The organism is Flectobacillus rivi (assembly GCF_030056655.1).
GTDB classification, from domain to species: domain Bacteria; phylum Bacteroidota; class Bacteroidia; order Cytophagales; family Spirosomataceae; genus Flectobacillus; species Flectobacillus rivi.
Genome location: NZ_JASHIE010000009.1, coordinates 1 through 115,343 on the forward strand (window position 1 = coordinate 1; position 115,343 = coordinate 115,343).

The 115,343-nt window shown below is 37.8% G+C and carries 82 protein-coding genes and 2 tRNA genes (1 of these 84 running past the window's edge); 35 read left to right on the top strand and 49 right to left on the bottom strand.

Features of this window, described 5'->3' with window-relative positions; genetic code table 11:
• The 5 genes from QM481_RS12925 to QM481_RS12945 form a co-directional block, all read right to left on the bottom strand.
• A partial coding sequence (locus tag QM481_RS12925) for a restriction endonuclease subunit S (protein WP_283382056.1) occupies positions 1–650 on the bottom strand: 650 nt, incomplete at its 3' end.
• A gap of 46 nt (positions 651–696) precedes the next feature.
• Positions 697–2,256 (bottom strand): type I restriction-modification system subunit M, encoded by a 1,560-nt coding sequence (locus QM481_RS12930; protein WP_283382057.1) that lies wholly within the window; start codon positions 2,254–2,256, stop codon positions 697–699.
• Positions 2,257–2,416: 160 nt separating this feature from the next.
• On the bottom strand, positions 2,417–4,342 hold the full coding sequence (locus QM481_RS12935) for an OmpA family protein (protein ID WP_283382058.1): 1,926 nt from the start codon (positions 4,340–4,342) through the stop codon (positions 2,417–2,419).
• Between the two features lie 78 nt (positions 4,343–4,420).
• Positions 4,421–5,050 carry a 7-carboxy-7-deazaguanine synthase QueE gene (locus QM481_RS12940; protein ID WP_283382059.1) on the bottom strand — a complete coding sequence of 210 codons (630 nt, stop codon included), beginning with the start codon at positions 5,048–5,050 and terminating at the stop codon, positions 4,421–4,423.
• A gap of 64 nt (positions 5,051–5,114) precedes the next feature.
• Positions 5,115–6,134 carry a glycosyltransferase family 2 protein gene (locus QM481_RS12945; RefSeq protein WP_283382060.1) on the bottom strand — a complete coding sequence of 340 codons (1,020 nt, stop codon included), beginning with the start codon at positions 6,132–6,134 and terminating at the stop codon, positions 5,115–5,117.
• Between the two features lie 683 nt (positions 6,135–6,817).
• Between QM481_RS12945 and QM481_RS12950 the strand changes: the two genes are divergently transcribed.
• The 3 genes from QM481_RS12950 to QM481_RS12960 all read left to right on the top strand — a co-directional run bounded on the left by QM481_RS12950 (position 6,818) and on the right by QM481_RS12960 (position 11,098).
• Positions 6,818–9,091 carry an NADP-dependent malic enzyme gene (locus QM481_RS12950; RefSeq protein ID WP_166550565.1) on the top strand — a complete coding sequence of 758 codons (2,274 nt, stop codon included), beginning with the start codon at positions 6,818–6,820 and terminating at the stop codon, positions 9,089–9,091.
• A 261-nt stretch (positions 9,092–9,352) separates the two neighbouring features.
• Positions 9,353–9,712 carry an Hpt domain-containing protein gene (locus tag QM481_RS12955; RefSeq protein ID WP_283382061.1) on the top strand — a complete coding sequence of 120 codons (360 nt, stop codon included), beginning with the start codon at positions 9,353–9,355 and terminating at the stop codon, positions 9,710–9,712.
• Positions 9,713–9,886: 174 nt separating this feature from the next.
• Positions 9,887–11,098 (top strand): glycosyltransferase family 2 protein, encoded by a 1,212-nt coding sequence (locus QM481_RS12960; protein ID WP_283382062.1) that lies wholly within the window; start codon positions 9,887–9,889, stop codon positions 11,096–11,098.
• 206 nt (positions 11,099–11,304) lie between these two features.
• On the opposite strand, the gene QM481_RS12965 is transcribed toward QM481_RS12960, so the two are convergent.
• From QM481_RS12965 to QM481_RS13015, 11 genes are all read right to left on the bottom strand, one after another.
• Positions 11,305–12,201, bottom strand: coding sequence for a glycosyltransferase family 8 protein (locus QM481_RS12965; RefSeq protein ID WP_283382063.1), 897 nt, complete (start codon positions 12,199–12,201; stop codon positions 11,305–11,307).
• A 107-nt stretch (positions 12,202–12,308) separates the two neighbouring features.
• A complete protein-coding gene (locus tag QM481_RS12970) occupies positions 12,309–13,472 on the bottom strand; it encodes a glycosyltransferase family 2 protein (protein ID WP_166553853.1) in 1,164 nt (387 codons plus the stop codon).
• Between the two features lie 62 nt (positions 13,473–13,534).
• Positions 13,535–14,428 (bottom strand): glycosyltransferase family 2 protein, encoded by an 894-nt coding sequence (locus tag QM481_RS12975; RefSeq protein WP_283382064.1) that lies wholly within the window; start codon positions 14,426–14,428, stop codon positions 13,535–13,537.
• A 59-nt stretch (positions 14,429–14,487) separates the two neighbouring features.
• On the bottom strand, positions 14,488–15,702 hold the full coding sequence (locus tag QM481_RS12980; RefSeq protein ID WP_283382065.1) for a glycosyltransferase: 1,215 nt from the start codon (positions 15,700–15,702) through the stop codon (positions 14,488–14,490).
• A 29-nt stretch (positions 15,703–15,731) separates the two neighbouring features.
• On the bottom strand, positions 15,732–18,362 hold the full coding sequence (locus QM481_RS12985) for a GumC family protein (protein WP_283382066.1): 2,631 nt from the start codon (positions 18,360–18,362) through the stop codon (positions 15,732–15,734).
• Positions 18,363–18,367: 5 nt separating this feature from the next.
• Positions 18,368–19,129 (bottom strand): TolC family protein, encoded by a 762-nt coding sequence (locus QM481_RS12990; protein ID WP_283373448.1) that lies wholly within the window; start codon positions 19,127–19,129, stop codon positions 18,368–18,370.
• A complete protein-coding gene (locus tag QM481_RS12995) occupies positions 19,122–20,300 on the bottom strand; it encodes a sugar transferase (protein ID WP_283382067.1) in 1,179 nt (392 codons plus the stop codon). The genes QM481_RS12990 and QM481_RS12995 overlap by 8 nt, the downstream gene beginning before the upstream one ends.
• Positions 20,301–20,368: 68 nt before the next feature.
• Positions 20,369–20,755 (bottom strand): response regulator transcription factor, encoded by a 387-nt coding sequence (locus QM481_RS13000; RefSeq protein ID WP_166553859.1) that lies wholly within the window; start codon positions 20,753–20,755, stop codon positions 20,369–20,371.
• Positions 20,724–22,160 carry an O-antigen ligase family protein gene (locus QM481_RS13005; protein WP_283382068.1) on the bottom strand — a complete coding sequence of 479 codons (1,437 nt, stop codon included), beginning with the start codon at positions 22,158–22,160 and terminating at the stop codon, positions 20,724–20,726. Before QM481_RS13005 ends, QM481_RS13000 begins: the two co-directional genes overlap by 32 nt.
• Complete coding sequence (locus tag QM481_RS13010; RefSeq protein WP_283382069.1) at positions 22,160–23,128, bottom strand: hypothetical protein; 969 nt, start codon at positions 23,126–23,128, stop codon at positions 22,160–22,162. Before QM481_RS13010 ends, QM481_RS13005 begins: the two co-directional genes overlap by 1 nt.
• 809 nt (positions 23,129–23,937) lie before the next feature.
• Entirely contained in the window at positions 23,938–25,221 is a 1,284-nt protein-coding gene (locus QM481_RS13015) for a cation:dicarboxylate symporter family transporter (RefSeq protein WP_283382070.1), read from the bottom strand.
• 487 nt (positions 25,222–25,708) lie between these two features.
• On the opposite strand from QM481_RS13015, the gene trxB reads away from it, so the two are divergent.
• The 4 genes from trxB to bshB1 all read left to right on the top strand — a co-directional run bounded on the left by trxB (position 25,709) and on the right by bshB1 (position 30,084).
• Positions 25,709–26,647: a thioredoxin-disulfide reductase gene (trxB, locus tag QM481_RS13020; RefSeq protein WP_283382071.1), complete on the top strand. Its 939-nt coding sequence runs from the start codon at positions 25,709–25,711 to the stop codon at positions 26,645–26,647.
• An 85-nt stretch (positions 26,648–26,732) separates the two neighbouring features.
• Positions 26,733–27,851 (top strand): peptidoglycan DD-metalloendopeptidase family protein, encoded by a 1,119-nt coding sequence (locus QM481_RS13025; protein WP_095161696.1) that lies wholly within the window; start codon positions 26,733–26,735, stop codon positions 27,849–27,851.
• 260 nt (positions 27,852–28,111) lie between these two features.
• On the top strand, positions 28,112–29,221 hold the full coding sequence (locus tag QM481_RS13030) for a peptidoglycan DD-metalloendopeptidase family protein (protein ID WP_283382072.1): 1,110 nt from the start codon (positions 28,112–28,114) through the stop codon (positions 29,219–29,221).
• A gap of 143 nt (positions 29,222–29,364) precedes the next feature.
• Entirely contained in the window at positions 29,365–30,084 is a 720-nt protein-coding gene (bshB1, locus tag QM481_RS13035; protein ID WP_283382073.1) for a bacillithiol biosynthesis deacetylase BshB1, read from the top strand.
• Between the two features lie 79 nt (positions 30,085–30,163).
• On the opposite strand, the gene fabV is transcribed toward bshB1, so the two are convergent.
• The 3 genes from fabV to pdxH all read right to left on the bottom strand — a co-directional run bounded on the left by fabV (position 30,164) and on the right by pdxH (position 33,432).
• The gene (fabV, locus tag QM481_RS13040) at positions 30,164–31,357 is read right to left on the bottom strand and encodes an enoyl-ACP reductase FabV (protein ID WP_283382074.1); all 1,194 of its coding nucleotides are present in this window, start codon (positions 31,355–31,357) and stop codon (positions 30,164–30,166) included.
• A gap of 209 nt (positions 31,358–31,566) precedes the next feature.
• Positions 31,567–32,421, bottom strand: coding sequence for a glycosyltransferase family 2 protein (locus QM481_RS13045; protein WP_283382075.1), 855 nt, complete (start codon positions 32,419–32,421; stop codon positions 31,567–31,569).
• Between the two features lie 363 nt (positions 32,422–32,784).
• A complete protein-coding gene (gene pdxH, locus QM481_RS13050) occupies positions 32,785–33,432 on the bottom strand; it encodes a pyridoxamine 5'-phosphate oxidase (RefSeq protein ID WP_283382076.1) in 648 nt (215 codons plus the stop codon).
• 423 nt (positions 33,433–33,855) lie between these two features.
• Here pdxH and QM481_RS13055 point away from each other — a divergent pair, with 423 nt between their 5' ends.
• The 4 genes from QM481_RS13055 to QM481_RS13070 all read left to right on the top strand — a co-directional run bounded on the left by QM481_RS13055 (position 33,856) and on the right by QM481_RS13070 (position 38,365).
• The gene (locus QM481_RS13055) at positions 33,856–34,128 is read left to right on the top strand and encodes a hypothetical protein (protein WP_283382077.1); all 273 of its coding nucleotides are present in this window, start codon (positions 33,856–33,858) and stop codon (positions 34,126–34,128) included.
• Positions 34,085–37,339: an amidohydrolase family protein gene (locus tag QM481_RS13060; protein WP_283382078.1), complete on the top strand. Its 3,255-nt coding sequence runs from the start codon at positions 34,085–34,087 to the stop codon at positions 37,337–37,339. The genes QM481_RS13055 and QM481_RS13060 overlap by 44 nt, the downstream gene beginning before the upstream one ends.
• A 139-nt stretch (positions 37,340–37,478) precedes the next feature.
• On the top strand, positions 37,479–37,994 hold the full coding sequence (locus QM481_RS13065; RefSeq protein ID WP_283382079.1) for a hypothetical protein: 516 nt from the start codon (positions 37,479–37,481) through the stop codon (positions 37,992–37,994).
• Positions 37,995–38,005: 11 nt separating this feature from the next.
• The gene (locus tag QM481_RS13070; RefSeq protein WP_283382080.1) at positions 38,006–38,365 is read left to right on the top strand and encodes a VOC family protein; all 360 of its coding nucleotides are present in this window, start codon (positions 38,006–38,008) and stop codon (positions 38,363–38,365) included.
• A gap of 144 nt (positions 38,366–38,509) precedes the next feature.
• On the opposite strand, the gene acs is transcribed toward QM481_RS13070, so the two are convergent.
• The 10 genes from acs to QM481_RS13120 form a co-directional block, all read right to left on the bottom strand.
• On the bottom strand, positions 38,510–40,405 hold the full coding sequence (gene acs / locus QM481_RS13075; protein ID WP_166551242.1) for an acetate--CoA ligase: 1,896 nt from the start codon (positions 40,403–40,405) through the stop codon (positions 38,510–38,512).
• A gap of 610 nt (positions 40,406–41,015) precedes the next feature.
• Positions 41,016–41,147, bottom strand: a complete 132-nt coding sequence (locus QM481_RS13080) for a hypothetical protein (RefSeq protein WP_255491972.1) — start codon at positions 41,145–41,147, stop codon at positions 41,016–41,018.
• Positions 41,148–41,168: 21 nt separating this feature from the next.
• Positions 41,169–43,079, bottom strand: coding sequence for a propionyl-CoA synthetase (locus QM481_RS13085; protein WP_283382081.1), 1,911 nt, complete (start codon positions 43,077–43,079; stop codon positions 41,169–41,171).
• 208 nt (positions 43,080–43,287) lie between these two features.
• Complete coding sequence (locus tag QM481_RS13090; protein ID WP_166551244.1) at positions 43,288–43,674, bottom strand: response regulator transcription factor; 387 nt, start codon at positions 43,672–43,674, stop codon at positions 43,288–43,290.
• A 148-nt stretch (positions 43,675–43,822) separates the two neighbouring features.
• Positions 43,823–46,531 carry a sensor histidine kinase gene (locus tag QM481_RS13095; protein WP_166551245.1) on the bottom strand — a complete coding sequence of 903 codons (2,709 nt, stop codon included), beginning with the start codon at positions 46,529–46,531 and terminating at the stop codon, positions 43,823–43,825.
• Between the two features lie 737 nt (positions 46,532–47,268).
• The gene (locus QM481_RS13100; RefSeq protein WP_166551247.1) at positions 47,269–47,496 is read right to left on the bottom strand and encodes a DUF6814 family protein; all 228 of its coding nucleotides are present in this window, start codon (positions 47,494–47,496) and stop codon (positions 47,269–47,271) included.
• 191 nt (positions 47,497–47,687) lie between these two features.
• A complete protein-coding gene (locus QM481_RS13105; RefSeq protein WP_283382082.1) occupies positions 47,688–49,250 on the bottom strand; it encodes an MFS transporter in 1,563 nt (520 codons plus the stop codon).
• A 120-nt stretch (positions 49,251–49,370) separates the two neighbouring features.
• Positions 49,371–50,846, bottom strand: a complete 1,476-nt coding sequence (locus QM481_RS13110; RefSeq protein ID WP_283382083.1) for a hypothetical protein — start codon at positions 50,844–50,846, stop codon at positions 49,371–49,373.
• 294 nt (positions 50,847–51,140) lie between these two features.
• A complete protein-coding gene (locus QM481_RS13115) occupies positions 51,141–51,560 on the bottom strand; it encodes an IS1/IS1595 family N-terminal zinc-binding domain-containing protein (RefSeq protein ID WP_166551250.1) in 420 nt (139 codons plus the stop codon).
• Between the two features lie 582 nt (positions 51,561–52,142).
• Positions 52,143–53,633 carry a helix-turn-helix domain-containing protein gene (locus tag QM481_RS13120; RefSeq protein WP_166551251.1) on the bottom strand — a complete coding sequence of 497 codons (1,491 nt, stop codon included), beginning with the start codon at positions 53,631–53,633 and terminating at the stop codon, positions 52,143–52,145.
• Between the two features lie 350 nt (positions 53,634–53,983).
• Between QM481_RS13120 and aceB the strand changes: the two genes are divergently transcribed.
• The 4 genes from aceB (at position 53,984) to fbp (ending at position 61,341) form a co-directional block, all read left to right on the top strand.
• A complete protein-coding gene (aceB, locus tag QM481_RS13125; RefSeq protein WP_283382084.1) occupies positions 53,984–55,609 on the top strand; it encodes a malate synthase A in 1,626 nt (541 codons plus the stop codon).
• Positions 55,610–56,020: 411 nt separating this feature from the next.
• Positions 56,021–57,310, top strand: a complete 1,290-nt coding sequence (aceA, locus tag QM481_RS13130; RefSeq protein WP_374760911.1) for an isocitrate lyase — start codon at positions 56,021–56,023, stop codon at positions 57,308–57,310.
• A 564-nt stretch (positions 57,311–57,874) separates the two neighbouring features.
• Positions 57,875–59,452 carry a phosphoenolpyruvate carboxykinase (ATP) gene (pckA, locus tag QM481_RS13135; protein ID WP_283382085.1) on the top strand — a complete coding sequence of 526 codons (1,578 nt, stop codon included), beginning with the start codon at positions 57,875–57,877 and terminating at the stop codon, positions 59,450–59,452.
• Between the two features lie 845 nt (positions 59,453–60,297).
• On the top strand, positions 60,298–61,341 hold the full coding sequence (gene fbp, locus QM481_RS13140) for a class 1 fructose-bisphosphatase (protein WP_166551254.1): 1,044 nt from the start codon (positions 60,298–60,300) through the stop codon (positions 61,339–61,341).
• 328 nt (positions 61,342–61,669) lie between these two features.
• Here fbp and QM481_RS13145 read toward each other — a convergent pair whose 3' ends face one another.
• From QM481_RS13145 to QM481_RS13155, 3 genes are all read right to left on the bottom strand, one after another.
• The gene (locus tag QM481_RS13145; protein ID WP_283382243.1) at positions 61,670–62,539 is read right to left on the bottom strand and encodes a carbon-nitrogen hydrolase; all 870 of its coding nucleotides are present in this window, start codon (positions 62,537–62,539) and stop codon (positions 61,670–61,672) included.
• A 2-nt stretch (positions 62,540–62,541) separates the two neighbouring features.
• A complete protein-coding gene (locus tag QM481_RS13150; protein ID WP_283382086.1) occupies positions 62,542–63,525 on the bottom strand; it encodes a glycosyltransferase family 9 protein in 984 nt (327 codons plus the stop codon).
• 352 nt (positions 63,526–63,877) lie between these two features.
• Positions 63,878–64,588, bottom strand: coding sequence for a hypothetical protein (locus QM481_RS13155; protein ID WP_283382087.1), 711 nt, complete (start codon positions 64,586–64,588; stop codon positions 63,878–63,880).
• A 154-nt stretch (positions 64,589–64,742) separates the two neighbouring features.
• Between QM481_RS13155 and QM481_RS13160 the strand changes: the two genes are divergently transcribed.
• The 9 genes from QM481_RS13160 to QM481_RS13200 all read left to right on the top strand — a co-directional run bounded on the left by QM481_RS13160 (position 64,743) and on the right by QM481_RS13200 (position 74,845).
• Positions 64,743–66,236: a glycine--tRNA ligase gene (locus tag QM481_RS13160; protein ID WP_095160904.1), complete on the top strand. Its 1,494-nt coding sequence runs from the start codon at positions 64,743–64,745 to the stop codon at positions 66,234–66,236.
• A 194-nt stretch (positions 66,237–66,430) separates the two neighbouring features.
• The gene (locus tag QM481_RS13165) at positions 66,431–66,601 is read left to right on the top strand and encodes a hypothetical protein (protein WP_166551236.1); all 171 of its coding nucleotides are present in this window, start codon (positions 66,431–66,433) and stop codon (positions 66,599–66,601) included.
• Positions 66,602–66,639: 38 nt separating this feature from the next.
• Positions 66,640–67,764 carry a DmpA family aminopeptidase gene (locus tag QM481_RS13170; protein ID WP_283382088.1) on the top strand — a complete coding sequence of 375 codons (1,125 nt, stop codon included), beginning with the start codon at positions 66,640–66,642 and terminating at the stop codon, positions 67,762–67,764.
• Positions 67,765–67,866: 102 nt separating this feature from the next.
• A complete protein-coding gene (locus QM481_RS13175; protein ID WP_283382089.1) occupies positions 67,867–68,478 on the top strand; it encodes a M949_RS01915 family surface polysaccharide biosynthesis protein in 612 nt (203 codons plus the stop codon).
• 250 nt (positions 68,479–68,728) lie between these two features.
• Positions 68,729–70,126, top strand: coding sequence for a glycoside hydrolase family 30 protein (locus tag QM481_RS13180; RefSeq protein WP_283382090.1), 1,398 nt, complete (start codon positions 68,729–68,731; stop codon positions 70,124–70,126).
• 205 nt (positions 70,127–70,331) lie between these two features.
• The gene (locus QM481_RS13185; protein WP_283382091.1) at positions 70,332–70,877 is read left to right on the top strand and encodes a C40 family peptidase; all 546 of its coding nucleotides are present in this window, start codon (positions 70,332–70,334) and stop codon (positions 70,875–70,877) included.
• Between the two features lie 387 nt (positions 70,878–71,264).
• The gene (locus QM481_RS13190; protein ID WP_166551261.1) at positions 71,265–71,567 is read left to right on the top strand and encodes a hypothetical protein; all 303 of its coding nucleotides are present in this window, start codon (positions 71,265–71,267) and stop codon (positions 71,565–71,567) included.
• Entirely contained in the window at positions 71,510–72,772 is a 1,263-nt protein-coding gene (kynU, locus tag QM481_RS13195; RefSeq protein ID WP_283382092.1) for a kynureninase, read from the top strand. Before QM481_RS13190 ends, kynU begins: the two co-directional genes overlap by 58 nt.
• 39 nt (positions 72,773–72,811) lie before the next feature.
• Positions 72,812–74,845, top strand: coding sequence for a kojibiose hydrolase (locus QM481_RS13200; protein WP_283382093.1), 2,034 nt, complete (start codon positions 72,812–72,814; stop codon positions 74,843–74,845).
• 229 nt (positions 74,846–75,074) lie between these two features.
• Here the strand turns inward: QM481_RS13200 and QM481_RS13205 are convergent, their stop codons facing one another.
• The 4 genes from QM481_RS13205 to QM481_RS13220 form a co-directional block, all read right to left on the bottom strand.
• Positions 75,075–76,079 carry an Rpn family recombination-promoting nuclease/putative transposase gene (locus QM481_RS13205; RefSeq protein ID WP_283382094.1) on the bottom strand — a complete coding sequence of 335 codons (1,005 nt, stop codon included), beginning with the start codon at positions 76,077–76,079 and terminating at the stop codon, positions 75,075–75,077.
• A gap of 190 nt (positions 76,080–76,269) precedes the next feature.
• The gene (locus QM481_RS13210; protein ID WP_283382095.1) at positions 76,270–78,417 is read right to left on the bottom strand and encodes a S9 family peptidase; all 2,148 of its coding nucleotides are present in this window, start codon (positions 78,415–78,417) and stop codon (positions 76,270–76,272) included.
• 126 nt (positions 78,418–78,543) lie between these two features.
• Positions 78,544–79,527 (bottom strand): septal ring lytic transglycosylase RlpA family protein, encoded by a 984-nt coding sequence (locus tag QM481_RS13215; RefSeq protein WP_283382096.1) that lies wholly within the window; start codon positions 79,525–79,527, stop codon positions 78,544–78,546.
• A gap of 640 nt (positions 79,528–80,167) precedes the next feature.
• Complete coding sequence (locus QM481_RS13220) at positions 80,168–81,439, bottom strand: citrate synthase (RefSeq protein WP_166551267.1); 1,272 nt, start codon at positions 81,437–81,439, stop codon at positions 80,168–80,170.
• A gap of 372 nt (positions 81,440–81,811) precedes the next feature.
• Between QM481_RS13220 and pepT the strand changes: the two genes are divergently transcribed.
• From pepT to QM481_RS13240, 4 genes are all read left to right on the top strand, one after another.
• Positions 81,812–83,059: a peptidase T gene (pepT, locus tag QM481_RS13225; protein WP_283382097.1), complete on the top strand. Its 1,248-nt coding sequence runs from the start codon at positions 81,812–81,814 to the stop codon at positions 83,057–83,059.
• 151 nt (positions 83,060–83,210) lie between these two features.
• Positions 83,211–86,036, top strand: coding sequence for a DNA polymerase I (gene polA / locus QM481_RS13230; RefSeq protein WP_283382098.1), 2,826 nt, complete (start codon positions 83,211–83,213; stop codon positions 86,034–86,036).
• A gap of 269 nt (positions 86,037–86,305) precedes the next feature.
• Positions 86,306–86,857 (top strand): REP-associated tyrosine transposase, encoded by a 552-nt coding sequence (locus QM481_RS13235; RefSeq protein WP_283325813.1) that lies wholly within the window; start codon positions 86,306–86,308, stop codon positions 86,855–86,857.
• A 315-nt stretch (positions 86,858–87,172) separates the two neighbouring features.
• Positions 87,173–87,793, top strand: a complete 621-nt coding sequence (locus tag QM481_RS13240; RefSeq protein ID WP_283382099.1) for a hypothetical protein — start codon at positions 87,173–87,175, stop codon at positions 87,791–87,793.
• Between the two features lie 223 nt (positions 87,794–88,016).
• On the opposite strand, the gene QM481_RS13245 is transcribed toward QM481_RS13240, so the two are convergent.
• Both QM481_RS13245 and QM481_RS13250 read right to left on the bottom strand, forming a co-directional pair.
• Positions 88,017–89,390, bottom strand: a complete 1,374-nt coding sequence (locus QM481_RS13245) for a M20/M25/M40 family metallo-hydrolase (protein WP_166551271.1) — start codon at positions 89,388–89,390, stop codon at positions 88,017–88,019.
• Positions 89,391–89,448: 58 nt separating this feature from the next.
• On the bottom strand, positions 89,449–90,276 hold the full coding sequence (locus QM481_RS13250) for a polysaccharide deacetylase family protein (protein ID WP_283382100.1): 828 nt from the start codon (positions 90,274–90,276) through the stop codon (positions 89,449–89,451).
• Positions 90,277–90,348: 72 nt separating this feature from the next.
• Between QM481_RS13250 and pgeF the strand changes: the two genes are divergently transcribed.
• Both pgeF and QM481_RS13260 read left to right on the top strand, forming a co-directional pair.
• Positions 90,349–91,092 (top strand): peptidoglycan editing factor PgeF, encoded by a 744-nt coding sequence (gene pgeF, locus QM481_RS13255; protein WP_166551273.1) that lies wholly within the window; start codon positions 90,349–90,351, stop codon positions 91,090–91,092.
• 422 nt (positions 91,093–91,514) lie between these two features.
• Positions 91,515–91,691, top strand: a complete 177-nt coding sequence (locus QM481_RS13260; RefSeq protein ID WP_166551274.1) for a hypothetical protein — start codon at positions 91,515–91,517, stop codon at positions 91,689–91,691.
• Positions 91,692–91,846: 155 nt separating this feature from the next.
• Here the strand turns inward: QM481_RS13260 and QM481_RS13265 are convergent, their stop codons facing one another.
• From QM481_RS13265 to QM481_RS13285, 5 genes are all read right to left on the bottom strand, one after another.
• On the bottom strand, positions 91,847–94,300 hold the full coding sequence (locus QM481_RS13265) for a TonB-dependent receptor (protein WP_283382101.1): 2,454 nt from the start codon (positions 94,298–94,300) through the stop codon (positions 91,847–91,849).
• 425 nt (positions 94,301–94,725) lie between these two features.
• Positions 94,726–95,484 (bottom strand): type III pantothenate kinase, encoded by a 759-nt coding sequence (locus tag QM481_RS13270; protein ID WP_166551276.1) that lies wholly within the window; start codon positions 95,482–95,484, stop codon positions 94,726–94,728.
• A gap of 165 nt (positions 95,485–95,649) precedes the next feature.
• A complete protein-coding gene (nadE, locus tag QM481_RS13275) occupies positions 95,650–97,665 on the bottom strand; it encodes an NAD(+) synthase (RefSeq protein WP_283382102.1) in 2,016 nt (671 codons plus the stop codon).
• A 151-nt stretch (positions 97,666–97,816) separates the two neighbouring features.
• Positions 97,817–98,119, bottom strand: a complete 303-nt coding sequence (locus tag QM481_RS13280) for a hypothetical protein (protein ID WP_166551278.1) — start codon at positions 98,117–98,119, stop codon at positions 97,817–97,819.
• A gap of 406 nt (positions 98,120–98,525) precedes the next feature.
• Complete coding sequence (locus tag QM481_RS13285) at positions 98,526–99,497, bottom strand: VOC family protein (RefSeq protein ID WP_283382103.1); 972 nt, start codon at positions 99,495–99,497, stop codon at positions 98,526–98,528.
• 984 nt (positions 99,498–100,481) lie between these two features.
• Between QM481_RS13285 and QM481_RS13290 the strand changes: the two genes are divergently transcribed.
• Complete coding sequence (locus QM481_RS13290) at positions 100,482–104,600, top strand: hybrid sensor histidine kinase/response regulator (protein WP_283382104.1); 4,119 nt, start codon at positions 100,482–100,484, stop codon at positions 104,598–104,600.
• Between the two features lie 48 nt (positions 104,601–104,648).
• On the opposite strand, the gene QM481_RS13295 is transcribed toward QM481_RS13290, so the two are convergent.
• Positions 104,649–104,721: transfer RNA gene (locus QM481_RS13295), tRNA-Thr, on the bottom strand.
• 159 nt (positions 104,722–104,880) lie between these two features.
• On the opposite strand from QM481_RS13295, the gene QM481_RS13300 reads away from it, so the two are divergent.
• Entirely contained in the window at positions 104,881–105,639 is a 759-nt protein-coding gene (locus tag QM481_RS13300; protein ID WP_283382105.1) for a helix-turn-helix domain-containing protein, read from the top strand.
• A 44-nt stretch (positions 105,640–105,683) separates the two neighbouring features.
• Here the strand turns inward: QM481_RS13300 and QM481_RS13305 are convergent.
• From QM481_RS13305 to QM481_RS13320, 4 genes are all read right to left on the bottom strand, one after another.
• Positions 105,684–105,756, bottom strand: a tRNA-Thr gene (locus tag QM481_RS13305).
• A 256-nt stretch (positions 105,757–106,012) separates the two neighbouring features.
• Positions 106,013–107,917: a DUF349 domain-containing protein gene (locus QM481_RS13310; protein ID WP_166551282.1), complete on the bottom strand. Its 1,905-nt coding sequence runs from the start codon at positions 107,915–107,917 to the stop codon at positions 106,013–106,015.
• Positions 107,918–108,237: 320 nt separating this feature from the next.
• Positions 108,238–109,629: a methyltransferase RsmF C-terminal domain-like protein gene (locus QM481_RS13315; RefSeq protein ID WP_283382106.1), complete on the bottom strand. Its 1,392-nt coding sequence runs from the start codon at positions 109,627–109,629 to the stop codon at positions 108,238–108,240.
• Between the two features lie 143 nt (positions 109,630–109,772).
• Positions 109,773–111,095 carry a vanadium-dependent haloperoxidase gene (locus QM481_RS13320; RefSeq protein ID WP_283382107.1) on the bottom strand — a complete coding sequence of 441 codons (1,323 nt, stop codon included), beginning with the start codon at positions 111,093–111,095 and terminating at the stop codon, positions 109,773–109,775.
• 301 nt (positions 111,096–111,396) lie between these two features.
• Here QM481_RS13320 and QM481_RS13325 point away from each other — a divergent pair, with 301 nt between their 5' ends.
• On the top strand, positions 111,397–112,326 hold the full coding sequence (locus tag QM481_RS13325; protein WP_283382108.1) for an NAD(P)/FAD-dependent oxidoreductase: 930 nt from the start codon (positions 111,397–111,399) through the stop codon (positions 112,324–112,326).
• Between the two features lie 275 nt (positions 112,327–112,601).
• Here the strand turns inward: QM481_RS13325 and QM481_RS13330 are convergent, their stop codons facing one another.
• Positions 112,602–113,822, bottom strand: coding sequence for an NAD(P)/FAD-dependent oxidoreductase (locus QM481_RS13330; RefSeq protein ID WP_283382109.1), 1,221 nt, complete (start codon positions 113,820–113,822; stop codon positions 112,602–112,604).
• A 609-nt stretch (positions 113,823–114,431) separates the two neighbouring features.
• Between QM481_RS13330 and QM481_RS13335 the strand changes: the two genes are divergently transcribed.
• Complete coding sequence (locus QM481_RS13335; protein WP_166551287.1) at positions 114,432–115,214, top strand: alpha/beta fold hydrolase; 783 nt, start codon at positions 114,432–114,434, stop codon at positions 115,212–115,214.
• Between the two features lie 125 nt (positions 115,215–115,339).
• On the top strand, positions 115,340–115,343 hold the beginning of the coding sequence (locus tag QM481_RS13340; RefSeq protein ID WP_166551288.1) for a CBS domain-containing protein. It continues 662 nt past the right edge of the window; only the first 4 of its 666 coding nucleotides appear in the window; its start codon is at positions 115,340–115,342; its stop codon lies beyond the right edge, outside the window.

The following is a 115,343-nucleotide window of genomic DNA, read 5'->3' on the forward strand; positions in this document are numbered from 1 at the left end:
AGTTGTTGTAAAAATATCTTTTTGGCAAGAGTAGTTTTTAGTACGTTCAGTTCTCCAATTATTTTGTTTTGGGTTGTTATCCTCTCATCAATTAATGATAGAAATGAGGCTATTTTTTGTTGTTCAGAAATCTCAGGGAAATATAAATTTATGGAACTGAGCGTCTCTTGACCAACATTAAATCTTGTACTACCTCCAGATTTTGAAGTTATGCTATCTCTTGCAGAGTTTGTTTTGAGTAGTTTATTAAAGAAAATAGGATTATAATTACCTATTTTCCGTCCTCTTATTACAAAACCTCCAAACGTGGCAGTATTTTCTTTATCAAGATAAACATTAGCCGTTCCAACTTCTTCTCTTGTTTCTGAGCTTCTTTGAAAAAGAATATCACCATATTGAACAGAAAATTTTTCGATTGTATGATTATCTACATCAACTTTCCCAACAATATTGTCGTATGTGATAAAATCATTGTTTAAAATATCTAAAACATTTATAAACTTAACTCCTTTCCCATACTGTTCCTTTGAAGCATTGATTCCATTTTTAAATTCTAGCAGACTTCCCAAGTTTTTCAACTCCCACTCGCCCTGAAACGCCTTAAATCTTAAATTAGGAACATTACCTATTTTTAATTTTTTATTTTCCATCTTGATAATTCAAATTTCGTTATTAAACACATTAAGGATATAAAAATTAAAAAATAAGTCCAAGTTCCTTGAAATAAACATCAATCTCTTTGTCCAACTCAGCTCTTTTGCTCTCCAAAGATTTTATTTCCTGCATGACAGCTTGAATGTCAATTTCATCCTGTTCCTCAAACGTATCTACATAACGAGGAATATTGAGATTATAATCATTTTCGGCTACTTCTTCAAGTGTTGCCAAATGGCTGTATTTTTCAATTACAGTTCGGTTTCGATAAGTTTCTACAATCTTATTGATATGTCCCTCTAGTAATACATTTTGATTTTTGACTTTTTCAAACTCCCTGCTGGCATCAATGAATAAAATATGGTCTGGGTCTTCCTTACATTTTTTGAATACTAGAATACATGTTGGAATGCTGGTTCCGTAAAAGATATTAGCAGGTAAACCAATCACAGCATCTAAATAATTTTTCTGTTCGATAAGATACTTGCGAATATGCAACTCTGCGGCTCCTCTAAACAAAACACCATGTGGTAACACTATTGCCATTGTGCCGTTCTCCGCCAAATGATAAATCATGTGTTGGACGAACGCAAAATCTGCTTTGCTTGCAGGAGCTAATTTACCATACTGACTAAAGCGGTCATCATTTAAGAATAAAGGATTGGCACTCCAATTGGCTGAGAATGGGGGATTGGCAACGATAGCTTCAAATGGCATATCGTCCAAATGTTGTGGGTGTTCCAGCGTATCCTCTTGCTTGATGTCAAATTTGAGATAGTGTACTCCGTGGAGTATCATGTTCATTCTAGCAAGGTTATAAGTCGTGCGGTTCATTTCTTGCCCATAGAAATTATTGACATCTTTTACTTCGCGAGCAACACGTAACAATAATGAACCTGAGCCACAAGTAGGGTCATATACCGATTTTAATCTATTTTTCCCTGTAGTAACAATTTTGGCTAAAATTTTAGAAACCTCTTGTGGGGTGTAAAACTCTCCTGCTTTTTTACCAGCACCACTGGCAAACTGACCGATTAAATATTCATAGGCATCTCCCAATACATCAAGTTCTGTTTGTTCTAACTTGAAGTCGATTTCATCAAGATGACCTAATACTTTTGCAATAATATCATTTCTAGCCTCAGCAGTTTTACCCAATTTTGTACTATTAAGATCCATGTCTTCAAATAGGTTGTCAAAGTCTTCCTCACTTTGCGTCCCCATGGTACTTAATTGAATATTGGTTAGTATTTTTTGTAAATCTTCCAGAATAAAAGCATTAGTATCACTACTCCCTCTTTTTGCTATCTCGCTAAATAATTCTGAAGGTTTTAAAAAATAGCCCAATGTTTCCAGAAGGTCTTCACGTACTGCCTCAATATACTCTTGACCTTCAGGAGTATCCTCTTGTATCTCTCTAAATTGAATATTGTCTTCCTTCAAAATGCAATTGGCTTCAATCTCCATTTTTTCAGACAAATATTTATAAAAAATGAATCCTAAGATATAATCTCGAAATTCATCTGCATTCATTTTCCCTCTTAGTGTATTAGCAATGTTCCAAAGTTGTTGCTCTAATATTTTCTTTTGCTGTTCAGACATTTGAAATAAGTGTTATTAAATTGAGGATTTTATATCCCTAAAAAATAACTAAGATAATTAACTTTTTACTTCTATGCGGTATCTAGCAACAAAATCATTGAGATTTGACGGAGTAAAATACTATTGTTGATACCAGATTCATCATTTTTCATTTATTGTTTTACAAAAACTTAACCTCAATTCTTCTATTAAGCTTTCTGTTTTCGTCTGATGTATTGGGTACAAATGGTTTGGTTTCGCCGTAGCCTTCTGCTTTAATTTTGTTGCTTGGAATACCTTTGTTGATCAAATAGTTCATCACTTCTTTAGCCCTTTTTTGTGATAAAATTAGATTGTCAGCATCTTTGCCTACATCATCGGTATGTCCTGATATTTCAACTGAAAGCATGGGATTACTTTTTAGGAGAACTACCAATTTGTCAAGCTCAGTGGCAGATTGGGGTTGTAAATCCCACTGATTCGTCGCAAAGAAGATATTATTCAAAATTTCTTTGGCATCTTTTTGAATAGGCTCAAGGCTGATATTTAATACTTTGTCTAACGCATGAGTTTGGCTAAAATCAAAATGAAGGCTTTTGAAAAAATACCCTTGTTTATTCACAAACAAGGCATATTCTCCCGAAGTATTTAATACTGAAATATATTGACCTGTTTGAGTATCTGAGATAAATTTACCCACTGTTTGAGAAGGGTTTAAGGCTACTAATTCTAACTCTGCGGAAAGCTTTTGCTGTGTTTTAGCATCAGTTACAATACCTTTTAGGTAGGTTGTAGCTTGGATTTTGGCTTGTAACGAGTTGGGCAATGTGATTTCTACGAGTTTAGATTTTTTATATCTCTCTCCTGTATCTTGTTCTAATGAATAATATCCTTTTTGTCCGTCGGCAGTAATAAACAGTGCAACTTGGTCGTCTTGGGTGTTGATAGGATATCCCAAATTTTGAGGTGCTGTCCAGCTAACACCTTGTTTTTGAGACATAAATAAATCTAAACCACCCATGCCTGCATGTCCTTCTGAGCTAAAGAAAAGCGTTTGTCCATTGGCATGAATAAAAGGCGATAAATCATCTTCAGAGGTGTTGATGGTATTACCTACATTTTGGGCCTTTTGCCATTGCCCTGTCGAATCTTGCTTACTCACCCAAATATCCCTTTTCCCGATACTTCCTCTTCTGTCTGATACAAAGTACAAAGTTCGTCCGTCTGCCGAAAGAGATGGTTGCGAGTCCCACTCACCAGAGTTGACTGCCTGTCCCATATTGGCGGGCTTTGTCCAGTCATTACCTTCTCTATAACTCACAAACAAATCACAACTTCCTAAGCTATTACGCCCTCCGCAGGCGGTAAACACCAAGGTTCGACCGTCGGCAGCGATACTGGCGGTTCCTTCATTTTGTGAGGTATTGATTAGTTCTGAAAGACTATGGGCTTGTTGCCACTGTTGATCTATCCATTTCGAAACGTATAAGTTTTCGTCTCGGTTGCTATAGTTTTGAGCTGTGAATATCAACGTTTCTCTGTCGGCAGTCAGTGTGGGGAAATACTGTGTATCGAAAGCATTTATGGTATTAGGCAAGGTAAGGGGTTTTATATCGAGCGGTTGCTCAAGGGCTTTTAAGGCAAATTCGGCATTGGCGATACTTCTTTTGATTCGTTGAATAGTCAGGTTATTAGCTGGAGGAATTTTGGGAAGTAGTAATTCGAGATAAGCTTTGGCTTTTTGATACTCACCCTTACGCATGTACAAATTGCCTAAAAACTGTAAAGCATTATTGGCAACACCAGCTTCGGGATTAGAATTATAGCTTTTTTCATAATTCAAAATAGCATTGCCAAACTGGCGATTTTGTTCGTACAAACGACCCAATTGATAATAGGCTTCGGCAAAAAGGTTGTCTCGCTCGATAGCCTCCTCAAACTGTTGAAAAGCCTCATCAATTTTTCTTTCTTGTAAAGCCTGAAGCCCATCTTGATAGGCATTGATGGCTTTTTTATTAGTTGTAGAAAGATTTTGCTGAGCAAATACTTCGCTCATTATGAAGCATAAAAAGCAACCTAAAAGTGTCCAAAATCTAAACGTATTCATAGTTATTATAAGTAATTAGACAAGGTTAAAAGCAAATGCCTGTTAGATGATTCATCCAACAGGCATTTGCTTTTAACCTTACGGAATGTTCATAAATTTATGAACTTGTAACGAAATTCTCCACTTTGGATTGTCTTTTATGTATTCAATAATCAGCGGAAGAATAGTTTCTGATTTACTCCATTCGGGTTGTAGATATAAAAGACATTCTGGAGCCATTTGTGCGGCATAACTTTCTGCCCATTCAAAATCACTTGGATGAAAAATAACCACTTTTAATTCATGGGCTTTTTCAAAAATAGCTGGATTGGGAGCTTTGAACTTTTTAGGTGAAAAGCAAATCCAATCCCAATAACCAGTCACCGCCTCGCACACACCTGATGTTTCGATATTGGTTTGAATACCTGCATTATGCAGTGCATTTGTTAGTTCATCCAGTTGGTGCATCAAAGGTTCACCACCTGTGATTACTGCCAATTTGCCTGGGTATTTGGCTGCTTCAGCCACAATTTCGTCAAGAGTTAATCTTGGATGTGCATTTACGTCCCAAGATTCCTTTACATCACACCAGTGGCAGCCGACATCACACCCGCCCAATCTAATAAAGTAGGCGGCCTTCCCTTGGTAATAACCCTCTCCTTGGAGCGTGTAAAACGCCTCCATAACTGGAAGGGTGGTTGCTTTTATCGTTTCTTCTATTGTTGTCATGTTTTATTATCTCAGTAGTTTATTCTTTAGTTTGTGTTATAGCCAAGACTTTAGCCTTGACCTGCTATTCTAAAATATCGCCAATCATTGCCTGCAATATCCCTAATTGACTTGAACCTACATGGCAATATTTGTGGTAATTGCCTTTAGTATAATTGACTATTGAAGGTAAAAATCGCTTAAATCTAGGTATAAACGGTAACTCTGCTCGCAAATTATAATGTTCGAAGGCTCTGGTCAAAGGTGTTAAATCTTCAATTTTATAAGAGGTATTCTCAAGAAGATAATCAATAATCTTTTTATAAAAGAGCGATTTAGCTAAGAATGGTTCAACTTTTACAGTTTTAGGACGTGTAAAACGATTTTTTAAAGTTACTTTTTCTGGAGATATAGCTTCTTCATTTTTTGCCCCAACTTGTTGTGCAGGATGTTGACGATACCAAATCAAATCTTCGTTAATAAAGTCGATAGAGTTGGTAATGGATGCATACATTGCTATCCATCCATCATGTATAAAGTCGCTATCAATCTGCGTAGGAAAAGGAATAATTTCAGAAACTATACTTTTACGGAAACACATGGTGCAACCAGTAACACGATTTCCTGCCATCAGAATCTCAGTGGAGTGACCATTTTTCCAATGCTGTAGTACTTTTTCATCTAAATTGACGGTGTCCCACATTTTTTTACCCAAACTGTTCAAATTTTCATCCACTAATAAAGCGTTCGAAAACAAAACATTTGTCTCAGGATGTTGCATCATGTATTTGCTCATTACCTCCAGTTTGGTAGGAACCCAAAAGTCGTCTTGGTCACAAAGCATAATCAAATCACTTGTACATAACGAAACTGCTCGCTCAAAGTTTTTGACTGTGCGCAAAGCTGGCTTATTTTCGTAAATAAGAATTGGAAAAGGAGCTTCTATCGAACGAATTATGTCAAGCGTATTATCCGACGAATTATCATCACAGATGACAATTTCACTAGGTTTTAGTGTTTGATTAATTAAGCTTTCTAATTGGGTTTTGATATACTTGCTACCATTATAAGTACAAAGTGCTATCGAAATGGTGGGTACGTTCATTTTAATAAAGTCTTTCTACTAAAATAATATTAGTGTCAGTTTGTTTACAGGTTATTAGTGGAAAAGAAATTTGATCTATCGCAATCAATTGTTTAGCAAGAATTATATAATTGAGAATAACGATTTATGCTCGTTAAATCAGAATCGCAAATTTACGGATAACTTCCGATTTTATCACTTGGATTTTGCAATTAGCCAAGCCGTTTACTAAAAGGATAGCACTGAAATAAAATACGTTGTTGCTCTAGCTTGTACTTCTAGTTTTGTACTCATTTGATAAATGTATATCAAATTGAAAGGTATTTTGGGTTAAAATCCTATAAGATTGCACTTTTTTCAAAAAAACTTTTCTCAAATCTTCGTGCGTCCTATTATCGTTTTTTGCTAAAGTTTAGTGATTTTCTTTTGTTTTAGCTTTTATCTAAATGTATTTATTCTGAAAAAAGTAAAAAATCTTCTAAAATATGTGCTTTTTGTGTCTCTTATGATTTGGTCACTTGATATATTTTTTATAGACTTTTCAAAATCTATACGCTAATTTCGCCACTCTTTTATTCATCTAAAACTAATAAACTGGCGTATAACGTAAGGATACCAAGCGTAATGCCTAACGTTCGATACTTCACAAGATCGAGCACTTTTTTAACTTAAGATTATCCTCACGGGATTGTCGCCCAATCAACATGAAACAAAAATCTATTCGCAAGCAAGATGCCTTGGATTATCACTCCAAAGGCAGGCCAGGAAAAATTGCAGTTGTTCCGACCAAAGAAACAGAAACACAGCGTGACCTTTCACTGGCCTATTCTCCAGGTGTTGCAGAACCCTGTATCGAAATTGCCAACAATGTAGAAAATGTTTACAAATACACTGCTAAAGGAAACTTAGTAGCGGTGATTTCGAATGGTACTGCTGTACTCGGACTTGGGAATATTGGCCCCGAAGCAAGTAAGCCTGTTATGGAAGGTAAAGGCTTATTGTTTAAAATCTTTGCTGATATTGACGTGTTCGATATTGAGCTAAATACTCAAGATCCAGAAGAGTTGATTCGTACAGTAAAAGTATTGGAACCAACATTTGGAGGGGTAAACTTGGAAGATATTAAATCTCCCGAGTGTTTTGAAATTGAAGAGAGACTCAGACAAGACCTCAAAATTCCTATTATGCACGACGACCAGCACGGAACAGCGATTATTTCGGGTGCTGCGCTCATCAATGCATTGGAATTGGTAAATAAGAAAATTGATGAATGTAGATTCGTAATTTCTGGAGCAGGTGCTGCGGCTTTGTCTTGTGCTAAATTGTACTTGTTATTAGGTGCAAAAATTGAGAATATTTTGATGTTTGATAAGGACGGTTTGGTGCATAAGCGCCGTACCGACCTCAATAAATATGTTGCGCCATTTGCTACCAACACCGAAGGTATCGAAACCTTAGCCGATGCGATGAAAGGTGCTGATGTATTCTTGGGCTTATCGGTGGGTAATATTGTATCGCAAGATATGATTCGCTCGATGGCAAATGATGCTATCGTATTTGCAATGGCCAATCCAACACCAGAGATTTCGTATGAAGACGCTGTAGCTGCTCGTCCAGATATTATTATGGCAACGGGACGTTCGGATTATCCTAACCAAGTAAACAATGTATTAGGATTTCCGTATATTTTCAGAGGAGCGCTTGATGTACGTGCTACAGGAATCGACGAAAATATGAAAATGGCAGCAGCAAAAGCACTTGCTGAACTAGCCAAAAAACCTGTGCCAGATATTGTAAACTTGGCATACAACGAAAAAAACCTGTCTTTTGGACGTAACTATATTATTCCAAAGCCTGTTGACCCTCGTTTGATTACAACGGTTTCTATTGCGGTTGCCAAAGCTGCTATGGAATCAGGAATCGCCCAAAATCCTATTACGAATTGGGAAGCTTATGAGCAGGAATTGGCAAAACGTTTGGGATTGGATAACCAGTTGATGCGCTATATCATCAATCGTGCTAAGAGAACGCCAAAACGTGTGGTTTTTGCTGATGCTGAAAATTTGAAGGTATTAAAAGCTGTCCAACAAGCTAAAGACGAAGGTATTTGTATTCCTATTTTGCTGGGTAATGTTCAAAAAATCCAACGTATCATAGAGGAGCATAACTTGGAGTTAGGTGATGTGAAAATTATTGATACTCGTGATGCTCAAAACGCAGATCAGTTAAAACGTTATGGCGATATTTTCTTCGAAAAGCGTAAACGCCGTGGTTACAATCAGTACGAAGCCCACAAACAAATGCAGGTACGTAACTACTTTGCCGCTATGATGGTGGAAACTGGCGATGCAGACTGTGTTATTTCTGGTTTGACTCGTAACTACCCTAATGCTATTCGTCCAGCGTTGCAAGTGATTGGTCGTGACGAAGGCGTGAAAAAAGTATCGGGTATGTATATCTTGTTGACGAAAAAAGGACCATTGTTCTTCTCTGATACGACGGTAAACTTCAACCCAAGTGTGGAAGAAATCGTGGAGATTACTGAGTTGACTGCCAAAGCTGTTGAGCAATTCAATATTCGTCCAAGAATCGCCATGTTGACGTATTCTAACTTTGGTACTGCCGATGGTGAAGATGCTGTTAAAATGCGTGAAGCTACGGCAATTTTACAAAGAAAGCATCCAGATATGATCGTAGAAGGGGAGATGCAGGCACACATGGCGTTTGATACTGACTTGGTTCGTGAGAATTATCCATTCTCGAAATTAGCAGAAGAAGGAGCAAACGTATTGATTTTCCCGAACCTTTCGGCAGCAAATATTTCTTACAACTTATTGAAAGAAACAGGAGATATTGAATACATCGGACCAATTTTGCTTGGTTTGCGTAAACCTGTACACGTATTGCAATTAGGTTCATCAGTTCGTGAAATTGTTAACATGGTAGCGATTGCCGTGGTAGAAGCACAATCAAAGTAGGTTTTTCTTTGGTGCAATTTGCTATTTTAAAAGGAAGTTTCGAAGTTTTTTCGAAGCTTCCTTTTTCTATTTACAGAAATACTGAAAAAGAAATAAGTGTGTTTAAATAGATTTTTCCTCACTTAACTGTACTAATTTTAATTATATCCTAGGATGTTTTTAAAACAAAAAGAAAATGAAAACTGATTTTTTAGTATCTTTGACAACACACTACCTTTACCCGTTCTAACAAAAAAGACCTAATCAGGACAATTTATAAAAATGTATCCATTCAGACGACATATAGACCATACATACTTGGATGAGGTGTATGGAGGCGAACGTGACATTATTACTATGATGATGGGAGTATTTCTGTCCGACTCGGTGCCCTCATGGCAAAGTGTAGGGCCTCTTTTGGCTAGTAATGATTTTGTTGCAGCAGGTCAGGTGGTACATCGTATCAAGCCTTCTTTTACAATGGTTGGTCTTCAAGATTTTCATGAGCCTGTTCAAGCTTTGGAACATGCTTTGAAACAAGGCGTAGCGCCATCTGTTATACTTGATTTACACAAATTGATTGACGAAGAGCTAGCACTCATTATACCACAAATAGAGGCTTATCTGTCAGAAGAATCATAAGGTATGACCTAAGTCCCCTTAATAATAGTTTGTTATTATGTATCGAAGTAAACTTGATGGTAATTAGAAGTATATTTTTCTGATTATTGATTAAGTGGAATGGTGTTTGTTGGGTTCGATACCAATAAAGCTTGCTAAATCCTCTCTACTAATTATATCAAATATTCTAAGGGTATGAAACAATTTATTGAGATTCTCCTCGTAATTGCGTTGTTTTTGGTTTTTTATACTTACGTTGGCTATGGAATTGTAGCTTGGATTTTAGTGAAAATTCGACGTTCCTTAGGAAAAACCTTTATCGCTGATTTTGACCCTGAATATCTTCCCGAAGTTACTCTCGTTGTACCTGCTTATAATGAAATGAGCTGTATCGAAAGTAAGCTTTTTAACTCCTTAAGTTTAGACTATCCCACCAAAAAGATTGAATTCTTGTTTGTAACTGAGGGCTCAACTGATGGCACAAGTGAGTATATCGAGTCGATATGCGCTCAATATCCAAATGTTCGGATGATTGGAGGAACGGCACGTCGTGGTAAAATTGAGGCTATGAATATGGCGGTGCCAACGATCAAATCTCCGATTGTGATATTTACAGACGCCAATACCACCTTGAACAATCAAGCAATCAAAGCGATTGTTCGTCATTTTAAGGATGAAAAAGTGGGTGCTGTAGCAGGAGAAAAGCGTATCCAAACCAACGACGCCGAAGCCGCCGCAGGGGCAGGAGAGGGGTTGTATTGGAAATATGAGTCATTCTTGAAAAAACTTGATACGCAGTTATATAGCGTAGTAGGGGCAGCAGGTGAGCTTTTTGCCGTAAGAACACCTTTATTTAATCCCGTAGAAAAAGATACTTTGCTCGACGATTTTGTGATTTCCCTTCGTATTGCTGCTGATGGATACCGTGTTATCTATGAACCTGAAGCTTATGCTATTGAGCGACCGTCGTTCTCTATCCAAGATGAAATGAAGCGTAAAATCCGCATTGCCGCAGGTGGTTTTCAAGCTATTGCTCGTTTAGGGTTTTTGTTGAATATTTTCAAATATGGCTTGTTATCTTTCCAGTATGTATCGCACCGTGCTATGCGCTGGGCGGTAGCACCATTTTGCTTACCAATTATTTACTTCCTCAATTTACTACTAGTTTTACAGGCAGAACAAGGATTTTTGCCTCAGTCTTTTTATCTACTTTTATTTCTTGCACAAACAGCATTTTATGGATTGGCTATTGTGGGATATACCTTAGAAAACAAACAAATTCGTATTAAACTACTGTTCGTGCCATTCTATTTTTCGTTTATGAACTGGTGTGCCATCAAAGGCTACGCTCGTTATCGCAATGGATTAACTTCAGGTATTTGGGAAAAAGTTAAAAGGGCGGAGTAGTTTTTTTGAGTGAACAGGGACAAAGGCATAAAGTGTGCTAGTGTTTTTAGGGTATAGGGGTGAGGGTATAGGGGTGAGTTTTTTTCGAAAAAAGTTGAAAACGTAGGTTAAATTGAGTAGATGGAGTGCAGTTTTTTTTTATTCTAACCCCTAACCCCTAACCCCTAACCCCTAACCCCTAACCCCTAACCCCTAACCCCTAACCCCTACTTTTTAAAAAAATCTGGAATTTTCTCAATAATATTCATAATCTTCTTCAAATAGCGTTTGGTCTCGCCAACGGGTTTGTAGCCTTTCCACGCAGTTTGATTAAGGTAAAAGTCAAAACGCTCTTTATATTTGGGCAAACTATCGTAGGTTTGATACATAGGTTTGCGACCAATAAAGTGAATCAAGTATGGTGGCTCAGGGTATTCGTCTGAGGCAAAGGCATTCCATAATGGACTTAATTCAAGCCAACGATTTGCCATCACGATATTGAGACCGTACTGATCGGGATAATTGGCATATTTTTCATTGTCTTTGATACATTGCACTACCTTTTCTGGACAATTTTCTTGTCTCCATTTCTCAATGTCGATTACCAAAATACCTGTGTTGAAATACTTCGTATCTGGTGAAAATCCTAATTCTTTATAATTGAGAATTCCTCCCCAAGAATTACTGAAGACCAATAGCCGAGGATCGATAACTGCCCCTAATAGATTGTCTCCTAAGTTGATATTCCAGAGTTCTGCTATATCTTTTTCTACAATCATATCTACATCGAGGTAGATAATTTTGTCGTATTTTTCTGGAATAAAATAAGGAATAAAAATTCGTGTATGGATATTCTTTGGATAAGAACTACGGTCAAAAGGAATATGTAAATTGTCAGGAATAGCATCATCAAGAGGAATCCAGTGTAGTAACATTTTACTGGCATCCAACGATTGTGTTAGTTTTTTACGACTAGCATTAGATACCTTATCTTCTACAATAAATACTTCAATCAAATCGGAACCTTTATGATTGACTTCGATAGATTTTAAAAGTGCTGCCAACAATACCAAATAATGGTCATCGCAGGCTACAATAATGGCTATATTGGTATTTTTTTCCATGGTTGGAGAATTAAATTCTTGCTGAGAAATAAAAGGGTGTACTCGAAAAAATGGTTGAAATATGGTGTTATTGGGAAATATTTCTCCAAAAGCCATTAATCAATACCCTATGAGTCATGTGGGGTATGAAGAAATTTTTTCTTGGCTTCACCCATTTTTAAAATCGCACGAATAAAACGGAAAAATAAAGAAGGCAACAACATGATTTCTTTCCATGTAATCAGGCGTTTGAGAAAGTCGGGCGTCGAAATATAGAAAGTAAATAATAGCGTGACTAGCTGTCCCCATGCCAATACTTTAAAGTTGAAATCTCCAGAAAAAATAGACACAAAGGCAAAAAACATAAGCATACCCAATAAGATAATTCGAGGAGGTAATAGCGCCTGAAACACTTTATTGGCATAGTCGATATTGCCTTTGAAAAGATGTACCACACCCGAAGCAAAATTCTGTTTTAAATATTTGAATTGTGCCGCAATCCAACGAGTACGTTGTTTTTCAAAAACCTCTGCATTTTGTACTTTTTCGTCATATACAAAAGCATCTTCGATATAGTCAAATACGATACCTCGCTTGAGCAAACGCATTTCGAGTTCTTTATCAAAACCTCCGATTGCATTGATTTCGGACATTACATCCACAAAAAGAGCATAATCAAAAGCCATTCCTGAGCCAATTAGTGCTGAGGATAGACCCAAAGCTCGATGTCCTTTGCGGAGAATATGATTATTGATTTCCTCACTAATGGCATCCAAAATAGCTGTTGGAGAGTTGGTGTTTTTAGCCGTACGATGCCCCTGCACAACCTGATAACCCAAGTCGAAAGTAGCATTGAGTTTGGTAATAAAATCAGTTGCCATGATATTGTCAGCATCCAAAATGAGTGCTATGTCGTATTGCTCCGTTAATTGTGCCATTGCATAATTCAAAGCTTTTGCTTTGGTCGAAGTCTCAAAAGTTACCTCATAAGTGGTAATGGGTAGTTCTCTTAATTGGGCAACTGTTTCTGGTTTGAGTGAATCAGCAATGACAATTACGTCAAAAAGTGCTTTGGGATAATCCTGAATCAAAGCCTTTTTGGCTGATTCCAAAATCACCTTATCTTCTTTGTACGAAGGTAAAAATACGGCAAATTTTCTCTGAGTTTTTGGCGTCCGTGTAGTTGTATTAGCGTTTGTTACTTTACCAGCAATAGCAAATACCAATAAATACAAGGTGAAAATTCCCAAAAGAATCAGAAAAAGAATAGCTAAATTCAGAATGATGCCCATCTGCTTATCGGTTTATAAGTTTGAAAATTTTATATCAAAATGATTAGGAAAATGTTGGATAGTTAGCTTTTGAAACTTTGCAAATAACCATTTAAGAATGGCTTGAAATATTCGAATTGTCGATTTTTTAAAAAGACTAATAAGTTTTTCGGGATTGATGCAAAGGTGAAAAAGCCTAAACCAATTAGCCACTGCCAAACCTTAAAGTTGCGTCTCATGAACCAAAGTCTGTTGCGAGTCAGATAAAACATTTTGAGTGGACTGTTACGTCCTGTCGAAACAGATTCTTTATGCAAGACCATTGATTCGGCGACATACCAAACCAAGAAACCATCGTTACGACAGCGTTTGCACCAATCCAATTCTTCATAATACAGAAAGTAGTCATCGTGCATGGAACCTGTTTTTTCCAAAACTTTTTTCGAGACAATGACTGCCGCCCCATGTATGTAGGAGGTTGGACCACTTTTGTCATATTGACCTTCGTCTTTTTGCTTTTTGCCGTAAGGTTCACCCCGCCCTGTAAGCACACTTATTTCGGGTGCACCAGCGTATTGAATCAGATTGTCTTCGTAAAAGTATTTGATTTTGGGGCTTGCCATGCCAATCTGTGGGTTACTTTGCATGACTTTTACCAAAGGCTCCAAAAAGCCCTTTGGCACTTCTGTATCGTTGTTGAGTAGCAGCAAAAAATCACCTTTGGCTTGATTGATTGCCAGGTTATTTCCTCCCGCAAACCCAAGATTTTCTTTGCTGTAAATAAACTTTACCCAAGGATAATCAGGCTCTAATGATTTTACGTCATGTTGCGGGCTACCATTATCCACTACAAAAACTTCGTAATTGGGATAGGTAATTTGATGAAAGGAATCCAAAAACTCGCGGGTGACCTGCGGTTGATTATAGTTCACCGTAATGACCGACACGAGAGGATATGTGGAAAAAGAACTATTCATAAATGGCGGTATTATGGTAGTATTGCGTTAACGTTAAATAGTTTTGGTAAGCTCGAAGCTTACGCTTGGTTAGTATATTTTTGGTAAAGTTGCTCGAGCAACTGATTCAGTTGCAAGCCGCGTTGATGCCACGAATTTTGTTTTGCCATTGCTACTCTCGCCAACTGGCTATCGTCTGAATCCTTTTCTAACAAATTTCTCACTGCTTCAATAAAATGATCTGTATTGGTTGCTACATGAATAGCCTCTCCAAATTCAGCTAATGGGGCAAAATCCGTTGCGACGACACCCAACCCTGCGGCAAGATATTCATTGATTTTCATGGGATAAATCGCTGCGGTTTGCTCATTTTTGATAAAAGGAATAATCCCAATATGAAATTCTTTGAGATATTCCATCAGAGCAGCTGGAGACTTAGCTCCTTCAAATCTAAAATTGGATATTGACCTGAGTGGGTCTGTTTGTTCTTTTACCTCCGACATATCATCGAGTACGCGTCCTACTATAATGATTTCAGTATCTGGAAATTCGAGAGCCAATCGTTTTAAAATATTGTAATCAATACGTTGATCTACAGTACCAATATATCCAATTTTTTTCTTAATACTTTTCTGAGAAAGAGGCACAAATGCTTTGTGAAAAAGCTCAAAATCAACCCCATTTTTAACGGTATCTATATGTTTGTTAAAAGGCTTTTTGGAGTTTTGCAATCCCTCCGAAGATACAATCACATGATCGACCATCTTCATATATTGCGCCTCTAATCGTGGTCCGTGATCTTTAGCCCAATAGCTTGCTCCAATTTCATCATAACAATAATAGGTCTGTATATGTGGTTTGAAACTATTATATAAACCTATTCCATAACTTGGATTAAAAGCATTGACTACCACGTAATTGCTGCTATTTAAATCCTTCAAGGCTTTTTGTATTGCTCGAGCTTGCCAAAAAGAATTGAAACGCAATAGCTTATCAAACAAGGGTACTTTTTTGATAAAATTAATAGGAATCACTGGTGGAGTCGACAGTACATAAATCGTTGCCCCATTTTCCAATGTGATATTTCTTAATCGTTTTTTAAACCCTAAAATCCTTGCAACAGGAATGTGAAAAGGATTTTTGAAAATAGCCTGAACAACATCCTTGACCGTGTATTGATAATCGACGTACAGCACCCTTCTGTGAGCAGCTAGTTCACTCATCAATTGAATGGTACTTTTGACGTAATCGCCCTCCCAAGAAGGAAAAGCTACGCAAACAACATCGAACTCCATGAACATTGAGTGGTTTTATAAATACTATTTTACGGTTGAATTTCTTTCTGACGAATAAGCGTTTTGACCGAGTCATGACGTACCGAATCTGGAATTGAGTCTAACTGTGAAGGGTCAATAATGACTGCATCCAAATTAGGAACCAATCTGTTACTTCGTACTTTTGCCAGTGAATCGGCTTGGTTGCCTACCACAAAATCGGTAAACTTTTCGTACTGTGATTCTGGAGTGGTTTTCCAGAATAGATACAAGGCACAAATCCCCACAAATCCCATGGTACCTAAACCAGCGGCGATTTTTATCCAACGATAACGGCGTTTTTGTAATACTCGATAATATCCTAAGCCTTTTCCTTTTTCGGCTTTGATGCGAGATTGTTTATTGGCTGCATCAGGAATTTCTACACGTGTTTCTACAAAATCAGACAGTCCATTTTCTGAAAACCATGCACTTTCTTCTTCCTTCTTGAGCATTTCGTACTTCAATTTGACATTCGTACGTTTGCTTTGATGGCGTTTGATGAGTAAATCTTTGAATTTTCTTCTAAACCATGAGCGTACTTTTGGAATTTCACCGATAATACCTTCCAAGAAATCATGTTTTACCTTATTGAGTAGTAAGCCAATCGGGTTTTGGGTATTTTCGGTATAGGTCTGAAAAACATATTGATCGGCACTATCCCACACTCGGGTAGAGTCGGCCAAAATCAAGGTAAAGGCCGCTTGTTTGACTAAACTTACAGGAATTGGATGACTGATAAGCGGTGGTAATTCGAAAAAGATATACTCGCAATCGTCAAATGTCTCAGTAATATCCACATCTTGTAAAGAGGTGGTACTCGCAAAATTGCCTCTAAGGGTATACGCATATGAAAAATCGCCATCAGCGTAATTATGCGGATTGAGCCAAACCGACTTGGCACCACTTTCATTCAGTTTTGAACATAGTTTACTGATAAAATAGCTTTTACCTTCGCCTTTTCGAGTACTACAAAGGAGCACAAGTTTGGGTATTTTAATGTTGTCGCCATTGAGCTTTTTTAATCTCGAAATACATTGATTAAGCGTATAAGTTTCAATGACGTTAAAAAGAATATTATGTTTTTGTGGATCAACCAATGGTAAAGCTCCTACAAATGGTACTCCAATTTCCTTTTCGGCCTTAACGGGATGTTTGAGGGAATTGTCCAAAAACTCACGACCTATAATTGAGGCAATCACAAAGATTAAACCTGCCATAAATGCCGCCACAATTAAGGTAGAACGTTTGGAAGGTTCTGCCTTGGTTGGGTAAATAGGAGGGTCTATCACTCTTAAGTTGATAGACATCATGAGATTTTGTTCTCTAATTTTACTAAGATTTAAGCTTCCTAAAATGCTCAGATACTCTTTTTCAATGACGCCAATTTCTCGTTCATAACGACTAACTGTTGAACCGAGTGGCGCAAAACGGTCATATTTTAAATCATATTCGTGTTTTATGTCTTTCAATATCAAGAGCCTAGCTTGGCTTTTGTCAATAGAAATTGAGGCATTAATCCATTCAGAAAAATACATTTTGGCAGGAATACCTGTTTTGGTATTGCTCAGCTCATAATACTCAATGACATTACTTTTAAACTTGTTTTCGAGCTGATTGATGCGTTCTCTTACTTGTGCAATTTCTTGCTCACGAGGCTTACTTTCAAATTCCATCAAGGTCAATCGTGTTGTATAAAAATTGATGGAATCTCGTAGCGCAGCAAACTTTTTGCTTTTTGCAACAAGGTCGTCCTTGAAGCCAATTTTGTTTTCTAAGTCTCTTAAAACAGCTCTATTAGATTCTATTTCAGAAATTAATGCCTGAATACGTTCCTCTAAATCGCCATCTTTTACGGTTACCATTTTGGTTTGTTCGTAGTAGTTGATGATGCGATTTTGGCTTGAAAAATTAGTAAGTTTGTCTTCGGAGTTTTTGAGTTTGGTACTTACGTTGCGAAGCTGTTCTTCAAAATAGGCGACTACATTGCCTGTTTCATGAATCTTGATTTGTTTGTATTTGTCAATGACTACATGAGTGATAAGCTCCAAGGTTTTTTTGACTACGGCAGGGTCGCTGGCTGAGTACGAAATTTGGACCATATCACTATTGTTTTGGCGATTGACGCTAAAACGTGATAAAATCCCTGGGCCAGAGTAAATACCCTTATCGGCGCTCATTAAAACTTTGGCTATTTTGCTTTGGGGTTTAATGATGTCATCGTAGACATTCTGTAAGGTTTTTTCGTAGGTAGAATCAGCGAGGGCACGAATTTCTTTTTCAGAAAGTACCTCTCTGAGTTTACCAAAAGTATATTTACTTGCCACTGCCGAGTCGGGCTTTGTGAGCATAATATGCTGTGCAAGTAGGCGCAATCCTACCTCTTCCATGGAGCTTTTAGACTTCATGGTATTGAATAGGTTATCGAAAGCGTTGCTTACAGTTACGTTGTCGATTTTGGTAGCACCACTAGACTCGATATTATAACCCGATGCCAAACCCGTGTACAAAAGAGAATTGGCTGTATATTCTCGTACTTCATTTTTCGTTAGTCGAAAAACTGTAGCCGCAAGCGTAACTGGTAGAAGAATTACCAACCACTTGAACTCAATTAACAACCGAACAAAGCGAATCAAACTCATAATTTTTAAAATAATCTTTTACCTATCAATACCTCTAATAGCCTCACATTCATGATAAAAGTTTGCTTGGCATTTTCATAACCCACAGCTGCACTCGATGTCGACTCAAGGATTTTTGCCATATCTGCCACGTTGATTTGACCTTCGGAAAATTCACGCTCTGCCATTTTTTTGTTGACTAAAGAAGATGTTTTCATCTCAATCGCAATTTTTAGCGCTTCATGAGCGCCAGCAACTGCGTAGTATTTGGCAATCACATCGTTTTTGATTTGGTCAATTGTTAGCTGTTTAGATTCTATGGCAATTTGTTTATCGGCTTTTGCAATTTTGGTAATATTTTTCTGAGTAATAATCGTATTAATCGAAAAGGCTGCCCCTAGAGACAAACGATAGCCATTGTTATAATTGGAAAAAGCTTCTAAATTTCCTGTGGCTTGCTGTACCAAAAGTGATTGATTTCCTGCAGAATAACTCGTTCCCAAACTAATACCACTTGTCCAAGATTTTTTCTGAACCATCAACTGCTGGTCGGCTTTGTGGATAATTTGTTCTTGTTGCTTTAGGGCAGGTGAATACTGAATAGCCAACTCTATTATTTCATCAAGTGGAGGCAATTGAAAATCTGTTTCAGGCGATTTAGGTGTTGAAGCTTGAGCAAATGTTTCCCTGTTGCTGAAAAATAGTAGACAGCACACACTCAGAGCAATTGACCAAGTTTTCAACAAAGTAAGTTTTACATTAATCATCATATATTCCAAATCAGACATTCTCAGATTGTAATAGTGCAGGGAAGGTCTTTAGGATAATCATCAAATCCATTTTGAAAGAAAAGTTTTTGGCGTATTCTATATCCAATTGAATCCTTTCTTCTTCGGTCATATCCGTTTTGCCTTTTCCTCTTTTGGTTACTTGCCAAAGCCCCGTCAAACCACCTGGGCCTGCAAAGCGATAAATATAGTCATCTGTTGTCAACTTTTCGGCTTCGTACAAGGGTAGAGGTCTATTGCCTACCAATGAAATATCGCCTGTAAAGATGTTGAACAACTGCGGTAATTCGTCGATGCTGGTATTTCTCAAAAACTTACCCAAGCGAGTAATGCGAGGGTCATTTTGGAATTTCATAAAAGCAACTTTACTATTTTTTTCTTGTAAATATTGCTTTTCGCAAATGCTTTTACCGTCCAAATACATCGATTGCTCACATTTGACGCCTTTGATACGGCAGGCTTCACACAAGCCATCGCTAGTATTTTCGGAAGGCTTTTCTTTTGAATACATATTCAAATCACCCATGTTTTTGATGAGTTGATCTGCATCAGTGCGCATGGTTCTGAACTTGTATAAATCAAAAATCTTATATCCAGCTCCTACACGTTTGGATTTGTAAACAATCGGACCTTTCGAATCAAGCTTTATTAAAATAGCTACAAGGATTAATAATGGCGAAAGCAACAAAATAGCAGTTCCTGTAGAAAGTATATCGAATGTACGCTTCCACCAAGGAATTTTTACGTCAAGCGCATTAGACTTGGTTTGTTGCATAGCCACATAGTGTCGTCGACGCACAAAATAGTCTAGACGTACCAAAAGATCACCTTTATCGAATTTACTTGTAAAAACATCATCTCCTTTTTTGGCCACAACCTCTTTGATAAGACCTTGATTTAGGTCGGTAGAGGTGATGATTACTGGCAATGTTTTAGTCCAAGCGTTGTCACGAATCTGCTCCAAAAATTTTAACCCTCCCAGATATTTGCTAATAATCACGGCATCTGGAGCATAACTAGTATTGAGCAACTCTAAGGCTTCGTCGGGAGACCCAAGTACTTGTACTTGAATGTCTTGTCCAAATTTTTTAAGGAAATTAACTACAACATTTGAATCATTTTCCACAAGGAATACTTTTTTTTGTGGAGGAGCATATTCATAATTTTCCATATCAAATATAAAGTCGGTGGGTTAGCTTAACGTGGTTTCAAGAAATATAATGCTGAAAGACTGTGTTTTTATAAAGGTTGCACACGTCGCATAATAGCTCTAATTTTGGCCTGTACTTCCATAGGATTGAAAGGTTTGAGCATAAAGTCATCTGCCCCAATGTTCAGACAATCAATGCGTTCCTTACTCTCGTCGGTACCCGAAAGAATAATGACAGGGATTTGCCCAAAAAGATTGCTTGCCCTTAGAATTTTCAAAAACTCTTTTCCACTTAGGTTGGGCATGTTTAAATCGGCAATGATAAAGTCCACATCAAACCCTCCCTCAAGTAAGGAAAGTGCCTCCATTCCGTCACCTTTTACCACTACATTGAAGTCTTTCTTAAGAAAATGCTCCAATACAATGCGTGTGCTTTGTTCATCATCAACGATTAGTAGTGTCAACTGCTTGCTCATAATATTCATCTTTAGTAAAAACGTACAAAAACGAGATACTCAAATATATTGCCACGTTGGTGGGTAGTTGTCCAAGGATTTGGTTGCCATAGCAGGCTACTAAAATACCGAACATTCCGCTGTACAGCGCCACCAATTTGTCTCGTAAAAGACAGGGGGGGATTTTCCAGAGCTTTAACCCAAAATAGATCATAAATGTGAGTAACATACCAACATGCACATAAAGCCCAACTACACCACATTCTGCCCAAATTTTGACATACCAACTATCTAGGGCGGTTACTGCTAAGAATGTGCCAGGAGAAAAACGTGTTCCCCAAAAACCTGCTGAGCCAATACCACCGCCAATGGGTCTGGATGCAAGATATCCTCTTAGTTTAGCCTGATTAATCAAGCGTAACTGTAATGAGGGGTCATTGGGGTCAAGTCCTGTGCGCATTCGGTTGATTTGGTAATTACTCTGCCCAATTTTGGTAAACTTGAGCATCCCAAAAAACATCACTGCTGCGATGCCACCAATCACCAACATTTTGTAGTTTCTGGACATTCCAAGGTAAGCCATAAATCCTCCCATAACTACAAATAGCGCTCCCCGTGTACCTGAAATAGACATTCCCCACAAACAAAAAAATCCTCCTATCAGGTAAAAAAGCTTAAAGTTGCGATTCCCAAAGGGAGAAAGACTTAATAAAATACAAATCAAACCTATATGCCCCATGGCTGCGCCATATTGCCCTGCATCAGAGTAAAAAGAAAAAACTCTTAGCTTTCCAAACAAGATATGGGTGGTGGCATTGCCAGAGTCCATCCAAGCTTGTTCAAAACGGTCTAGCCCTACAAAAAGCTGTCGAGCACCCCATAACGTAGCTATACAAGAAGCTATCATCCAGATTTTGAGGACTCTGTCTAAATGCTTTTCTGTACGCATAAGTACAATACCTAAAACTACTATTAGGATAAGGTACAAAATCACGGCACGCATCGCATAAAACCACGCTTCTTTACTTCTAGCTTCGGGGTTGAAAAATTCTAACATACAATACGCGCCCCAAACATAAATGGCAATCAGAATGGGGTTGCGCTTCATGTCAGGCCAAGGGTCATCCTCAAAGCCTTTAAAGAACTCAGCTAGTAATGCTATCACCAAAAATACGTCAATCGATAATCCTAATGGCCCTGCATTGGCGTATCGTCCGACACCATTTACAAAAAAAGAAAACACTAATACTGTATAAAGTCCTAATACTGGATTACGGAAAATCGCAATCAAATACCCAATCACAAATGGCAATGCAATGATAGTTGCAGCACCCATGATTTGCGTTTTGGCAACAAATACTCCAAGAATAATACCACTAAAGATTATTCCTGATAAATATAAAATTTGTTTGGTTGTAACTCCCATCAAAGCGTAATAATTGATACTTGGTTGCCATAGCTAGTTCCTTGAGAATTAATAGCGTAAGCCCGTACATAATAGGCTGTTTTTGAATTTAATCCCGACAATGCACTGCTAAATGCTCCAGCAGAGCCTTGTTTAAAGATTGTTCGCTGATTAGCAGTAGTAGGATTAGGAGTTGTACTCCAACAATGCCCATACTCAGTTACTTCCGAACAACCAATACTAGAAATCGTACCATTGGCAATCGCACTCTGTGCTGAAATATTATCAATATTGTTAGACACCACTGTTGGTGCTGATTTACAAGATGTTATATAAGTTAATTCATTTCCATAAGATACCCCTGTTGCATTTTTGGCGTAGGCACGGATGACATATTTAGTATTATTGTTCAAACCGCGAAGTTGACTAGTAAAATTTCCTTGAGATAGGGTAGATGTAAGAATGGTACGCTGATTATTGATAGTAGGTGTCGATATCCCCCAGCAATGTCCATATTCGGTAATAGCGGAGGCTCCTTGCGTATTGATAGTTCCTTGAATACTTAAAGTACCTATTGCTTCATCAGTGACATTGCCTGTAGATACACTAGGTAATTGAATAGGTAACGTTTTAAACGTTATTTGGTTTGAATAAGAAGTTTTCAGTCCAATTCTTGAAAAAGCACGTGCATAATAGGTAGTAGCAGGCGACAAATCACTTAGGCTACTCGAAAACACTTCTATGGGTGGCTGACCAGAATAACTTACCAACGAATCACGTGTGGTAGGATCACCAGTCTTATTCCAACAAATGCCATAAACATTAATAGAAGCATTACCCAAACTGACAAATTCGGATGTTATAGTGGCATCATAGTCCGTCACGACCCAATTTGGTCTTATCGTCAATTCAGGATAAACAAGTTGGTCTTCCAACTTACAAGCTCCCATGATAAAAATGAGGAGAATTAGCCATGAATATCTTAGCATCTTAAACAAAGTATAGTTCAATAGTTCATTAATTGACAAAAACCTTGCCAAGCCTCAATTACGTACAACACCGAAATTGTTTGAATATACAAAAAATTCAATATTCAGCACCAAAAAATAGAAAATACTTATTAGTTTAAGTATGATTTTATGATCATTTGAAATACTGAATTGCTAGTGAACAAAGGCAGAAATAGTGATAAAATCCGCAATCAGAACACTGCTAATACATACAAAATGGTAGTCGTATTTTTTTCTCGTGTTTAAGCCAAGCGTTGACAGTTTTGATGAAAACGTATTTAAGGATTTGTATTGATACTACTTGGGCGATTGGAATGTACTAAACTAAGAATAAATTCAATAGGAGTCCTTATTTGAACTCATAGATCAGAGGTAACATTAGTCATTTGTTTAATCTAAAATAATACATCCTAGTCTAATTTTAAATCTTTTCATTCAAAAACTAAAACTATAGCTACACAAATTGCCATGTTGTCGCAGTGGAGCAACGTTTTCTATTTTGAGGATGTCTAAAAGGGTATAGAATCACTGCAAACACACTTACCCATGGACCAATTGTTAATCATTATTCAGATTTGCTTATTGATTTTTTCAGTAATATTTGTGTTGAAATCTACACAAAATGCAGAAGAAAAACAGATGAGTTTAAAAGAGAGAAAGCCTGTTGTAGGCTTTAAAGCAAGACACTATTTGACGGTTATTAATAGAAGTCATAGAGAGTAAAAGACTTTCAGACAAAGGTTCATTACATAGCTGAAAATCTTTTACTATTCCGTAATAGTTTTCAGCTAGGACAATATACCTTCTTGGTCAAATGCCTTTCTCATTTTTTCGTGGTCAAATTCCTTTTCATTATTTGCCAAGAAAATAGTAGCAACGCCATTGCCAATAAAATTGGTAATAGCTCGTGCTTCTGACATAAATCTGTCGACACCTAGTAACAAGGCTAAACCTTCTACAGGGATAACGTGTACGGCTGTAAGGGTTGAAGCCAGTACAATAAAACCACTTCCTGTAACGCCTGCGGCACCTTTAGAGGTGACCATCAGAATTCCAATAATGGTAAAAATTTGCTCCAAGCTCAAATGTACATTGAATACCTGAGCAAGAAAGATAGTGGCCATCGAAAGGTAAATCGTAGTGCCGTCCAAGTTGAAAGAGTATCCAGCAGGCACTACCAGCCCAACTACCGATTTAGCGCAGCCCATTCTTTCCAGTTTTTCCATCAATGAAGGTAAGCCTGCTTCGGAAGAGGAGGTTCCTAATACGATAAGAAGCTCTTCTTTGATGTATTTTAAAAACCTCCAAAGATTTACTTTGTAATGGCGAAGAATAAAAAACAATACAACAAACACAAAAACGCCCATCGTGATATAAACTGTCACCATAAGCTTTGCTAAAGGAATCAGTGTTTTTAGTCCGTACTTCGCAATAGTAAATGCCATACCCCCAAAGGCACCCACAGGCGCTAATTTCATGACCCCATGCAGACCAGCAAAGATATATTTTGATATTTTCTGAAAAATTTCAATGATTTTATCCTTTCCGCTAACATAATTTAATACCGAGCCAAGAATGATGGCTAACAACAAAACCTGCAAAGTACTATTATCCCAAAAGAATTTCATCCAACTGAATTCAGAAGCACCTTTGGTATATTTGGAGATGTCTCCGCCTTTAATAGCGTCGGTCACTACACCGTCTCCGGGACGAATCACATTGGCCACAATAATTCCGACGAGCAAGGCGATGGTGGTTACTATTTCAAAGTATAAAAGTGCTTTTCCTCCTAATTTTCCTACTTTTTTAAGGTCACCCATACTGACGATGCCTAGGGTAATGGTCAAGAAAATGATAGGATTAATAAATTGCTTAACAATACTAATAAAGATACCGCTCAAAAATTCACTCAAAGTATTGCCAATACTGACTTCGTTGCCCAAAAGCTTGAATTTAATTGGGTTTTCAAAAAACTTATAAAGTGCAATTTCTGGTGCAAAATGCCCTAACAAAATACCTGCTGTAATGGCCGTAAGTACCCAGAATGTTAAATTGGTCAGTAGTTTTTTCATAAAATTGGATAGTGATGATATATCTCTTTAAAATAGTTAGTTGCTTACTTTTGTGCTATTTTCCGCTCTCTTCGTGCCCATTATTTACAAATTTGATTAATTTTTGCACTTTTTTTGCATAGAACACTACAGATATATAAAAAAACTAGTCTTTAGTTAATAAATGATTAGTTGTCAGGAGTTGGTTCTAAATATATTCGGTTGCCTAATTGATGAATTGGGCAATTTTTGAAAAACGGATACTATTTTTTCCTAATCTGATACAGACCTCTGAAACTCCAAAGTTATTCTCATGGCTTTGATTCAAAAGAATTTGGCGTTTTGGCATTAATCTGCAATTTTTGTATTCTCAAATGTGTTTATTCTGTAGACATATATTTGGGGGTAGGCCTTGCTGGATGCCATTTCCCTAATGTATAAGTCAAAATCTTCTGATTTTTAGAGGTTTCTAATAAAAATCAATCCAGTAAATATCTTAAATATTACAATGGCAGAACATATTAAATGCCTTATTATAGGCTCAGGGCCAGCAGGTTATACTGCGGCAATTTACGCATCACGCGCAGGTTTAGCACCAGTAATGTACCAAGGTAGTCAACCTGGCGGTCAGCTAACAATCACTAATGACGTTGAAAACTTCCCTGGCTATCCAGATGGTATCCAAGGCCCACAAATGATGCAAGATTTAGAAAATCAGGCTCGTCGTTTTGGAACTGATATTCGTTTTGGCATGGCTACTTCTGTAGATTTCTCAGTTTCTCCTAAAAAAGTAGTAATTGACGAAAGCATAGAACTTACTGCTGATGCGGTTATTATCGCAACAGGTGCTTCAGCAAAATGGCTTGGTTTAGAATCAGAAAAAAAATATAACGGTTTAGGAGTATCGGCTTGTGCAGTTTGTGATGGTTTCTTCTACCGTAACCAAGTAGTGGCTATTGTAGGTGGTGGTGATACAGCTGCTGAAGAGGCTACTTATTTAGCTAATATTTGTTCAAAAGTACACATGATTGTTCGTCGTGAAGAGCTACGCGCTTCTTTGATTATGCAAAAACGTGTATTGAACAATCCTAAAATTGAAGTTCACTGGAATTCAGAAACTGATGAGATTTTGGGTGATGCTTCAGGTGTAACAGGTGCTCGTTTGAAAAATGTGAAAACGGGAGAAACGGAAGAACTAACATTGACAGGTTTCTTTGTTGCCATCGGTCACAAACCAAATACAGATATCTTTAAAGACTATTTGAATTTAGACGAAGCAGGATATATCCAGACAATTAAGGGCTCTACAAACACTAATATCGAAGGCGTTTTTGCTTGTGGTGATGCACAAGACAACATTTACCGTCAGGCTGTAACAGCAGCGGGTACAGGTTGTATGGCTGCTTTGGATGCTGAACGTTGGTTGGCTGCAAATGAATTACACTAGTTATGAAATTTTGGGTAGTAAATGCGAATCAGTTCAATAATTACGTTTACTACTCAGATTCCTCGATAACTATAAATACAATACAATGAATATAAGAAGTAATTTTCTTACTGCATTTTTTGTATGTACAGCTATGGTGGCTTGGTCGCAAGAGAAGGGTAGTTTCAAAAATAACCCTAAAATTAAAATCAAGGACAATACTGGACTTTACAAGGAAAAAGAAAAAAAGCAGGACGATTTGCTTGACGAAATGCCCAAACTTCAATTCAGAAATGAATTTGAAGTAGTAGAAAAACAAGCTACAACAACGGCAGGTAGTCAAAAATTTGAACCTGTGAGAGAAGTTAACGCTACTGTAAGTGCTTTTGATACTACATCAATCGATGAAAGAGAGCCTTTAGTGATAGAGATAGAGGAGGAGATGAAACCTTCAGGAAGTGACGACTTTGTAACGGTTGCTTCTTATTTTTCTATTTGGGATACCAACACTATTGACCCTTATGGAATCGATGTCAAAGATTTTGATGATGTAGTTGACCTTGAACTCTTTAACAAAGAACAAGGTCGTTATTGGAGCGCCCCTACCAATGCCCCTAAATTGACTTCACAGTTTGGTCCACGTTGGGGTCGTTTGCACGCAGGTGTAGACGTAGACCTTGAAACTGGTGACCCTGTGTATTCAGCATTTGATGGTATTGTGAGGGTGTCTGGCTACGATGGTGGTGGTTACGGTAACTTCTTGGTAGTAAGACATTACAACGGTTTAGAAACACTCTATGGTCACCTTTCACGTAAAGGATATGAATCAGGAATGTTTGTAAAAGCTGGGGACGAAATTGGAAAAGGTGGTAATACAGGTCGTAGTACTGGTTCACACTTGCACTTCGAAACTCGTTACGAAGGTAATCCTTTCAACCCTACTTATGTGATGAACTTTGCAGGAGAAGGTACTCAGCCAGTATCTGACCACCTGTTGGTTTCGGCACGTGTATTTGATACTTATGGCTTGGCTTTGGGTAACGAATATGGCGATGCTGGTAACAAGGTTGTTACTCGCCGTACTGCATGGACTGTGGCACGTTCAGGCGATACGCTTTACTCTATTGCTAACCGTGCTGGAATTTCAGTAGAACGTTTAGCTAAAATGAATGGAATGAAGCTAAGCTCAAACTTGCGTGCAGGTCGCCGTTTGCGTATTCATTAGACAAAAGATATTATTGGTTTTAGTATAAAAGCGAGATTATCCATCGGGTGGTCTCGCTTTTTGTTTTTGAAGAATCTAGCATTTCTTTACTTTAACTACTCGACCTTTTTTATTAAGATTTCCTTAGACCAAATAATAAAACGCTTCTATTCTGGTTTTACTTGTATATCACTAATTGAAAACAAATGAATTGTTTATCAGAAAAAACTTACTGATTAGCAAACAGTTTATTGAAAATCAGACCCTAGAGTTAAAGTTTTATGAAAAAAGTATTTTTATTTTCTTTGAGTTTGCTGTGTATTTGTACTGTCGATTCGTTGGCACAAAATGAAAGTGGGAGATATAAAAAACAAACAAAAATCAATAAACAGACTGTAACTGCACCCGCTAAAACCACCAAACAAGAAGAGTTTCTCCCTCCTTTACAGCTCAAATCAGAATACGAGACTTCTGCTCAACAAAGTGTTACTGATGGTGGACGCAATCCGTACGAACCCATCCGTGCTATCAATTCAACTGTGAGTGCATTTGACACAACGTCGGTGGATGAAGGAGATATTCGTCCAGTCGAGGTGATTGAAACTGTTAAAATCAATGGCTCAGATGATGTAGCTATGGTGGCAACTTATTATTCGATTTGGTCTTCCAAAAATATTGATCCTTATGGAATTAATGTCAAAAACTTTGAAGGGGTAGTTGACATCGAATTGTATAATGATGCGATGGGATATCATTGGTCGTCTCCCTTGAACTCTGGTGATATTACCTCCAATTTTGGTCCAAGGTCACGACGTTTACACGCTGGTGTTGATTTGGATTTGACTACAGGAGACCCCGTATATTCTACCTTCGATGGCATTATAAGAGTATCAGGATATGATAGTAAAGGGTATGGTAAATATTTTGTCATAAGACATTATAATGGCATCGAAACAGTTTATGGTCACCTTTCTCAGAAAATACTAGAGTCAGGAACTTACGTCAAAGCTGGAGATATTATCGGAAAAGGGGGGAATACGGGAAGAAGTACTGGGTCGCATCTTCATTATGAAACTCGCTACGAGGGAAAAGCTTTTAACCCAACCTATGTATTTTCATTTACAGGAAAAAATACCAAGCCTGTTGATCAACATGTCATGATTTCGGCAAGGGTGTTTGATACTTATGGTGAGATTTTACCCAACGAGTTTAATGAAAATGTTGAAAATGAAGAAGAGTATCGTACTACTACTTGGGTAACGATTCGAGAAGGAGATACTTTGGCGTCAATTGCCAACTTTGCTAATATTTCAGTTCAACAGCTTACGAAGCTAAATGGGATGAGTTCGTCCACAAAATTGAAGATTGGGCGAAGATTGAGAATCAATTAGTGTGAAAAAATTTAGTGGCAAGTGGATAATGGTCGAATTTTTGATTTATTTTATTTGTTCAAAAGTAATTGAGCGTTAAGCTAACCAATGGCTCAATAAGATTTTTCAAGTAATTCAAAATTGTTAGATAGATACTCCATTAAATGAAATTAGATATTTTGGTGATGGCTGCGCATCCAGATGACGCAGAGTTGAGTTGTGCAGGAACAATTTGTTCTCATATTGCCCAAGGCAAAAAAGTGGGTATTGTTGATTTTACCCGTGGTGAATTAGGTACTCGCGGTACACCTGAAATACGCCAAGCTGAATCAGATGCAGCATCAGCGATTATGGGTATTCATGCACGTGAAAATTTAGGATTCAGAGATGGTTTTTTTGTCAATGACGAAGAACATTTGATGAAGTTAATCCGTGTAATACGTCGTTACAAGCCTGAAACAGTGTTAGCGAATGCTATTTTCGACCGTCACCCAGACCATATCAAAGGCGCTGAGTTAGCGGCAGATGCATGTTTTAAAGCAGGTTTGCGTATGATTGAAACCTTCGAAGACGATGGTACACCACAGATTGCTTGGCGTCCAAAAAATGTTTATCATTACATTCAAGATCGCTATATTCAACCAGACTTTGTGGTAGATATTACGGCTTATTGGGATAAAAAAGAAGCTTCAATTCGTGCATTCAGAAGTCAATTCTTTGACCCTAGTTCAAAAGAGCCAGAATCATATTTGTCTTCTCCAGAGTTTTTGAAATTTACAGAAGCACGTAATCGTGAGATGGGTCATGCCATTGGCGTTACCTTTGGCGAAGGCTTTACGAGTTACAAAAGAATAGGAGTAAAAGACCTTTCGGCATTGATTTAATTAGCTATTGAGTGATTTGTGATTGAGTGAATGAATAATAAATCACTCATTCACTCAATCATAATTCACTCAATATATTTTACGCTTGCAAGCCTGGGATTTCTACTACTTCATTGGTATCAGCAGTGTAGTCAACACCACCTACTTTGAAGCCAAATAAATTGTAGAAGTCATTGCTATATCCTTCCAAATCACCAATACTTGGTAAGTTTTCTGTAGTTGCCTCTTCCCAAAGTGCTGCCACTTTAGCTTGTACATCTGCACGCATTTCCCAATCGTCGATACGAATACGACCTTTTTCATCAACTGGCACATTGCCACCTGTGTAAAGACGCTCGCTATACAAACGTTGAATTTGCTCGATACAACCTTCATGAATACCTTCTGCTTTCATTACTTTGTACAATAACGAAATATACAAAGGAATAACAGGAATCGCCGAACTTGCTTGAGTTACCAAAGCTTTGTTTACAGAAACATAAGCATTACCGCCAATATCGCTCAATTTATCAGCAATAGTGAAAGCTGTAGCTTCTAAATGGTCTTTAGCACGACCGATAGTACCCTTACGATATACTGGTTCAGTCAATTCTGGTCCGATATATGAATAAGCGATTGTCAAAGCATTTGGCGCTAACAAATTAGCTGCTTTCAAGCCATCAATCCACATTTCCCAGTCTTCGCCACCCATTACTTTAATAGTATTTTGGATGTCTTCTTCAGTACAAGGGTCAATTGAGATTTCAGTTACTTTTCCAGAGTGGAAATCAACCGTTTTATTTTTGAAAGGGGCGCCAATCGGTTTCAATACCGAACGGTGAGTAATACCTGTAGTTGGGTCGGTACGAACTGGCGAAGCCAAGCTATATACAACTAAGTCGATTTGACCTAAATCTTCTTTGATAAGGGCAAGCGTTTTTTCTTTTACCTCGTTAGAAAAAGCATCGCCATTGATACTTTTTGCATACAAACCAGCTTCTTGTGCTTGTTTTTCAAATGCAGCAGTATTATACCAGCCTGGTGTAGCTAATTTGCCTGGTGATGATGGTTTTTCGAAGAAAATACCAATTGTTGACGCATCTGATCCAAAAGCACTGGTAATTCGTGATGCCAAACCAAAACCTGTCGAAGCTCCGATTACTAATACACGTTTAGGACCGTCGATTTTACCTTTTGATTTTACGTAATTGATTTGGTTAATTACATTTTGTTCACAACCTACTGGATGTGCTGTTAGGCAGATAAATCCGCGCATTCTTGGTTCGATAATCATTCCAAATATTGTTTTTGTGATTGATACAATGTTGTAATTACCTGACTTTGAAATTGAGTGTTTATAAAATAGTCAAGTACTTACCCTAAGTTTGTTTCTAATATTTTGTACAAAACCTTGAAGGGTTTTTATCCGATAAAAGTACAAAAGTTGTATCGAGCTGACAAATTTTAATCGATTTTCCGCCATTTATCAGCCTCACAAATTCATTAGGAGGTTTTGGTATCGTGTGGTTTGAGCGGACTCAAATAGGTGAATATCCTTTTTATTTCTTTCACTATTCTGCTACCAACCATATTAAAAAAGCTCCCGTCTTTGTCTAAAGTACGAGTACCCGTCCATACTCTTATTTTTGCACTTTTCACCTGTACAACTCTCCCAAACTGCATTAAATCAAAGGTTAATCGACCATCTTCGCCTCGTACATGACGCATGACATATCCTACCTTAAGTGCTTGAGCGGTTTTGTATCCCATCGTCATTCCTAAAGTATTGAGATAAGGGCGTTTCAACTGACGAATTTCAGCCATGACATCTTTCATCATTTCATAAATTGCGAGTTTCCAACGTGGCGTATGTTCATTAGCAATAAATGAGTAGCGACCGTACACTACCGCCACATCATCAGGACGAAGCGCACTGATCATTTGATCAATCCATTCAGGTTGGTACATACAGTCTGCATCGGCAGATAAGATATATTTCCCTCTGGCTTGCTCCAAACCCATTTGACGTGCAGGCCCACAACCTTGAATCGTTTGAGTACAACTACGAATATAGAGTTTATCCAATACCTCCTGAGTGCGATCAGTAGAGTTATTATTGACCACTAATATCTCGAAAGGAATCTTTGTAGTAGAGTCTGCCAATGAGCCTATGGTGGGTAGCATATTTACTTCTTCATTCCAAGCTGCAATGACAATGCTTACCTCTGGTTGTTCAAAATCAACAAGTTTGTGGAGTTTTTGATTGATCTTAGCATATACCTCTTCAGGAATATCATCTACGGTAGCGTAAGGATAGACGTATTTCGTAAGCCAAGCAGGATTTTTAAAAAAGCTCATGTCTCTAGTCGGTTGGTATGGTATAAGAGCAATTTAATGACTATTCAAGAGAAATACAAATACCTTGCCAAGGGGCTAGAGAAGAAAAAAAAGGATAAATAGAGGTTATTTAGTGAATGGGTGATTTAGGGGGTAATTCGTGTATATGAGTTAGGATTGTACGAAAGATGAGTTTTATAACTAAAATGAAATTGGTGTAGTGGCAACTGCAAGAGTTGCCACTACATCCCAAAATACCAATAAAGTAAGTTCTCTTTTGAGTAAAATAGAAAACTTCGTACACTAATATATGAGTGAGTAATGGAGTAAATTTTGATAAAATCACTCATTCACTCAACCACTCATTCACTAAATAATACAACTCTACGGAGAAAGTCTTTCGATTTTCCAGCTACCTGACTCTTCGAGCGTGTAAGCAATACGGTCGTGTAGACGAGAAGGGCGACCTTGCCAAAATTCGATATAATTTGGTACTAATCTATATCCACCCCAATGTGCTGGACGTGGTACCTCTTGTCCTTCAAACTGAGCGATAAAAGCTTTTTCTTTCTCAATCAATACCTCACGACTTTCCACCACTTGACTTTGGTTAGATACCCAAGCACCAATTTGACTACCTCTTGGGCGAACAGCAAAATAATCGTCAGAATCTTTAGCATCTACCTTTTCTATCGTTCCTTCAATACGCACCTGACGCTCTAATTCACCCCAGAAAAAGGTCAAACAAGCGTTAGGATTTGCATCCATTTCGTGTCCTTTGCGGCTTTGATAATTGGTATAAAAAGTAAAACCAGTGGCATCTAAGGTTTTTAGGAGTACAATTCTAGCGGATGGTTTGCCATCGGGCGAAACCGTACAAAGGTGCATGGCATTGGGTTCAAGAATTTGGCTATCAACGGCTTGATTAAACCATTTGTGAAACTCTTGAATAGGAGAGGGCAATACATCCGACACATCCAAACTCCCCTTGGTATAATTCTCTCGCAAGGCAGCAAGATCAACTTTGTTCATGATTTGTTGGGTTTACTGTTTTCGAAAAACATCAAGCTATTTAGTCAACCTAAAATAGTAGCTTGTTGTTTCATGAGCGCAATATTACGCCCTTCTCTTAATTTTAACAATGATAAAATACTGATTTTAATCGCCTTGTAGAATGATTGGAGTTTGGAATCACTTTGAAAGTTCTTGAACACCTTGTATTTTAGGCTTTTGGTTAGTAGTGTACAAAGGGTTATTACAATCACTCATTTCGGATATGGGATGCTGGATTTCGGAATTATAATCTACTTTATTGAACTCTATCTTGTTGAAAATAAAAGTATACTTCCCTATTTCCACAATCAGAAACCCCAAATCTGCAATTGATTTGAATTCCTAGGTACAGATAAATTAGTCTAAATCTCATCTCCATTCACTTTAACTTGTGATTTCATCATGAATCCTACCTTTATCAATCAAACTAAACTGAAAAACCTTGCCCTTGCTCTTGGATTGAGTGCCTTTGCGGCGGTCGGCATGACCGAAAGGCAACAGCATCTTTCTCTAACCAAGGATACGAGCGACAGCGTTAAAAAAGATACGACAAAGTATGTTCGTTATAAAGATTTACCGCTAAAAGCCTCTCGAAAATTCAAATACCAAACCGACGAAGGAACTAACTTGGATGTCATTGGATATAAGTCCAGATGGAAAAAGTCTGGTATTTGATCACATGGGTGACTTGTATTCGATTCCTGCCGCTGGTGGAAAAGCTCAGAATATTACCAAAGGCTTGGCTTTTGATACACATCCAAGATATAGTCCAGATGGAAAAAAGCTTTTGTTTATTTCCGATAGAAGTGGTTCGGACAATGTTTGGATGATTGATTTTGAGAAAAAAGATACTGTTCAAGTTACTAAAGACCGAGACCAAAACTACGAAGCAGCAGATTGGACTCCAGATGGAAATTATATTGTTTTTGCCAAAGGACGTATGAATGTCCAACTATGGATGGTTCATAAAGATGGAGGCGGCGGTGTGCAGTTGATTGACCAACCAGCCACATTAAAGACTATCGACCCAGCGGTAAGTCCTGATGGAAGATATATTTATTTCTCACAACGCAATGGTGCTTGGAATTACAATGCCATGTTTCCACAATACCAAATTGGTATGTATGACCGTGACAATGGCAAACGTACCACTATTACCTCTCGCTATGGTTCGGCATTTACCCCAACGATTTCGGGTGATGGCAAATGGTTAGTGTATGGTTCTCGTTTTGAAGATAAAACGGGTTTAGTACTTCGTAACCTCATTTCGGGTGATGAAAAATGGTTAGCGTATCCAGTACAACGCGATGACCAAGAGTCGATTGCAACGATGGGAGTTTTGCCTTCAATGACTTTTACGCTAGATAATCAAGCTGTAATTGCTTCTTTTGGTGGCAAAATCTACAAAATAGCCTTGAATGGTGGTAGTCCAACACCAATTCCATTTACAGTAGATATGGACATTGAAATGGGGCCGAGATTAGAGTTTAAATATCCTATTAGTGATACTACTCGTACTTTGGCCACTCAAATTAGAGATGTAGTAAGCTCGCCAGATGGTAAGAAAATTGCTTTTACGGTACTAAACAGACTGTACGTGGCCGATTATCCAAAAGGAACACCGAAGCGATTGACTAATTTGGAGTTTACTGAAGCTCAACCAACTTGGTCAAATGATGGAAGCCAACTCACTTTTGTGACATGGACAGCTCAAGGAGGAAGCCTCTACAAAGTTCAAGCAGATGGAAGTAATCTTCAAAAAATTACTTCTGTACCTGCCCTTTACAGCCAACCAGCATACGCTCCAAAGGATGATAAAATTGTTTTTATCCGTAGTAAAATGCGTGCCTACAAAGAGTCTGTAGGTCCAGTAGCAAATGGTTCGGAAGATGAATTATGTTGGATTGATACCAAAGGCGGTGATATTACCGTAATCGACCAAGCTAAAGGAAGAGAATATCCTCATTTTGTCAAAAAACAAACAGATAGAATATATCTCAGCGGAGGTGATGGAAGTGTAGTGTCTATCAAATGGGATGGTACAGACGAAAAAACTCACGCGAAAGTTTCGGGTATTACTACTTATGGAATGAGTATCGAAGGAGAGGATTTTGCGCATAACTGTATGCTTTCCGAGCGTACGGCTTCGGCAATGGAAGTAAACCGAGCATCCAATGCTTCTAAAGTTTTGATGTCCCCTGATGGAGAGAAAGCGTTGGCACAAATTAACAATGATATTTACTCAATGACGATTCCGCAAACGGGTAAAACGGTTTCTATTTCTGTAGCAGATGCTTCTTCAGCGCAATTTCCAGCCAAAAAGCTTACCGATTTAGGTGGTGAGTTTCCATCTTGGTCAAGTGATTCTAAGAAAATTCGTTGGGCATTAGGGCGTTTCCATTTTGAATATGATTTTGACAAATCTGTAGCTTTTGAGGATAGTGTAAAATCAGCGAAGAAAGCACAAGAAAAAGCCAAAGCTGATTCAATCAGTAAAGCAAAAACAGATACCGTAAAAATCAAGACTGACGCTAAACCGAAAGTGGCTAAAGCGGCTACTAAAAAGACGGACGATACTTACAAGCCTTTAGAAATAGAGATTAAGGTATATTACGAAAAAGATATTCCTCAATCTGCTATTTTGTTGAGAGGAGGTCGTATCATCACCATGAAAGGTGAGGAGGTAATTGCCAATGGAGATGTATTAATCGAGAATAACCGTATCAAAGCTGTAGGAAAAAGTGGGACGCTCAAGGCATCAGGTGCCAAGGTAGTAGATGTGAGTGGAAAAACAATTATCCCAGGTTTTGTAGATACTCACTCACACATGTGGCCACAATGGGGTATCCAAAAAAATCAGGTTTGGATTTATGCGGCTAACCTCGCTTACGGTGTAACCACAACTCGTGACCCACAAACTGCCACTACCGACGTATTGACTTATAGCGATATGGTAGAAGCTGGTAAAATGGTTGGTCCACGTGTGTACTCAACAGGTCCTGGGGTTGGTTTTTGGTCCTATAATATCAAAGACTCAACAGGTGCGAGCAATGCCCTCAAACAATACAGCAAGTATTTTAATACCAAATACATCAAAATGTATTTGACTGGTAACCGCCAGACTCGTCAGTGGATTATCAAAGCTGCGAAAGAACAGCAATTGATGCCAACAACGGAAGGTGGTTTGAATCTCAAATTGAACATTACAAATATGCTCGATGGATATCCTGGTCATGAACATACAATCCCTGTATACCCATTGTACAATGATTTGGTAAAATCTATTTCTTATTCAAAAATGGCAGTAACTCCCACTTTGTTAGTATCGTATGGTGGTCCATTTGCTGAAATTTATTACTTCGAAACAGAAGATCCTTATCATGACAAAAAGATGCAATATTTCATGCCGTATGAAGAATTAGCAGAGAAAACTAGACGTGTAAGTGGTTGGTTTTTACCAGAAGAACACGTTTTCCAAAAACATGCTAAGTCTATGAAATCAATGGTAGAAAGTGGTTCATTGGCAGGTATTGGTAGTCATGGAGAGTTCCAAGGTTTGGGTTATCATTGGGAACTGTGGTCGATGCAAAGTGGAGGAATGAAAACGCATGATGCCTTGAAAGTAGCGACAATTTTGGGTGCTACAGCCTTAGGTCTGGATAAAGATTTAGGCAGTATCGAAAAAGGAAAACTAGCCGATTTGTTGATTTTGGATAAAAATCCTTTAGAAAATATTCGCAATTCGAATAGCATTAAAATGGTTGTAAAGAATGGTCGTGTGTACGATGCCAATACTCTGAACGAGACTTATCCAAGCAATAACAAGCTTATTCGTAGCGAATGGGAATTTGAAAAACCAGCCAAGACAACGAATATTGACGAGTAAATTTTTTCAGTAGCAATGCAATGATTTGCGTATGTGCTGATAGAATCTAAAAATAGCTATCTGGAAATGATGTTCAGATAGCTATTTTATTTATTAGTAGTAAATTCAGAGTATCAAAAATTGAGATGTGGAGTTAACTATGAAAATATTAATGATATTGATAAATATTACTTTCTGTTTTTTGGGGAATGCTATACAGCCAACACCTCCGCAATGGACAATACAAGCTTTTCAAAACTATGGACTTGAAAAGCTCTACAAAATACAGCCCTATTTGAAGACAGCTTATATCGAAAGTGATTTTAACAATGATGGAAATCAAGATGTGGCTGTACTAGTTGTTGAAAAACGGACCGCTAAAAAAGGTATCATTATTTTTCATCAAAAGAAAAATGAGTACTTTGTTTTAGGAGCGGGAAAAGCTTTTGGAAATGGGGGTGACAATTTTGATTGGTTGAATATTTGGTATCTAATCAAGGAAAAATATGCCTTCGAGACAACTTTTAATGAGAGTGGCGATATGATTGGTTCAAAAAAAATCTTATTGAAAAACCCTTCATTAGTTATTGGAGCTATGGAAGATGGAGCCATGAATGCTGGAGGAATTGTGTATTGGACAGGTAAAAAATATCGATGGATTCATCAAGGTGAATAATCTGAAAGATTATGAAATACAAAAGCTTAAGACCTTTGATTCGAACACTTCAGTTGGAAGAAACGATTCAATTTTATACCCAAATCCTAGGGTTTGAATTAGAAGCAAAAAATGAAGAATGGGGTTGGGCTTCACTAATATCCGATGATATTGAGTTGATGATTGCACTTCCAAATGCACATGAGCCTTTTGAAAAACCTCATTTTACAGGAAGTTTTTATATCAATCTTGAAAATGTCGAAGAGCTCTGGTTACAGATAAAAGATCAAGTAAAGGTATGCTATGAATTAGAAGTGTTCGATTGGGGAATGAAAGAGTTTGCTATCTATGATAACAATGGATATTTACTACAGTTTGGCGAGGAGGTTTAATGTAGGTGTCACATCGAATTTAGGCTTATTGTTAATCTATCAAAAAAGCGGTCGAAAATAGTTTTCGACCGCTTTTTTGATATTTAACTTTTGAATGAGAATAATCACTCAATTACTCATTCGCTAAATCACTAAATGTTCTACCTACAACGCACCAGCTTTGATTTCATCTACTACCGATGGGTCAAGCAAGGTTGAAGTATCACCCAAGTTACCAGTATCACCTTCAGCTACTTTGCGAAGAATACGACGCATGATTTTGCCTGAACGTGTTTTTGGTAAGCCCGATACAAACTGGATTTTATCTGGTTTGGCAATTGGTCCGATAATACGTGTTACTGTTGCTAAAATGTCTTTGCGAGTTAAATCTGAATCTCCAACATGTTTTTCGCAGATAACATACGCATAAATACCCTGCCCTTTGATATCGTGAGGATAACCTACTACAGCAGATTCAACCACACCCAAGTGCATGTTGATGGCGTTTTCTACCTCAGCTGTACCAATACGGTGTCCAGATACGTTGATTACATCATCCACACGACCTGTAATACGATAGTAGCCATCTTCGTCTCTCATACAACCATCACCTGTGAAGTACAAGTTTTTGTAAGTTGAGAAATATGTTTGACGACAACGCTCATGGTCTCCGTAAGTAGTACGAACAATAGAAGGCCATGGGAACTTGATACATAAGTTACCCGAAACGCCATTTCCTTCAATTTCGTTACCACTTTCATCCACCAAAATAGGCTGAACTCCTGGTAACGGTAAAGTAGCGTAAGCAGGTTTGGTTTTAGTAACATTCGCGATTGGCGAAATCAAAATACCGCCTGTTTCGGTTTGCCACCAAGTATCTACGATTGGACAAAGACCTTTACCAATTTTTTCGTTATACCAATGCCAAGCTTCTTCGTTGATTGGCTCACCTACAGAACCCAATACTTTCAATGAACTTAGGTCTTTACCTTCCACAAACTGATCTCCAAATGACATCAATGAACGGATTGCTGTTGGTGCAGTATATAGAATGTTTACTTTATGTTTTTCAACAATATCCCAGAAACGACCAGCATCAGGATAGGTTGGCACACCTTCAAACATCAAGGTAGTTGCACCACAAGCCAAAGGTCCATATACGATATATGAGTGACCCGTAATCCAACCAATATCAGCTGTACAGAAGTGAGTTTGTCCCTCTTCATATTGGAAAACATTAGCAAATGTATAAGACGAAAATACCATATATCCGCCTACAGTGTGAACTACTCCCTTAGGCTTGCCCGTCGAACCCGAAGTATATAGGATAAACAACATATCTTCTGAGTCCATTTCTTCCGCAGGACAGTCAGCCGAAACCAATTTCACTTCGTCTTCCCACCAGCAGTCACGACCTTTGAGCATAGACACAGGCGTACGAGTACGAGTCGAAACAATTACGCGCTCAACACTTGGACATTGAATCAAGGCATCATCTACAGTAGCTTTCAAAGGAATCTCTTTGTTGCCACGGAAAGCTCCATCGGTTGTTACTACAATATTACACTGAGCGTCGTTGATACGGTCGGCGATAGATTGAGCAGAAAAACCACCAAATACTACCGAGTGAATTGCACCAATACGAGCACAAGCCAATACTGCAATCGCCAATTCTGGAATCATTGGCATATAAATACAGATACGGTCGCCTTTTTTAGCACCGTTTCTTTTCAATACATTCGCAAAGCGACAAACTTGCTCATGCAATACTTTATAGGTAATTACTTGAGAAGGCTCGTCTGGGCTATTAGATTCCCAAATAATAGCAGGTTGATTACCTCTTGTTGCCAAATGACGGTCAAGACAGTTTTCAGTAATATTCAACTTTCCTCCCTTAAACCAATTCACCTTTGGTTCGGTAAAATTCCATTCTAAGGTCTTTTTCCAAGGTTTTCTCCAATAGAAGTTCTGAGCAATTTCTCCCCAAAAACTTTCTGGGTCTTCAACACTATACTGATACTTTTCTTGATAGTCTTCGAATGATTTTATTCTTAAGTCCATTGTGTGATTATGTTTTTTGGCCTGCTCGTGTCTTCTTTAGAAAAGTAAATTTCTGAAAACTACTTTTTTCATAGTCAAATCGACAGGTCAGAATAGAAGGTACGAATTGTTAAATTTTATACTGTAAAAATACAAGATGTTTTTTTCTTTATACTAACTCTTGAAAATGTTTTATGCTAATTTAATATATATTTTATTGCTAAAATACTATATGCTTGTAATATAATACAAGTTGAAAAGTGTATGTTGTATTTTTCAAAGAGTTTTTAAATAAAATTGTACTTTTTATTGAAGTATAAAAATAAAAAATAACCTATAAGAAGAGAGGACTAAGTGTTTGGTAAGAAAAATTGATATAGAAAATATTGCCGATTTCTCTTGAACTAGATTATAGTTAAAATACTATTTGTTTGTGTTTTTAAAACAGGTAAATGCCTTAAAACAAGAATGGCAAAGCCACTTGTGCTTTGCCATTCTTGAAATGATAAGAAATATGATTTGATGAAAGCGTTTTAAGAAAAGTTTTGTAGATATATCGGCTTCGACGATACTTTTGGTAAATCCTCCGAAATAAAATTTTCAAAACTCCTCACTCAAAACTCAACACTTCCTAGTGTCCTCCACCAATTTCGATTTCGCTAGTCGACATTACATTTACTAACCAAATAGCGGCGCCAATGATAGCTGCTGCGATAATGATTCTCAAAATCCAGTTCGGTTTTTTTTCAGTTTCTGTGCTCATGTTACAATGGGTTTAAGTGTTTTATACTTGTTTTTCTGTATATGCTACGCCAATACAACGTTCTTGCAAACGTTGGGCGATTTCATTCAAGATAGCTGGGTCATCGATTGTTGATGGAATACCAAATTTTTCACCATCGGCCATTTGACGAATAATTTTGCGGAGGATTTTTCCTGAACGAGTTTTGGGTAAGCGTTTTACCAAAATAGTATTTCTGTAAAAAGCCACAGCGCCTATTTGCTCACGAATCAAAGCGATACTTTGTTGCTCAAGCGTATTTTCATCTATGTTCTGCCCATCTTTTAAAACGGCAAATCCCACAGGACGCTGTCCACGAAGCTCGTCGGCAATACCTACTACAGCACATTCTGCTACTGCTGGATGTGAGGCAATGATTTCTTCCATTGCGCCAGTAGAAAGTCGGTGACCTGCCACATTAATGACATCGTCGATGCGACCCATGATGAATACATAGCCATCTTGGTCGATAAAACCGCCATCGCCTGTGAGGTAATAGCCTTCAAAAGTATTCAAGTAAGATGTTCTGAAGCGGTCGTCGTCATTCCAAAGCGTTGGCAAACAGCCTGGAGGCATTGGGAGTTTGATACAAACATAGCCATCCTGATTAGGGCCGAGTTCTTCACCTGCTTCGTTTAAGATTTTTAATTCAAAACCGCAAACTGGCTTGGTTGCCGAACCTGCTTTTACGGGAAAAGCTTCGATACCGACCATGTTACCCACAATTCCCCAACCCGTTTCGGTTTGCCACCAGTGGTCGAGAATAGGCAATTGGGTAATCTGTTGTAGCCACTCAAGGGTAGGAGGGTCGCAACGTTCGCCCGCCAAGTAAATAGCCTTGAGCGAACTAATATCATATTTTGCCTTTAATTCGGCGTGAGGGTCTTCTTTTTTGATAGCTCGGAAGGCAGTAGGCGCTGTAAAGAAACATTTTACTTTATGCTCTTCAATAACGCGCCAGAACGTTCCAGCATCAGGAGTTTTGATAGGCTTCCCTTCAAACATAATAGTGGTACAGCCATAGATTAAAGGGGCATATACAATATATGAGTGTCCAACAACCCAGCCTACATCTGAAGCAGCCCAATACACATCGCCTGGTTGGACGTCGTAAATGGCACGCATCGAAAAATTCATGGCGACGGCATGACCACCATTATCACGGACAATACCTTTGGGTTTGCCCGTAGTACCAGAAGTGTACAAGATATATAAAGGATCGGTTGCGTCGACTATTTCGCAAGGAGCTTCATCTGACTGAGCTACTAATTGAGCATAATCCACATCGCGTATGTCAACCATGCTAGCTTGAGCCTGTGGACGCTGAAGAATTACACAATGAGCAGGTTTATGCTCAGAAGCTTGGATCGCTTCGTCGAGAAGAGGTTTGTAGGGAATTACTTTTTCGAACTCAATACCACAAGAAGCCGAAATCATGACCTTTGGTTTGGCATCGTCGATGCGCACGGCTAGCTCATGAGGTGCAAAACCACCAAATACTACTGAGTGGACAGCGCCTAAGCGAGCACAAGCGAGCATAGCAATGGCTGCTTCAGGAACCATCGGCATATAAATCACGACAGTGTCACCTTTTTGAACGCCTAGACTTTTGAGTCCGCCTGCTAGTTTGGCTACCTCTTTGGTAAGTTCACTATAGCTATACTTTTTTATACTTTTGGTAGCTGGAGAGTCGTAAATGAGGGCAGTTTGGTCGCCTCTACCATTTTCGACATGGTAATCGAGCGCCAAATAGGCAGTATTCATCTTGCCACCTTTAAACCAGCGATAGAAACCTTTCTCGTCGATAGACAAGGTTTGCTTGGGAGCTTCAAACCACGAGATTTGCTGAGCCTCTTCGGCCCAAAAAGCCTCACGATTATCAATGCTGAATTGGTATTTTTCTGCGTAAGACATTGGTTTATAAGCTTATATGTTTGTTTTGTTATAACTTTAAAAAGAGCAGTCAAGTTGGTGATTTTGCTTAAAAATACCCTAGTTATTCATCGTAATCGTTGGTTTATGAATAGCTATCAGTTTGACTGATTCCATGAGAAAACATGAATATTTTCACAATACTAAATTAAGCGTTTACACGGAATTTCAGTGAAAAACTCCGCTAAACTTAGCTAGTTGCGATACCAAGGGCTAAAGCGTTTACTTTTGAGACCAAAGTACGGGTAGAAAAAGGTTTGGGCACATATAGGTCTGCTCCAATAGCATAGCCCTTTTCCATATCTGATTCTTTATTTTTAGCACTCAAAAACACAATTTTGATATGACTTAGCTTGAGGGTACTTTTTACAAAACGGCATACTTCATAGCCATCCACATTGGGCATCATAATGTCCAATAAAATAATGGATGGAATCTCACGTTCGATGATGTCAAGTGCTTCCTCTCCATCACGAGCAATAAATACCTGATAACCCTCTTTTTTCATCAGGAATTCAAGCGACATCAAAATGCCAGGCTCGTCGTCAACTACTAATACTTTTAATTGCTGTTTCATCTTTAATGAGTTAGTTTTATTAATAGGCACAAAGGCATACAGTGGCAAAGCGTATTTAGATTGATAAATAATTGATAAACAGATAATTGCTTTTCTTATTCTCCAATACTTTATTCCACTTTGTCACTTTGTGCCTGTTCACTTTATCCTATACCACAGGAAGCATAAAGGTAAATTTGGAGCCATGTCCTACTTCGCTTTCTACCCAGATTTGACCTTGGTGTAGTTCAACGATTTTCTTGGAGATAGCCAGTCCCAATCCGCTTCCTTTGGGTTTTTTGATAGTTTGATCTTCTGCTTGGAAAAATTTGTCAAAAATTAGTCGCTGAAACTCTTTGGCAATCCCTACGCCATTGTCTTGAATACTAGTATAAATCGCTCCTTCGACATAATGTGTTGCTATTTGGATTTCGCCTTTGTCAGCCTCACAATATTTGATGGCATTGGATATAAGATTTACCACCACTTGTACCAACTTATCTCTATCTGCTTCAAATTTTGGCGCAAAACGATCTGGTAAGAATACTACCTTAATACCTTTTTCTTTAGCTGGCTGGTATAAAGCATCTATACTATCTTTAACAATTTCCTGTATATCTACATTTTCTTTAATCAATTTCTGGCGACCAGATTCATATTTTTCTAAATCTAATACTTGGTTAATTAACCGACTCAAACGGTCAGATTCTTTTACTACAGTACCTAAAAAATGCTCACGTTCTTCCTGATCCATGTCAGGATTATCGTACACAATTTCAGATAATGCCCTAATAGAAGTCAGCGGAGTACGTATTTCGTGTGCTACTGTCGATAAGAAGTCATCTTTGAGTTTATCGGTTCTTTTCAAAATCTCATTGGCTTCCTTAAGTTCAGAAGTAGCTTTTTCTAACTCGATGGATTTCCTTCTCAACTCCTTATTGTTTACCATCAGTTCTTGAGAGGCTCTTAAAATATTGATAACCTCATCCATCGAAATATGTTCTTCTTTCGAAATTGAAGCTACCATGATACGAGCGGAGGCGGCGCCTACAACACCCGCCAAAAGCTTTTCGGAATAAGTAACTAACTTTGGGTCAGCCTTTTTGTTTTCTAAATTTAAACTATGCTTTTGTGCAAAAAGCCTCAGTACCCTGTCGGTTCGGCGTTCTCCAAAAAAGTTGTTTAGTAAAGTACGGATATCATTCAAATAGGCGGTTCCACGCCAGATAGTAGTGTTGTCAGTAAACTTGGAGTGGCTAAACACATCGACGAAAGTTACAGCCTGATTGAGTTCAATAGAAGTAGCTTTGGTTATGAGTGAAAAGGTGACATAGCTACCTATATTGAAAAACATACTCCAAAACATCCCATGCGAAATATCGTCCATGCCTTCTAAGCCAAATAGGGCAGAAGGACGTAGGGCTTTGATACCCCAAAGACCCTCTTCCAAAATGGAATGAGGAAATAACCCTGCGCCAATTAAGGAAGGAAGTACGAGGGTATAAAACCAAATAAATGTTCCTGACAATAACCCAATGATTGCCCCTTTTCGATTACCCTCTTTCCAATAAATACCTCCAATAATGGCAGGTGCAAATTGGGCAACAGCGGCAAAAGAAACCATACCGATAGATACCAGCGAGAAATAGCGTGCAATCGCTTTGGCATAAATATAAGCTAACAGTAGGATGATAAATATACTGACTCTTCGGATGTTGTTGACTAAGCCACTTAGGTTGTTTTCATATTTGCCGATGACCTTGGGATATGCCAATAAAATCGGCATGACTAAGCTATTAGAAACCATGATACTGAGGGCAATAGTTTCGACAATAACCATACTCGTTGCAGCCGAAAATCCTCCGATATAGGTTAATAGTGCCAAAAATTTTGCATCGTATTTTAACGGAATTGCTAATAGATAATTGTCTGGATTGACATCATGATTGGGAAAAAGCAATTCTCCTCCAAACGCAATAGGCAACACAAAAATGTTGATAATCAACAAGTACAGTGGAAACAACCACATGGCTTTGTTGAGGTGTTTTTCGTTGACATTTTCGACTACCGCCACCTGAAATTGTCTAGGTAAAAACAAGATGGCACTCATTGATAATGCCGTATGCCAAAACCACGAGGAATATTCACCTTTGTTGCCATCCATCAAAAACTGAGATTTTAATTGCGGATGTAAAGCTGCTTTGTTGAAAATATCGCCAAAACCATTAAAAATGCCGTAGGTTACAAAGATACCCACTATGATAAAAGCCAATGCTTTGATGATTGATTCGGCAGCGATGGCTGCCACCATTCCTTCATGGCGCTCGGTAGAGTCGATTTTTCTGGTACCAAAAATAATGGTAAAAAGACCCAAACCCATTGATATATAGAAGGTAAGGTCGTCTAGGAAAATGTGGCTATTAGAAGGTGAATCGGTGCGTGTTAGGATTCTAAAACTACTAGAGATCGCCTTGAGCTGAATAGCAATATAGGGTAATACTCCCACCAAAGATACAAGCGTGACGATAATACCAAGCGTTACGTTTTTGCCATATCTGGAAGAAATAAAATCTGCAATAGAAGTGATGCGATATACTTTGGAGATACGAATGATTTTGCGAATCACCAACCACCAAAGAGGCATCATGAGGGTTGGACCAATATATACTGACAAATATTCGATGCCATAGCTTACAGCTCGTCCAACAGAGCCATAGAAAGTCCATGCCGTACAGTAAATAGCCAAAGAAAGCGCATATATGTACGGGTTTGTTACAAGGCTTTTGCCTTTTTCGGAACGTTTTTCGGCCCAATATGCTACACCAAATAAGAATGCCAGATATAGCAGGGAAGCCAAAACTAAGATTAAGCTATTCATCGTGATTTGAATGGTCTTGGTTTTTGTTTAGCTCTCTGACATTTAAGTAAATAACGATAATCAAAATCAGCCAAAGCACAAAAACATATAGAAATAGGCTTGGAATGCCTGCTATTTGGGTATCCAGATTGAAGATTGATATAATCGGAAAATTATATAGCAGCAAAAACAAGCAACTTATGATAAAAAGTCTTTGCTCTTTTAGTGATTCTTTCATGTTTTTAGGAATACGGTCGAATTGCTACAGCATTGTCACCAGGCTCATATTGATGATATTTTACCGATGACCAAAGGCTTTATTCTGAATTTGTCTATTTTATCTATTTGTATCATTACCAATTTACCAGAAATATACTTTCTCTTGATTTTAGACGATTCAAATTGCCCCAAATTTTTGATTTATTGAGGAAAACTGACTTGTCAAGTGCCTTCGAGGAGGCTATATCTAGTATATATACATAATTACTGACTGTGTCAAGCAAAATAATAACAAATAAGACTTATTCAATAAAAAATAGACAATTACTTAGCTAAGTTGGTAGAGTTTTTGGAAAGAGGTATTCCCATAAACTAAGAATGTATGCCAAGAGCCAAAAATGACTTCATTGACATACATTACTCAACTCATCTATCCCTAAAAACTATTTTATGTTTTGGTTTTTGGTGTAAAGTATTCAGTGACTAAATGACTTTACACCATCAACAATTTTCAAAAGGTCAAAAGCCATCAGACCTGATTATGCATTTTCTTCGCTAAACTCTCCTTGAAGAGCGTATTTTCCGAAAATTAGTAAACCACCTGTAATGATTGGCGTTAAGATAAACATGATGATAATACCAAATACCAAGTCATCTTGTTTTCCAGAACTCAATTTAGGAAGCCCTAATACTGTGATGCCAAACCAAGCGGCGGCGATACCGAGGAGGATCCAAACGATACCTAAGATTTTTTTAATTCCGTCCATTTTGTATAAAAATTTAGAATGTATTCAATAGAAGTTATTCGTTAAGTATGAGTGCTGAATTGTGAGTGGTGAATTGTGAATGTAAATTTTTAATTATCAGAATTATATATTCAAAACTCACTATTCGCAATTCAGCATTAATACCAAAGAGTCATTTTTGCCTAAAGCCGAGAGCTGATGGCCTACAGCTGTTACTCTACTCCTCCTTTTTTCTCTTTGATATAAAGCAAGCCGATGACAAAACAGATACCTGCAATCAACATTGGGTATTTCAAACCCTCTAAGTATGGTTGTGAGTTAACAACTGCCTGACCAGCTTTTTCGGCTGCTTCGTTGGCATCTTTTGCTTTAGAAACTAAGTAAGTAGCAATCGCTGGCATCAAACCTCCGAATACACCGTTACCAATGTGGTATGGCAAAGACATAGACGTGTAGCGGATTTTTACTGGGAACATTTCTACCAAGAATGCAGCAATTGGTCCATAAGCCATTGTTACAAATAACAACTGAACAAATACCATCCAAATCATAGTCCATTTGTCGCCTTCGTTCAATTTAACAGTTTTAACAACATCTGGTTTTGGCGCTTCTTTTGACGCATCTGCCAATACTGTTACTTTTTTCACTTCTTTGTATTTTGTACCGTCTGTGTATTCTTTTGTCACAGTTGTTGTAATCAAAGAATCTGCTGTACCTTCTACCAAAGCACGTTTAACTTCTTCTGTAGTTTTAGCCGTAATTTCTTCTTTGTTCTTAGTGTTGGCAGTCTGGTAAATTTTCTCATAAATAGGACGGTAGCAAAGTACGCCTAACAACATACCAGTCAACATGATACCTTTACGACCAATTTTGTCTGATAACCATCCAAAGAATACGAAGAACGGAGTACCCATCATTAAGGCAATAATCAAAAGGGTGTTGGCTTGTTGGAAATCAATATTACAAATTTTCAACAAGAAGGTCTGCGCGTAGAACTGACCCGTGTACCAAATCACCCCTTGACCCATCGTAGCACCAAACAATGCAAGCAAAACGTATTTGAAATTGTACTTGTTACCAAACGACTCTTTCAATGGATTAGCTGATGTCTTTCCTTCTGCTTTAGCTTTAGCAAACAAAGGCGACTCATGCATATTTTTACGAATTAAAACAGATACATATACCATAATGATAGATACCCAAAACGGAACTCTCCATCCCCATTCTTCAAATTTTTCTTTACCCATAGACGATTGTGTAATCAAAATCACAGCCAATGAGATAAACAAACCTGCCGTAGCTGTAATTTGAATCCAAGACGTCCAAAAACCTTTTTCGTTGGCAGGAGCGTGTTCTGCAACATACGTGGCAGCACCACCGTATTCGCCACCTAATGCCAAACCTTGCAACAAACGAAGTACTAATACCAATAGTGGCGCAAAGAAACCGATTGTTTCATAACCAGGCACACAACCGATAGCGAAAGTAGCACCACCCATCAATACGAGTGTTACCATGAAAGTGTATTTACGACCAATCAAGTCACCAAGACGACCGAAGAAAAGTGCACCAAAAGGACGAACTACAAAACCCGCTGCAAAAGTGGCAAGTGTTGACAAAAATGCCGCTGTAGGGTTGTCTTTTGGAAAAAACTGTGTTGAGATAATAGTGGCTAAGCTTCCGAAGATATAAAAGTCATACCATTCGATGAGGGTTCCAACCGATGAAGCTCCAATGATGGATGCTAGTCCTGCGGTAGATTTCTTTTCTGACATAGTTGCTAATGGTTAAACGGGGTTAATACTTTGATTTAGGGTAAAGTGGAAGTTCGAGGGGCTTAGTTCTACGCGCTCAGCCCCTCTGGCCTTGCTTTACAATTTTTTGTAAAAGTGATTTTAGAAATTATATACTACTACTGCTTGTAAACGATGGTTTGTGGCTGTAAATGCACGAGCTAAATCACCGCTTGCAGGCTTGAATGAGATGGTACTTGGTAATGTTCCTGAAGCATCTGGCACAGTGCCGTCTACATCTGCCCAGTTCATTGATGAGATTTCGTATTCAAGAGCAAACTTCATTTTACCTGAATAAAAATCAACTCTTGGCGCTAATCTGAACATGCTATCAAAAGTTCTTGTGGTACTGATGCCTCTTCCTAAGAATGCCAAGCTTCCGCTTTGAATATCAGATTTGTTAATAGCATCTGACAAACCTAGATTTTTCATATATCCCACAAATACAGCAGGTTGTACTTTCTTAGATTTAGTTGAAATCAATTCACCCCAAAGGTTCCATTGATTTTGCGCTGCGTATTTCCACTCACCAGTGGTGGCATTACGATATTCAGCCAAACCACCTAAACCAACATACTGAGTATAGCTTTGACCATACGTTGTATGAAACTTGGCGGTCAAATTGTTGGAGGTATATTTGGCATAAGCCAACAAATTGAGGGTAAATAGGTTAGTCGAAATATTCTTAGAAACATTCGGAGCGCCTGTTCCTCCCCAAGCTCCTGTACTAGGGTTTTGTGTATCGGTAATTCTTGGGCGGATTGTATTGCCTTCTAAACCAATGCTTGCCAAAAACTTCTTGTTTTCTACACCTAGTTGTGCTGCAAATGATGGCGTAGTGGCAAATTTGTAAGCGTCAACACCAGTTCCCGAACCAAATGTACCTGCTGGGCTAAATCCTTGTAAATCATACCCAAACAACATTCCCGTAAAAGATACAAGGCTCGAAAGTTTGTGTGTCAAGCGAACTTGTGGTATAAACGAGAATGGGTTGAAAGGAATCCCCGTGTTAAAGTTGGCTGTCCCTGGAAAGCACTTTGGTATAAAGTTTGGATTCCAGTATTGTCCTACCAATAATTGTGTTTTGTTCCAATCCAAGGCTACATAAGCATGGCGTAAACGTAGTAGGTTTTCTGTTCCGCCTCCCGATGTTCCTGCGGTTCCGTTGGTGATACCAAAAAAGTCGGTTTCCAATACTCCACTTGCTTTGGCACCAAAAGCGCTAATGCCACCGAATTTTACTCCTAATCTTGTAACAATAGCCGAATAACCAAGTTGTGGAATGGCATTTCCGTCGTCGCTACCGTTGGGTGTTAGTGTTGTTCCTGAACGAGTTGGGAGGTTGGTGGCATCTGAAGGATATACATCTAATACCCCATCTCTCAAATCTAAATTTCTTCTTGTATTATAGTAAATATCATTTCTCACAAACCCGTACACCGTCACTTTTTGCTCAGCAGGTGCCTCTGTTTTAGCTGGCGTTGACGCAGTTGTTGAACTAGAGGATGTGCTACTTTGAGCGACAATGTTAGACGTGCAAATAGCCGTGCCTAACACCGACAATAAAAATCTTTTCATAATCGAAGAATGGTTTTTGTGGTCTTGTTTTGTTATAAAATTGCCTTATGAGGGTATTTTCAAAAAGAACTAAAAACAGCTCTATGGTTTTGTTTTGTTGTAATATTCTGTGCTTTTTTTGCACTGGTTTATGATACAAACCTCATAAAAAAAACTATACCAGCAATAGCAGTGGTATAGTTTTGCAATTTTTGTATAGTTTTAAGACTATTTTATTCTTCGAAAAATGATGAAATTAGTAGTTAGGTAGTGTTTTCGGTAATAAATCTACATTGAAAAACCTATCGTTTTTACTTAATGCTTCAGTCTTTCCCATTTGATGAGCATGAATTTGTCGCCTAACTCAGTTACAATCATTCCTGCTCCTTTAAGATTTTCTCTATTAGCATAAAATTCAGCTAATTCTTTGTGGTTCAGTATTTTATATGTCGGGTGATATTCGTTGCCCTTCGGTACTTTAATCTGATATTTCTTTACCCAGTTCATCACAGATACGTGTGAAACACCCAATAATCGCTCTATTTCGCGGTAAGTAACTCCTTCAATGTATAGCTGAAGCGCCTTAATTACATAGTATTGAGAAATACCTTTACCAAGCTTCTCTACGGTGAAGTTATAATTACAAGATTTACACTTGAAGCGCTGCTTATCCTTGATAACTCCGCTTTTGGTGACTAGAGAAGAGTCACATTTTGGGCAATTTGGGTTTTTCATAGATTTTTTTGTGATATATTACGGTTAGCAAATATATATCATTTGAGCAACAATATAAAAGTTTTTAGATACTTATTTTTTCTACTGAAATAATCCGAATTAGAGGTTTTATTCAAAATATTATTCTAAAAATGGATAATTATCGAAATATTATTTGTTTTGTCCAAAGTCAAGTATAAAACGTTGTACAAAACGAAGAATAATTGGACTTAATTTTTTTTTCAGTAAAAATGAAATTTTTGTCATTTTACGATAGGTCGAAATCATAAATTTCGAATAATTGCTCAAATCTTCTCTCAAAATTCTCATAGTCTGCGACTTGTTGAATCTGTAAGTTGTACAAGACAAAGACAAAAGTGCCTAGGATTTCATGCTTTTTGACAAAGTATTTTCGTTTAAGATAACTTTATATACCAATTACTCAGCTATTTCATAGTTAGGTAATAATCCTCCCAAAGATGACATTATTACGATTTTAAGCAATAAGTTGTAAGCCTTTGGCAACAGTGGTTCCATTATTTTAACGGAAATACGTTTAACCTTTTAGCTTACGAGCTAAAGCCTTGAGTACATAAAATTAATCTACTCCAAAGAGGCAATCGCTTGTTTGAGGCGTTCTAGCGAATGTTTTTTCTCAAGCACCAAGGGTGGTTTCATACGTTCAGCACAATCTACAGCACCACATCTCTCACAGGTTTCATTAACTTTTCGTCTTGGTAAAGCTGGATCGTTGAGGAACTGCGCCATGCTACGAAGGTTATCATCAATCGCAAAGCCAAGCGTTATACTACTATTCATTTTCTTGTTGGGTGGCGAAGGTTTTGCCAAAGACATAACAAAATAATGATTGTTGGTATCAATGTATTCTGATACCTGCGCTTTACACAATACTTTTTCTGGGTCGTAACCTTCTTCTTTTTGGATTTTTTCCAAATCTTTCAGAATAGTTAACGAAACCCATCGACGGCAATAATGCTCGTTGAGCGCTGTACCATGTGGCGTATGCAATTTTGCCAAGTGCATTTCTTTGGTCAAGTAAAACAGCTTATGATCTACTTCATTATTAAAACGCAAAAAGAAAAGGTTGTTAATCTTGAAATGACTTGTCATCAAGTTAGATAAGCGATGATAGAACATTTCGGGCGTTGCATTAAACAAGCGCATAATACTCAACATCATATCGCCATTCCATTTGGGACTAGCAAAGAAATATGTCAATCTGTCAACCAATACATTTTTGTTGATGAGCACTGCACCCGCAAAGTAGGATGCTTTGAAATTGTTTAGTACTTGTTCAAAAGAGTTTACCTCTATGACCGACGAGATATATGGACGATTTTTGAGTTGCAAAAATTGGTATCCCAACTCACGACCAAAAGTAAAGGCTCTTTGTTCGGGACTTAAATCACCATTGACCAACAATTTTGATGTTTTGGGATTATATACCGAGCGTATCGTTATCAAATCAGGATGACTTTCACGCGTGAATTCTTCTATCTGATAGCCATAGAAATTTTGGAGAATGTCAGATAATAAGGTATCGTTGGGTGAAGTGATTTCCGAAATCTCGAAAAGCTTACGAAACTGCTGTGCTGATTCTTCAATATCGGGGAAATAATTGTCATACATTTCCTGATACGAGCGTAATACTGAAAAGTAAAACTGCTCGACGCGCATATCGTAGTTGCGACTTATTTCGATAATCGTACTTATAAAGGCCGAAATTTTGGCTGGAGCTTCCGACATTAGTTCAATGAAGTCGGCTGGTTCAACCCCAAAAATCTCTAAAGGTAGTTCTGTTAGGATATTCGAGTTGAGTAATTCGGCAATAGGTTCGAGCTGTTTACTCAATTTTAGCGATACCAAAGAATCATAATCTATATTTAAAGCATCGGATAGCGCCATGATTTTTTCAGTTTTGGGATATTTTTTCCCTTTTTCTATCTCATTCAAATAGGAGATAGACAAGCCCGATTTTTCGGCAACTTCGCTCAATGAGAGCTTTTTGTCTAGTCGTAACTGTCTGATTTTCAGTCCGAAAATTATTTTTACTTTATCGCTGTTCGCACTCATATCTTTTATAGTTTTTCCAAAATTACGTATAAATTTTTAAAGAAAATAACGAAATATTAAAATTTAGCGAAATTTCGCTTGTTTTTTAAATTTCGCATTTCTAACTTTGTTTCGAAGTTCAGCAATAAGTTATTTCTTTTTCATCAGATATAAGGAAAAGCTTTAGCGAATTTTCACCAAAAATAAAAAAAGCCATCTTTTCTGTCAATGTAGTGCCCAAGAGCCGAAACCAATGCAGTAAACAGAGAAGAAAATCAACAAAATGGCGCTCGAAGTAAATAGTGTTTCTCAGATACTTTTGCTCAAAGCCTTTAGCTCTGAAAATAACAAAACAAAACCACCAGAAAGACATGAATCAGCATTCAATTCAAGGAGTGGAGATATTGGGAGAAGTATCACCGCAGTTTGAGACCATTCTGACCAAAGAGGCATTGACCTTTGTGCGCGATTTGCAAAGAATGTTCAATCGTCAGCGCTTGGCTTTGCTCAATAATCGTGTTCTGCGTCAAGAACAAATCAATCAAGGTATTTTGCCAGATTTTTTGCCAGCAACAGCTGAAATTCGTCAGACTGACTGGAATGTTGCCCCAATTCCGCAAGATTTACAAGATCGTCGTGTTGAAATCACAGGACCCGTAGATCGTCGTATGGTAATCAATGCGCTGAATTCTGGTGCAAAAGTTTTTATGGCTGATTTTGAGGATGCCAACACGCCTTCTTGGAGCAATGTGATTGAAGGGCAAATTAATTTACGTGATGCGATTCGTAAACAAATAGATTTTACGGCTGATAATGGTAAATTTTATGCCCTAAATCCCGAAGTGGCGGTTTTGAAAGTTCGTCCTCGTGGCTGGCACATGGAAGAAAAACACGTGCTGATAGATGGAGAGCCAGCTTCAGCTTCGATCTTTGACTTTGGTTTGTATTTCTTTCATAATGCCTGGGAATTGATCAAACGTGGAAGCGGTCCGTATTTCTATTTACCCAAAATGGAAAGTCATCTGGAAGCTCGTCTTTGGAATGATGTTTTTGTGGCGGCACAAGATACTTTAGAAGTTCCCCAAGGTACGACCAAAGTAACTGTTTTGATTGAAACCATCATGGCAGCCTTTGAGATGGATGAAATCTTATATGAACTACGAAATCATATTGCTGCGCTCAATGCAGGTCGTTGGGATTATATCTTTAGTTGTATCAAGAAGTTTCATCAATATGCCGACCGCCTTCTTCCTGACCGTGCTCAGGTAACGATGGCTGTACCATTTATGCGTGCTTATGCAAAATTATTAGTGCAAACTTGTCACAAGCGTAAAGCTCATGCCATAGGAGGGATGTCTGCGTTTATACCTAACCGTAAGGATGAAGCTGTCAATAAAATGGCTTTTGAGCGAGTAAACGCCGATAAAGAACTTGAAGCTAGTACAGGTTTTGATGGTACTTGGGTTGCTCACCCCGATTTGGTAGCGGTGGCATTAGTACCATTTAATAAAGCTTTGGGAGAAAATCCAAACCAAAAGCAAGTAATGCTTGAAAATGAAGTCATTACTGGTGCCGAGCTAATCAACTTTACGATTCCGAATACAGCTATTACCGAAGCAGGTATCAGAATGAATATCCAAGTAGGTATTTTGTATATCGAGTCATGGTTGAGAGGTGTAGGAGCGGCAGCAATCCATAACCTTATGGAAGATGCAGCCACAGCCGAAATCTCCAGAGCTCAGGTATGGCAATGGCTTCATCATGGTGCCAAAACCGACCAAGGACAATTGATAGATACAGATTATTATAAGTATTTGCTCAGCGATGAAGTCCAAAGAATCAAGCATTTAGTAGGAATTGAAAAATACGATGCTGGCAAATTTATAGAAGCAATCCAATTGTTTGATAAGCTTGTTTCACAAGAAGGATTTGACTATTTCCTAACAACCGATGCTTACGAAGTACTTCTTACTCAGGAGGAAGCGCTTCAGAGTTAGGTGTTTTGAGTGAGCACTATCTATTTCGGATATCGGATGTTGGATTTCGGAAATGTAACCTACTTTTTTATTTATGATTTGTCATAAATAAAGATATTTCTCATAAAATAATTGAAGCTTTTCTGCCTATGGCTTACAGCCTAAAGCATATTAATAACCAATAACAGTTCGGCGGGATGTTAGCCTTGAGACACCCCAATGAGCTTATTTAGCTATACTTCTAGAACGATAGTACTTTGATGAGTTATGAGTTTTGAGATTAATGATTTGGTAGTCAGTTGTTTGTGATTTTAAATCAAAATTTACTTCTAATAATTCACCACTCATCACTCATCATTCACAATTCATCAATAGTCTGATTCTGCTATGCGTATGCTTTTCTTATAACAAAACAAAAAACTAATTGAAACCATGAAAATTTCACAAGAAGAAAGAATCCAACAGTTGATAACTGATTGGACTACAAACCCTCGTTGGGAAGGAATCGAAAGACCTTATAGTGCTGAAGAAGTGGCTCGTTTGGCGGGTTCATACAAACTTGATTATAGTATTGCACGTATGGGTGCAGAGCGCCTTTGGAACTTGTTGAAAAATGATCATTGGGTAGCAGGATTGGGTGCATTGACAGGTAACCAAGCCGTACAAGAAGTACAAGCAGGTATGAAAGCCATTTACTTGTCTGGTTGGCAAGTAGCTGCGGATGCGAACTTGTCGGGCAATATGTACCCTGACCAAAGTTTGTATCCAGCCGATAGCGTTCCTGCGGTGGTGAGAAGAATTAATAACGCATTATTGCGTGCAGATCAAATACAAAATGTTAATGGTGATGGGGACGTACATTGGATGGTACCCATTGTAGCCGATGCAGAAGCAGGTTTTGGCGGTAATTTGAATGCCTTCGAGTTGATGAAATGGATGATCGAAGCAGGAGCATCTGGCGTACACTTCGAAGACCAGTTATCTTCTGCTAAAAAATGCGGTCACTTAGGAGGAAAAGTATTAGTGCCAACACAAGAGGCTATCAATAAATTAGTTGCGGCTCGTTTGGCAGCTGATGTAATGGGCGTACCAACCTTAGTAATTGCTCGTACCGATGCTGAGGCAGCCAATTTGATTACGGCTGATGTAGATGAAAGAGATTTGAAATTTATCCAAGCCGATAAAGGAAGAACTTCGGAAGGTTTCTTCTATGTGAAAAATGGGCTTGAACAAGGTATCGACCGTGGCTTAAGCTATGCGCCATATTCAGACTTAATTTGGATGGAAACTGGTAATCCTGATTTGGGAATGGCTCGTGAGTTTGCACAGGGTATCCATGCCAAGTATCCAGGCAAAATGTTGGCTTACAACTGCTCACCATCGTTCAACTGGGCGAAATTTATGGATGAGAAAAAAATGGAAACATTCCGTGAAGAATTAGCGGATATGGGCTACAAATTCCAGTTTATTACCTTGGCAGGTTTCCATGCTTTGAATACCGCTATGTTCGAGTTATCAAGTGCGTATGTACAACGTGGAATGGCTGGTTTCTCAGAATTGCAACAACGTGAATTTGCTTTACAATCTAAAGGCTTCAAGGCCGTAAAACACCAAGCATTTGTAGGAACAGGCTATTTTGACGCAATTCAAAATACTGTTACAGGAGGCTTGGCATCTACTGGCGCCTTGAAAGGCTCAACAGAAGAAGAGCAGTTTCATTAAAATAATTATGAGTTGTGAATGTTGAATTGTGAATTAGTATTGTTCAGAGGATAATAAAAAGCATCTATTTCGGATATAGTATGTTGGATTTCGAAGGTGTAACCTACTTTTTCTAATCATATTTTGTGAAAATTAAAGGTACATTTCCGCAATCAGCAATCCCAAATCTGCAATAGTTTGAAATCCTGCGTATGCCACTAATGTGAAATTGTGGATGTTGAACTAGAAAGTATTTTTAGTTTTAACATTCACTCAATCACCATTCACACACTCACTAAATGTTTAGGTGAATAGTTTGGTTTGGATAAAGTCTGTCTCGTATGTCAGGCAGGCTTTTCTTCTCAAAATCAGTATTTTGACCAATATTCATCAGTGCAAAAGATAGATAATCATGATAGTTTCAGGTAAATAAAAGGAAAAGTAAAATAACTGCTTTTCCCCATTGGCTGTTTATGATCTTCAGCCTCAATTACTCCTATTATTCTTGCTAAAGTGGCATCAACTTATTCACCAAATAAAACGGTTGCCTAAAAACAGCCATTCATTCAAATCAATTCAATCGTTATGAAACATGATATGCTAGCAGTAGACCTGAGCAAAACTGCCAAACCAATCGTTAATCATCCAGTATTCAAATTGCATGGTGATATTCACCTTAATTTGCGTGTATCGACTTTGATTCAGGAAGCATTAAAGAATCAAGAAGGCGTATTGACTGATACAGGAGCTTTTATGTGTGATACTGGAAAATTTACGGGTCGCTCGCCTAAAGATAAGTTTTGTGTGTATGATGATAAAACTGCCAATACAGTTTGGTGGGGCGACATCAATCAGGCGTTTGATGCCGACAAGTTTGAGGCTTTATATCAGAAGATGATTGCGTTTGTGGCAAATAAAAAGTTGTATGCTCGCTATGCGTATGCGTGTGCGTCGCCAACGCATCGTTTGAATATATTGGTGATAAATACTTTGGCATGGCATAACTTGTTTTGTAATCATCTATTTCTTCGTCCAGAAGAAGAGGAACTCGATACATTCGAACCAGAATGGGTAATCTTAAATGTTCCAGAATTTGAAGCTGACCCTGCTGTAGATGGTACTCGTCAAGGTAATTTTACCATTATTGATTTTACCCGTAAGATTATTTTGATTGGTGGTACTGGTTATGCAGGTGAAATGAAAAAAGGCATTTTCACCGTTCTGAACTATATTTTACCACAAGAAAAACAAGTTTTATCGATGCACTGCTCAGCCAATATTGGTGCTGAGGGTGATACTGCTCTTTTCTTCGGTTTGTCAGGAACGGGTAAAACAACGCTCTCTGCCGACCCTGATCGTAAGTTAATTGGTGACGACGAGCATGGCTGGTCAGACGAGGAGGTATTCAATTTTGAAGGAGGGTGTTATGCTAAAGTCATCAATTTAAGTGCTGAGCAAGAGCCAGAAATATTTGGCGCCATTCGCTACGGGGCAATTCTTGAAAATACTCGATTTGTCGAGGGAACAACAACTGTAGATTATACCAATCAAAGTGTAACTGAAAATACTCGTACGGCTTATCCTATCAACTATATCCCTAACGTTGCGGAGCCATCGATAGGAAGTTCACCTAAAAATATTTTCTTCTTGACGGCTGATGCTTTTGGCGTATTACCTCCAATTGCGAAGTTGAACAAAGAGCAAGCAATGTTCTATTTCGTCTCAGGCTATACCTCAAAACTAGCAGGTACCGAAATGGGCGTAAAAGAACCACAAGCCACATTTTCGGCTTGTTTTGGTGCGGCATTTTTACCTTTACATCCTTTAAAATATGCCGATTTGTTAGGAAAAAAAATTAATAATGGGGAAGTAAATGTATGGTTGATTAACACTGGCTGGACTGGTGGACCTTATGGTATTGGTTCACGCATGAAGTTGAAATACACTCGTGCTATGATTCATGCGGCATTGGAAGGAAAATTTGCTGACACGGTTTTTGAAAAACATCCGATTTTTGGTATTGAAATCCCAACGGAATGCCCAAATGTACCTACTGAAATTCTAAACCCAATCAATACTTGGGAAAGTCCAGAGGCCTACACCGAAAAGGCTAAATATTTGGAAGGCTTGTTTGAAGAGAATTATAAAAAATATGTTGGTTAGTCATAGTTCAATAAATTAGGATTTTTTTAATATATCAAAAAGCTGGACTTTCATGGAAATGTCCAATACAATTCAATAAGATTTAGTATTATATTACCTATTTGTTGAAATATTTTAGGATAATGCCTACCCACGAGATTAGATTTGTTTAATGCTGTACTTTTAATAAGTGTAAGCCTATCAGACAATTCTAATCTCGTGTTGGTTTTGGGGGAGTTGGGATGTTGATTTTCTGGAAAAAATAGAGAATCAATAAAAAAATATTACCTCAAGCAGGACGGAATAGGAAAGTTTTGTGATTTAAGTTCAATAGGTTTGCAGTAAATAACTTATTCGGTTATTGGTTGTTGGCATATAAATGACATGATTTGGAGCAATGATTAGCTGGTAAATCAATTTCAAATCATGACTTGTATGTCAACCTCAATAGTTGAATAGCTACCAAAACAATCTAATATATCTTATGGGTATATGGGGGCTTCAGCTAGCTTAAAACTGTTAGCTTGATTTGAATCATAAGTAAGTATTGTGCGTAGGGAATAAGGCCTAAGAAAGGGGGGTAAACTGGTAATATCCTCATTCAAATGCTGCAATTTTTCCGATGTGTAATTTCTTATATTATGCCTGAAGAGTAATAGACGAACAAGGATATTATTATTGGATATATTCAAGACACTCAAATAGTAAAGGTCTTGTCAATTTATTCAAAATAAGCCTTCAGATCATTACTTTATGCTCACATACCTTATGATTGATTCTGTTGGCGCGGTGAAAAGTTTGTTACAAGCTACCCATAACCACTGTACTTAAAAATCACGTGTTACTCTTAAAACCAAGTGAAGAATATGACAGCAGAATCAACCCTTGCACTACCCGTTGGTACTACCCTCGATCGCTTTATTATGCGTCAACAAGAAGCTTTTGCTTTTGCTAAAGGAGAGCTTTCTCAATTGTTGCGTGATATTGCGCTTGCTTCTAAAATTATTGGCCGTGAAATCAACCGTGCTGGTCTTACGGATATTACTGGAGCACTAGGTCGTGAAAACGTACAAGGCGAAAGCCAACAAAAACTAGACGTAATTGCCAACATTCGTTTCAAAAGAGCATTAGTGAATGGTGGTGAGGTATGTGGTATTCTTTCGGAAGAGGAGGACGACATTATCCAAACTGGTAACAACAATGCCAAGTATGTGGTTGCAATGGATCCACTCGATGGTTCGTCAAACATTGACGTAAATGTTTCGATTGGAACGATTTTTTCCATTTACCGCCGTGTAAGTCCGATTGGTACTCCAGCTACCCTCGAAGACTTCATGCAAGGTGGTCGTAAACAGGTGGCTGCGGGCTATATCTTATATGGTTCGTCGACTGTGATGGTTTATACTACTGGCAAAGGAGTGAATTGCTTTACGTACGAAAATGCGCTTGGTGAGTATTTCTTTTCTCATGCAGATATGGAAATGCCTACAACGGGTAAAATCTATTCTATTAATGATGCTTATTATGATGAGTTTGCTGAACCAATCAAATCTTTTATTGGGGATATGCGCAAAACTTCTGGTGCAATGGCTCGTTATATCGGCTCATTAGTAGGTGATTTTCATCGTAACTTGCTCAAAGGAGGGATTTATTTGTATCCACCTACGCGTAAAGCCCAAGATGGGAAACTTCGCTTGTTGTATGAATGCTATCCACTAGCCATGATTACCGAACAAGCGGGAGGGAAGGCTACCAATGGTATTTGCCCAATTTTGGATGTTGAACCTACGCAGATACACCAGCGTTCTGCGATTTATGTAGGCTCTTCCGAATTGGTCGATGACCTCGACAGTCGTTTGGCTGCCTACCACGAGTCTGTAAGTCGTCAGCTCAACGAGACGATTGTATAAAATCTATGATAATTTCCTGAAAAATATGATATAAAAAAGACCGTTCCACACCCGAACGGTCTTTTTTTGTAAGTACTAAGGCAAAATTAAAATAATTTCACTGCTTTAAGCTCTAGGCTTTATGCAGTAGGCTAAAAGTTAAAAAATACTTCTCATGAAATAATACGAGCTTTTTGCCTAATGCCTACGGCTTACTGCCTAATGCTTAATAATGCAATTTAATTTTACCCGCTTTAAGCTCTAGGTAATAGGCTAAAAATTTGAATATGCTTTTATGAAACCATAGAAATATTCTACCGAGTGCCCATAGCTGACAGCCGAAAGCTTTCTAATCAATATATCTCTTCAAAATCGGGTCATAGCTATCAATACGACGGTCACGCAAATATGGCCATGTGCTTCTGTAGTATTCTGTTTTAGCTAAATCTATTTCTTGAACATGAACTTCTTCGTTTTCGTGTGAGCCAAGATATAGCAATGAACCAAACGGATTTGCGACAAAACTTCCACCCCAAAACTGTTGATCAGCTTCACGACCTACACGGTTGACTGATACTACGTGTACGCCATTGGCTACAGCATGCGAGCGTTGAATCGTCTGCCAAGCATTGTATTGCTCACGGTTGGTATTTGGATCGGTTTCGTTGGTATCCCAACCAATAGCAGTTGGATAGAACAACACTTCGGCACCCATCAAAGCCGTAATGCGAGATGCTTCAGGGTACCACTGATCCCAGCAAATTAGGATACCAATTTTAGCAAATTTGGTATCGAATACTTTGTATCCCAAATCACCTGGAGTAAAATAGAATTTCTCATAATACCCTGGATCGTCTGGAATGTGCATTTTACGATATTTTCCTAAATACGTTCCGTCAGCATCCAAAACTGCCGTAGTGTTATGATATAATCCAGCGGCTCTTTTCTCAAATAATGAAGCGATAATGACAACGCCCAATTCTTTGGCAACAGCCGATAAGGTATCTGTCGATGGTCCTGGAATAGCCTCTGCTAATTTGAAGTTTTCGTGGTCTTCAACATCACAGAAATATAATGAAGTAAATAACTCTTGAAGACAAACAATTTGAGCGCCTTTAGCGGCTGCTTCACGAATACCCGCAATAGCCTTTTGCATATTGCTAGCCACATCAGCCGAACAAGACATTTGTACTAGGCCAATATTTACTTTTTTCATGATATTTAATTTGTTTTAAATAAATTCTGTTCTAAATCTTTAAAATTCAAATCGTTGATGCATTTGAAATGCCCCAGTGGGCACTTTTCAAACCCAATTTTAGAGCATGGTCTACATCCGATTTCCTTATTTTCGATAGCTACAAATGGTGTTTGATAAGGATACATACCAAATTCAGGAACGGTATTTCCCCAAATCGATACCACTTTCTTTTTTAAGGCAGCCGCTACGTGCATCATGCCTGTATCGTGGCTAATTACCCAAAGCGATTGCTGAATCAATGAGGCTGATTGATTGAGATTACAATTGCCACAAGTATTCAGAATAACCTTTCCTTTAAGTGCTTCCACCACCTGTTCTGCTTCTGTTTTATCCTCTGGTCCACCTATCAGAATAATAGGATGCGATACTTCTTGGCATACTTCAATGATCTTTTTTACAGGAAGTTTCTTCGTTGCATGTTGTCCGCCAATGGCATAAACCACAAATCCTTTACGATATTCTTCTGGAAGCCAATCCGTTGGTAATTGGTCTTTTTCAGGAATAAAATAATCTAAGCCTTTGTTGTCATTCTTAATGCCAAGCGTTGCGGTAGTAGCCAAATAGCGGTCTACGATATGCACATGAGGCATCAGATTTTTTTTAAACTTAACTAAAATCCATTTTCTGAAATTGAGTTTGTCAAAACTAAAGGCTTTTACCCCCAACCTAAACTTAATAATTCGTGTTCGCAAATTGTTGTGAAGGTCGATGACATAATCAAATTGTTCAGCTTTTAGTTCATCTACAAAAGTCGATAATGAGCCCTCCAACACATGGGTTTTATCCACATACGGATTGTTGTTCAGTAAAGACTGATAGCTTTTTTTTGTCGCAAAATGTACTTGAGCATCAGGATATTGTTGCTTGATACAGCGAATTACAGGAGTTGTCAATACAATATCACCAATAGATGAAAAGCGAAGAATAAGGAATTTTGTCTGAGGCATGGTGGCCAGTGTTAATTTTTCGCAAAGATACACAAAATACTTTTCCGAATCACTTTGCGGGTGCTTTTGAGCTATTGTCTTAACGTAGGAGTAAAGAATATAACCTGCCTTAGATTTTTGCTACAACATTATTATCACCTAAAAACAATAATAGGCATCTCTATCGGGAGAAGCCTATTAATAAGATTACCTAACCACTAATTGTTATTTGATGAGAACCTCAAGCGAAAGTTTATAAAACGTCGGAGATTACACACTCACAAATATTCAGAAAGAACTTTCATGCAAACAAACTATGGTTTGTAACAGGTCTATTTCGATTTGTATATGGGCGATATGAACTAACAACTGGTTAGTTAGAAAGCTTTTTTAATGCATATTTTTCTTTTCCTTTGCGTCCTTTCATACAATCTTTGGTATCTGGGTCTTGCTGTTGACAGTCGATATTATAGATAATCAAAGAGTCGTCTTTAAACTCATAAATGTAAGACTGACCAGTCATAGCGTCTTTGACTTTGTTGAGAACAATGAGGTCAAACGGTAGGATTTTTTCAATAAAATCACATTTCGGGAAAAAGTATTTGATATTAGGTAGCCCCGTTACTGTGCCATTTGCATTAAACTTGACTGGTTTGCCATTTAATTCATAATTGCCCTCAAATAAAATTTCCTCCAAACACATCGTTGGGTCGGTCGACTTGATTTTGACAAAGGATTCTTTACCAACTTTGATTTTCTTGTCTGCATCAATAATGCTTATCGCTCCGATTTTTTCTTTAGGTTCGGTGCGCCATAATTCATAGCCATTACCAACAGGTTTTAATACTGTTTCTTCGCCTTCATGGAAGTTCCAACCCAGAAACTGCCCACCTTTGAGTTGTTTGCTAAAAACAATATTACTCTGAAAATAACTAGAGAAAGCTTTCATGGGCGATTTGGTTTTCATGAGTGTATTGTAGTACTTTTCATTAATCCACTGTCCAGCGAAAGGATTGGTTTGAGCAAAAAGATTTGGCGTTAATCCGAATAGGAAAACGAAGATTTTGAAATAACGAAAGGTCATTTTGAGAAAAAATTTAGGGTTCAGTGGAAGCAAGTTAATGAATTATTACAAAAGTCAGCAAGAAAAGGGATAACTTTACAGACCGAACGTAAACCTCTCAATTTACAAGGCTGAGGTTGGACGTCGATGATTGATTTTTGAAACCGAAAAAACAATGGCTGAACAGAAACAAGATACGGCATCTGCATTAAAAGACATTATTTCACATGCCAAAGAATATGGCTTTGTGTTTCCTTCTTCTGAGATTTATGACGGTCTACAAGCCGTATATGACTACGGTCAAAATGGTGTTGAGTTAAAAAACAACCTTAAAACTTTGTGGTGGAAAGCGATGACTATGTTGAACGACAACGTAGTAGGTATTGATGCTTCCATCTTTATGCACCCTCTCACTTGGAAAGCTTCTGGGCACGTTGACTCTTTCAACGACCCAATGATTGATAACAAAGATTCGAAAAAACGCTACCGTGCCGACCAATTGTTGGAAGGTCGCGCTGAAGAATACGAAAAAGCTGGTACTCCAGAAAAAGGCAAAGCTTTATTGGAAGCTATGGCAAAAGCTATGACCGACGACGATATGTCTGGCTTACGTCAATTGATTTTGGATGAAGAAATTAAATGCCCTATTTCAGGTACAGGCAACTGGACCGAAGTTCGTCAGTTCAACTTGATGTTCTCGACACAAGTAGGTGCAGTTTCTGAAGATGCTTCATTGATTTACCTTCGTCCAGAAACGGCTCAGGGTATCTTTGTAAACTTCTTGAACGTACAAAAATCAGGTCGTATGAAAGTGCCATTTGGTATTGCCCAAATTGGTAAGGCTTTCCGTAACGAGATTGTAGCTCGTAACTTCATTTTCCGTATGCGTGAATTTGAACAAATGGAAATGCAATTTTTCTGTCGCCCTGGTACCGAAATGCAATGGTATAATGCTTGGAAAGAAACTCGTTTGAAATTCCACAAAGCTATTGGTTTGCCAGCAGAAAAATTACGTTACCACGACCACGAGAAATTGGCTCACTATGCCAATGCTGCTGTGGATATTGAGTATGAATTCCCATTCGGTTTCAAAGAAATGGAAGGTATTCACTCTCGTACAGATTTTGACTTAAAATCGCACCAAGGACTTTCGAAGAAAAAACAACAATACTTCGATGCAGACTTGGACGAAAATGGTAAACCTTACGGAAATTATATTCCATACGTGGTAGAAACGTCGGTAGGAGCCGACCGTTTGTTCTTAGCAGTACTTTGTAATGCTTATACTAACGAGGTAGTAGGCGAGGGAGAAGCAGCGAAAGAAAGAACATACTTGAAGTTCCACCCATCTGTTGCTCCAATCAAGGCAGCCGTGTTGCCATTGGTGAAAAAAGACGGTTTAGCAGAAAAAGCACAAGATATTTACCATTCATTGAAGCGTTCATTCAACGTAACTTATGATGATGGTGGAGCGATTGGTAAGCGTTATACTCGCCAAGACTTGGCAGGAACACCTTTCTGTATTGCTGTGGATTACCAAACAATGGAAGATAATACCGTTACGATTCGTCACCGTGATAGCATGGAGCAGGAGCGTGTAGCGATTGCTGATCTTCGTGAAAAAATTGGCTTTGCTGTTTCGATGGAGAGAGTTTTTGAGCAATTGTAAAAGATTCTTTTTTAAAATATAAAAACGCCTAGTAAGTTCGCTTGCTAGGCGTTTTTGTTGAAATATCTTCGTAAACAATTCTGGTTTGTTTTTTTAAACTGAAACTCCTTTTTTCTAGAGTTTTTCAAGGTAAAATATAACTCACAAAAAAATCTCAGTAACTTTATTTTGTCAAACAATAAAACATTTGTAACATGATTACTATCAACAACGAAGGCGAATACGAAAAAGCTTCAGACCGTGCAGACGAAATTTTTGGTGCAAAACCTGGCACACCCGAACACAAAGAATTACAAGAGTTATTGAAAGCTTTGAAAAAGTATGAAGATGATTTTGTGAAAATGTTGAAAGGTTATAATTCCTAATTGTCTTCAAACTTTATATTCAATTTGCTTTTACACTCATGAAACAAACTTACCTCTTTTTGATTTTTGTGTCGATGGCATTGAATTTATCGGCACAAAAAAGACTACGTGATTATGGCGTCAAAATCGGCGTCATGAAAACAGGAACGCTTAATGCCATCACTGATGTCAAGGGCGTGAAGGTAGGTCATACCACTATTCAACAGGGCGATACCATTAATACAGGAGTAACAGCTATTATTCCTGCCGAAGGGAATCTTTTTCAAAGTAAAGTGCCAGCAGCAATATACATAGGCAATGGCTTTGGAAAACTCATGGGAATATCTCAAGTAAAAGAACTGGGTAATATAGAAACGCCTATTATCCTGACCAACACCTTGTCGATTGCCACTGCTGCTGATGCCATCATTGACTATTCAGTATCCCAAAAAGAAAATCAAAATCTACGTTCTGTCAATGCAATTGTTGGAGAAACCAACGATAGCTATCTCAATGATATAGTGGGTCGTCATGTCAAAAAGCAACATGTACTAAAGGCAATTGAGAATGCCACAAATGGTGCGGTGACTGAAGGAAATGTAGGTGCAGGAACAGGAACGGTTTGTTTTGGTTTTAAGGGCGGTATTGGTACAGCCTCAAGAGTATTGCCCAAAGCATCGGGTGGATATACCGTTGGTGTGCTGGTACAAACCAATTTTGGAGGCGTATTGCAAATCGATGGAGTACCCGTAGGCGTGGCGCTGAACCAATATTTTCTCAATAACCAGCTCAATGACCCTGCCGATGGTTCTTGTATGATTGTAGTGATTACTGATGCACCAGTTACGTCCAGAAACCTCGAACGAATCGCTAAAAGAGCCATGATGGGATTAGCCAAAACGGGTGGTATTGCCTCCAATGGAAGTGGTGATTATGTCATTGCTATATCCAATGCAGAAGACCTACGTGTTGCTCACGATTCTAAAGAAAAATTGCAAACCGTACAAGAACTACGAAATGATGAGGTTTCGCCTTTATTTTTGGCTACCATTGAAGCCACAGAGGAGGCTATTCTTAATTCACTTTTTGCTGCCAAAACCCTTAAAGGTAAAAACGGAACGATTCAAGCGTTACCCATTGATAAAACAATTGGGTTGCTGAGAGAGTATAAGAAAATCAATTGAGTGAACAGTGGCAAAGGCACAAAGTAATCCAGTGTTTAAAATGGAATACCCCCTTTGTCCCTATGTGCCTCTGTTCCTGTTCCCTTCATTTAATAATTTCTCATGAAAAAACTAACCCTTCTTCTCTGCTTCGCCATTGGCGCTAAAGCACAAGTCAAAACACTCCCTTTTGACAAAAAAGTCCCTACTGGTATTTCCGTAAAAGGCAAAGTATCAGATGCTATTAAGTGGCAAGATCAGACGGGCGAAAATATTGTTTTTCTGAGCCTTGAAAGAAAACAAGTTACTGGCGTAGATACACCTTCTGGAGATGCCCAAACTGCCAAAGTGCATGCATATCAGTATAACAAACAAGGGGATAAATACCAACTTGTTTGGGAATTGAAAGATGGCATAGACGAATGCCCATTGGATGTTGCTGCTACATTTATTCCTAAATCGCTACAAGTAACTGACCTTGATGCAAACCAAAAAGGAGAAGTATCTTTTTTGTACAAAACAGCTTGCCGTGGCGATGTGAGTCCAGCTGCATTGAAATTATTGGTCTATGAACAAAAAAGCAAATATATTCTCCGTGGCGAAACTTATGTCAAAATGGTGAAAGAGGGCGGTAAGTTTACGATCGACAAAAGTTTTACCACCGCACCAAAGGGCTTTTTAGATTTTGCTAAAAAACAATGGAATAAATTCAAAGTGGAAGAAAGCTTTGAATAGAAATAGAGAGTGACAATTTCGGATATTAGATATCGGATTGCGGATGTATAGCATATTACCGCCTTTGTTGGAGTTTTTTCTCCAACAAACTTGCGTAAGCAACAAAGGCACTATCCTTGTTATTTAACTGTGGCTAGTTGCTGACGCTTATCTCGTTAGAAAAAACTTCAACGAGGACGAAAATCATTCTTAAAGTCCTAACCCACAATTATATATTAATTTATGATAACCCTTCATTTAAAACTATTTTATGAAAAAAACAATCTCAACAATCTTACTGGCCACGCTAGTAAGCTGGCAAGTAACTCATGCCCAAGGACCACGAACTGCCGAGGTATGGCTGACTCATGCAGATCAATCAAAACTGTTTGAGAAACAAGCTGAAACCTTTACGTTCAGTCCCCAATCAAGTATACTTCCTACGATTTTTGTAGATGAAAAACAGAAGTTTCAATCTATGGATGGGTTTGGATTTACCTTGACAGGAGGAAGTGCAACTTTGTTATGGCAAATGGATACCGACAAACGTAAAGCACTTTTGAAGGAACTGTTTGCTTTCGATGGTAAAAATATTGGTATTAGCTATCTACGCGTTAGTATTGGAGCTTCAGATTTGAGCGATCACGTATTTACTTACAATGATTTGCCGACTGGTCAAACTGATGAAAAGATTCAAAAGTTTGATTTGACAGAGGAAAAAAAGGCTCTAATTCCTATTCTAAGAGAGATTTTGGCAATTAATCCTGCTATTAAAATTTTAGGTTCGCCTTGGACACCGCCCGTGTGGATGAAGACCAATGGTAACTCGAAAGGAGGAAGCCTTTTGCCAAAATATTATGATGCCTACGCTTTATACTTGGTCAAATATATTCAAAGTATGAAAAAAGAAGGTGTCAATATTGATGCTATCACCATTCAGAACGAGCCATTGCATCCAGGCAATAATCCAAGTTTGTTGATGCAACCTGAAGAACAAGGAGCCTTTATAAAACAAAGTTTAGGTAAAGCGTTTAAATCAGCAAAAATTACTACTAAAATCTGGTTATATGACCACAACGCCGACAGACCAGATTATCCAATTGCTATCTTAAATGACCCAGAAGTACGCCAGTATGTCGACGGTTCAGCTTTTCACTTGTATGGAGGAAGCGTAGAAAGTATTAGACAAGTACACGAAGCTCATCCAGACAAGAATCTTTATTTTACAGAACAATGGATTGGAGCCCCTGGGAATTTTGCAGGAGATTTGGCATGGCACACTAAGACCTTAATCATTGGAGCGCCGCGCAACTGGTGCAAAACGGTATTGGAATGGAATCTCGCTGCTGACCCACAGCAAAATCCACATACAGAAGGAGGTTGTACAGAATGTTTGGGAGCTCTGACGATTGATAAAAACGAGATTAAGCGTAATCCAGCCTATTATATTGTAGCGCATGCTTCAAAATTTGTCCGTCCCAACGCTCAAAGAATTGCCTCAAATACAACTATGGGATTACAAAATATTGCATTTAAAACAGCAGAAGGGCGTATTGTTCTGATTGTTTTAAATGAAAGTAACAAACCTTCAACTTTTATGATTAGTCATCAAAACAAGAAAATCCAGCAGACTCTTCCTGCAGGAACGGTGGCTACTTATGTATGGTAAGGTACAGTATCTATCATGGAAAAGGGCAATAAATTGCCATATAAAATGAATCATGTTCATTAGTGATAAACGACTAAAAAATATTTTTTCTGAAAAAAAGTATAATTAAAGGACGAAAAAATACGTTGCAATTAGTACAGAATCTTTTAATTATGAAGATTTTGTACTAATTTGCAAAGAGTTACCTTTTAGAAGCCTTAATATTATGCTAAAAAAAATATTTCTAACCTGCATTCTCATTACTTCTGGTATCGCCTCCAAAGCACAACAAATTCGGAAAGATACTACCGAAACAAGGTCTAGTTATCATCCCTTGTCGATTGTCAACAATCTTCTCGGTTTTGCTCATGATCACCTACATTTTAGGTATCGTTCGGGAGGAAGTTCTACAAGCGGATTCGACTGTTCTGGCTTTGTCCGTTATTGTTTTCGTAACTTTGGCATGATGCTTCCCCACGGCAGTGCAGCACAATCTTTAATTGGAGATGAAATAGCAAAAGCAGAAGCTCTTCCAGGCGATTTAATCTTTTTTAAAGGACATAATTCAGGGAGTAGCCGTATAGGTCACGTTGGCATTATTACTGAAGTTGGTGATACCTATATCAAGTTTATACATTCAGCTTGGAACGGTGGTGTGCGCTATGATTATCTGGAGTCTGACTATTATCGTAGAAGATTTATTAGTATCAAACGTGTAGTTGGATTGCTCGATATGGTACCTCAGCGCAAAGCTAATTCGTTTAAAAAATAAAATACGTTTGTATAACACACTATTGTCATAAAATCAATTTTCGTTCTTTCGTTTGTTTGTAGGGGAGAGCCCTAATACTTGTCTACCAACGTTTTGTTTAACTGTATCGTTTAGACACCAGAAATCTATACCACAATGAATATTGTCATTCATTTACTAATCATCCTACTTAATATTTATACCATAGTTTTTTTGTTTTTACTTATACAAAGGATATTTCCAACCAAGAAAACTACCCTGCACTTATTATTCACCTTAACAATTGTTTTTATATGTTTTACTATTTCTACGATTAACACACCCACAAATAATAACTCGACCCTTTCAGCTCATTCCGTCAATCGTACTTATTCTGTTGATCCACTTTGTCAAGTGGAGCTTTCTTTCATGCCCCGACTTCAAGCTCAGGACTCTAGTGTTTATGTTGTTTCAAAGCTAAAGGGACTTATCGCAGGATTGCAGTGGCAGCAAGATTCGATTGTAAAACAAACTACGCTCTCGTATATTCATTATCAAGTAATCGGGCGGATAAAGTATTTGATTTTGGGATTCCCAGTGTATAGTAATAAACAAGTTTTCTCAGGAATGATTAAATTTGATGAACTAAGACATTATCAGGAATCATCAACAAAATGGAATACTTCAACCAACAACAATTCGCAGAACAACTTGATGCAGAAGATGTACTAAAAGATTTTCGTTCTCAATTTCATATTCCTATCCACAAGGGTCAGGAACAAATTTATTTTTGTGGTAATTCATTGGGACTTCAGCCTAAAAATACCTCCGTTTATCTAGATCAAGAACTCGAAAAATGGCGTAATCTTGCCGTAGAAGGCTGGTTTACGGGTGATGACAATTGGATTAATTATTTACAGCACCTTAAAACACCTTTGTCTAAAATAGTAGGAGCTATGCCTTCAGAGGTTACAGTGATGAATAACCTTACGGTAAATCTACATTTGATGCTGACGACTTTTTATCAGCCAACTTCTACTCGCTTCAAAATCTTGACTGAAGCAGGAGCTTTTCCTTCTGATCAATATGCTTTAGAAACGCATCTCCAAACAAGAGGTATCGATCCCCAAACAGCAATTCTTGAAGTTTTTCCAAGAGAAAATGAGCATATTTTTTACACAGAAGATATTCTTCAATTGATTCATGAAAATAAGGACAGCTTAGCAATGGTGATGCTCGGCGGAATCAATTATTACAATGGACAAGTATTAGATATGCCCCTGATTACACAAACTGCTCATTCGTATGGAATCGTTGTAGGTTTTGATTTGGCACACTGTGTGGGCAATATCCCGCTTCAATTACATGAGTGGGGCATTGATTTCGCAGTTTGGTGCTCCTACAAATACCTTAATTCTGGAATGGGAGGCGTATCAGGGGTGTTTATTCACGAAAAACATCATACCTCTAATTTGCCAAGATTAGCGGGTTGGTGGGGATATGACCAAGCTACACGTTTTAAGATGGAAAAAGGGTTTGTGCCCATGAAAGGCGCAGATGGCTGGCAACTGAGTACACCAACCATTTTAGCTATGGCCTGCCATCGTGCAGCCTTAGAAATAACTGACGCTGCTGGCATACAAGCTTTACGGGCTAAAAGCATTCAATTAACAGGCTTTTTACGGTTTATTCTGGAAAAATTTAATGAGCAAAATAATCACATTCTGAAAATCATTACCCCTATAGATACTCAACAAAATGGCTGTCAGATTTCTATTTTAGCGGAGAAAAATGGAAAAGAGCTTTTCAATCGATTAGTAGAAAACCAAATTATTGGTGACTGGCGTGAACCTAACGTAATCAGGCTGTCGCCTGTCCCTTTGTATAATACTTTTACAGAGGTCTATCAAGTAGGCGTGGCATTAGGAGTATCGTAGGGAAGGTATTATCCATTTTATAAACAATCTATTAAAATTATGAAAAAACTTGCTTTTGTATTGAGTCTTTGTCTGGCAAGCGTAAAGCTGATGGCGCAAGACCCTTGGATAGTGAAAGCCGATAAAATTGACTCAAAAGGGTATTATGGTGTGACCGTTGCCAACGGAATGATTGGTATAGTGTCGTCACCAGAGCCTCTTCGTGTAAAAGACGTGGTGTTAAATGGAGCGTTTGACACTTACGGTCGTGGACGAGTGTCGAATATTCTCAAAACGTTTGATTTTGCGAATATGGATTTAGAGGTAGATGGAAAAAAGGTTACTAAAAATGATATTTCTTCATATCAACAATCACTTGATATGAGAAATGCCATTTTTTCTACAAGTTTTGATTATCAAGGAAAAGTAAGTGTAAAATCATCGATGATGGCATTACGCCATTTGCCACATTCTATGATGATTGATATTGAGATTACTGCCCAGAAAACTTGTGAAATAACGCCCTACAGCTTGATGTCAGCACCAGATATTTTACGAGATGTCAAGAATACTTTTCATTTAATAGACCGTCCTCACGCTCAAATTCCATTGTTGACTTCGGTCGCTAAATCTCCAACGGGGAAGCATACTTTAGCTGCCTCTAACTCTTTTATTTTTGAAGAGCCAAGAGGGACTGAGCCGAAGGTAATTCACGAAGAATGGGATTATGGTTTGCACCGATTGAAGTTTACTAAAAAACTTGAAGCAGGTCAAACTTACCGTTTTAGCGTTGTAGGTTCTACCATTTCGACAGAACAAAACGTAGATCCACTGAATGAAGCAGAGCGTCTGACTATTTATGCAGCCCTCGAAAAGCATGATCGTTTATTAGCCCGACATAAGGCGGCTTGGGATGAGCTTTGGCAATCCGATATTCAGATCGAAGGGGATGATGAAGCGCAACGGGCGACACATTTTGCCTTGTATCATTTGTATTCGTTTTGTCGCGAAGGACAAGCCTATAGTTTGTCTCCTATGGGTTTATCAGGTTTGGGGTATAATGGTCATGTATTTTGGGACACAGAGGTATGGATGTTTCCTCCAATATTGTTATTGCACCCTGAGATGGCCAAGTCATTGTTAGAATACCGTTTTCAACGAATGGAGGCTGCTCGCAACAATGCTAAAGTGCATGGCTATAAAGGCGTGATGTTTCCGTGGGAGTCGGACGATAAAGGTCAAGAATCTACCCCAGTTTGGGCTTTAACAGGTCCTTTTCAGCATCATATCACAGCAGATGTTGGTTGGGCATTTTGGAAATACTATCAAGTAACCAAAGATAAAGAATGGCTCAAAACTCGTGGATATCCCATGTTAAAGGAGGTAGCAGATTTTTGGGTAAGTAGAGCCGAAAAAGGAGCAGACAACAAATATCATATCATCAATGTGGTTTGTGCTGATGAATGGGCAGAAAATGTAGATGATAATGCTTATACCAACGGAATGGCAAAAGAAGTGCTTGAGTTTGCTATAGATGCAGCCGATGAGTTACATATCGATGCTAATCCTATGTGGGAAGAGGTGATGAAAAATCTAGTAATTCTGAAAGATGCCAATGGTGTGACCATGGAACACGCTACCTATAAGGGCGAAATCATCAAACAAGCAGATGTAAATTTGTTGTCGTATCCAATGCATCAGGTGAGCACACCAGAGGATATTAAGCGGGATTTACACTACTATGAGGCAAAAATGTCTCCTGATGGACCTGCTATGTCTTGGGCTATATTATCCATTTTATATGCACGTTTAGGGGAAGCTGAAAAAGCACATGAGTTAATGGTAAAGAGTTATCAACCCAATGAAGTGCCTCCTTTTAAAGTCTTGGCAGAGACGGCTGGAGGTGATAATCCCTATTTTGCCACAGGTGCTGGAGGCTTTTTACAAACTATTATCAATGGCTTTGGAGGGTTAGAAATAGAGGAAAACGGAGTTGAACAGATAAAGTCCATTAGGCTCCCTAAGCAATGGAAATCGCTTACGATAAAAGGTGTTGGTGTTCATAAAAAGACATATACTGTAAATAACAAGTAAGGGTAAAAAACAAGCATCAGTCACCTCTAATTTAGAGATTGAATGAAGGAGTAATTATGTTAAAATTTGTATTCTTGCAGTAGAGGTGCAATGATTTCGTCTAGAGCCGAGTCATATCTAGCATGATAGTATCAAAAAAGCGGTCGGAAAATATTTTCCGACCGCTTTTTTGATGAAAAATTGGATACTAACCCTAATACTAAAATTGGAAATGCCTCATGTCTAAATTTTATAAGTTATCAATTTCCTCTAAAGAAAGTCCTGTTAATCGTTGAATGCTAGAAGTATCAAGTCCCATCATCTTAGCTTGTCGAGCAATATTTCGTTGCTCTTCCTTTTTCCCTTCTAATTTCCCTTCTAATTTCCCTTCTAATTTCCCTTCTAATTTTCCTTCTAATTTTCCTTCTAGTTTCCCTTGTAGTCTACCTTCCTGCCTTCCTTCTTCTCTGCCTTCTTCTCTGCCTGCTTGTTTGCCTACCATCATACCCTCTAGGAGTCCTTCTTCTCGGGCAGTTTCCACGGCATAGTCGTATGTGGCTTTGTTATCTCTGAATACTTTGAGACTGTATTCGTACCTTTCCCAATCCTCTCTATCCATTTTGGCTAGTTCGGCTATCTGAAAAGCATGGGTAAACACTTCGTCTTTGAACAACTCTGGTATGTTCTGAAAGTCTTCTAGGTTTTTGATAAAATACAACCACTTATCTAGTCTGGTAGCCAACTCATGTTCTTCTTTTTTGAAATTGGGCATTTCAAGATAAATGTAGGTCAACTTATCATAAAAGACCTTTCCATGCTGATTTTTGAGATTGATAGTATGCACTACCTCTGATTTTTCAGGTTCAGATTCGTAATCATCAAAGGTGAAATCCAGCACGCCAATGCAGTACACCGCTTTGAGATTGTAATTCCAGATACCTTTTTCGGCTTGCTCCCGAATCGGAAAAGTCGAGTAATAAATAGTCCTTTCTCTGAAATAATTCTGTTTGGCTTTTTGTAATTCTACAATAAACTTTTCACCATTTTGATTTTCGCAATAGATGTCATAAATGGCTTTTCTGTCATAAGGCGTAAAGCCTAATTGTTCATTGTTTTTGAAGGTGAGTTCTACGATTTGGTCTCTTTCGGGCAAAAGGGAGTTCAGGAAGTCAATAAGTTGTGGCTTACTGGCTTCTTCACCAAAGATTTTTTTGAACCCGAAGTCCGTAAATGGATTAAGATATTTTGCTTTCATGTTTATAAAGGAGTAGTTCTAAAATCCAAAGTTAGATAATTTTCAGGACTTACCTCTATACTGTCTAAATGTTTGATTTATAGTTTCTTGGAAAAAGAAAAAATACTACAGGTAAATAGTGAAAAGTAGATTAAAGTAAAAGCCAGCCTGAAAATGTCAAGCTGGCTTTCGCTATCGAAATGTATTGCTGTTATTTTTTTCCAACATATCTCTCAAAAAACTCGTAGATACGCAACATGCGGTCTATTCGCTGACGAATATTTCCACTTCTAGATAACTCATGAGTGCCACCTGGCATACGTACATATTCTACTTCTTTACCCATGATTTTCATAGATTTGAACATCATTTCACTTTGAATTACCCCTGTTCTTAAATCATTTTCACCATGTTTGATTAACAATGGCGTTTTGATTTTGTCGATGTAAGTATATGGGGATTCTCTTTCCAAAATTGGTTTGATCTTCTCCTCCCAAGGATATCCTCCAAAGTAGTTTGGTACCAATCTCCAAGCATTTCCTTCACCCATAAAGGTAGTGAGGTCATATACGCCACGTTGTGCAAAGGCAGCCTTAAAACGATGGTCATGTCCTACAATCCAAGCGGTAAGATAACCTGCATAAGAACCTCCTGTCAGTACTTGCTTTGAGGTATCAACCCATGCTTCTTTAGCAGCATCCGAAGCCGCTGCGAGTACATCTTCTGCGGGTCCTGTACCCCAATCTTGATAGTTCGCAAATTGAAAATCTTTTCCATATCCACCCGAACCTCTAGGGTTGGCATATACAACGGCATAACCTTGTGAGCAAAAATATTGGAACTCATGCCACATCGAACTTTCGCCAGGTCCCCACATCGCAGTTGGGCCTCCGTGCATATTGAGTAACAATGGATACTTTTTCCCATTTTCCATATTGGCAGGCTTCATAATCCAATATTCTACGATTAAGCCTTTTGAGTTTTTATAAGTACGCTTTTCTGGAAAACTAATAGCTTTTGCACTAAGCCAGTCATCATTTAATGACGTGATTTTTACTGGATTTTTTACTGATAAGTCCGCAACGTATAGCTCTGATGGATTTTTAACTTCAGTTTTAGCAAAAGCAATTTTATCTTTAGCAATATCGAATGCCGTAATGCCTGTATTGAAATCTGTTAGTTTTTCAATTTTTTTGCTCGCAATATCTAATTTATAAATTGGAGTTCCACCATTTGAGGGAGCTGTCAGATACAAAGCTTTTGAATCATCTGTCCATTCCAAATTTCCAGATGCTCTATCAAACACGATAGACGTAATATTACTTCCATCTGCATTGGCAATTAATAGCTGATTGAAGCCTAACCAACTCACTTCTGATTGTGTAAAGGCAATCAATTTACCATCTGGCGATGGAGTAGGGTTGCTGTAACTAACCCCTTTTTTGGCAACAATATATTTCAAATCACTACCATCGACATTCATGCTTACGATAGCTGAATTTTGTTCTCTGTCTGGGTGCAATGTCGTATCTCTACCACAAGAAGCAAAGATTTTTTTGCCATCTGCCGACCATGTAGCTCCGTTGTACGACCAGTAGCCATGCGTAATTTGTTTGGCTTTGGCTCCTTCTTTTACCTCTATGACAAAAAGCAGATTGAAACGTATTTCTGGATCGGTATTGGCTTCTCCTTGGAAATTTAAACGGCTGAAAACTTTAGCTTTTTTATCTTCGACATCTTTGTCCAAATAAGCTCTAATTTCTGCTAATGAACCGTCTGGATTTGGTTTTACTTTTTTGTCAGCTTTAAGAAAGGTGTTATCCTTAAAGCCAGCTTTTTCAAATGACCAAGAAGGTAATGCTTTTGAGGGATTCAATAAGGTATCTCTCAACATCTCATTTACTGTTGTACCTACAGAGAAGAGAATTTTAGAACCATCTGGAGACCATGATGGATTGGAAGCACCTTGTTTGAGATCCGTCAACTGAAAAGCTTCACCGCCATCTAATGGCATAATAAAGATTTGCGATTTACCTTTTACACCACGTGCAAAAGCAATCTGCTTTCCATCGGGCGACCAAATGGCACTGCCTACGCTTTCTAGACCACGCGTAAGCTGTTTGCTAGTCTGAAAATCGGACACCCAAATATGCGAGCGATAGTCAAACTCAAGTTTGTTTTCTTCGCTAGGTTCATTGGTACGAATAGAATAGATCACTTTTTTGCCATCAGGAGATAAATTGACGGAACCAACGGATTTGATTTTATTCATGTCTGTAACCAAAACTTTGTCTTTGCCATTTTGCGCAAACAAGCTATTGGATACCACTAGCAGGATAATGGATAAGCGTTTTATCATGTTAATGAAGTAAGATTTGTGAAAAGTAAATTGTGCTATAACAAATCTAATAAAAAAGCTAGTCTCTCGGAAGAAACTAGCTTTTTTATCGCTCTAACACGGGTAGTCAACTCTAAACAACCAATCTTAGTTGTTAGAACTTTTAGTTTCTACTCTAACACGTCCATTAGCATCTTTTACTACTTGCAAATAGGAGTGTTTAGATGAATTATCTTTTGAAGCTTCCTTCGGTTTTTCAGTGGGCTTGTTTTCGGTTGCAACAACTTGAGAAGGAGCATCGGTCTTTTTCAATTCTTTTGCATTGGCGCTTGCTTTTCCAATCGATTCGTTTTTGCTATTTCTAACACGAATACGACCTTCTTCATCAGTGTACACATTCAGGTAGTCATGACCAGAAGTGTTGGTTGAATTGGATGAAGCGTTGACAACAGCTGTACTTACTTCTAAAGGTTGCTGTTTGGGAGGAGTAATAAGAGCCGTTTCGGCAGTACCAGAAGAATCAAGTTTGTAATTACCATTGATATCTTTGACAACTCTTATGTATTTATGAGCAGCATTGGCCGACTGGTTGCTCGCGATGACATTGGGAGCAGCTACGGTGCTAACAGGGGCTTTGTAAGCGGTATCCAGTACCATTCTTCCGTCTTTCATTTCAAATTTTATAGGAAGATGCTGACGGAACTCTTTGTTAAATTCACCCTTCTCGCCAGGCTCAAAACTTGGTAAGATATAAGCAGGGTTATCCATAGAAAGGATTTTCATTTGGATTTCGGCTTCACCATTTGCAAGAAGTTCTAGTTCTTTAGCAGCGGCAAAAGAAAGGTCTAACACACGACTGTAAGCAAAAGGACCTCGGTCGTTTACTTTTACAATCACCTTTTTATTATTGCTGGTGTTGGTTACCTCTAAGATGGTATTGAAAGGAAGATTGCGATGGGCGCAAGTGTATTCGTCTCGGCTGTAGTACTCTCCACTGGAAGTCATTCGTCCGTGGAATTTGTCGGCATAATAGGACGCTCGTCCGTAATATTTTTCGCCAACTTGTGCTTTTGTCAAAAACTGTTGCCAGAAGAAAACACAAAAAAGTACTATATGCTTGATAATCCTCATAGAATTAGGGTTTAAATTTATTTGGTAAAAGAGGCTAAAAATTGGCTTTTTAAAGACCAAAAACCCTTAAACCAAAGATAAATGAAGTACCACTTTGGGTAGGAAATCTGTACATTAATAGTATGCTCTATGTCTGGAGAACATCTTACAAAGGTAGTGAAAAAAAATATATATCTGACTATCAAAAAATTAGCTTTTGGATTTTTTTTTATTTCAGAATAAACTTTCGAGAAATAACGCAAAAAGCAAATTTTTATTGGAGAGGCTTTCCAAGTTTGATTCCTTGGTTTGGAAGTTATAAGACAAGTTTTGTGAAAAAATAACGTATATAGCTGTTCTTGGAAAAGTGAAAAATGATTTTTCTCAATCCTTTTAAAATAGATAGAACTTCTGAAAATTAATAAGTTAAATAAGAATAGGCTAGTTGCATTAATAAGCACTGAAGGTGAAGGCAAAGCGTTAATCGAGGCTTAGCTTTTAGTAATTTTTTTTCTCAATAAAAATGAAAAAATAGAGGTCTTTTTCATTTTAAGTATCTCCTGAAAAGTAGTATAAAGCCTAGAACTACGTTGTTTTAGAGGCAAAAAAAAGAGACTCCTCTTTCGAGGAATCTCTACATGTTAAATAGTCTGGTAAGAAATTATCTTTGGTCCATTGCTACATACTCACGTGGAGTAGCACCAACATACACTTGACGTGGACGACCAATAGGTTCTTTATTTGCTTTCATTTCTTTCCATTGTGCGATCCAACCAGGAAGACGACCAATAGCAAACATTACTGTAAACATATCAGTAGGAATACCTAATGCACGGTAAATGATACCTGAATAGAAGTCAACGTTTGGATATAATTTACGAGCTACAAAGTATTCATCGCTCAATGCAGCAGCTTCTAATTCAGAAGCGATTTTCAACACTGGATCGTTAATACCCAAAGCTGCTAATACATCGTCTGCTGCTTTTTTGATGATTCTTGCACGAGGGTCAAAGTTTTTGTAAACACGGTGTCCAAAGCCCATTAAGCGGAAACCAGAGTTTTTATCTTTGGCCATTGCGATATACTTAGCAGTATCACCACCGTCAGCTTTGATAGCTTCCAACATTTCAATTACTTCTTGGTTTGCACCACCATGTAATGGACCAGAAAGCGCATTGATACCTGCCGAGATTGAAGCATATAAACTTGCATGAGAAGAGCCAACCAAACGAACTGTCGAAGTAGAGCAGTTTTGTTCGTGGTCTGCATGAAGAATCAATAATTTATTTAAAGCCGCCGAAACTACTGGATCAACTTGGTAAGGAGCTACTGGCAAAGCAAACATCATGTTTAAGAAGTTTGAGCAGTAATCCAAAGAGTTGTTAGGATAGTTTACAGGATGACCTTGAGATTTTTTGTATGACCAAGTCGCCATAGACGGCATTTTAGCCATTAAACGGATAATGTTTAACTCGTCAGAACCAGATTTATCGCCTGTGTAGAAAGCTGACATAGCACAAACCATCGCCGATAAAACGCCCATTGGGTGAGCATTTACAGGGAAGCCTTCAAAAATCTTACGCATATCTTCGTTAACGATAGTATGCATTTTGATTGCATTTTCGAATGTTGCGTATTGTTCTGCAGTAGGCAACTCACCGTAGATCAACAAGTAAGCTACTTCTAAGAATGAAGCTTTCTCAGCTAATTCTTCGATAGAATATCCTCTGTAACGGAGAATTCCTAACTCACCATCGAGGAATGTAATCGCACTTTTCGTAGCACCTGTGTTTTTGTAACCCGAGTCAATTGTAATATAACCTGTCTCATCACGGAGCTTGGCAATATCAATTGCTTTTTCATCTTCAGTTCCAGTAATAACAGGTAACTGAATGCGTTTGTCACCTAATGATAGTTCTGCAAAATCTGACATAACCTATATATTATTTGGCTTAACCTTTTGAAATTTTGTTTTTATTTTGACGAAGCGAATTTACTGAAAATTGCCTTTTGCAAGGCAATCATTGTCGGATTCTTTGGTAAATTTAGATACATATAGAAATTGTACAATTCTATGGCTGTTCATAATATTTCCCTCAAGAATGTTTCTGCAAGATAATCACGAAATTTGAAACCTTCATTACCTTTGTTGAAACTTGTTTAATAAATAATTTTAACCATAAAAATTCTTCAAATAATGAAATAAATCAATCTGATACAATAAATATATTAGATTTTTATTAGACTATTTTGATTGGTTTTATTATAGTTTTTGTTCAAAATACCATACTCATTACTCAAAATTATGCTTAAATCATATAAAAATACCGTAACTGAGCGATTTTTACGCTATGTTCAAATAGATACACAATCAGACCCAGATTCATCGGCACAGCCTTCTACCGAAAAACAAAAAGATTTGAGTCGTGTATTGGTCGACGAACTTTTTGCAATGGGTATCTCAGACGCCGAGCTAGACGAGTACGGTTATGTATATGCCACAATACCAGCTACTTCTGAAAAAATAGTGCCTGTGATATGCTTCTGTTCGCACGTAGACACATCTCCAGATTGTTCAGGGAAAGAGGTAAAACCTATTATTCATCATAACTATCAAGGACAGGATTTAGTTTTGCCAGATGATCATTCTCAGATAATTCGTTGTGCCGAACATCCTGATTTGCCTGCCCAAATTGGTAACGATATAATTACCGCAAGTGGCAAAACTTTATTGGGTGCCGACAACAAAGCAGGCGTTGCCGAAATTATGGATGCTGCCTATTACTTAATGACTCATCCTGAGATTCAACACGGAAAAGTTAGAATCTTGTTTACGCCAGATGAAGAAATCGGTAGAGGAACAGCTAAGGTAGATCTTGAAAAACTAGGTGCTGATTTTGGATATACAATCGATGGCGAAACATTAGGTTCGTTGGAAGATGAAACATTCTCGGCTGATGGTGTGGTAATTAAAATTACAGGTGTGAGTCAACATCCTGGTTTTGCCAAGGGTAAAATGGAAAGCGCCTTGAAAATCGCTGCTGAAATTGTGGCAAATCTGCCCAAGGAGACTCTTTCTCCAGAGACTACCGAAGGTAAAGAAGGCTTTATTCATCCTGTTGGCATTTCAGGTGCGGTAGAAGAGGCATCTGTTAGTTTTATCATTCGTGATTTTACAGAGGAAAAACTCCACGAGCATGAGACGTTTTTGAAAAGCATCATGGAAAAAGTTTTAGAAGACTATCCCAATTCGAAGGCGATTTTTGAGGTGCATGAGCAGTATCGCAATATGAAAGAGATTCTGGATCAATATCCTCATGTAACGGCTTATGCGCTAGAAGCTATTGAGCGTGCAGGTATTCCTGCCAAGCAAATGAGTATCCGTGGTGGTACAGATGGTTCTAGACTTTCATTTATGGGCTTGCCTTGCCCGAATATCTTTGCTGGCGAGCACGCTTTTCATGGGAAGCACGAATGGGTGTCGGTTCAGGATATGGAAAAAGCAGTGGAAACCATTGTGAATTTATGTTGTATTTGGGAGGAAAAAGCGTAGGTCAGTAAGGCTAAATCATACTTTGATTAGTAAAATGACAAAAGTATGATTTACCTCCATAAATTTGTATTATCATCTCAAAATGAATTTGAGCTATTTCATTTTATGCACATGATATTCCGTAATTTTAGGTGCATGAAATCCCAACTTTATGAAAAAATTATTCCTACTCGACGCAATGGCATTGATTTATCGTGCTCACTTTGCGTTTCAAAAAACACCTCGTATTAGTTCAAAAGGACTAAATACTAGTGCTGTTTTTGGTTTTGCTAATACCTTACTTGAAATTTTAGCCAAAGAAAAACCTACCCACTTGGGTGTTGCCTTTGATACGCCAACGCCTACGTTTCGCCATGTGCAGTTTGAGGCATATAAGGCGCAACGTCAAGAGCAACCTGAAGATATTACTGTTGCAATTCCTTATGTAAAGCGCTTGTTAGAAGCCATGAACATTCCTATTTTATTGATGGAAGGCTATGAGGCTGATGACGTCATTGGTACATTGGTCAAGAAGGCTGTTCGTGAACATGAGGATATGGAAATTTATATGATGACTCCCGACAAAGACTACGGTCAGTTGGTAGAGGAGCGCATCAAAATGTACAAACCTGCCTTTATGGGCAAGGGAGTCGAAATTCTTGGACCACAAGAGGTTTGTGACAAATGGGGAATCGAAAGTGTATCTCAAGTGATTGATATTTTAGGTTTGATGGGTGATGCTGTAGATAATATCCCTGGTATTCCTGGTATTGGTGAAAAAACAGCGCAAAAGCTTATTGCCGAGTTTGGAAGTGTTGAAAACTTGATTGCCAATGCAGATAAATTAAAAGGCAAGCAGAAGGAAAATGTGGTCAACTTTGCTCAACAAGGCTTATTGTCAAAAGAGTTAGCTACGATTCTATGTGAAGTACCTATCGAGTTTCATGAGGAGTCATTGAGACTTTCAGAAGTAAATAAAGACTTACTCTCTCCACTTTTGGATGAATTAGAGTTTAGAACTTTACGCAAACGCTTGTTAGGTGAGGAATCTGAACCTGTAGCTAAAGAGGAAACTGTTTCTGCAAAAGCTTCAAAAGCTGCTGCCGCAGGTCAAATGGATTTATTTGGAGGATTGGTTTCTGAAAAACCTCTTGCTATCACCGAAACGACGCTCGAATCTAAACAAAATATCTTTTCTACCATTCATCAATATCATGCGGTAGATACCCCAGAGCTTCGTCAAAATTTAGTACACTTTTTGAGTTTACAAGAAGCTATTTGTTTTGATACAGAAACAACAAGCGTTGATGCCGTGGAGGCGGAATTGGTGGGATTGGCATTTGCTTATCGTAAAGGCGAGGCATTTTATGTCCCTGTACCAGCCGATCAAGCACAGGCACAAGCGATTGTCGATGAATTTCGTCCTGTTTTGGAAAATGAGAATATCAAAAAAATTGCCCAGAATATCAAATATGATTTGATGGTTTTGCAAAGATATGGTTTGACTGTAAAAGGTAAATTGTATGATACCATGTTAGCGCATTATCTAATCGAGCCAGAAAAACGCCACAATATGGATATTTTGGCAGAAGATTATTTGAACTATACCCCTGTATCGATTGAAGAGCTTATTGGTAAAAAAGGAGCGAAGCAGGGAAATATGCGTGATGTAGAACTGGAAAAAATCAAAGAATATGCTGCAGAAGATGCCGATATTACTTTGCAACTCAAAGATAGACTACATCCGATTTTGGCTGAAAATGCAGGAGCTGTTAAATTGTTTGAAGAGGTAGAAATGCCTTTAACACAAGTTTTGGCTGATATTGAAATGGAAGGTGTGCGCATCGATACAGAGTTTTTGGGCAATATGTCCAAGGAACTTGAAACTGATATGCGCATTGTGCAAGACAGAGTTTTCGAATTGGCAGGTGTAGAATTTAATATTGGTTCACCGAAACAATTAGGAGAAATTCTTTTCGAAAAACTCAAGCTTGACCCCAAAGCTAAAAAGACCAAAACAGGTCAATATATGACAGGGGAGGAGATTTTGTCAAAACTAGAATCTGAACATGAGATTGCAAAAAAGATTCTGGATTTTAGAGAATTACAAAAGCTAAAATCTACCTATGTCGATGCCTTGCCTCAGTTAGTTTCGCCAACAACAGGTCGTATTCATACCTCTTTTAATCAGGCTGTGGCGGTTACGGGTCGTTTGTCAAGTACTAATCCAAACTTGCAGAATATTCCGATTCGCACACCTCGTGGCCGTGAGATTCGCAAAGCATTTATTCCTAGAAATGAAGAGTTTTTGATTTTATCAGCCGATTACTCTCAGATAGAGTTACGCATTATGGCGGCTTTTGCACAAGATGAATCTATGATTGAAGCCTTTAATCAAGGTAGAGATATTCACGCAACAACGGCTGCAAAAGTATTTAATGTGAGCTTGGATGAGGTAACGTCTGATATGCGTCGAAAGGCTAAGACCGTAAATTTTGGTATTATTTATGGCGTATCGGCTTTTGGTTTGTCACAACAAATTGCGATTTCTCGTACCGAAGCCAAAGAAATTATTGATAGTTACTGGAGAGAGTTTCCTGCCATAAAACAATATATGGATTCAGCGATAATCAAGGCTAGAGATACAGGCTATTGTGAGACGATTCTTGGTCGTAGAAGATATTTAAGAGATATCAATGCTCAGAATATGGTCGAAAGAGGTTTTGCAGAACGTAATGCTATTAATGCGCCAATTCAAGGTTCGGCAGCAGATATGATTAAGGTGGCGATGATTAAAGTGAATGATTTTATCAAAAAAGAAAAACTTCGTTCTCGTATGATTTTGACAGTGCATGACGAATTAGTATTCGATGCTCATCGCGATGAGTTAGATTTACTAAAAGAACGTGTAAATGACTTGATGATTCATGCCATAGATTTTCCTGTAAAAATGGAAACAGGTATGGGCGTTGGTCAAAACTGGCTAGAGGCGCATTAATGAATATGATTTCCAACTAAATAAAACAGGTGCTGGTGCTGGATTCCTATCCAGCACCTACTTTTTCTTAGGATTCTAATCCTAAAACCATAAAATAGTTTTACAACAAAATAAAAAGTTCTCTGTCGAGAAAATACAAGTTTATAGACCAATTGAGTCTATATTTTATCAGCCAATGCTGGTGCTGGATTCCTATCCAGCACCTACTTTTTCTTAGGATTTTAATCCTAAAACCTATAAAATAGTTTTACAACAAAATAAGAAGTTCTATGTCTAGAAAATACAAGTTTATAGACCAATCGAGTCTATATTTTATCAGCACTGCAACAGTTTATTGGGTAGATGTATTTACAAGAGAGGAGTACAATAATATCCTCATAGAAAACCTATCTTTCTGTGTTAAGGAAAAAGACCTTGATATTTATGCCTATTGCTTGATGACCAATCATTTTCATGCCATCATCGGAACGAGAGGAAGACCGATGGATAAAATTTTACGTGAACTAAAGCAGTTTACCGCAAAACGTATTATAGCCGCGATTGAAACCAATCCGTTTGAATCAAGAAAAAAATGGATGTTAAGGCTTTTTGAGTGGTCTGGTAGGCGAACAGCAGGGAATGAGAAATACCAGTTTTGGCAACATGATAATCATCCTATATGGCTAAATTCTTATGATGTGATAATGCAAAAATTGGATTATATTCATCAAAATCCTGTGAAAGCTGGTTTGGTAGATAAGCCCGAAGATTGGCGATATAGTTCGGCAAAGAATTATTATACTAAAGAGCAAACAGCGTTAGAGGTAATTTTATTAGAGTAATAAAGGATTGGAATCCTTAGAAAGATTGGGTGCTGGATAGGAATCCAGCACCAGCGTAGGAAGATTGGCGATATAGCTCGGCAAAGAATTATTATACTAAAGAGCCAACGGTATTAGAGGTAATTTTATTGGAGTAATAAAGGATTGGAATCCTTAGAAAGATTGGGTGCTGGATAGGAATCCAGCACCAGCGTATAATCCAACACCAGTACATGAAATGCCAGTTTTGTAATAATCTTACCTTCAAACATTTTCCTCTCTTCTTTTTAATATCTTCGTAAAAACATATACTAAGAATATCTTTCCATTAAACACATGAAAAAAATGCTACTCTATGCTCTACTGAGCATACTCTCTTGCTATGAGATATATTCTCAAACAACGACAAATCAGTCACAAGTACCAGCTGAAGATTCTTTGAAGTTAGGACTCAAGTGGAAAAATGCTCCTATATATGTTCGAAGTATGCCTTTTGCTATCTATACTGGCGCTGGTAAGTTGTCTGACCGTGTGGCTCAGAATATAGAGATAGGAAAGTCTTTTAATATTGTAGATTTAGGGATTGCCTACGGAAGAAACTCTTTGCGCCCTGATACTACTTCTTTTTTGGAAGCAAGAGTGACAATGGATGTTTGTAATATGGGAATATTTGCCAACGAAATGACAATAGGAGCGGGAAAACTCTTTGACTCCCAAGGAAGTTTGATGTTAGAGTTGACCTACAGTATTTTTGCACAAATATCTCCCAAATGGGGAATTGGCTTAGTAACAGGATATTATGATTTTAGTAATGAATATTATGACTCATCGAAATCATTCTATGGTTTTTTAATAAGATATGGACTTCAAAGGACAGACAGCGGAGGTCTTTTTGGTTTAGGAAGAGGGCATGGACGCCCTGGAAGACCAGGCAGAAGTCATGGACATGGAAGATAAAACATGAGCCATCCCGAATTTTTAGGATTGGGATTATTCTCCATAATTTTCATCAAAAAAGCGGTCGAAAAATATTTTTCGACCGCTTTTTTGATGCTATTATACTAGATTTTATTCAGCTCAAGACGCAAACATTGTGTCTCTACTACTAGAATACAAATTTTAACATAATCACTCATCCGCTCAATCACTAAATCACTAAATTAGGGACGACTCAGGTTTCTTACAAACCGTATTTATCTAACAAGTAAACTAATGAAGCCATAGAAGCTGCACCAAGCTCTAATTCACGTTGGTTTACGGTGTCAAATTTGTCATTCGAAGCATGGTGATATTCAAAATAGCGTTGAGAATCTGGTTTAAAGCCAATCAACACTGTTCCTTGCGGACCCAATGGACCGATGTCGACACCTCCGCCACCACGCTCGATTTCGTGTAAACCGTATGGAGCAAACAAAGATTTATATCCTTGGATTTTTTCGAAAACAGAGGCAGCAGCACCCTGAATACCAAAGCCTTTTGGTGTAAAACCACCACTATCTGATTCTAAAGCGAAAATATGTTTCTCATTATTCTGCTTCGCTAACTCTGCGTATTTGATACCACCACGGTTACCATTTTCTTCATTCATAAAAAGAACAATACGGATAGTGCGCTTAGGTCTGATACCTAGTTCTTTAAATAATCGTAGCACTTCCATCGACTGAGCAATACCTGTACCATCGTCGTGTGCGCCCTGAGCAACATCCCAAGAATCCAAGTGACCACCCACTACAATATATTCATCTGGCTTTTCAGAGCCTTTAATTTCAGCCACTACATTGTGTGATGGAGCGTCATCTAAGGTTTCACAGTTTTGTTTGAAGAAGAACTGCGTTTTAGGGTTTTCTTTAAGTGTTTTACTTAAAAGTTCTGCGGCATTGGTTGAAATAGCTCCAGCAGGAATCAAAGGAACACCTGTGGCATATTGCATCGAGCCTGTGTGAGGATAATCGTTCAATGTGTTACTCAATGAACGTATAATCACACCGATAGCGCCTACTTTACTGGCTTCATTAGCTCCACTGCGACGTTGGTCGCCTGCACCGCCATAGGCTTCAAAGGTATTGATTTTTGTCGCATCCATCGGACGATTGAAGAAAATGATTTTACCTTCGCACTTTTCTTTTCCTAAGGCGCGTAATTCTTGAAAGTTCTGAACCTCTATTACTTCAGCTTGTAATCCTTTTTTAGGCGTTGCAATTGAGCCACCTAATGCCAATAAAGGAACAGTAATTTTCTGCTTACCATTTACAATGTATGCTTCTTCTTTTGCACCGCGTTCCCAATGAGGAACCATCACATCTTGTAAGAAAACACGATCTGCACCTGCTTGCTCAAGTACACTTTTACCCCATTGCACAGCCTTAGCAGCATTGGCAGAACCTGCCAAACGCCCACCAATTTGAGTAGTTAGTTGACGAAGCCATTCATAAGACTGTCCATGAGTAAGAGTAGCGTCATATAATTTTTTAACGATAACTGAGTCGGCTGTTTGCGCTTGACTGAGCGTTGCCGACAGTAATAGTGTTGTGATGAAGGAGTATTTTTTTTTCATGAATAAAGGTAATGTTTGCGTGTAAGACGGAGCCAAACACTTGTGGATTGAATGAAAATTATGGTTTGTTGAATTGGCTTAATTCAGCCATGGTATAGGTTTTCAGACCTAATTTAGCACTTTCTGATAAAATATACGTCAAAAATTCGACTTCAAATCCATATTCTTGTCCTGTCTGCGGTGTTTGAAATAAAGGTTTATGCCCAAAAAGCATTGCAACACTTTGGGTATTCTTTGCCTTTTTCAATACTTCTACTATCTCTTTTTCGGAGAGTTCATTACTAATATCAATCATTAAGGCGCTTACGCTTTTAGATTGATTGGGTTTAAAATAGATTTCATTGATCTCATCAATTTTTCGCTCAAATACCCAATTCCCAAGCCTTCTTTTTTTCAGGGAAACATCTCTCAATAGATTGAAATATTGGTAGAGCTTTTGGTCGAGCCACCAAAACTGAGAGCCTCCCGGATGGGCAAAGGTCGTAGGCGTAAAGCCATGTTTTTTCATGGTGTTTAAAGCGGGAAATATTTCCACTTCAAAGTATTCTCGTATCGAATTACGCCACACAAAAGGTATGGATTGGGTATGTATTGCACCATGACAAGCAATTTCATGACCATCTTTGGATAATTCACTTAACATATTCCATTCTTCTGAGCTAAGGCTATCAGGCTGAGTCAAGTAAAAGGTTACATGCGCATTATATTTCCTAAATATAGGACGCAATAAATGCCATTCTTTGATGTATCGGTCATCAAAGGAAAGTGCGATTCCAGCCTTGGGCATATTTTGTGGAAAGAGGTAGCTTCTGAAAAGCCATAAACTGCTCATACTTAGCGCCACTAATAATGCAATTATCCCTCTTTTTTGTCTTATAAATATCATTTATTGAAAGGTTGAAATGTACACTCGATATTCTTATAACTTTGTAGCGGGAAAAATTTAAACTTATAAAACATGTTCAGACGACCTGAAATTTTTGAGCAATTTACAAATTTAGTTGCTGCAGAAACCACCAGGCATGGTGGAGTAAGCGAAAAACCTTATACTTCGCTCAATTTGGGCCTGTATAGTGGTGACAAAAAAGAAACAATTATTCAAAACCGCAGAATTTTGTATGATGCCTTAGGAATTGGAGAACGTAGAGTAGCACATTCTCGACAAACCCACAGCGATGAGGTGGTTGTGGCAACTAGAGGCAAAACATTTCAAGGTTATGATGCATTGGTTTCAAACAGAAAAGGTGTTTTTTTGAGTGTAACAGTAGCCGATTGTACACCAATTCTGATTTATGATCCTGTAAAACAGGCAGTCGGTGCAGTACATGCAGGTTGGCGCGGAACAGTCAGACAAATCACCGCAAAGGCGCTTCAGAAAATGCAAGAAGAGTTTGGGACAAGACCCGAAAATTGTTTTGCTTATGTAGGTACTTGTATCGATGAGAAAAACTTTGAAGTAGGTATCGAGGTTGCTGATGAATTTAAACCAGATTTTAAAAGGTTTGACGACGAGCGCCAAAAGTATTTGATCGATTTGAAAAAGGCTAATCTTTCACAACTGTTAGACTGCGGTGTTCCTATCGAAAACATTCAAGTTTCTCAGTATTCTACAATTTTAAATAATGACGACTATTACTCTTTCCGAAAAGAAAAAGGTAATACTGGTCGATTTACTACCATCATAGGCATCCAGCCTGAATAATTATTCTCTTGACAATTACCTGACGGATTTGAAAACCAGGGTTAACTATTGTTGATTAAACTGCTTTATAGACATTCTTTTTCTTTAATTTATACAGATGGCTATCGAATCTTGTTTCGATAGCCATTTTTGATTTTGTGGAAATAAAGGATAAAATTGACTTATTTGAAGGCTTTATTCTTGGTAAAATTCAATAAAATTGTAGTAAATAAAGAACTTGTGTTGGAAAAATTATATTTTTTAGGTTCTTTGAAACTTAATGCTTTAACTTTGTGTCATAATACCAAACGAGATAATACTGGTTTAGTTATAGAGTGTTAAATGTTGCGTAATTTTTTGATTTACAGAAAATTGCATAAGTGTTATCTCTTGCAACCTTCCATAAATGATTGGAAGACACTCTTCACTCAAATACTCTCAAAATGAAATACAATTTGTTATTGGCAGATTTAATTGTGAAGGAATCACAAAATGCCGCAGCTTCAAAAACTACGAAAGGTAGTGTAAAATCTGAAAAGAATAGTCGCAAATCATTCTGGAAAGCAGTTCTAGCTTTTATGCTTCGCAACCAGAGCGCGACAATGTATCGCGTAAGCTAGTAAAAGTATCTATGAAAAAACAAAAGCAACTCGGCAACCTCTTGATAAGCAAAAGACTTGAGAACGGAAAGTAACCTCTCCAATCTCAAGTCTTTTTGTTTATTTACGGATTTATAGTTTCACTCGGAACTCCTTATTCAAAATTCCACATTTTGTTAGTTTCCTCCATTCTTCACACGACTTTTTTCTTCATCCAAACCAGTTGATCGGTTACGAGCAGCAGATACTTTTGAGTTACCAAAGCGATAGCTGAATGTCAAACGTACCTGACGACTGTCCCATGTATTGCTTGAAATAATATCAACCGAGCCATATTGTGTTGTCGCTGTAGCTTTGTTGGTAAAGAAAATATCTTGAACGTTCAATTTCAAAGTAGCCTTTTTGTCAAGCAATGTTTTCTGGATACCGAAGTTTACTGCACCTTGCGAGTTGATTTTGAAAATACTCCACAAACCACCAGAAACGTACCAACCGCCCAATTCAAGTTTGTAATCTTTACCTAAACTAAACGTGTTGTTCGAGTTTAAATAATAGTTGGTTGCTGACGGAACTACATTGATGTTCTGAATAGCTCCCTGTACTTTGGTATAATTCAAGTTGAACTCATTTACACTCATCCACCATTTTGTAATTGGCACTGGAGCCGAAATCGTCACGCCAAAGTTATCTTGTTTTGCCAAGTTGTCTACCGTTTGATACGTAGCTCGTGTTGCATCGTTTTGCTTCAAGATTTCAGACATAAAATCTGACGTATGGCTGTAATTAATCGTTGTAGAAATAATGCCTTTGTATGAGTGCGTTAATTCAAATGAATTGGTCAATTGTGGACGCAAATAAGGGTTTCCAACCTGATAAGTATAAGGGTCTAAGAAAAAGACAAATGGATTTAATTGGTCATACCCTGGGCGGTCGATACGGCGACTGTAGGTTACGCCTAATGTATGATTCTTGTTTGCCTCGTATTGAACAAATGCACTTGGGAATAACTTCAGATAGTCACGGGTAAAAGTCGAATCTTTTAAGGTTTCATAACTAGTAGATTTACCATCTGCGATTGTCCATTCTGCACGTAAGCCCAACTGTGCACTAAACTTATTCCACTTGGTTTGGTAGTTTAAATATGCTGCGTTAATATTTTCTTTGTACACAAACTGATTGCTATTTCTTTTCAACAAATTCAAACCACTACCTTCTAATTTTTCATAAAATCTTAAATCATTATCAGTAATAACATAACTTGCTTTTACCCCCATACCCCATTTTGTATCTTTCGATACAGGCAAGGTATAATCTAACTTAAATGAATACTGGTTGATACTTGAGAGACTTTTATTTACCAAAGTTGAGTCTGAACGAAATTTGCTTGTCAAATCTCCTCCATTAAAGTATTGCGTAATATAGTCGTTGCTTGAGCGATTGTCGTAATACGCATAGTCCAAATCGACAGTCAATTCTCTACCCGTAGAATCGTAGGTATGTTTTAAGTTTAGGTTAGTCGAGATATTTTTCCAAGGTTGCGATACATTATTTGCTGTCGGAATAGTCTGTGTAAGCTTGTTGTTGACATACTTGGTTGTTACCGTCAAAGCAGAGTCTGCGCCCCAACTTCCTGATGAACCATTGACCAAGACACCAATTGTTGTTTTATCGGAAATAAAATAATCTACACCTGCTTTTAGAGAGTGATTGTAGCTAAAGCTCATTCTTTTTCCGTCGGCATGATACATTTCGTTTTGTGCTCTGAAATAGCGGTAAATATCATTGGTATTTTCTTGGCGACGTTCGTTCCAGCTATAGTTGCCATACGCATTTACCTTGCCATTACGATAGTTAAGGTTGATACCAGCATTTTCACGAAGATATTTACCATGACCAATACCTACGTTGGCTGAACCGTTCAAGCCCATATTGACATTTTTCTTCAACTTAATATTGATAATACCTGCAGTACCTGCTGCATCATATTTTGATGAAGGGTTAGTCATAATTTCGATTTGAGCCAATTGCTCAGCCGAAAGGTTACGCAAAAAGTTTGCTAAATCCTGACCCGATAAATAAGAAATTTTACCGTCAATCATGACACGTACACCTTGTTTGCCTTTCAAACTAATGTTTCCATCTTTATCAATCATCACATTGGGAGAACGCTCTAATACCTCTAATGCAGTAGAACCAGCTGCCATGATGCTGTTTTCGACATTGACTACAGTTTTATCAACTTGACGTTCGATAAATGGCTTTTGAGCAGATACCGTAACCTCGCCAAGCTGTTTACTTTCTTCTACTAATACAATACTTGCCAAGTTGATATTATTATTTCCTTCCGAAATAATGATTTTTGGCGTAAAATACTTTTTGTATCCCATTTGAGTCACGCTTACAAGGTATTCACCCGCATTTACGGATTCAAACTCGAAATGCCCGTTAGCATCGCCTAAAGCACCTTTTACTAAAGTGCTATCTTTGGCTTTAAGTAACGTTGCCGTTGGAAATTCCACAATTTTATGTTGGTTGTCGCTGACCGAGCCAGTAATTTTTCCTTTTACTTGTGCCATTCCCGCATAGCTCAATCCACAAGTAATGATTGCCGAAAGTATAAATCGTTTCATCTTTTTGAAGTGTTTTATCATTGTATCGTGTCTCAAATAGGTTTAGAGGCACTTGAGGTAATGTGAGTATTATATCTCTCTTTGAGATTTGATTCAAAGTTAATTGTTAAACAAGCTACTTTGCAATGCAAACTACCTGACTGGCTTCTCCAAATGATAAATGGTAAATTGAGCCAAGAAAGCATTTGGAAGAAAAAAAAGACCTGTGAGAGAATTTGTAGATAGGATGCAGAAGTGCAATGAAAGGTTGCAGACGATGTTGTAAAAATTGCAAAAAAACTTTAGTTAGAGGAAGGAATTATGATAAGTGGTTGATTATGAGAAGTAAATGAAAAGGATTTTGTGAAGAATAAATGTACTCTTACTATAATTTGTAGAAACTTTTGCTTCAGGATGTGTGTCTAAACACATCCTGAAGCATTGTATTATAAAGAAGCAATAATCTTTAAACCATTTAAGGTAAGGGTTTTATCTACTTCATCAAACTCAGAACGAAGAGGAGTCAGGATAGAAGAAAGCCCGCCAGTTGCCAATACTTTACATTCTTGTCCAACTTCTAGCTTGATTTGATGAATCATTTCTTTGACCATTCCTACATAACCCCACAAAATCCCTGCTTGAATCGCATGGACGGTATTTTTACCAATGGCTGATTCGGGCATAGAAAGGGGTACTTCAGGTAATTGTGCCGTATTGGAAAACAAGGATTTCACCGCTGTTTTAAGTCCAGGAGCAATCGAAACACCCAAAATTTTGCCTTCACCCGAAACAACAGTAAAAGTGAGCGCTGTCCCAAAATCGACAATCAAGCAATTTTGCTGGTAAGTATAATAAGCATAAGTCGCATTACATACCAAATCTGTACCTATCTCATAAGGACTCAAAATTTCCATGTTGAGCTTATCGTACATTTCTGGACCAACCATCATGGGATGAATACCAAACATGGTTACCGACATATCCTTAATAACAGCTCGTAAATCAGGAACAACACAGCTAATAATAATATGTTGAATGTCGCTAAGTTTGAGCGAATTTTCTAAGAAGAGCAAACGAAGTTGCGCCTCATAATCTTGAGAACGTTGTGAAAAAGAGGAGCTTATGCGAAACTGGTGAATCCACTGCTGGTCATCGTTTACACCAAAAACAATATCTGTATTGCCTATATCAATTGCTAAAAGCATAAAGTATATGACAGAAACTCTCTGCCAAAAAGCTTAATGAATAATGTGAAAAGGGTTAAAATCTTTTCTCAAAAGTACATATTATTTTAAGGATTTTATCTATCTAGAAAAGATACAACCCGTGGAGGAGTTGTTAGAATACTCTCCACGGGTTTGCTGAAATCCCTAAAATCCAATACGACTTCTTCTTTGTTTTCCTTTTGAATCGTTGGCATATTCGTGCATATCGGCTAATTCTTTTTCAAACCCACCTGATAAAATCGGGAATCGCAACCAACTGCGAGGATCAAGATTGCGGTCGTCGACATGGAAGCTTGGCGCATAACGCTCGCGTTTCCATTGGTTACGACTCCATAAGCGGAAAAAGCGGTCGATACTCATGACCAATTTTTCTTTACTGTAAATACCCTCAAACTCCAACTCCATTAGCTCAAGACAATCTTTTGGTGATTTTTTATCTCTAAATGCAGCTGTTTCTATAGCATTCAGCAAGTCGTAAGGCATCAAATCTTCTTCGTCGATTTGTTTTGCTTCTAATGGACGAAGCTCTGCGGTTGGTTGCAGATTGTTCATCGCATTCAAACCCGAAAGTTTTAGCTGTCCATCTAGCCCTGTATGTTCTAACCAACGTAACCAATGACGCAAGAAATGCTTGTCAATACCAGCAATTGGTGAAATAGAACCAGAAGTATCGCCATCCATAGTCGCATATCCAACGGCAGCTTCCGAGCGGTTTGAGGTAGCTAGCAACAACGCATTATTGATGTTGGCCAAAAGCCAAGCACTTGGGGCGCGAACCCTCGCTTGGATATTTTGGAGAGCCAAATCGTCGGTTTCCCAAGAAAGATTTCTTCCAATAGCTCCCTGAATTAAATCTTTGTAGGTTTCTACCAAACCATTGATATTAATATCGTAAAAGGTCGTATTGAGTGATTCTGCCAGTGAACTTGCTGAATAGCGTGTATCATTTGAGCTATTTTCAGTTCCTTGATAGATATTGGTAATCAAGGCCTTCGATAATTCTTGAACACTTTGACAATCTTGAATTTTCTTGATATGTCCCAATTTTTGTTTGAAGCCTTCTAGTCCTAGTTCAGCAACACCAAGCTCAATCGCCAAATAACACAGACCTGTAATAGCCGAAGAGTCGGCTCCACCCGAGAGTGATATTACCCAACCCGATGAACGAGACTTTCTGAGATAATCAAACAAGGCTAAGGCAATTGCTCGAGCAAATTCTTCCTCTTTCTGAAAACCTTTTGCCTCCCAATGCTCCAATTCAAAACGTTGCTTGATAGGTTTGATAGGAGGGAAGTCATATAAGAATGGCACTTTTTGTGAGGTTCCTGAAAAAGTTAAGCGATTTTGAACTTGCTCCAAACGAACTTTATCAATATCTATCACGGCTGGTGTCAAATAAAAATCACGATAGCTAAAGCGGGTACCCGAAACCAACATTTCGCCTGCTTGTGCCACCATCGCATCGCCGTCGAAAATGGCACGACCAGCTTCGTTCCCTAACAGATTGGCATAGATATAAGCGACCCCAAAAGCTCTTGATCCGTCTTGAACAAGGCGTTCACGAGTTTGAGTTTTGAAGAACGCGAAGTGCGAAGCTGTTGGATTCAGGATGATATCTACCCCTTGCAAATAAAGCGAGCGCCCAGGGCGATTGGCAATCCAAGCATCTTCACATATTTCAAATCCTATTTTTACGCCACCTGCTTCAAAGATTAAATCTCCCACAGGATAGCTAAATTCTCCGATAGTGAGTTCTGTACGCTGATTGTCTGGCCAAGGCTGAAACCAACGAGTTTCGTAGTGTAATCCGTTATTTGCTAAATTTTTCTTACAAGCAAAGCCTCGAATTTGTTTATTCGCAATCAAACAGGCAGCGTTATACACCCTGTTGTTGATACGAATTGGCAAGCCCACCGAGACAATAATGCCCGAAGTAACCTCAACGATGTCTTGGAGTATTTCTAAGGCTGTTTCGCAAGTTCCAGAGGCATAAAACATATCCTCGCAGCCATAGCCCGTAATACATAGCTCAGGCAAACATAAGATTGAGATATCTTGGCTTTTGGCTTCTTCGATACAGCCAATAATATTTCTTTTATTGCCTTCCCATGCCAAAGGTGTTTGATTGACCACCCCAGCTGCAACTTTTATTAAATTCATGAATTTTCAGATAAGTAAGTTAATGGGCAAAATTAAAAGAATTTTACCCGCCCTAAGCTTTAGGCTGTAAGCATTACGTCAATTAGACCTTTGTGATAAAACAAGAACTTAGTACAATCAAGTTCCTACGTATGCCTGTCAGTGTTAAGCGCTAATTCTTTTTGTCAAAATCAACTCTTTCGCCTGGCAACAAGTACTTGAATTTCTTTTTTCCTGTCTTTTTATCTTTTTTACCATTGTATTTTTTCCCTCCGCCTAATCTACTCCAAGGCCAGTGTTTTTTGGTTGTAACCCAAGAAAATGCCGCCCGAGGACGAAAATTACCCCCTTCATGTCGATGTTCTGTACTGACTCTACATGTTTTTTCGGGACATCTTCTTGCCCAAATACAGCCTGTTAGTAATTGACAGGCGCCTACGAGTAACAAAAACAAAATATATGCTCTTAGTTTCATATAGTCGATACGAGACGATTTTAATAAAAGTTTATAAAATTAATATTCTCTAATGAATCTAAGAGTATGTTTAAATTTCATAAGTCATTGAAATAAAAGATTATGTATTCGTTTTCTGAAATCCTGCTGTTTGAGCCGCAGGCGAGTTTAGGATTTCTTGACTTTCTTTTGTTACTTTTCTTGTGTCAAGACAAGAAAAGTAAGGAGTGTCAAATGGAAATTCTGTTTCTTTTACAAATGCCAAATAATTTTTTTAACATACTCTAAGCTTTACCTGCACAAAATAGCAAATAAAAAGGTAGTCTTCGATGGAAGACTACCTTAAATTTTAACGATTACAAAATAGATATATTTAAAATAAGTAAGGAATATAATGTTGTTTTAAGGAAATTTCGAGAAAAGTAAATTATTGTCTAGAATATCTACTGACAGCCATATCGCCCAAATCAATCACTAAGCCATCAGGACTTAAAATTTGACCATTTGAAAAATGACTGTGTTTGTTATCACGATACTGTGGTTGTGGGGTATGTTTGAAATAATAACCTTTGCCGTTGATTGCATAAATACCCTGTTCGAAGTCATTGAATAAGAATCCGAAGTGTTCTTTAATCACGCTTGCCTCGTTGTTAGTGCTATTGTTAAACTGAGAAGGTTCCAACAATAATCCTTCTGGCTCGGCAAGAATAAAGTTTTGTCCACCAATTTGAACTTTGGCACATACGTCGCTTACATACTCAATGTCTGAAGCACCCATTGTGTCAGAATAGAAACCAATTGATTTCTTTAAATTTTCTACTACCAAGTGGATGTTTTCGATTTTGCAAGTCGAAGCGCTAACGTCCTCACGTTGAACAAACAAAAACAACTGATTATTGAAAGGCGAAGTAATCAATACCTCAGTAGTAGGTTCGTCAGGAAGCATTGATTTGCTGTATTTGATTGGATAGCCAGCCGCTTTCAATTCTTTGGCCGTTCTTTTCAAATCTGAAGTAGCAACAACAATCCATGCCAAACCATAACTGTTGATACATGAGCCCCAGTTTTCTACGCTTTTGTTGTAGTTGCAAGTAGCGTTTGGTTCTGGTTTTTCTTTTTTGAATACTCTGATAACGGGAGAGTTGGGTAACTCAAATTCATAAATGTTTTGATCGTTGTTGGTCATCAAGTTTGCACCCAAAACCTCTTGAAAAAAGAACATCGCTTTAGGTTTTTCATCTTGATTAGCAAGTGCTAAACTAAAATAATCCAACTTAACACTTTCAGACTGAGCAAAAACACGACTTGACAATAAAACAAGGGCAACAAGAGCCATCAATGAGTTGCTAACCAACGTATTAGCAACAGATTTTTTTAACAAAGTAAGGAAATTGTTCATAATTATAATCTTTTAATGTGTTGCGATAAATATAGTGTGGAAATAATATAAAAATGATTGTTGTATTTGCTTATTGATAATTACGAAATACGTGTTTGTCATTAATTACTCGGCCACTAGGCAAATGATAACTCTCATCTGTATATAGTGGTGATATATACGACTAGGAGTTGAAAAAAGATTAATATTTCGTAAAAAAAGGGAATTTGGAAAAGACGAGATAATTAATGGTAGTACCTTATGTTGCTCATTTAAAAGTATTACTTAATTATGCTTTGCGCCTCGCTCTAATACTGCACTTTCCAAATATCATAGAACACTGTAATACTTAACTAAAAAGACGGTTTATCTAGTGATTAGGTATTACAAGTTTAATTGTTTATAAAATTGAGACTACTTGAAGCTGACTTGAACAAATATAGTAGCAATAAATGAACAATGCAAGAAAAAAATAAAAGAATTTTCCTGAAATAAGGGGAAAATTTATGATGTGCGTAGAATATTGGGTTGGTAAAATAATTTATAATTAAATGTGTATAACTAAATATTTCTGTTTTTGTACTATTTGTTTTATCGTAATGCGCTGAAATTCAATATTTTAAATAAATGCTATTATATGTTGTGTTATATATTTGTTATTGTTTGATAAGTGTCGTACATTTTTGATAAAAGTAGAAAGTGTTGTTTTAAATTTTCGCAATCGTATCTACAACTCAAAAAAAATAGAGTATGTTTTAAGAATCCCTATTTTTTTTTACCTTTGAATTAGAAAATTATAGATTTTTAATCAGCCTGCCTAAGAAGTCTTGCAAAAAGAAAATTATTTTGAATTACAATTAATATTATTGAATCTCTGAGCCCTTGCCTGTAAACTTAAATTCCCTTTATAGGAAATCATAAAAGGCTGTAATTGTATATGCCAAAATAAAATATCAATCTAATATTGAGGTGAGCTTTGCTTTAGCTTTCCTGTCCTATTCAACTATGATTCGTGTAATTTGTTTGTTGGTCTTGTGGCTGCAATTGTGCAATGATTCTGTTGCACAAGGACTCAAACCGTACTTTATTCGCTATGGTACCAACCAGGGGCTTTCTCAAAGTCAGGTTGGGGCTATATTGAAAGACAAACAAGGCTTTATGTGGTTTGCAACACAAGAAGGTCTTAACAAATTTGACGGGTACACCTTTACCATTTACAAACATTATCCAAACGACGTCAATTCGCTTTCTGACAATAATATATTCGACATTGTCGAGGACTCAAAAGGCTATCTGTGGATTGCCACAGGAAGAGGACTTGATAAGTTTGATAAAACTACAGAGGTTTTTACCCATTACACAACACAACTTCCCGATATAAAAATTAGAGATTTATTTATCGACTCCAAGCAGCGCCTTTGGCTGGGAACTGCCGACGGACTTTATTTATTTAATGGACTTAAAAATAACTTTAGTGTTTTTAAACATCTTGATAATCAGCCAAATTCTTTAGCTGACAACTATGTGTATCGAATGGCGGAAGATGCCAAAGGAAATTTATGGATTGGTTGCAAAAATGGCTTATCGTTTTTTAACCCCAATACCAAACGTTTTCGTAACTATGCGCATCAAAACAATAATCAACATTCTTTGTCAAACAATTGGGTAACAAGTGTTTTAAAAGATAGTCATAACCGAATGTGGTTTGGAACCAGAGGGGGAGGATTGAACCTCTACAACGAGTCTTCAGATGATTTTGAGGTATTTCTACACAAAGCCAATAATCCCAATAGCTTGGGGCATAATGACCTTCTTTGTCTTCAAGAGGATGAAAAAAACAACATTTGGATTGGGACAGAAAACGGTGGATTAAGTGTGCTTAACCCCCAAAGTTTTAATTTTACGACTTATACATTTGATGCAAACGATCCCAATAGTCTTAGCAATAACTCTGTTTATAGCATTTATCGTGACGACATAGGGAATATTTGGGTGGGGACGTGGTCGGGAGGTGTAAACTTCTTGCCAAAGTTTGGGAGAAAGTTTAAAAGCTATAAAAATCAGATAGGAAGTAACAGCTTAAACAACAATTTTGTCTTGTCTATTACTGGCGATGGAAAAGACCAAATATGGATTGGTACCGATGGGGGAGGAATCAATTATTTCAACCGTAAGACCCAAGCCTTTGATTTTATCAAAAATAACCCTTCTAATCCCAATAGCCCACGAACAGATTACGTCATTGCTGTTGATTATTTTGACCCTGCTATGTTGGCATTGGGCTATCATCGGGGAGGCTTTGGTTTGTACAACATTCTGACGAAGACATTTGAAAATTATTCTATTGATACCTCCGACCCTAAATCTCGAATTAGTTCGTGGAGTGTAAATTCCGTTGTACGAGATCACCAGCATAATTTTTGGATTGGCACTTGGAATGGGGGCTTGTGCATGATGAATGCTCAGACTCATGAAGTGACATCTTTCAAACATGAACCAACTAACTCAAATTCAATTCCTAACAATAATATTAATATTGTTTTTGTAGATAGAGATGGACGAACTTGGGTTGGTACAGAAACGGGCGTCGCACGATATATTCCAAGCTCAAAATCATTTGCTCGATACATTCATCAGGTAAACGACCCACAGAGTATTTCTAACGATTATATCACTTGTTTTGCAGATGGTCCCAAGGGTTATCTTTGGGTAGGAACAAGCGGTGGTCTGAATTTGCTGAATATAAAAACTGGTAAATTTAAAAGATTCTCAGAAACTGATGGCCTTGCTAATAATGCCATTAAAAGCATTGTAATTGACAAAAAAGGAAATCTTTGGATTAGCTCTAATAAAGGTTTGACAAGGTTCAATTTCCATAGAAATGATATTCGAAACTATTCATTGGCGGATGGTTTACAAAGTAATGAATTCAAAGCTCGAGCATCTTTCATGACCCAAGATGGGGAAATTTATTTTGGTGGTCCTAATGGCTTTAACAGCTTTTACCCCGATAGCATCAAAGACAATACCTTTGTGCCTCCAATATACATTACTGATCTTTCGATTTTTAATACGCCTATCAAGACAGGATTTTCGAATCATGATTTTCCAACGCATATCAATGCTTCCAAAAAAATTGTCCTCAATTATGATCAGTCTGTATTTACTTTAGCGTTTGCTGCTTTGAATTTTACCCTTCCAGAGAAAAATCAGTATGCTTACAAACTTGAAGGTTTTGATAAGAAATGGAATCATGTAGGCAGTAATCGAAGTGCAACTTATACCAACCTAAATCCTGGTACTTACTGGTTTAAGGTGAAGGCGTCTAACAACGATGGCATTTGGAATTCTGAAGGTATAACGCTTGAAATAGTAATACTTCCACCGTTTTGGATGACTTGGTGGTTTAAAGTTTTGGTACTTTTTCTAGGAATAGGCATCATAGTATTGGTGTATTGGCTACGAGTACGAACGATACAGAAACAAAATGAACGATTAGAAAAAGAGGTTGTAGAAAGAACCATTCAATTACAAAAAGCCACAGATGAAGAGCATAAGGCTCGTTTGGAGGCAGAAAAAGCTAACAAAGCGAAAAGTATTTTCTTGGCTACAATGAGCCATGAAATTCGTACGCCTATGAATGGTGTAATCGGTATGACTGGCTTACTCAACGAAACAGATCTTTCGGAAGAACAAATTAGTTATGTAAGAACCATTAAGCAATGTGGCGAAGACTTGTTGTCGGTGATTAATGATATTCTAGATTTTTCTAAAATAGAATCTGGAAATATGGAACTGGAGGAGCGAATCTTTGATGTGCGAGCTTGCGTAGAAGAAATGCTTGATGTGTTTGCCTCAAAGGCTTCCGAAGCTCGTCTAGACCTTATGTACGAAATTGGATACAATGTGCCACAGCAAATTGTAGGTGATGAGCAACGTTTGCGTCAAGTACTACTTAATCTAGTCGGAAATGCTATTAAATTTACTTCTAAAGGTGAAATTTTAGTAAGAGTTCAACTTCAAAAGCAACATGAAGAACACGTCGATTTATTGTTTGAAGTAATTGATACTGGTATTGGAATTCCAGAAGATAAACTTTCTCGCTTATTCCGTGCTTTTTCACAGGTAGATTCCTCTACAACACGCAAATATGGTGGAACAGGTTTGGGGCTTGTTATTAGCGAAAAACTTATTCGATTGATGGGTGGTGCTATTGGAGTTCAAAGTAAGGAAGGAGAGGGAAGTAATTTCTATTTTACGATTCATTCAAAAGTTAGTAAAGAACCTATTCAATCGTATCGCTTACTCAACGAGGTAAGTTTTGACCATAAACGAGTTTTGGTCATTGATGATAATCAAACCAATCTGAAAATTCTTAACCAACAGTTGAGCTCTTGGGGCTTGGAAGTTGTTTTAGTAGAGCGAGCTGCCCAAGCACTGACATTATTGGCAGACGAAACCGTAGTTTTTGATGCGGTTATTACTGACCGTCAAATGCCAGGAATGGATGGAATAACACTTGCTAAAAATATTCGTGAACAGCGAAAAAACATGCCTATTATCTTACTGACTTCAGTGACGGATGATTCGCATAAAAACCATAAAGATTTATTTGCTGCAGTGCTCACCAAGCCTGTAAAACAGCACTTGCTAAGTAAAACCCTTCTGATGATATTAAAAAAGACTGAGAAAGCCCAGGATGGAGCGAATGTCATTCATCAGAGAAAGCTTTTTACGGATTTTGCTCAACAATATCCATTAGAAATACTTGTGGCAGAAGATAACCCTATGAACCAGTACTTAATAGGAAAAGTGTTGAATAAATTGGGTTATCAACCCCAAATGGTCAATAATGGACTTGAAGCTTTATTGGTGACTCAAGAAAGATACTTTGATTTAATCTTTATGGATGTACAAATGCCAGAAATGGATGGGTACGAAGCTTCTATGAAAATTAGAGAATTGCATTCAAAACAACCAATTATTATTGCGATGACAGCAAATACCATTGATGAATGCCAAAAAGAAATCGAAGATGCTGGGATGAACGACTATTTGAGTAAACCTTTTAGTTTAGATACGATCGTCAATAGTTTGCAGAAGTGGGCAAAGGATCGTTCTTAATAGAATAGGGCTATAAAACAAAAAAGCTCGACATTTGTCGAGCTTTTGAGCCTCCTATCGGGATCGAACCAATGACCTACTGATTACAAGTCAGTTGCTCTACCAGCTGAGCTAAGGAGGCTTTTTTCAACGTTGGCAATTTGTTTATCGTTTAACGTGGTGCAAAATTAGTAGTTTCATAGATGTCACGCAAGTATTTTTGTGAATATTTTTTTAAAATATTTCAACTAAACCTCTAAGTCTTTCGTTTTTAGTATTTTAGTTCTAAAAAAAAAGTGAAATGAAATTTGAAATAATCCAACCATCTGAGCCATTAAGACCTTATATCAAGCAATTTGTTATTTCAGAAATGGAGGACGAGTCGGAGTATAAAGTGTTACCGTCTTTGGGCATAGTAATTGGTTTTCAATATAAAGGTAGCCTTGCTGTTATTCAAGAAAATCAAACTTCTACTTTACACACAGCAGGTATTACAGGGATAGTGGATAGCTACAAAGTCTTTAAGAACTCTCCTAAGATTGGAACATTATTAGTGTTTTTTACAGAAATAGGTTTAGCTCATTTTACGAAGCATCCCGCAAATGAGCTTTTTAATTTAAGTATTGGACTAGAATATATTTTTGAAAAATCATTAGTCGATGAAATACAAGAGCGCTTAGCATTGGCACAAACAGATACGCAAAGAATACAAATAGTAGAGCAGTTTTTTCTTTCTCAACTACAACGTATTCGAACAGATCAATTGATTATGGAGGCAGTTCGATTGATTTATCAAAGTCAAGGGAGTATTCGTGTGAAAGAATTAAATGAAAGGCTAAACATCAGTGCGAGTCCGTTTGAAAAGCGTTTTCGTAAGCTTGTTGGAACCTCGCCTAAGAAATTTGCCTCCATTGTGCGCTTCAATGTGGTACTCAATGCGCTAGGGGAGAAAAAATCACTTTCGGAAATTTGTTATGAAAATAACTTCTTTGATCAAGCACATTTTATCAAAGACTTTAAGCAATTTACTGGAGAAACTCCCGATAAGATGAGACATTAGGAATCGCTATAAAACAAAAAAGCTCGACATTTGTCGAGCTTTTGAGCCTCCTATCGGGATCGAACCAATGACCTACTGATTACAAGTCAGTTGCTCTACCAGCTGAGCTAAGGAGGCTTTTTTCAACGAACTGCGATACGTTTGTCGCTTATCGTGATACAAAATTAGTGGCTTGGATTGTAATATGCAAATGTTTTTGACCGCAAAAATGAAAGTTTTTTGTAAGTTGTTGGTAATTTTTTGATAACAAGAATGTTACAAAAACCTTACAAATGATTTTTTTTGAAAAAAATATTGGACTAGCGTCTATCAACAAAAATAGGATGCGAAACTCACATCCTATTTTTGTTTTTCTATGTTCTTTCGAGCAAAATTATTTCTCTGCTTCGCGAATTACTTTCAATTGATGCTTGAAATGAGCCAAATCTTGTTCTGCTTTCTTGATTTTAGCTTCTACATCAACACGAAGTTTATCTGCATTTTTAGATTTCGCAAAGAACTCTAAGTTGTTTTTGTACAACGAAATGTCGTTTTCTATTTGCTGAATCTTACGACGAATATCGTTTTCTTTTTTACCTAGTTCTCTTGGTGAAAAATCGCCTCTAGATTTCAAAATATCAACTTCTGTTTGAAGTGCCAATTGTTCTCTTTCTTTGCCAGAAAGTTTACCCATCGCACTTACATATTTGTTGATAGCTGAGATATAGCGCTTACCAATTGACTGCATATCTTTCTTCGGTACGAAGCCAATACTTGCCCATTGAGCTTTGAACTCAGCTAATTTTGAAGTATCTGCTCCTTCAACTGCTTCTGCTTCAATTTGCTCACAAAGTGCTACCTTCTTCGCTAGATTTGCTTCAAACTCTTTCTCGATATTTTGGTTTTTCGCACGTTTTGCATCAAAGAAGCTATCACAAGCTTTTTTGAAACGTTCGTAAATATTGTCTTTATCTTTTTCTGGAACGTGACCTACTTCACGGAACGCTTTCTGTAATTGAATTACGCTGTTGGTAGCATCTTGTGAATCATCACCAGAAGTCAAAAGTGCTTCTACTTGTTCGATAATAGCTACTTTTGCTTTCAAGTTTTCTTCACGTTTTCCTTCTAATTGACGGAAGAACTCACCTTTATTTTTGAAGAAAGCCTTGATATTACCCCAGAATTTGTCGCTAAGCTCTTTGCCTTTTTCTTTAGGCATAAAACCTTTCACATTATTCCATTGGTCTTGTAACGCCAAAAGTGCTTTAGTGCGCTCATTCCATTCTGAAATAGATTCAGTGGTAAAATTGGCGAATGTTTCAACCAATTCAGCAATTGAAGATTTGAGCGTATAAACTTGTTCTGATTCTGCTTTTTGCGTTTCTAATTGTTCACGGCGTTTGCCATAAATTACGTCTAACGCTTCTTTTACTCTCGTCCAAATTAGCTCGTTTTCTTCTTTCGGAGCAGGACCGATATGCTTATATTCTTCGAAAATAGCGACTGCTTCATCCAAAACTTTACCAGTTACAGTATCTGATTTAGCGGCTTCAGCAATTTTTTCGATTTTTGAACAAAGTTCAATTTTGTGTTGAAGATTACGTTTTCTGTCAAGCTCCAGCAATTCGAAGTAGATACTTCTGTTGCTGTAAAAACGGTCAACTAAGGCATGATAAGTTTGCCACAAAGTATTGTTGTGAGGCGAGTTGATGTTACCAGCTGATTTCCATTCATCTTGAATCTTTTTGAATTCAGCAAAACCTGCTTTGATTTGAGCAGGATCGGTATTGTCTTCTCCTTCAACAATAGCTCTAAGGCGGTTAAGAAGCTCAGTTTTTTGACTAAAGTTCTTGTCACGCTCTTTTTCAATTTGATTAAAATACTTTGCACGCTCTTCTTTAAGTGCTTTAAAGAGTTTATCAAATTTTTCGATAGTTTCATCGAATTTAAACTCAAATCCATCTTCCGAGCCATCATTTGCCTCTTTGAATTTAGCAAGAGCTTCTGCACGTTCTGCTGTTTTGAACTGTTCAAAAAGCGGACGAACTTCCTTAAGAACATCTTCTGATTTGCGGAAGGCAGCTACCGAAGGTTGCTCTTTGACATCGTCAAGTAATTTTGACAATAGCTCAACAAAGTCATTTTTTTGGAAAGTAGAATAATCAACTGTGTGAACGTCAGTTGTTTCAGCTTCAGTGTTTTCGGCCAATTCTAATACCTGTGCGGTAGTCGCGTCGATTTCCTCCTGAGGATTGGCAGCCTGTTGCTGTTTAATTTCGTTTGCTTCTTCGTTAACCATGCGATTCTTTTTACAGCTTATACACTAAATAGTAGTTTGAGGTGCATGTTTGTCTTGCGAGCTACTATCAAGTTTACTTACTGTGTGCTATTTTCAGTTTATAAACACTTAATTTTCAGATTTTTCGAAAGACATTATCACTTAAAATAAACTTTCAAATAACAATTGTTCAATTCTTTAAAATCCGATTTGCAGACATTACAATTTCAATACAAAAATAGAAAAAATAGTTAGAGTATAAACGTCTGATTTTTTTTTCGTTTACAAAACGCTCTAGTTTTTCTGTTTTTAGGGGTATATGTGGGAGAATAATGCGAAATTTAGGGCAAACGGCTCAGAATACGTAATTCTTTGGGATAATAATTATTAAATCTATTTCCTAATGCCTTTCCCCAGCCCAAAATATGCTCTTCGTAAGCAATACCACACCAGCCTCGCTGATTGGTATCGGGTACAAAATCATCTTTGCGAAGGTACGCAATTGCTTGTTCATAAGAAACATTCAAAATAGGTACCTGTTCGGAGAGTATTGTCGAAAGGGCTAATTCATGTTCTGGAATCAAATCTTTTGCTCCAATTTGTCCTAACAAAATCCCAGCCTTTTTGATATACAAATTACTTTGTAAAATCTTGAGGTCACTCTCGTGTTCGGGATTGATTAAATAGAAATTATCGTTTTTTTCAAACCACATGTAATCTTCTAAGCCCGTAATCCATTGGCTTAAAACACTTTTCTCATGTTTGAAACTTTTGGTACGTTGAGGCTTAATATGTGGTCGGTGAAAAGGTTTGTAATCAGCTTTAGTTTTTTGGAATGCCGCTAAGAAAAAGCCTTCTCCTTTGGCTTGGTCAGGATAAAAACGATACCCAATGGCTTTATTTTCAGGGGATTCTGTTCGTACAATACCCCATTGCTGTATAGTATCTGTGTCTTTTTTATCTAAAACTATATTTTTAGCAGAAAGGTTATCAATTACCCAGTCCATTATAGTTTCGTTTTCAGCTTCAGAATATGAGCAAGTCGAATACAACAAAATGCCACCTTCTTTGAGTGAATCCCAAACATCAGCTAAAATTCGCTGCTGACGTTGACTACACATAGCAACGTTATCTAATGACCATTCAACTACAGCCTCTGGGTCACGACGGAAAAGCCCTGAACCTGAACATGGCGCATCTACGACAATTAAGTCGAAGTAGCCACCTATTCTACTAAAATCTTTTGGATCATTATTGGTTACATAGGTATTGCTTAAGCCCCATTTACTCATATTGTCTACCAAAATGTTTGCACGGCTTTTGATGACCTCGTTGCTTACGAGCAACGAATCTGGGCTTAGCAAACTTGCCAATAGGGTACTTTTACCTCCAGGGGCAGCACATAAGTCTAAGACTCTTAGGTCCTCGTCGAGGTCGACACTTTGCTTGACGGCATATTCCAAAAACATGGAACTGGCTTCTTGTACATAATACGTACCTGCATGGAAATAAGGGTCAAAAGTAAATGCTGGACGTGCATTAAGGTAATAGCCATATTGATTCCAAAGCACAGGACTTTGAATATTCAGATGGGCTGGGGGAGTATTTATTTTATCAGGATTAATTCTGATTGACGTTGGAGACTCTCCTAGTTCATGCGTTTTGATAAAAGAATCGGCTTGGTATCCAGTAACCTGACTAAGCGAATCTAATAAAGCTTGAGGAAGGGACATTATTGGCTTTTATTTTAGCATCTACATCATTTATGATGTAAAAAGTCTTATTGGTGGATTTGCTCCTAGTTGCTTATAAGCAACGAAGTCCCAAATTTACGATGAAATTTGGGACTTCGTGAGATTTATACAGATAAACCGTTTTATTTCTTGCGTGTCTTCACCTTTGTGATTACCCAATTACCTACTTTACGACCTTGCTCTAGACCTAAATCTAACGCTGGACGGAAGTGAATACCGCCGTAAAGTCGGCTAATAGAAGCTTCTTCTGCGGCATCTTTATACGATTTGAAATTACGAACAGGCAAACCGTATTGCATTTCAGAAGAATCTGCAAAGGCTATATTGTCACCTAATACACTCGATAATGCAACCGAGGCTGCCCCTGAAATTACAGAGTGTCCTGAAGGATATTCTGGAAAAGGAGGCGTTTGAAGAACTGGTTGCCAGTTTTTGTCCACTACTTCATTGATAACCGTTTCTGGACGAACTTTAACAGAACGATATTTTTCGTCCCAACAAGAAATAAATCCATCGAAAACAGCCATTGAAGTCAACAAGTAAGCTTCTGAGGTTTGATAAATATCGGCTTTTAGTTGACGAGATGTTTGTGTCACAATCGCCATCCAGTGACCCCCAGGAGAAACTTTTTTAGTAGCAAACATGGCATGACCTGTAATATTCATTTTGAATGGATTACAATCCCAAAAATTGGCAATGTTTCTTTGCTCTTCAGTAAGATTATTAATCGTATTGTAAACATCCATTACCATGTCATAATACTTACTTCCTTTAGCCATATCGTATTCGTATGGTTTTGGGGGCATAAACTGAGATGAGGTATCCAATGTCGTAGGACGGATTTTTGACCAATATGGCTCTGCTGCATCGATGTACGCAGGAGGAGTAGGTACCCAAGTCCCTTTTTTCTGAGTTACAGTATAACGAAAACCACGAGTTTGTTTGTAATTATCTCCTTTTGAGTAATTCATAATTGATGCCGCTATCGAATCACCGAAGGCTATCGAACGCTCATATACATCACTTGGAATACCTGTTGCTTTATAATCCTGTTCAAGTTTTTTCTCAAAATCAACATAAACTTCTTGTGCAAAAGTCAAGCTTTTACCAATAGTTAGATAGGCATGTACAGCTGCCACTGGATAGCAATACTCTTTACCTGCTTCTGGTTTTGCTACTTTTTTGAATCCTTTCAACTGTCCTACCATTGATTGGTAATTAGAGTTGCCTGCTGCCAACGCTTCGTATGCTGCTAGTGCCGAATACATATAAATACGGCTAGATACTGGAGGTGCAAAAATGTCATGAATGATAGATTCGGTAAGTTGTGACTGTGTTCTCCTTAAAAATTCTGGATTTGATGCTGCTTGCTGCCAATTTTCATTACTTTTTTTACAGCTAAAGATTGCAGTAGCTAGCAATACAAAAAGGAATAGTTTTTTCATCTGAGAAGTATAGTTTTTGGTTAATGCAAAAATGGTTAACGAGTAGGTTCTTTTTGCAGTTTTCGAAATAGATTCTGTGTTTTATATATAATTGTTTACCAACAATACTTGTATTGCCAAAGTTAATAAAATCTTTGAAGGAATAATGGCTATTTCTATCAGTATTCGAGCTGATTTTTATAACTATTTGATAAAATCTTGAAAAATTCAGAGAAAAATTGGCTTTTTGATTGCAAATCGAAGATTGTGTTAACAATTCTGATAGAATGAAGTTTTGTTGTTAAATACCAATTTATAGGATATGACAAAACAGAAAATTCTTATTATCGGAGCTGGAATAGCTGGACTTCGTGCGGCGCAAGTTCTTTCACACGCTTCTTTTGAAGTGACGATTGTAGACAAGGGGAGGGGCGTCGGAGGTAGAATGGCTACCAGAAGATTTGCCGATACCAAAGCCGATCATGGTGCTCAATATTTTTCGGTCAAGTCAACGATTTTTCAAGAATTTATTGATGAAGCAGAGAAACAGCATATTATTAAATCTTGGAAAGTGAGCGACAGAACCCACCCTCGATATATTTGCCCTGATGGGATGAACACTCTTCCTAAATTTATGGCTCAAGGACTTGACGTAAAATTGAGCCAGAAAATTGTACGAATAGCTCATGGAGTAGCTTTTACAGAATCGGAAGAACAATATGACTTTGACCAATTAATTATTTCTGCTCCAATCCCTCAGGTTTTACAATTGTTTGAAGATTCAGATATTTTGCTTGAAGCAGATGAAGAAAATATTCTAAGTTCTATCCAATATGACCCATGCTGGGCAGTTATGGCAAAGCTCAAGACTTTCGATAATACTATTACTGGGGGAAGAATTTTAGAAAATAGTCCTGTCTCATGGATAGTAGATAACGCTGAAAAAGGCTTGACAGAGAATCCAACCATAACAATTCATGCTTCTGCGGATTACTCGCAGTCGCATCTTGAAGAGAATGCTGAAAAGGTGGCTTCGGAATTAATCGCCTCGGTTTCGGATATAGTGAATGTTGAACAGATAGATACTTATCAGATACATCGTTGGAGATATGCCTTGGCATCACAACGAGCGACTGCGCGCTTTCTTCAATTAAAAAATTATCCTATTTGTATTGGTGGCGATGCTTTTGGTATTGGTAACGTCGAAGGAGCGTTTTTGTCTGGAGAAGCTATTGCTCAGGCGATTTGCTAGATATTGAAGTGTGCTAATAAGCATGAGTTATCCCGAATTTTAGGATTGGGGTTATTCTCCAAGTTTTTATTAAAAAAGCGGTCGGAAAATATTTTTCGACCGCTTTTTTGATGCTACTATGCTAGATATGAATGGCTTGAGACGCAATCATTGCGTCTCTACTGATGGGATACAAATTTTTACATAATCACTCACTCGCTCAATCACTAAATCGCTAAATTAGGGATGACTCATATTGATGAAACCACGCTAGGTATGACTCATATTTATCTATATCAAGATTTAGTAATTAGCTCAGCTACTTTTCGTCCCGACATCATTGCGGCATTGAGAGAAGGGTAGCTCGTCCAGTCACCACATTGGTACAAGTTTTCCGATATTTTGAACTGAGGATTCAACACACTTCCCGCTGGAAAAGCATTCAATGATTCTTTAATTTCATATTTTTTCAAAAATTTCCATGAATCCACTTCAGTACCAAACCAATCTTTTAATTCCATTCTTAGCTGTTTCTCCCAAGCTTCATCCGAAAGAGAAGGCGCATTTTGTGTAGAAACTGAAACTAAGGCTTTTCCTTCAGGGGCGTAATGTGATGAAATATCGCTAGGCACACACAAATTGTGAATCAAACTATTTCTATTGGGATTCAAAGCCAACATAGGTTTATTTAACGGCGACTTTGGAGCCTCAAAATAACTACAAATAGTACTGTTGAATTGAGTAGGTAAGGGTTGATTCAACAATTGAGCTGCTTGGTAACTATCAGTAGCAACGACTATCTGATTAGCCAAAATATGCTCTCCATTAGAAAGAACTACCGTATTTCCTTGGATTTTACTCACCTTAGTATTCAAACGAATGGTATTTGCTGGTAATTTTGATGCTATCTGTTTGGCGATTTGCTGCATACCATTGGCAGGAATAGTCGCTTCGCCATCATAGAATTTCCCAAAAATATATCTGAAGAAAGAAGCTGAAGTCGCTAACTCGTTTTCCAGAAAAACACCTCCAAAAAATGGTTTGAAAAACTGATAGATAAAGCTTTCCGAAAATCCATAAGCCTTCAAGAAGTCTAATGTCGATTGCGTAGGTTTTTCCATAATCTCTTCATCGAGCCCCTGCGTTTCCCAGCTTAATCTGGCAACACGGAGTTTGTCACCTAAGGAACCAACTGATGAAAATAATGAACTTAACAATTCGCTAGGCTCCTTAAATGGATTAGCGAGCGTGGTAAACCCTTGTTCGGTTTTGATAAGTGCTCCAGATTTGAATTCCTTCAGATCAAGTGCTTCAAAGTTTAATAATTGTTGTGCTTCTGGATATGCTGTCAGTAAAATTTGAAAACCTCTATCTAGTAAAAATCCATTTTCTATATCCGTTCTCACGCGTCCTCCAATACCGTCCGATGCCTCTAAAATGCGTATTTCCACGCCCTTTGAATGTAGGTAAGAAGCGCAACTTAAACCAGCAATTCCTGCTCCAATTATGAGTACCATATACTTCGTTTTTATGTCTTTGTATAAACTTTAAGCACGAAATGATATGTTTTGTTTAAAAAATATTAAACAAAAATAATCCCCCTGACAAAAATCTGTTTTAAGGGTGTTTATATGCTGTATGACAAAATAAAGGAAAATTGTATTATTTTTATATATTAAAAATTTGCGATTTTAAGCGTAAAATACTGAATTATTAATTTTTTATAAAATGAATAAAATCATCTATATTATGTTTTTTATTTTAAATGTCTGTTTTTTAGGTAATTATGATTGATTAAATATATTTTTAGACAGATTTTTTGAAAAGAATTTTGAGCGTAGTTCGTAAAAACTAGGATTATTTTAGATATTTTTTGTTATTTTGCATAGAGATAATTCACTTCTAAAATTGAACAAAACCATTTTAAGGTTTCGCAAGAAGATGATTTTATGAATATTAGGGCAAAGTGTATTTTTTAGAAAAAAGCTTAAAAGTCTATTGTTCTTATAGATTATATTGTGCTAATTTTTATTCAGAAAATTATTGAATTTATCCAAAAACTAATCGAACCATGAGATTGAATTTTGAATACTTGATTCAATCGGAATTTCAAACCTCAAATAGTTATGAACTACCAGATTCACGAAGGAAACGGATATAAATATATCGACGAAGGACAAGGCGAAACCTTGATGTTGTTGCATGGCCTTTTCGGTGCATTGAGCAACTGGGAGGGAGTTATCGAAGGCTTCAAAAAAGACTATCGTGTAATTATTCCAATGATGCCTATTTACACTATGCCTATCACAAAGGCTGGCTGTGAGGGATTAACCGAATTTATCGAAGGATTTGTTAATTGGAAGGGGTTAGACAACTTGACACTGTTAGGTAATTCGTTGGGTGGTCACGTAGGGTTGATATTTACGTTAAAAAATCCTACCAAAGTGAAAAGATTGGTATTGACAGGTAGTTCTGGACTATTCGAAAACGGCATGGGTGGTTCATATCCTAAGCGTGGAAGCTACGAATACATCAAAGAGCGTGTAGAATATACATTTTATGAGCCTCAAACTGCGACAAAGGAACTAATTGACGAAGTTTTTGATATTACTAATAGCGCACAAAAGGTAATTCGCATTATTGCTATTGCAAAATCGGCTCAAAGAAACAATATGGCGAAAGAAGTGGTTAATATTAAAGTACCGACCTTGTTGGTGTGGGGACTTAATGATACCATCACTCCGCCACAGGTAGGGCATGAGTTTAATAGATTGATTGAAAACTCAGAATTACACTTTATCGACAAGTGCTGCCACGCTCCAATGATGGAACGTCCTGAAGAGTTTAATAAGATATTAAGTACTTGGTTAGAAAAAACACCCATTACGCAGTTAGAATTGGCGTGTTAGCAAGCAAATATTTGACTTATCGAATTGGGAAGTTGCCATTAAATCATTAATTTTAAAAAATAGAGAACAATAAGAAGTCCGTTTCTTGAGTTTTGCTATTGAGAACAACTTACCACTTTATTACAATGC

Coding starts and splice junctions, on each gene's coding strand:
- QM481_RS13150 (WP_283382086.1), bottom strand. CDS start 63,525: ATGCCTCAGACAAAATTCCTTATTCTTCGCTTTTCATCTATTGGTGAT.
- bshB1 (WP_283382073.1), top strand. CDS start 29,365: ATGAAATTAGATATTTTGGTGATGGCTGCGCATCCAGATGACGCAGAG.
- QM481_RS13005 (WP_283382068.1), bottom strand. CDS start 22,160: ATGGGAGTTACAACCAAACAAATTTTATATTTATCAGGAATAATCTTT.
- pckA (WP_283382085.1), top strand. CDS start 57,875: ATGAAACATGATATGCTAGCAGTAGACCTGAGCAAAACTGCCAAACCA.
- QM481_RS13325 (WP_283382108.1), top strand. CDS start 111,397: ATGACAAAACAGAAAATTCTTATTATCGGAGCTGGAATAGCTGGACTT.
- QM481_RS12950 (WP_166550565.1), top strand. CDS start 6,818: ATGAAACAAAAATCTATTCGCAAGCAAGATGCCTTGGATTATCACTCC.
- nadE (WP_283382102.1), bottom strand. CDS start 97,665: ATGAATTTAATAAAAGTTGCAGCTGGGGTGGTCAATCAAACACCTTTG.
- QM481_RS12945 (WP_283382060.1), bottom strand. CDS start 6,134: ATGAACGTACCCACCATTTCGATAGCACTTTGTACTTATAATGGTAGC.
- QM481_RS12975 (WP_283382064.1), bottom strand. CDS start 14,428: ATGAATAGTTCTTTTTCCACATATCCTCTCGTGTCGGTCATTACGGTG.
- QM481_RS13120 (WP_166551251.1), bottom strand. CDS start 53,633: ATGAGTGCGAACAGCGATAAAGTAAAAATAATTTTCGGACTGAAAATC.
- QM481_RS13180 (WP_283382090.1), top strand. CDS start 68,729: ATGAAAAAAACAATCTCAACAATCTTACTGGCCACGCTAGTAAGCTGG.
- QM481_RS13265 (WP_283382101.1), bottom strand. CDS start 94,300: ATGAAACGATTTATACTTTCGGCAATCATTACTTGTGGATTGAGCTAT.
- QM481_RS12935 (WP_283382058.1), bottom strand. CDS start 4,342: ATGAATACGTTTAGATTTTGGACACTTTTAGGTTGCTTTTTATGCTTC.
- QM481_RS13220 (WP_166551267.1), bottom strand. CDS start 81,439: ATGTCAGATTTTGCAGAACTATCATTAGGTGACAAACGCATTCAGTTA.
- QM481_RS13260 (WP_166551274.1), top strand. CDS start 91,515: ATGAAATACAATTTGTTATTGGCAGATTTAATTGTGAAGGAATCACAA.
- QM481_RS12960 (WP_283382062.1), top strand. CDS start 9,887: ATGAAACAATTTATTGAGATTCTCCTCGTAATTGCGTTGTTTTTGGTT.
- QM481_RS13155 (WP_283382087.1), bottom strand. CDS start 64,588: ATGACCTTTCGTTATTTCAAAATCTTCGTTTTCCTATTCGGATTAACG.
- QM481_RS12965 (WP_283382063.1), bottom strand. CDS start 12,201: ATGGAAAAAAATACCAATATAGCCATTATTGTAGCCTGCGATGACCAT.
- QM481_RS12980 (WP_283382065.1), bottom strand. CDS start 15,702: ATGGAGTTCGATGTTGTTTGCGTAGCTTTTCCTTCTTGGGAGGGCGAT.
- trxB (WP_283382071.1), top strand. CDS start 25,709: ATGGCAGAACATATTAAATGCCTTATTATAGGCTCAGGGCCAGCAGGT.
- QM481_RS13200 (WP_283382093.1), top strand. CDS start 72,812: ATGAAAAAACTTGCTTTTGTATTGAGTCTTTGTCTGGCAAGCGTAAAG.
- aceB (WP_283382084.1), top strand. CDS start 53,984: ATGAATCAGCATTCAATTCAAGGAGTGGAGATATTGGGAGAAGTATCA.
- QM481_RS13065 (WP_283382079.1), top strand. CDS start 37,479: ATGAAAATATTAATGATATTGATAAATATTACTTTCTGTTTTTTGGGG.
- QM481_RS12995 (WP_283382067.1), bottom strand. CDS start 20,300: ATGGAAAATTATGAATATGCTCCTCCACAAAAAAAAGTATTCCTTGTG.
- QM481_RS13025 (WP_095161696.1), top strand. CDS start 26,733: ATGAATATAAGAAGTAATTTTCTTACTGCATTTTTTGTATGTACAGCT.
- QM481_RS13215 (WP_283382096.1), bottom strand. CDS start 79,527: ATGAGGATTATCAAGCATATAGTACTTTTTTGTGTTTTCTTCTGGCAA.
- QM481_RS13110 (WP_283382083.1), bottom strand. CDS start 50,846: ATGAAAAGATTTTTATTGTCGGTGTTAGGCACGGCTATTTGCACGTCT.
- QM481_RS13170 (WP_283382088.1), top strand. CDS start 66,640: ATGAAACAAACTTACCTCTTTTTGATTTTTGTGTCGATGGCATTGAAT.
- QM481_RS13205 (WP_283382094.1), bottom strand. CDS start 76,079: ATGAAAGCAAAATATCTTAATCCATTTACGGACTTCGGGTTCAAAAAA.
- QM481_RS13245 (WP_166551271.1), bottom strand. CDS start 89,390: ATGAAAAAAAAATACTCCTTCATCACAACACTATTACTGTCGGCAACG.
- QM481_RS13010 (WP_283382069.1), bottom strand. CDS start 23,128: ATGCTAAGATATTCATGGCTAATTCTCCTCATTTTTATCATGGGAGCT.
- QM481_RS13190 (WP_166551261.1), top strand. CDS start 71,265: ATGCCCCGACTTCAAGCTCAGGACTCTAGTGTTTATGTTGTTTCAAAG.
- fabV (WP_283382074.1), bottom strand. CDS start 31,357: ATGATTATCGAACCAAGAATGCGCGGATTTATCTGCCTAACAGCACAT.
- acs (WP_166551242.1), bottom strand. CDS start 40,405: ATGGACTTAAGAATAAAATCATTCGAAGACTATCAAGAAAAGTATCAG.
- QM481_RS12930 (WP_283382057.1), bottom strand. CDS start 2,256: ATGTCTGAACAGCAAAAGAAAATATTAGAGCAACAACTTTGGAACATT.
- QM481_RS13210 (WP_283382095.1), bottom strand. CDS start 78,417: ATGATAAAACGCTTATCCATTATCCTGCTAGTGGTATCCAATAGCTTG.
- QM481_RS13060 (WP_283382078.1), top strand. CDS start 34,085: ATGTCATTGGATATAAGTCCAGATGGAAAAAGTCTGGTATTTGATCAC.
- QM481_RS13280 (WP_166551278.1), bottom strand. CDS start 98,119: ATGAAACTAAGAGCATATATTTTGTTTTTGTTACTCGTAGGCGCCTGT.
- QM481_RS13055 (WP_283382077.1), top strand. CDS start 33,856: ATGAATCCTACCTTTATCAATCAAACTAAACTGAAAAACCTTGCCCTT.
- QM481_RS13085 (WP_283382081.1), bottom strand. CDS start 43,079: ATGTCTTACGCAGAAAAATACCAATTCAGCATTGATAATCGTGAGGCT.
- QM481_RS12970 (WP_166553853.1), bottom strand. CDS start 13,472: ATGGGCATCATTCTGAATTTAGCTATTCTTTTTCTGATTCTTTTGGGA.
- QM481_RS13095 (WP_166551245.1), bottom strand. CDS start 46,531: ATGAATAGCTTAATCTTAGTTTTGGCTTCCCTGCTATATCTGGCATTC.
- QM481_RS12985 (WP_283382066.1), bottom strand. CDS start 18,362: ATGAGTTTGATTCGCTTTGTTCGGTTGTTAATTGAGTTCAAGTGGTTG.
- polA (WP_283382098.1), top strand. CDS start 83,211: ATGAAAAAATTATTCCTACTCGACGCAATGGCATTGATTTATCGTGCT.
- QM481_RS13080 (WP_255491972.1), bottom strand. CDS start 41,147: ATGAGCACAGAAACTGAAAAAAAACCGAACTGGATTTTGAGAATCATT.
- QM481_RS13185 (WP_283382091.1), top strand. CDS start 70,332: ATGCTAAAAAAAATATTTCTAACCTGCATTCTCATTACTTCTGGTATC.
- QM481_RS13030 (WP_283382072.1), top strand. CDS start 28,112: ATGAAAAAAGTATTTTTATTTTCTTTGAGTTTGCTGTGTATTTGTACT.
- kynU (WP_283382092.1), top strand. CDS start 71,510: ATGGAATACTTCAACCAACAACAATTCGCAGAACAACTTGATGCAGAA.
- QM481_RS13160 (WP_095160904.1), top strand. CDS start 64,743: ATGGCTGAACAGAAACAAGATACGGCATCTGCATTAAAAGACATTATT.
- QM481_RS13290 (WP_283382104.1), top strand. CDS start 100,482: ATGATTCGTGTAATTTGTTTGTTGGTCTTGTGGCTGCAATTGTGCAAT.
- QM481_RS13000 (WP_166553859.1), bottom strand. CDS start 20,755: ATGAGCAAGCAGTTGACACTACTAATCGTTGATGATGAACAAAGCACA.
- QM481_RS13165 (WP_166551236.1), top strand. CDS start 66,431: ATGATTACTATCAACAACGAAGGCGAATACGAAAAAGCTTCAGACCGT.
- QM481_RS12940 (WP_283382059.1), bottom strand. CDS start 5,050: ATGACAACAATAGAAGAAACGATAAAAGCAACCACCCTTCCAGTTATG.
- QM481_RS13315 (WP_283382106.1), bottom strand. CDS start 109,629: ATGTCCCTTCCTCAAGCTTTATTAGATTCGCTTAGTCAGGTTACTGGA.
- QM481_RS13335 (WP_166551287.1), top strand. CDS start 114,432: ATGAACTACCAGATTCACGAAGGAAACGGATATAAATATATCGACGAA.
- QM481_RS13070 (WP_283382080.1), top strand. CDS start 38,006: ATGAAATACAAAAGCTTAAGACCTTTGATTCGAACACTTCAGTTGGAA.
- pgeF (WP_166551273.1), top strand. CDS start 90,349: ATGTTCAGACGACCTGAAATTTTTGAGCAATTTACAAATTTAGTTGCT.
- QM481_RS13300 (WP_283382105.1), top strand. CDS start 104,881: ATGAAATTTGAAATAATCCAACCATCTGAGCCATTAAGACCTTATATC.
- QM481_RS13115 (WP_166551250.1), bottom strand. CDS start 51,560: ATGAAAAACCCAAATTGCCCAAAATGTGACTCTTCTCTAGTCACCAAA.
- pdxH (WP_283382076.1), bottom strand. CDS start 33,432: ATGAACAAAGTTGATCTTGCTGCCTTGCGAGAGAATTATACCAAGGGG.
- QM481_RS13090 (WP_166551244.1), bottom strand. CDS start 43,674: ATGAAACAGCAATTAAAAGTATTAGTAGTTGACGACGAGCCTGGCATT.
- QM481_RS13320 (WP_283382107.1), bottom strand. CDS start 111,095: ATGAAAAAACTATTCCTTTTTGTATTGCTAGCTACTGCAATCTTTAGC.
- QM481_RS13105 (WP_283382082.1), bottom strand. CDS start 49,250: ATGTCAGAAAAGAAATCTACCGCAGGACTAGCATCCATCATTGGAGCT.
- aceA (WP_374760911.1), top strand. CDS start 56,021: ATGAAAATTTCACAAGAAGAAAGAATCCAACAGTTGATAACTGATTGG.
- QM481_RS13330 (WP_283382109.1), bottom strand. CDS start 113,822: ATGGTACTCATAATTGGAGCAGGAATTGCTGGTTTAAGTTGCGCTTCT.
- QM481_RS13175 (WP_283382089.1), top strand. CDS start 67,867: ATGAAAAAACTAACCCTTCTTCTCTGCTTCGCCATTGGCGCTAAAGCA.
- QM481_RS13250 (WP_283382100.1), bottom strand. CDS start 90,276: ATGATATTTATAAGACAAAAAAGAGGGATAATTGCATTATTAGTGGCG.
- QM481_RS13235 (WP_283325813.1), top strand. CDS start 86,306: ATGTCTAGAAAATACAAGTTTATAGACCAATCGAGTCTATATTTTATC.
- QM481_RS13310 (WP_166551282.1), bottom strand. CDS start 107,917: ATGGTTAACGAAGAAGCAAACGAAATTAAACAGCAACAGGCTGCCAAT.
- QM481_RS13045 (WP_283382075.1), bottom strand. CDS start 32,421: ATGAGCTTTTTTAAAAATCCTGCTTGGCTTACGAAATACGTCTATCCT.
- QM481_RS13240 (WP_283382099.1), top strand. CDS start 87,173: ATGAAAAAAATGCTACTCTATGCTCTACTGAGCATACTCTCTTGCTAT.
- QM481_RS13270 (WP_166551276.1), bottom strand. CDS start 95,484: ATGCTTTTAGCAATTGATATAGGCAATACAGATATTGTTTTTGGTGTA.
- QM481_RS13015 (WP_283382070.1), bottom strand. CDS start 25,221: ATGAAAAAACTACTGACCAATTTAACATTCTGGGTACTTACGGCCATT.
- QM481_RS13100 (WP_166551247.1), bottom strand. CDS start 47,496: ATGGACGGAATTAAAAAAATCTTAGGTATCGTTTGGATCCTCCTCGGT.
- QM481_RS12955 (WP_283382061.1), top strand. CDS start 9,353: ATGTATCCATTCAGACGACATATAGACCATACATACTTGGATGAGGTG.
- QM481_RS12990 (WP_283373448.1), bottom strand. CDS start 19,129: ATGTCTGATTTGGAATATATGATGATTAATGTAAAACTTACTTTGTTG.
- fbp (WP_166551254.1), top strand. CDS start 60,298: ATGACAGCAGAATCAACCCTTGCACTACCCGTTGGTACTACCCTCGAT.
- QM481_RS13285 (WP_283382103.1), bottom strand. CDS start 99,497: ATGAACAATTTCCTTACTTTGTTAAAAAAATCTGTTGCTAATACGTTG.
- pepT (WP_283382097.1), top strand. CDS start 81,812: ATGCTTAAATCATATAAAAATACCGTAACTGAGCGATTTTTACGCTAT.